The sequence below is a fragment of the Massilia sp. ST3 genome, assembly GCF_018119405.1.
Classification (GTDB): Bacteria; Pseudomonadota; Gammaproteobacteria; order Burkholderiales; family Burkholderiaceae_D; genus Telluria.
This window is the reverse complement of record NZ_JAGPWC010000002.1, coordinates 1-114,295: the sequence shown is the minus strand read 5'-3', so window position 1 is coordinate 114,295 and position 114,295 is coordinate 1. Positions and strand designations below refer to the sequence as shown.

At 67.9% G+C, this 114,295-nt stretch carries 97 protein-coding genes and 2 pseudogenes (1 of these 99 cut by a window edge); 60 read left to right on the top strand and 39 right to left on the bottom strand.

Annotated elements, in window-relative coordinates; genetic code table 11:
* The 6 genes from KBW98_RS01330 to KBW98_RS01305 all read right to left on the bottom strand — a co-directional run.
* On the bottom strand, window positions 1-1,202 hold the 5' portion of the coding sequence (locus tag KBW98_RS01330; RefSeq protein ID WP_211518283.1) for a PAS domain-containing methyl-accepting chemotaxis protein. It extends 430 nt beyond the left edge of the window; 1,202 of the gene's 1,632 nt are visible here — the first part of the coding sequence; the start codon lies at window positions 1,200-1,202; its stop codon lies beyond the left edge, outside the window.
* Between the two features lie 178 nt (window positions 1,203-1,380).
* Window positions 1,381-1,644: a PAAR domain-containing protein gene (locus KBW98_RS01325; RefSeq protein WP_211518282.1), complete on the bottom strand. Its 264-nt coding sequence runs from the start codon at window positions 1,642-1,644 to the stop codon at window positions 1,381-1,383.
* Window positions 1,645-1,800: 156 nt separating this feature from the next.
* A complete protein-coding gene (locus KBW98_RS01320; protein WP_211518281.1) occupies window positions 1,801-2,679 on the bottom strand; it encodes a hypothetical protein in 879 nt (292 codons plus the stop codon).
* 80 nt (window positions 2,680-2,759) lie between these two features.
* On the bottom strand, window positions 2,760-3,740 hold the full coding sequence (locus KBW98_RS01315; protein ID WP_211518280.1) for a hypothetical protein: 981 nt from the start codon (window positions 3,738-3,740) through the stop codon (window positions 2,760-2,762).
* Between the two features lie 23 nt (window positions 3,741-3,763).
* Window positions 3,764-5,317: a hypothetical protein gene (locus KBW98_RS01310; RefSeq protein ID WP_211518279.1), complete on the bottom strand. Its 1,554-nt coding sequence runs from the start codon at window positions 5,315-5,317 to the stop codon at window positions 3,764-3,766.
* Window positions 5,317-8,139: a type VI secretion system Vgr family protein gene (locus KBW98_RS01305; RefSeq protein WP_211518278.1), complete on the bottom strand. Its 2,823-nt coding sequence runs from the start codon at window positions 8,137-8,139 to the stop codon at window positions 5,317-5,319. The genes KBW98_RS01310 and KBW98_RS01305 overlap by 1 nt, the downstream gene beginning before the upstream one ends.
* A gap of 129 nt (window positions 8,140-8,268) precedes the next feature.
* Between KBW98_RS01305 and KBW98_RS01300 the strand changes: the two genes are divergently transcribed.
* Window positions 8,269-9,486: a metal-dependent hydrolase gene (locus KBW98_RS01300; RefSeq protein WP_211518277.1), complete on the top strand. Its 1,218-nt coding sequence runs from the start codon at window positions 8,269-8,271 to the stop codon at window positions 9,484-9,486.
* A 111-nt stretch (window positions 9,487-9,597) separates the two neighbouring features.
* Window positions 9,598-9,993, top strand: a complete 396-nt coding sequence (locus tag KBW98_RS01295) for an MAPEG family protein (protein ID WP_211518276.1) — start codon at window positions 9,598-9,600, stop codon at window positions 9,991-9,993.
* Here KBW98_RS01295 and KBW98_RS01290 read toward each other — a convergent pair.
* Together KBW98_RS01290 and KBW98_RS01285 are read right to left on the bottom strand one after the other, a co-directional pair.
* On the bottom strand, window positions 9,983-10,549 hold the full coding sequence (locus tag KBW98_RS01290) for a YceI family protein (RefSeq protein WP_211518275.1): 567 nt from the start codon (window positions 10,547-10,549) through the stop codon (window positions 9,983-9,985). The two genes, KBW98_RS01295 and KBW98_RS01290, sit on opposite strands and share 11 nt — an antisense overlap.
* Before the next feature lie 125 nt (window positions 10,550-10,674).
* Window positions 10,675-11,592, bottom strand: a complete 918-nt coding sequence (locus tag KBW98_RS01285; RefSeq protein ID WP_211518311.1) for a LysR family transcriptional regulator — start codon at window positions 11,590-11,592, stop codon at window positions 10,675-10,677.
* A gap of 285 nt (window positions 11,593-11,877) precedes the next feature.
* On the opposite strand from KBW98_RS01285, the gene KBW98_RS01280 reads away from it, so the two are divergent.
* The 3 genes from KBW98_RS01280 to KBW98_RS01270 all read left to right on the top strand — a co-directional run bounded on the left by KBW98_RS01280 (window position 11,878) and on the right by KBW98_RS01270 (window position 15,249).
* The gene (locus KBW98_RS01280; RefSeq protein ID WP_211518274.1) at window positions 11,878-14,364 is read left to right on the top strand and encodes a bifunctional diguanylate cyclase/phosphodiesterase; all 2,487 of its coding nucleotides are present in this window, start codon (window positions 11,878-11,880) and stop codon (window positions 14,362-14,364) included.
* A 106-nt stretch (window positions 14,365-14,470) separates the two neighbouring features.
* Window positions 14,471-14,953 carry a MarR family winged helix-turn-helix transcriptional regulator gene (locus KBW98_RS01275; RefSeq protein WP_211518273.1) on the top strand — a complete coding sequence of 161 codons (483 nt, stop codon included), beginning with the start codon at window positions 14,471-14,473 and terminating at the stop codon, window positions 14,951-14,953.
* Window positions 14,950-15,249: an antibiotic biosynthesis monooxygenase gene (locus KBW98_RS01270; RefSeq protein WP_211518272.1), complete on the top strand. Its 300-nt coding sequence runs from the start codon at window positions 14,950-14,952 to the stop codon at window positions 15,247-15,249. Before KBW98_RS01275 ends, KBW98_RS01270 begins: the two co-directional genes overlap by 4 nt.
* A gap of 3 nt (window positions 15,250-15,252) precedes the next feature.
* Here the strand turns inward: KBW98_RS01270 and KBW98_RS01265 are convergent, their stop codons facing one another.
* From KBW98_RS01265 to KBW98_RS01255, 3 genes are all read right to left on the bottom strand, one after another.
* Window positions 15,253-15,660: a YkvA family protein gene (locus tag KBW98_RS01265; RefSeq protein ID WP_211518271.1), complete on the bottom strand. Its 408-nt coding sequence runs from the start codon at window positions 15,658-15,660 to the stop codon at window positions 15,253-15,255.
* 436 nt (window positions 15,661-16,096) lie between these two features.
* Window positions 16,097-16,408, bottom strand: a complete 312-nt coding sequence (locus tag KBW98_RS24170) for an antibiotic biosynthesis monooxygenase (RefSeq protein WP_211518270.1) — start codon at window positions 16,406-16,408, stop codon at window positions 16,097-16,099.
* A gap of 134 nt (window positions 16,409-16,542) precedes the next feature.
* On the bottom strand, window positions 16,543-17,310 hold the full coding sequence (locus KBW98_RS01255; protein ID WP_211518269.1) for a ThuA domain-containing protein: 768 nt from the start codon (window positions 17,308-17,310) through the stop codon (window positions 16,543-16,545).
* A gap of 171 nt (window positions 17,311-17,481) precedes the next feature.
* Between KBW98_RS01255 and KBW98_RS01250 the strand changes: the two genes are divergently transcribed.
* The 4 genes from KBW98_RS01250 to KBW98_RS01235 all read left to right on the top strand — a co-directional run bounded on the left by KBW98_RS01250 (window position 17,482) and on the right by KBW98_RS01235 (window position 21,096).
* Window positions 17,482-18,318, top strand: coding sequence for a universal stress protein (locus KBW98_RS01250; protein ID WP_211518268.1), 837 nt, complete (start codon window positions 17,482-17,484; stop codon window positions 18,316-18,318).
* Between the two features lie 100 nt (window positions 18,319-18,418).
* The gene (locus KBW98_RS01245) at window positions 18,419-18,886 is read left to right on the top strand and encodes a hypothetical protein (RefSeq protein ID WP_211518267.1); all 468 of its coding nucleotides are present in this window, start codon (window positions 18,419-18,421) and stop codon (window positions 18,884-18,886) included.
* 68 nt (window positions 18,887-18,954) lie between these two features.
* On the top strand, window positions 18,955-19,776 hold the full coding sequence (locus KBW98_RS01240) for a metallophosphoesterase (protein WP_211518266.1): 822 nt from the start codon (window positions 18,955-18,957) through the stop codon (window positions 19,774-19,776).
* Window positions 19,777-19,917: 141 nt separating this feature from the next.
* Window positions 19,918-21,096, top strand: a complete 1,179-nt coding sequence (locus KBW98_RS01235) for a diguanylate cyclase (RefSeq protein ID WP_211518265.1) — start codon at window positions 19,918-19,920, stop codon at window positions 21,094-21,096.
* A 61-nt stretch (window positions 21,097-21,157) separates the two neighbouring features.
* Here KBW98_RS01235 and phbB read toward each other — a convergent pair whose 3' ends face one another.
* The 4 genes from phbB to KBW98_RS01215 all read right to left on the bottom strand — a co-directional run bounded on the left by phbB (window position 21,158) and on the right by KBW98_RS01215 (window position 25,932).
* Window positions 21,158-21,880, bottom strand: a complete 723-nt coding sequence (gene phbB, locus KBW98_RS01230; RefSeq protein WP_211518264.1) for an acetoacetyl-CoA reductase — start codon at window positions 21,878-21,880, stop codon at window positions 21,158-21,160.
* A 104-nt stretch (window positions 21,881-21,984) separates the two neighbouring features.
* Window positions 21,985-23,076 (bottom strand): nitronate monooxygenase family protein, encoded by a 1,092-nt coding sequence (locus KBW98_RS01225; RefSeq protein ID WP_211518263.1) that lies wholly within the window; start codon window positions 23,074-23,076, stop codon window positions 21,985-21,987.
* Between the two features lie 74 nt (window positions 23,077-23,150).
* Window positions 23,151-25,376: an ATP-binding protein gene (locus KBW98_RS01220; protein ID WP_211518262.1), complete on the bottom strand. Its 2,226-nt coding sequence runs from the start codon at window positions 25,374-25,376 to the stop codon at window positions 23,151-23,153.
* A 70-nt stretch (window positions 25,377-25,446) separates the two neighbouring features.
* Entirely contained in the window at window positions 25,447-25,932 is a 486-nt protein-coding gene (locus tag KBW98_RS01215) for a winged helix-turn-helix transcriptional regulator (protein WP_211518261.1), read from the bottom strand.
* A gap of 102 nt (window positions 25,933-26,034) precedes the next feature.
* On the opposite strand from KBW98_RS01215, the gene KBW98_RS01210 reads away from it, so the two are divergent.
* From KBW98_RS01210 to KBW98_RS01200, 3 genes are all read left to right on the top strand, one after another.
* On the top strand, window positions 26,035-27,327 hold the full coding sequence (locus tag KBW98_RS01210; RefSeq protein WP_211518260.1) for a D-amino acid dehydrogenase: 1,293 nt from the start codon (window positions 26,035-26,037) through the stop codon (window positions 27,325-27,327).
* Between the two features lie 5 nt (window positions 27,328-27,332).
* Entirely contained in the window at window positions 27,333-28,445 is a 1,113-nt protein-coding gene (gene alr, locus KBW98_RS01205) for an alanine racemase (RefSeq protein WP_211518310.1), read from the top strand.
* A gap of 154 nt (window positions 28,446-28,599) precedes the next feature.
* Window positions 28,600-29,244 carry a DUF1353 domain-containing protein gene (locus tag KBW98_RS01200; protein ID WP_211518259.1) on the top strand — a complete coding sequence of 215 codons (645 nt, stop codon included), beginning with the start codon at window positions 28,600-28,602 and terminating at the stop codon, window positions 29,242-29,244.
* 6 nt (window positions 29,245-29,250) lie between these two features.
* Here KBW98_RS01200 and KBW98_RS01195 read toward each other — a convergent pair whose 3' ends face one another.
* Window positions 29,251-29,622: a cupin domain-containing protein gene (locus KBW98_RS01195; RefSeq protein WP_211518258.1), complete on the bottom strand. Its 372-nt coding sequence runs from the start codon at window positions 29,620-29,622 to the stop codon at window positions 29,251-29,253.
* 75 nt (window positions 29,623-29,697) lie between these two features.
* Between KBW98_RS01195 and KBW98_RS01190 the strand changes: the two genes are divergently transcribed.
* Window positions 29,698-30,618: a LysR family transcriptional regulator gene (locus KBW98_RS01190; protein ID WP_211518257.1), complete on the top strand. Its 921-nt coding sequence runs from the start codon at window positions 29,698-29,700 to the stop codon at window positions 30,616-30,618.
* A gap of 17 nt (window positions 30,619-30,635) precedes the next feature.
* On the opposite strand, the gene KBW98_RS01185 is transcribed toward KBW98_RS01190, so the two are convergent.
* Window positions 30,636-30,818, bottom strand: a complete 183-nt coding sequence (locus KBW98_RS01185) for a hypothetical protein (protein ID WP_211518256.1) — start codon at window positions 30,816-30,818, stop codon at window positions 30,636-30,638.
* A 315-nt stretch (window positions 30,819-31,133) separates the two neighbouring features.
* Between KBW98_RS01185 and KBW98_RS01180 the strand changes: the two genes are divergently transcribed.
* From KBW98_RS01180 to KBW98_RS01140, 9 genes and pseudogenes are all read left to right on the top strand, one after another.
* Complete coding sequence (locus tag KBW98_RS01180; protein WP_211518255.1) at window positions 31,134-32,768, top strand: sensor domain-containing diguanylate cyclase; 1,635 nt, start codon at window positions 31,134-31,136, stop codon at window positions 32,766-32,768.
* A 269-nt stretch (window positions 32,769-33,037) separates the two neighbouring features.
* Window positions 33,038-33,493, top strand: coding sequence for a hypothetical protein (locus KBW98_RS01175; protein ID WP_211518254.1), 456 nt, complete (start codon window positions 33,038-33,040; stop codon window positions 33,491-33,493).
* Between the two features lie 79 nt (window positions 33,494-33,572).
* The gene (locus KBW98_RS01170) at window positions 33,573-33,884 is read left to right on the top strand and encodes a hypothetical protein (protein WP_211518253.1); all 312 of its coding nucleotides are present in this window, start codon (window positions 33,573-33,575) and stop codon (window positions 33,882-33,884) included.
* Entirely contained in the window at window positions 33,881-35,305 is a 1,425-nt protein-coding gene (locus tag KBW98_RS01165; protein ID WP_229428905.1) for a TolC family protein, read from the top strand. Before KBW98_RS01170 ends, KBW98_RS01165 begins: the two co-directional genes overlap by 4 nt.
* 13 nt (window positions 35,306-35,318) lie before the next feature.
* The gene (locus KBW98_RS01160; RefSeq protein WP_211518252.1) at window positions 35,319-36,701 is read left to right on the top strand and encodes a multicopper oxidase family protein; all 1,383 of its coding nucleotides are present in this window, start codon (window positions 35,319-35,321) and stop codon (window positions 36,699-36,701) included.
* Between the two features lie 41 nt (window positions 36,702-36,742).
* Complete coding sequence (locus KBW98_RS01155) at window positions 36,743-37,093, top strand: copper-binding protein (RefSeq protein ID WP_211518251.1); 351 nt, start codon at window positions 36,743-36,745, stop codon at window positions 37,091-37,093.
* 93 nt (window positions 37,094-37,186) lie between these two features.
* Window positions 37,187-37,531, top strand: coding sequence for a four-helix bundle copper-binding protein (locus tag KBW98_RS01150; RefSeq protein ID WP_211518250.1), 345 nt, complete (start codon window positions 37,187-37,189; stop codon window positions 37,529-37,531).
* A gap of 116 nt (window positions 37,532-37,647) precedes the next feature.
* Window positions 37,648-38,602, top strand: a pseudogene (locus KBW98_RS01145) (IS1595 family transposase).
* Between the two features lie 103 nt (window positions 38,603-38,705).
* A complete protein-coding gene (locus tag KBW98_RS01140) occupies window positions 38,706-38,990 on the top strand; it encodes a hypothetical protein (protein WP_211518249.1) in 285 nt (94 codons plus the stop codon).
* A gap of 6 nt (window positions 38,991-38,996) precedes the next feature.
* Here the strand turns inward: KBW98_RS01140 and KBW98_RS01135 are convergent, their stop codons facing one another.
* Entirely contained in the window at window positions 38,997-45,041 is a 6,045-nt protein-coding gene (locus KBW98_RS01135) for an EAL domain-containing protein (RefSeq protein WP_211518248.1), read from the bottom strand.
* Window positions 45,042-45,299: 258 nt separating this feature from the next.
* The gene (locus KBW98_RS01130; RefSeq protein ID WP_211518247.1) at window positions 45,300-48,869 is read right to left on the bottom strand and encodes an indolepyruvate ferredoxin oxidoreductase family protein; all 3,570 of its coding nucleotides are present in this window, start codon (window positions 48,867-48,869) and stop codon (window positions 45,300-45,302) included.
* Between the two features lie 131 nt (window positions 48,870-49,000).
* On the opposite strand from KBW98_RS01130, the gene KBW98_RS01125 reads away from it, so the two are divergent.
* Both KBW98_RS01125 and KBW98_RS01120 read left to right on the top strand, forming a co-directional pair.
* Window positions 49,001-49,459: an Lrp/AsnC family transcriptional regulator gene (locus KBW98_RS01125; RefSeq protein ID WP_211518246.1), complete on the top strand. Its 459-nt coding sequence runs from the start codon at window positions 49,001-49,003 to the stop codon at window positions 49,457-49,459.
* Between the two features lie 235 nt (window positions 49,460-49,694).
* Window positions 49,695-49,964 carry a hypothetical protein gene (locus tag KBW98_RS01120; RefSeq protein WP_211518245.1) on the top strand — a complete coding sequence of 90 codons (270 nt, stop codon included), beginning with the start codon at window positions 49,695-49,697 and terminating at the stop codon, window positions 49,962-49,964.
* A gap of 18 nt (window positions 49,965-49,982) precedes the next feature.
* Here KBW98_RS01120 and KBW98_RS01115 read toward each other — a convergent pair whose 3' ends face one another.
* Both KBW98_RS01115 and KBW98_RS01110 read right to left on the bottom strand, forming a co-directional pair.
* Entirely contained in the window at window positions 49,983-50,942 is a 960-nt protein-coding gene (locus KBW98_RS01115) for a tripartite tricarboxylate transporter substrate binding protein (RefSeq protein ID WP_211518244.1), read from the bottom strand.
* Between the two features lie 34 nt (window positions 50,943-50,976).
* The gene (locus KBW98_RS01110) at window positions 50,977-52,044 is read right to left on the bottom strand and encodes a porin (protein ID WP_211518243.1); all 1,068 of its coding nucleotides are present in this window, start codon (window positions 52,042-52,044) and stop codon (window positions 50,977-50,979) included.
* 174 nt (window positions 52,045-52,218) lie between these two features.
* Between KBW98_RS01110 and KBW98_RS01105 the strand changes: the two genes are divergently transcribed.
* The 3 genes from KBW98_RS01105 (at window position 52,219) to KBW98_RS01095 (ending at window position 56,013) form a co-directional block, all read left to right on the top strand.
* Window positions 52,219-52,908, top strand: coding sequence for a response regulator (locus tag KBW98_RS01105; RefSeq protein ID WP_211518242.1), 690 nt, complete (start codon window positions 52,219-52,221; stop codon window positions 52,906-52,908).
* A gap of 4 nt (window positions 52,909-52,912) precedes the next feature.
* Window positions 52,913-54,358, top strand: coding sequence for a sensor histidine kinase (locus KBW98_RS01100; RefSeq protein ID WP_211518241.1), 1,446 nt, complete (start codon window positions 52,913-52,915; stop codon window positions 54,356-54,358).
* A 218-nt stretch (window positions 54,359-54,576) separates the two neighbouring features.
* On the top strand, window positions 54,577-56,013 hold the full coding sequence (locus KBW98_RS01095; RefSeq protein WP_211518240.1) for a CitMHS family transporter: 1,437 nt from the start codon (window positions 54,577-54,579) through the stop codon (window positions 56,011-56,013).
* A 252-nt stretch (window positions 56,014-56,265) separates the two neighbouring features.
* On the opposite strand, the gene fusA is transcribed toward KBW98_RS01095, so the two are convergent.
* Window positions 56,266-58,374, bottom strand: a complete 2,109-nt coding sequence (fusA, locus tag KBW98_RS01090) for an elongation factor G (protein WP_211518239.1) — start codon at window positions 58,372-58,374, stop codon at window positions 56,266-56,268.
* Between the two features lie 306 nt (window positions 58,375-58,680).
* On the opposite strand from fusA, the gene KBW98_RS01085 reads away from it, so the two are divergent.
* Entirely contained in the window at window positions 58,681-60,843 is a 2,163-nt protein-coding gene (locus KBW98_RS01085; RefSeq protein WP_373888881.1) for a TonB-dependent receptor domain-containing protein, read from the top strand.
* A 382-nt stretch (window positions 60,844-61,225) separates the two neighbouring features.
* On the opposite strand, the gene KBW98_RS01080 is transcribed toward KBW98_RS01085, so the two are convergent.
* The 5 genes from KBW98_RS01080 to hmgA all read right to left on the bottom strand — a co-directional run bounded on the left by KBW98_RS01080 (window position 61,226) and on the right by hmgA (window position 68,185).
* Complete coding sequence (locus tag KBW98_RS01080) at window positions 61,226-63,607, bottom strand: bifunctional diguanylate cyclase/phosphodiesterase (RefSeq protein ID WP_211518237.1); 2,382 nt, start codon at window positions 63,605-63,607, stop codon at window positions 61,226-61,228.
* 124 nt (window positions 63,608-63,731) lie between these two features.
* The gene (locus KBW98_RS01075; protein WP_211518236.1) at window positions 63,732-64,433 is read right to left on the bottom strand and encodes an MBL fold metallo-hydrolase; all 702 of its coding nucleotides are present in this window, start codon (window positions 64,431-64,433) and stop codon (window positions 63,732-63,734) included.
* Between the two features lie 78 nt (window positions 64,434-64,511).
* On the bottom strand, window positions 64,512-65,324 hold the full coding sequence (locus KBW98_RS01070; RefSeq protein ID WP_211518235.1) for a TlpA disulfide reductase family protein: 813 nt from the start codon (window positions 65,322-65,324) through the stop codon (window positions 64,512-64,514).
* Window positions 65,325-65,441: 117 nt separating this feature from the next.
* Window positions 65,442-66,746 carry a hemolysin family protein gene (locus KBW98_RS01065; protein WP_211518234.1) on the bottom strand — a complete coding sequence of 435 codons (1,305 nt, stop codon included), beginning with the start codon at window positions 66,744-66,746 and terminating at the stop codon, window positions 65,442-65,444.
* 119 nt (window positions 66,747-66,865) lie between these two features.
* Entirely contained in the window at window positions 66,866-68,185 is a 1,320-nt protein-coding gene (gene hmgA / locus KBW98_RS01060; protein WP_211518233.1) for a homogentisate 1,2-dioxygenase, read from the bottom strand.
* A 191-nt stretch (window positions 68,186-68,376) separates the two neighbouring features.
* Between hmgA and KBW98_RS01055 the strand changes: the two genes are divergently transcribed.
* The 5 genes from KBW98_RS01055 (at window position 68,377) to KBW98_RS01035 (ending at window position 73,008) form a co-directional block, all read left to right on the top strand.
* Window positions 68,377-69,282, top strand: a complete 906-nt coding sequence (locus tag KBW98_RS01055; protein WP_211518232.1) for a LysR family transcriptional regulator — start codon at window positions 68,377-68,379, stop codon at window positions 69,280-69,282.
* Window positions 69,283-69,361: 79 nt separating this feature from the next.
* The gene (gene hppD / locus KBW98_RS01050; protein WP_211518231.1) at window positions 69,362-70,450 is read left to right on the top strand and encodes a 4-hydroxyphenylpyruvate dioxygenase; all 1,089 of its coding nucleotides are present in this window, start codon (window positions 69,362-69,364) and stop codon (window positions 70,448-70,450) included.
* Window positions 70,451-70,774: 324 nt separating this feature from the next.
* Complete coding sequence (locus KBW98_RS01045; RefSeq protein WP_211518230.1) at window positions 70,775-71,143, top strand: CidA/LrgA family protein; 369 nt, start codon at window positions 70,775-70,777, stop codon at window positions 71,141-71,143.
* Window positions 71,136-71,873, top strand: a complete 738-nt coding sequence (locus KBW98_RS01040; protein WP_211518229.1) for an LrgB family protein — start codon at window positions 71,136-71,138, stop codon at window positions 71,871-71,873. Before KBW98_RS01045 ends, KBW98_RS01040 begins: the two co-directional genes overlap by 8 nt.
* 82 nt (window positions 71,874-71,955) lie before the next feature.
* Complete coding sequence (locus KBW98_RS01035) at window positions 71,956-73,008, top strand: patatin-like phospholipase family protein (RefSeq protein ID WP_211518228.1); 1,053 nt, start codon at window positions 71,956-71,958, stop codon at window positions 73,006-73,008.
* On the opposite strand, the gene KBW98_RS01030 is transcribed toward KBW98_RS01035, so the two are convergent.
* Window positions 73,005-73,601, bottom strand: a complete 597-nt coding sequence (locus KBW98_RS01030) for a hemerythrin domain-containing protein (RefSeq protein WP_211518227.1) — start codon at window positions 73,599-73,601, stop codon at window positions 73,005-73,007. The genes KBW98_RS01035 and KBW98_RS01030 overlap by 4 nt on opposite strands.
* A gap of 347 nt (window positions 73,602-73,948) precedes the next feature.
* Between KBW98_RS01030 and KBW98_RS01025 the strand changes: the two genes are divergently transcribed.
* The 5 genes from KBW98_RS01025 (at window position 73,949) to KBW98_RS01005 (ending at window position 78,274) form a co-directional block, all read left to right on the top strand.
* The gene (locus tag KBW98_RS01025; protein WP_211518226.1) at window positions 73,949-74,956 is read left to right on the top strand and encodes a manganese catalase family protein; all 1,008 of its coding nucleotides are present in this window, start codon (window positions 73,949-73,951) and stop codon (window positions 74,954-74,956) included.
* Between the two features lie 59 nt (window positions 74,957-75,015).
* Entirely contained in the window at window positions 75,016-75,924 is a 909-nt protein-coding gene (locus tag KBW98_RS01020; RefSeq protein ID WP_211518225.1) for a ZIP family metal transporter, read from the top strand.
* 93 nt (window positions 75,925-76,017) lie between these two features.
* Window positions 76,018-76,596, top strand: a complete 579-nt coding sequence (locus KBW98_RS01015; RefSeq protein ID WP_211518224.1) for a TetR/AcrR family transcriptional regulator — start codon at window positions 76,018-76,020, stop codon at window positions 76,594-76,596.
* 119 nt (window positions 76,597-76,715) lie between these two features.
* Window positions 76,716-77,417: an SDR family oxidoreductase gene (locus KBW98_RS01010; protein ID WP_211518223.1), complete on the top strand. Its 702-nt coding sequence runs from the start codon at window positions 76,716-76,718 to the stop codon at window positions 77,415-77,417.
* Between the two features lie 239 nt (window positions 77,418-77,656).
* Window positions 77,657-78,274 (top strand): hypothetical protein, encoded by a 618-nt coding sequence (locus KBW98_RS01005; protein ID WP_211518222.1) that lies wholly within the window; start codon window positions 77,657-77,659, stop codon window positions 78,272-78,274.
* 83 nt (window positions 78,275-78,357) lie between these two features.
* Here KBW98_RS01005 and KBW98_RS01000 read toward each other — a convergent pair whose 3' ends face one another.
* On the bottom strand, window positions 78,358-79,701 hold the full coding sequence (locus KBW98_RS01000; protein WP_211518221.1) for an MFS transporter: 1,344 nt from the start codon (window positions 79,699-79,701) through the stop codon (window positions 78,358-78,360).
* A 157-nt stretch (window positions 79,702-79,858) separates the two neighbouring features.
* Here KBW98_RS01000 and cyoA point away from each other — a divergent pair, with 157 nt between their 5' ends.
* Genes cyoA through KBW98_RS00960 form a run of 8 tightly spaced genes read left to right on the top strand, consistent with a single transcriptional unit; the run spans window position 79,859 to window position 87,006 of the window.
* A complete protein-coding gene (cyoA, locus tag KBW98_RS00995) occupies window positions 79,859-80,887 on the top strand; it encodes a ubiquinol oxidase subunit II (RefSeq protein WP_211518220.1) in 1,029 nt (342 codons plus the stop codon).
* A gap of 2 nt (window positions 80,888-80,889) precedes the next feature.
* On the top strand, window positions 80,890-82,893 hold the full coding sequence (gene cyoB, locus KBW98_RS00990) for a cytochrome o ubiquinol oxidase subunit I (RefSeq protein ID WP_211518219.1): 2,004 nt from the start codon (window positions 80,890-80,892) through the stop codon (window positions 82,891-82,893).
* Window positions 82,886-83,521: a cytochrome o ubiquinol oxidase subunit III gene (cyoC, locus tag KBW98_RS00985; protein WP_211518218.1), complete on the top strand. Its 636-nt coding sequence runs from the start codon at window positions 82,886-82,888 to the stop codon at window positions 83,519-83,521. Before cyoB ends, cyoC begins: the two co-directional genes overlap by 8 nt.
* A complete protein-coding gene (gene cyoD / locus KBW98_RS00980) occupies window positions 83,518-83,934 on the top strand; it encodes a cytochrome o ubiquinol oxidase subunit IV (RefSeq protein ID WP_211518217.1) in 417 nt (138 codons plus the stop codon). Before cyoC ends, cyoD begins: the two co-directional genes overlap by 4 nt.
* Entirely contained in the window at window positions 83,934-84,731 is a 798-nt protein-coding gene (locus KBW98_RS00975) for an SURF1 family protein (RefSeq protein WP_211518216.1), read from the top strand. The genes cyoD and KBW98_RS00975 overlap by 1 nt, the downstream gene beginning before the upstream one ends.
* 16 nt (window positions 84,732-84,747) lie before the next feature.
* Window positions 84,748-86,097, top strand: coding sequence for an ATP-binding protein (locus tag KBW98_RS00970; RefSeq protein WP_211518308.1), 1,350 nt, complete (start codon window positions 84,748-84,750; stop codon window positions 86,095-86,097).
* Window positions 86,084-86,623 (top strand): response regulator transcription factor, encoded by a 540-nt coding sequence (locus KBW98_RS00965; protein ID WP_211518215.1) that lies wholly within the window; start codon window positions 86,084-86,086, stop codon window positions 86,621-86,623. The genes KBW98_RS00970 and KBW98_RS00965 overlap by 14 nt, the downstream gene beginning before the upstream one ends.
* Window positions 86,623-87,006, top strand: a complete 384-nt coding sequence (locus KBW98_RS00960; RefSeq protein WP_211518214.1) for a cytochrome c family protein — start codon at window positions 86,623-86,625, stop codon at window positions 87,004-87,006. The genes KBW98_RS00965 and KBW98_RS00960 overlap by 1 nt, the downstream gene beginning before the upstream one ends.
* Before the next feature lie 160 nt (window positions 87,007-87,166).
* Here the strand turns inward: KBW98_RS00960 and KBW98_RS00955 are convergent, their stop codons facing one another.
* Window positions 87,167-87,931 carry a ZIP family metal transporter gene (locus tag KBW98_RS00955; protein WP_211518213.1) on the bottom strand — a complete coding sequence of 255 codons (765 nt, stop codon included), beginning with the start codon at window positions 87,929-87,931 and terminating at the stop codon, window positions 87,167-87,169.
* 137 nt (window positions 87,932-88,068) lie between these two features.
* On the opposite strand from KBW98_RS00955, the gene KBW98_RS00950 reads away from it, so the two are divergent.
* From KBW98_RS00950 to KBW98_RS00940, 3 genes and pseudogenes are all read left to right on the top strand, one after another.
* On the top strand, window positions 88,069-88,503 hold the full coding sequence (locus KBW98_RS00950; protein WP_211518212.1) for an acetyltransferase: 435 nt from the start codon (window positions 88,069-88,071) through the stop codon (window positions 88,501-88,503).
* 27 nt (window positions 88,504-88,530) lie between these two features.
* On the top strand, window positions 88,531-89,949 hold the full coding sequence (locus tag KBW98_RS00945; protein WP_211518211.1) for a metallophosphoesterase: 1,419 nt from the start codon (window positions 88,531-88,533) through the stop codon (window positions 89,947-89,949).
* Window positions 89,950-90,250: 301 nt separating this feature from the next.
* Window positions 90,251-90,660, top strand: a pseudogene (locus tag KBW98_RS00940) (IS1595 family transposase); the annotation flags it as partial.
* A 46-nt stretch (window positions 90,661-90,706) separates the two neighbouring features.
* Here the strand turns inward: KBW98_RS00940 and KBW98_RS00935 are convergent.
* The gene (locus KBW98_RS00935) at window positions 90,707-91,192 is read right to left on the bottom strand and encodes a MarR family winged helix-turn-helix transcriptional regulator (protein ID WP_211518210.1); all 486 of its coding nucleotides are present in this window, start codon (window positions 91,190-91,192) and stop codon (window positions 90,707-90,709) included.
* Window positions 91,193-91,308: 116 nt separating this feature from the next.
* On the opposite strand from KBW98_RS00935, the gene KBW98_RS00930 reads away from it, so the two are divergent.
* On the top strand, window positions 91,309-94,116 hold the full coding sequence (locus KBW98_RS00930) for an EAL domain-containing protein (RefSeq protein ID WP_211518209.1): 2,808 nt from the start codon (window positions 91,309-91,311) through the stop codon (window positions 94,114-94,116).
* Between the two features lie 216 nt (window positions 94,117-94,332).
* On the top strand, window positions 94,333-96,711 hold the full coding sequence (locus tag KBW98_RS00925) for a penicillin-binding protein 1A (protein WP_229428903.1): 2,379 nt from the start codon (window positions 94,333-94,335) through the stop codon (window positions 96,709-96,711).
* On the opposite strand, the gene KBW98_RS00920 is transcribed toward KBW98_RS00925, so the two are convergent.
* The 4 genes from KBW98_RS00920 to KBW98_RS00905 all read right to left on the bottom strand — a co-directional run bounded on the left by KBW98_RS00920 (window position 96,712) and on the right by KBW98_RS00905 (window position 100,555).
* Window positions 96,712-97,257, bottom strand: a complete 546-nt coding sequence (locus tag KBW98_RS00920) for a M23 family metallopeptidase (protein ID WP_211518207.1) — start codon at window positions 97,255-97,257, stop codon at window positions 96,712-96,714. It abuts the gene before it with no gap.
* Window positions 97,258-97,334: 77 nt separating this feature from the next.
* The gene (locus KBW98_RS00915) at window positions 97,335-99,182 is read right to left on the bottom strand and encodes a sensor histidine kinase (RefSeq protein ID WP_211518206.1); all 1,848 of its coding nucleotides are present in this window, start codon (window positions 99,180-99,182) and stop codon (window positions 97,335-97,337) included.
* A 114-nt stretch (window positions 99,183-99,296) separates the two neighbouring features.
* Window positions 99,297-100,055, bottom strand: a complete 759-nt coding sequence (locus KBW98_RS00910; protein ID WP_211518205.1) for an anti-sigma factor — start codon at window positions 100,053-100,055, stop codon at window positions 99,297-99,299.
* On the bottom strand, window positions 100,052-100,555 hold the full coding sequence (locus KBW98_RS00905) for an RNA polymerase sigma factor (protein WP_211518204.1): 504 nt from the start codon (window positions 100,553-100,555) through the stop codon (window positions 100,052-100,054). Before KBW98_RS00905 ends, KBW98_RS00910 begins: the two co-directional genes overlap by 4 nt.
* Window positions 100,556-100,669: 114 nt before the next feature.
* Here KBW98_RS00905 and KBW98_RS00900 point away from each other — a divergent pair, with 114 nt between their 5' ends.
* Both KBW98_RS00900 and KBW98_RS00895 read left to right on the top strand, forming a co-directional pair.
* The gene (locus tag KBW98_RS00900) at window positions 100,670-101,953 is read left to right on the top strand and encodes a S8 family serine peptidase (RefSeq protein WP_211518203.1); all 1,284 of its coding nucleotides are present in this window, start codon (window positions 100,670-100,672) and stop codon (window positions 101,951-101,953) included.
* A 93-nt stretch (window positions 101,954-102,046) separates the two neighbouring features.
* Window positions 102,047-102,493 carry a hypothetical protein gene (locus KBW98_RS00895; protein ID WP_211518202.1) on the top strand — a complete coding sequence of 149 codons (447 nt, stop codon included), beginning with the start codon at window positions 102,047-102,049 and terminating at the stop codon, window positions 102,491-102,493.
* Window positions 102,494-102,495: 2 nt separating this feature from the next.
* Here the strand turns inward: KBW98_RS00895 and KBW98_RS00890 are convergent, their stop codons facing one another.
* From KBW98_RS00890 to KBW98_RS00880, 3 genes are all read right to left on the bottom strand, one after another.
* A complete protein-coding gene (locus KBW98_RS00890; protein WP_211518201.1) occupies window positions 102,496-103,335 on the bottom strand; it encodes a glucose 1-dehydrogenase in 840 nt (279 codons plus the stop codon).
* 17 nt (window positions 103,336-103,352) lie between these two features.
* Window positions 103,353-104,486 (bottom strand): mechanosensitive ion channel family protein, encoded by a 1,134-nt coding sequence (locus tag KBW98_RS00885; protein WP_211518200.1) that lies wholly within the window; start codon window positions 104,484-104,486, stop codon window positions 103,353-103,355.
* Window positions 104,487-104,642: 156 nt separating this feature from the next.
* Window positions 104,643-104,822, bottom strand: coding sequence for a DUF3606 domain-containing protein (locus KBW98_RS00880; RefSeq protein WP_211518199.1), 180 nt, complete (start codon window positions 104,820-104,822; stop codon window positions 104,643-104,645).
* A gap of 154 nt (window positions 104,823-104,976) precedes the next feature.
* On the opposite strand from KBW98_RS00880, the gene KBW98_RS00875 reads away from it, so the two are divergent.
* From KBW98_RS00875 to KBW98_RS00865, 3 genes are read left to right on the top strand one after another with little or no spacing between them, the layout of a single operon-like run.
* Window positions 104,977-105,300 (top strand): thioredoxin family protein, encoded by a 324-nt coding sequence (locus KBW98_RS00875; protein WP_211518198.1) that lies wholly within the window; start codon window positions 104,977-104,979, stop codon window positions 105,298-105,300.
* Complete coding sequence (locus KBW98_RS00870) at window positions 105,297-106,607, top strand: MFS transporter (protein WP_211518197.1); 1,311 nt, start codon at window positions 105,297-105,299, stop codon at window positions 106,605-106,607. Before KBW98_RS00875 ends, KBW98_RS00870 begins: the two co-directional genes overlap by 4 nt.
* Window positions 106,604-107,107 (top strand): GNAT family N-acetyltransferase, encoded by a 504-nt coding sequence (locus KBW98_RS00865; RefSeq protein ID WP_211518196.1) that lies wholly within the window; start codon window positions 106,604-106,606, stop codon window positions 107,105-107,107. The genes KBW98_RS00870 and KBW98_RS00865 overlap by 4 nt, the downstream gene beginning before the upstream one ends.
* 2 nt (window positions 107,108-107,109) lie before the next feature.
* Here KBW98_RS00865 and KBW98_RS00860 read toward each other — a convergent pair whose 3' ends face one another.
* Window positions 107,110-107,895: a YdiY family protein gene (locus KBW98_RS00860; protein ID WP_373888880.1), complete on the bottom strand. Its 786-nt coding sequence runs from the start codon at window positions 107,893-107,895 to the stop codon at window positions 107,110-107,112.
* A 325-nt stretch (window positions 107,896-108,220) separates the two neighbouring features.
* On the opposite strand from KBW98_RS00860, the gene KBW98_RS00855 reads away from it, so the two are divergent.
* From KBW98_RS00855 to KBW98_RS00840, 4 genes are all read left to right on the top strand, one after another.
* Complete coding sequence (locus KBW98_RS00855; protein ID WP_211518194.1) at window positions 108,221-111,982, top strand: ATP-binding protein; 3,762 nt, start codon at window positions 108,221-108,223, stop codon at window positions 111,980-111,982.
* Window positions 111,979-112,611: a response regulator transcription factor gene (locus tag KBW98_RS00850; RefSeq protein ID WP_211518193.1), complete on the top strand. Its 633-nt coding sequence runs from the start codon at window positions 111,979-111,981 to the stop codon at window positions 112,609-112,611. Before KBW98_RS00855 ends, KBW98_RS00850 begins: the two co-directional genes overlap by 4 nt.
* 370 nt (window positions 112,612-112,981) lie before the next feature.
* Entirely contained in the window at window positions 112,982-113,452 is a 471-nt protein-coding gene (locus tag KBW98_RS00845) for a chemotaxis protein CheW (protein ID WP_211518192.1), read from the top strand.
* A partial coding sequence (locus KBW98_RS00840; RefSeq protein WP_211518191.1) for a protein-glutamate O-methyltransferase CheR occupies window positions 113,439-114,295 on the top strand: 857 nt, incomplete at its 3' end. The genes KBW98_RS00845 and KBW98_RS00840, both read left to right, overlap by 14 nt.

Genomic DNA, 114,295 nt, shown 5'->3' with positions numbered 1-114,295 from the left:
CTGCGCACCTCGCCCGCGACCACGGCGAAGCCGCGCCCCTGCTCGCCGGCGCGGGCCGCTTCCACCGCCGCGTTCAGGGCCAGGATATTGGTCTGGAAGGCGATGCCGTCGATCAGGCCGATGATGTCGGCGATGCGGGCCGAGGACTGGCTGATCAGGCCCATGGTGTCGCCCACCCGCTTGATGGCGTCGCCGCCGCGCTCGGCCACGGCCGAGGCGCCCACCACCAGGGCGTCGGCGCGCACCGCGTTGTCGGTGTTATGGCCTGCGGCCGCGGCGATCTGGCCCAGGCTGCCCGCGGTCTGCTCCAGGCTTGCCGCCTGGGCCTCGGTGCGGCCCGCCAGGTCGCTGTTGCCGGCGGCGATGGCGCGGGTGGCCTGCTCGATCGAGCCGACATTGCGGCGCACGTCGCCGACGATGGCCTTCAGGTTGATGTTCAGCTGGCGCAGGGCCAGCTGCAGCCGCCCGATCTCGCCGCGGCCGTCCGCTTCCACAACAGTCGCGAGATCGCCGCCCGCCAGCGCGTAGACGGCGCCCGTCGCTTCGCCCAGCGGACGCGCGATGCTGCGGTGCAGGTCGGCCCAGGCCGCCAGGGTGGCCACGGTGCCCAGGGCCGCCAGCACTTGCCAGGGCGTGCTGGCGGAGGTCGCGCCCAGCCCGGCCATCAGCGCAGCCTGGGCCGACATCATCAGCCCCAGGCGGCGGGTCAGGGGCAGCTCGCGCAGGCCCGCCAGGCGCAGGCGCCAGCCGCCGCGGACGGCCCGGCCGCGCAGGATTACCAGTTCGGGCGCTTCGCCGCTGCGGATCTTGCGGTAGAGCTCTTCGGCGGCGCGCACCTGCTCGCGCGTCGGCGCGGTGCGCACCGACATGTAGCCGGTGAGCTGGCCGTCTTCCTTGACCGGCACCACGTTCGCCACAACCCAGTAGAAGTCGCCGTTCTTGCGGCGGTTCTTGACCATGCCGGTCCATGGCTCGCCCGCCTGCAGGGTCCGCCACAGGTCGGCGAAGGCCTGCGGCGGCATGTCCGGATGGCGCACCACGTTGTGGGCCTTGCCGAGCAGCTCGGACGCGTCGAAGCCGCTGACTTCGACAAAGCTCGGGTTGACGTAGGTGATACGGCCCCTGGTGTCGGTCTTCGACACGATGGACTGGCCTTCCTTCAACAGGTACTCGATACCGGTGACCGGCTGGTTATTGCGCACGACGCTCTCCTTGTGTTGCTTTACAGCAAAATTCAAGGCTTGCATTCTACTGAGCGGCATTCACAATTTTTTTGACCTGCATCAAAAAGCGCCGAGAAGGGAAAGGTATAAATCGAGAAGTGTTATTCGAGAGTTAACGCTCGACGCTGGTCCGCGCGCGATTCTGTCTGGCTAAAGGTCATACCTTGACAGTGGTCGGCGCCGACGAGATGAGCGTCGCGCCGCACGAGGTCTTGTGACCTTGGAAGGCCACTGGAATGCCATCGACAAGCACCAGCGGATCGCCCTCGGCGATCGTGCATGGCGAGTGCCCGTTGACGGGACAAAAGCAGGCATCTCCCTTCCGCGCTACCGCAACGCCGTGGACGAACGCGGTAGGGGAAGCGGCAATCACTTTGCCGCCGTGGGAGGTCGAGTCGCCGAGTCGAATCACACCTTTCATATCGGTCCTTAAGACAATGAGTGAGGTACCGCATGTTCGACAGTGATTCGCCAGTCTCACTGATCCGAGAGCCAACGCCATATCGAGAATCCATCCGCAGGTCCGAGACCAGTCATCAGCTCTCCTCCCGATAGAACCGTGGCGCGGCCCATTGATCTACTGGTTGCCAGACACCCGTTCTTGGGCAAGTCTCGCCAGCCTTCGCCCGCAGTTCTTCGCCCTGCACCGCTTGACGACCAGAGGGGATAACTGGATGCCAAATGGTGGCAAGCGCAAGCGTTTCCGGCATGAAGAATGTTTGTCCTTATTTTCAAATTCTCGTTGCTCGGCGGTTTTGATGAACCTATACACCGGTTGCATCCTCAGCCCTTTGACCGCGAATACCAGAGTGTGGTGTTCGAGCCCTGTGCCTGGATACCAGACACCAGTCCAAGGCACTTCCTTGCCAGTGCGGCATGAGACCGATCGATCGATCACATATTCCGGCAGTGGGTCAGGAAGCCGGTCTAGCAGCGCTTCCGTAAACCATTCGAAACTTTCTTCATACACTTCAACGATTTCATCGCCTGGAAAGGCATCATCATCGTTTCGTCGCTCGGCGAACTCGGGGTCTGAGTCAAAGAAACTCTCTGCCCCTTCCATTGCATTTGTGAGCGCGCGATTGATTAGATCGGAATAGGCCAGTAGCCGGCTGATCTTGACATCCGAGAACTCTCGGTATTCGGCTTCAGTCATCCAAGCATGCAGCGGCTGCTCCATCATACCGCGCACATCACCGCGAATTAAATCCGCAATATCCCATATTAGCTGGTAGTCGCCTAGTCGCGCTAGCTCGGCGCCATGTCGAAATTCGCGCGCCCGTTTCGCGAACTTGTCATAGATCTGATTATTCCGGCCGATATTCGCAACTTGCTTCGAAACGGCGAGTGTACCGAACCACTCCATGATTGCTTCACACTCGCTGGCGGCCCTATCGAAGAACTCTGGCGAAGCAAAACAATTCCAAAGTGCCGCTTCCAGACTTAAATTTCGCATGATATCGAAGTACCTATCGGCTGCAATTAAGCTTACTTATCGTGAATCCAACGCAAAGTCTAACCACCTACATCACCACTCTAGCAATCTGCGATCCACCGCCAAACGGTTAGCCCATATGCAGATCCGAGGCTGGCCATTTTTTCACCTGCTTGATAACTCCGCGGTAATTTGTCTATATCCATTGGCTGCCAGATTCCTGCTTTAGGACAGGCCTCACCCGCCTTCGCTCGCAGATCTTCTCCAGTCACAGCTTGACGCGCGGACGGAATGACCGGATGCCATACAGTGGCAATGGCAATAGTTTCTGGTCTAGAAAACCTTTGTCCCTCGTTTTCCCGCTTTCGTTCCTCTACTGTTTTGATTACCCGATACACAGGTTGCATTTGGAGTTCCTTGACCGCGAATGTCAGACTATGCTGTTCGAGACCGGTTTCCGGATACCAGACACCGGTCCACGGAACCTCATCTCCAGTTCGGCACGCGATCGACCTGTCGATGACATATTCCGGAAGTGGATCAGGCAGGCTGCGGAATAGCGGCTCCTTGTGCCAACCGAAACTTCTTTCATAAACTCCGACAATTTCGTCTCCCGGGAAGGCATCATCATCATTTCTCCGATCAGCGTAATCTGGATCGGAATTATAGAAACTCTCTGCACCTACCATTGCATTGACAAGTGCCTGTTTGATCAGCCTGGCATAGTCAGACAATCGACCAACTCTAATGTTCGTAAAATCCTTGTATTCAGCTTCGGCCATCCAGCTGTGCAACGGTTGTTCCATCATGCCGCGCACGTCACCTCTAACACAACGGGCGGTATCCCATATAAATCGATAATCACCGAACTTGGCGAGTTCTGCACCGCGCCTAAAATCGGCAGCCATTGTCTTAAATGTATCGAAGATTTGATTGTTCCTGCCGAAATTTGCCACCTTACGAGAGGTCGCAAGCCGGCCGAACCATTCCACGGTTACGTCGCACTCTCGTGCCGCCCCTTCGAAGAATTCTGTCGAAGTGAATAAACTCCAGATAGCGGCTTCCAGGTTTAGATGGCGCATATCTTTCTTCCTTGTCGAATATGTTACGGTGCGGCTGGTACAGTGAGCAAAATTCGGCGGGCCTCCTGCGGCGTATAGTCAGTCGCTCCCCACCCAGTTTCGATCGGCCCCTTAATATGCGGATCTGTAATTCGCGCGCGTAGTTTTGTGGGAGCCAACTCGCCGGTCAGGTCAGAAAACTCGACTCTGCGATCCACATTGCTAGCATGATCGGTAATCGGCATCCCGGTGTTCGGATTTATCCTCGGCATTGCCTGAACCATCTCGTCCCGGCTACCCGGAAAGAATACGATCTGTTCGCCGCCACCTTCCAAGCAATAGTCGGTTCCTTTAAGTTCCTGACTAGCCGCAGGACCCCGCCAGACGGGCAGAGACTCACCAGCCTTGATTTCGTACTCCACAACCCAGCCATTCTGGTTCCATTCGGGCTTAACGGCAAATCGACTACGCCATTGATCCCGATTCTTGATGGCCTTGAATTCCGCTTCCGATATCCAAAACACGCCGGCTCCTTCGTTCGAAGGATCGACTATGCGGTAAAGTTTTGCAGGTCCTTTGATCGCATCGGCCCGCAATCCAGCCCCCGCGCTCGAAAACGTTTCGATCGTCCAGGGTTGGAGCGGCGGGTGACTTGGATGAGCCTTGATTAGCGCTTGAATATCCAGATCGTTTGGGTTCTCCGGCGGAAACTTCAGGTTACCGGACTGCTTTTTCACCCATTTCGGCGGCTTCGCATTGATCAGCCTTGCCGATCCTGATTCGGAGATCGGCGCGATCCACCCCCGGTTCGTTCGATAGGTCTGCACCTGCCACGCCTTGTCATCCAGTCTCTTGGCAATGACCTTCAGCACCGTGCGCACCGGCTGGGCAATCGTCTGGATCGCGCTGCACATGATCTGCCGCTTCGCCTCGACAAACTTCAACAGGTCGTCGATCTGCTCGCGAATCGTGCTCGGCACAATTGGTCGAATCTTGTCCAACAAGGCCTTGAGGTCGTTGCACTTGTCGTTCAGCAGACGCCCGAGCATTGCAGGATTCATCTTGTCCGCTGCTTCGCGAATGGTCTTCGCAACGAACTGGTAGATATCCGGGAGTTTCCCATCCGTCGTCCATTTCGCCACGCGGTTATGCTGCAGGAACTCGGTGATCTTCGTCAGCGCGGCGTCGCAGGCGCGGTTGGCGGCAGCCGCCAGCTTGGTCGTGCTGGTGATATCGTCCGCATGCTTGATGAGCGGCTTCAGGTACACCCATACCAGGCGCAAGGCGCTCTCGACGACGGTGCCGATCTCCGGAAAGAAGCCGACCGCCGTTGTCGCGATAAAGAACAGGGTGACCTTGTTGGACGGATCCTTGCGGTACTGCCGGATATTCGCGCAGAGGTCGCGCAGATCGCACACGGTATCGACAATCGGGAACAGCGACACCACCATGTCGAATCCGATCTGCCCGGCTGACCGCTCGGGATTGAAATCGCCCTGCAGCGCTCCCCAGATCCACTCGCCAAGCCCGACATCGTCCGGCTTTTCCTGTCCGTGGACTTCGTTCAGCGCATCCAGCGTATCGTCGGTGGCCTCCACTATGCACCTCCCCGATCCTGGGGTGCATTCACCATGTGCGGTTCTCGAGCTATCAGGGGTTCGAGCTTGGAAAGCAGGTCGCCGACTGTCGGCCGCGACTCGTCTTTGGCGGCTGGAGAATTCTGGTACACCACCTTGTCAATCGTGTCCGGCAGGTTGCGCTCTTCGGCCATGCCGTTGCCGTCCAGCGTGCCCTTCTTCTGCTGGCCGTTTGCGAAAAACAAGGTGTAGGGCACACCGGCCATGGGCGCCCCGTGATGACCGTCCAGATCGAGTTTCAACCAGTTCGTGTGCTCCGCGGCCGGGAAGAAAGGCAGCTCCGTGTCTTGCCGGGCCGGCCCGGCCCACTTGTGCATGCCGGCCTTGACGGTAAACTCGCCGCCGCAGCCGAGTTCTATCTTGCCGTCCGCGATCTTGAGATAGGCGCCGCCACAGGACAGCGTGAGGCTCTTCTGGGCCGCGATCACGACCTCGCCCTGGCTGGCGCTGATCCTGACGTCGCGGTCGGCCGCGATGCCGATACTGTCCTGCTGCGCCTGGAGTTCCAGCTTGCCCGCACGGGCAATGTGTTTCATGCCGTCCTGATGCGCGAACAGCGACACGCCTTTGCCTGCATGGATGTTCACACGCTGACCTGCCACGGCCTGGATATGCTGCTGCGCCAGGATGTTTTGCTGGCGTCCGCTGTAGCTGACCATCGACTTCGGCGTCACGTTGACGCATCCGCCCTCGGCATACTGGGCGATCAGCGGCGAACCGCCTTGCTCGGCATTCTTCAAGTCCTGCGCCAACTGCTCGTGCGGCGCCAGGTCGACCGGCATCGCCTGGTGCTGTTCCGCGAACTCACCCAGTTCCTTGAGCAAGGCCTGCGACCCCTCCAGCAGCGCCTGCAATGGCTCACGCTCCAGTTGCTTGCCTGTCGCCCCGAGCATCGCCTGCGTCGTCAACAACATCAATTTCGCCGCGCGTACGACGACGGATTGATCGCTGCGTAATTCGGCGCCCTCCCCGCGCGCCTCCCCTTCGCCGCCGCTCCTGGGGTGCGTTAGCCAACCCAGGTTCAGTTGGCTATGCCCATGTTCACTCGCCAGTTGCGCACTGATCTGACCGGGCGTGTCGTCCAGCCGCAGCTGGTTGTGGCGCACACCCTGCACTTCCTTGCTCTTGATGCCGGCGAGGAAGCGGTTGCCCGGCAGTTCCCCTCGGTGGCTGAACGTGGGCGGGGCGGCCACTCCACCATACACACGGCCCACGACGATGGGCTTGTCCGGATCTCCTCCCAGGAAATCAACCAGCACCTCATCCCCGACGCGTGGCAGGCTGATGTTTCCCCAGCGGTCGCTGGCCCAGTGCGAGGCGACACGTACCCAGGCAGAATCCCGGTCGGTATTGCTGGCGCCGGCTCCACCCTGATGGTCTTGTTCGCGCGTCCCGGGGAACCGCAGCTTGATGCGTCCGAGTTCGTCGCAGTGGACTTCCTCGCCCGGCGGTCCGACCACAATCGCCGACTGCAGGCGCACGGGCGGCAGATCGACGCTCGGATCGTAGGCGGGTACGATCGGGATTCCGCGCCGCACACATGCGAAGCGGTTGGTGTACTTGACATCGCGCTCACCGCTCGCCTGCTCCAGGGCAAAGCGGGTACCGTGCTGATGCCAGGCATTCGCGGCGAACAGGCGCTGTGCCCGTTCGTCGATATCCCTGGGAAGACTCCCTTCCGCCACCAGCGACAGCTCCGTCACGACAAACTCGTGCTCGTCATCCGGGTGGGTATCGATATCCGGATGACCGTCAAGACGGAACCACTCGCCGACGCACAGGTCGCGCACGCCGCTTTCGCCACGGAAGCACTTCGCCTCGTATTCCCGGCGTCGTATATGCAGGTCACCCAGCCTGCGATAGTCATCGCCATCGTCACCGATATGCGGCGCGTCGATCCGGTGATCGTCCAGGCTGGATGCGAATCGGTCGCCTGATTCGCCTTGTTGCATGGTCGTTGGCGACTGCGCAAACATCATCCCGCCCTGGCGATAATCGAAGCTTTGCCGGGTGACGCTTCCGGCGGTCAGATAACGAGCAGCACTCCAGTTGAAAACGGCATCGCGGGCTTCGGTGCCGGCATCGCGATGAAAGCGAACCGTGCCGGCGGCATTCTCGGCCAGCGACAGTGGCGCGTCGAACAGCACCAGTGTGTGGGCAGGCATACCTCCGCCATTACCGACACTCGCTCGGCCCGGGCGGTTGAACCAGGCAATCCCCTGTCGTTTCCATAAGCGCCGGAGGAAAGCGGAGTCCGATTCGTTGCACTGCATGGTGAATTCACGAGCCGGATAGGCCGCCTTGATGCCGGAGGTATCGAGCTCGAATCCCTGCGCGAGGATGGGGTTGAGCGAACGCCATTCGCGTACCAGGGCGGCGGAAATATCGACTTCGTTCATGTGACGGAAGACGCGCGTGTTGATGCGCTGTTCCATCAACGCCAAGGCGTCACGCAAGACCAGCTGATAGGAAGCCAAGCCACCATCACTTTGTCCAGCGGACGCCTCTGCAACGATGCCGCACACTGAGCGCAATCGACCACGGTCGGTTACGAACTGCAGCTCCACAGGCAAGGCGATGAATTCCTTCAAAGGCAAGCTCGCTTGCGAGGAAACGCAAAACAACCGGTATTCCATACCGCCGCACAGCACTTCACGGCCGACGACATGCCCGATGTGAAGAACGTTGTCGAGGACGGCGTTTCGATGCGAAAGACGCAGGCGGATCGGCCGGTGCGCTTGGCTTAGTCCGGAGGCGAGCGTGGCCACGTTCAGCAAATCCATGAGAGTTCTCATCCTGAGGAAATACTTGAACTAGAAACATGCCATTTGAGACACTTCCGCACGTTGATGTTTATCATTGCAAACATTACGCAAGACCCAGGCGGACGCCCCAGCGATCACTCACCCACAATGGATAACCTGACCCACTCCCTGGTCGGACTCGCGCTCGGCGAACTGGTCGAGCGCGCGCTGCCGGCCGAACCCGACCCCGGGCGCGGCCGTACGCGCCGCCGCGCCCTGCTCGTCACCGGCCTGCTGGCTAGCAATTTCCCCGACCTGGACCTGGTGCTCACGCCACTGCTGGCGCCGCCGCTAGGCTACCTGATGCACCACCGCGGCCATACCCACACCCTGCTCTACGGGCTGCCCCAAGTGGCGCTGCTGCTGGCCCTGGTATGGCTGCTGTGGCCCGGCGTGCGGCGCCTGGCGCAGGAGAGCCGCACGGCGCGCCGCGGCCTGCTGGCTGCCGGCGTGCTGGGCGTCCTGCTGCACCTGGGCTTCGACGGCCTCAACGTCTACGGTATCCATCCCTTCCACCCCTTCGATCCGCGCTGGGTGTACGGCGACCTGGTCTTCATCATCGAACCGGTGTTCTGGGCCGCCTTCGGCGTCGGGATGGCCATGGTGGCGGCGCGCGGGCGGCGCTGGCCGGTGCTGGCTCTGCTCGGCGCGGCGTTCCTCGCCTTCGCCTGGTTGGGCTTCCTGCAGTGGGGCTCGCTGGTGCTGCTGGCCGGCGTCGCTGCCGCGGTCATGCTGGCCGCGCGGCGCGGCGGGGCCGCCGCCCTGCTGGCCGGGGTGCTGGCCTGCGTCGCCTTCGTCGGCGTGCAGGCCGCGGGCGCGCACCGGGCGCGCGAACAGGTCAGGGCCGCGCTGGCCGAGCGCGAGCCGGGCGGCCGCGTGCTCGACCTGCCGCTGTCGGCCTTTCCTTCGAATCCGCTGTGCTGGGCCTTTGCCGCCGTTACCGAGGACGCAGCTGCCGGCAGCTATACCTTGCGCGTGGGCGTGCTGAGCCTGGCGCCGGCGCTCAATCCAGTGGCGCGGTGCCCGCTGCGCTTCGGCGGCCAGCCGGGTGCGCGCGAAGCGGCGCTGGCCTGGAAGCGTGAGGAAACGGGCAGCCTGGCCGCCCTGCGCGCGCTGCGGCGAACCAACTGCCACTTCGACGCCTGGACCCGTTTCGCGCGCGCCCCGTCGCTGGCGGACGGCAGCGCCACCGACCTGCGCTTCGGTGCGCCGGACCAGCCGAATTTTTCCACGCTCCCGTATGCGCAGCTGGCCAGCCAGCCCTGTCCATCTCCGGTGCCGGAATGGGGGCGCCCGCGCGCCGACCTGCTGGGGCTGGAAAAGTAAGGTCTCTCCCGAAAGCGTGGGCCTGCCATGCGCGTGGAAGAGTATGATCGCGCTACAGCTTGCCGTAATGGCAAGCCGCAGGCCTGATGCCGACGAGCGAAGGGAGTGACGATGAATACCGAACTGACGATCCTGGGCTGGACCCTGGTGCTGGCCATCATCCAGATCCTGCTGCCGGCCCTGCTGCGCACACAGGAGACGGGCCCAGCCTATAACGTGGGTGCGCGCGACGGCGAGGCGCCGCCGCCGCGCCCGGTAACGGCGCGCCTGCAGCGCGCCCAGAGCAACCTGTTCGAGACCCTGCCGCTGTTCGCTGCCGCCGTGCTGGTCGCCCACGTGGCGGGGCGCCTGGGCGAACTCACCTGGTGGGGCTGCTGGCTCTACCTGCTCGGGCGGATCGTCTACGTGCCGCTGTACGCGGCCGGGGTGCCGGCGCTGCGCACCCTGGTGTGGAGCGTGTCCGTGGCCGGGCTCGGGATGGTGCTGGCGGCGATCCTTATTCCTTGACCGCTTCCACCGCGATGGTGAGGGTCACGTCGTCGCTGACGTAGGGCGCGTACTTGCCGTTGTTGAATTCGCTGCGCTTGATCCTGGTGACCGCGTTGGCGCCGCAGGCGTCCTTCTTGAGCATCGGGTGCGGCATGCAGTGGAAGGAAGTCACGTCCAGGCGCACCGGCTTGCTCACGCCCTTGATGGTCAGCTTGCCGTCGACCGAGGCCAGCTTGTTGCCCTCGAAATTCAGCTTGTTCGAGCTGAAGGTGATGGTCGGGTATTTCTTGGTGTCGAAGAAGTCCTCGCCCTGCAGGTGGCCGTTGAACACCGGGAAGCCGCTGTCGACGCTGGTGGCGTCGATCACCACGTCGACCGAGCCGCTCTTCGCGGCGCGGTCCAGCACGATCTTGCCGCTGGTCTTGTCGAAGCGGCTCACCTGGTTCGAGTAGCCGAAGTGGCTGTACTCGAAGCGCGGATAGGTGTGGCTGCCGTCGATCACATAGGTTTCCGGGGCGGCGGCGGCGCTCAGCGAGACGCCGGCGGCGAGCAGGAGGGCAAACAGTTTCTTCATTCAGGGCTCCGTTTCTTTGTATGGTCGCGTCGGGCGGCAGCAACATGTCCGCCGGCGCTGGAAACCCCGATTATGCGCCGCCGCGGCTTGCCGATCGCACAAGGAATGCGGACGCAGCATTCAAATTATTTGAACGCACGTTTGCGCCCCGGCGTCGGGTGCTCTCCCAGCAGCGCGGCGCGCGTCACGGGGCTGCGCACCTGGTCCAGCCACCACTGCAGCGCCTTGCCGCGCGCCGACTTGTCGCTGCGCCAGACGCAGGAGAAGCCGAGCCTGTGCTCCGGCCGGTCCAGGCGCCTGGCCACCAGCGCCCCGCTCTCGAGGTGGGGGCGCGCGGCCGGCAGCGGCAGGTAGCCCACGCCCAGCCCGCGTAACTGGGCGTCGATCTTGGCGCGCAACTCGGTCACGGTGAACACCTCCTGGCCGGCCAGCAGGCCCACGCTCAGGCCTCCCCCGCGGCCGCTGGAGTCGGCCAGCACCACGGCGCGGTGGGCGCGCACCGAATCCTCGCCCAGGGGTTCGGGCAGGGCGGCCAAAGGATGCGCCGGGCTGACCGCGAACACGAATTCCATCGTGCCCATGGTCTCGCGCTGCAGGCCCACCCGGTTGCGGGTGTCGAGGGCCACGCCCAGGGCCAGGTCGGCCTGTCCGCTCAGCACCGCGTCCAGGGTGCCGGACAAGGTCTCGTCGCGCAGCTTGAGGCGGGTCGGCGCGCCCAGTTCGAAAAAGGCGGCGCACAGGTCCATCACGGTGGCGCGGTCGATCACGCTGTCGACCGCGATGGTGAAGTGCGATTCCCAGCCGGTGGCCACGCGCTTGACCCGGTTGGCGATGGCGTCCACCTCGTCCAGCAGGCGCGCGCCTTCGCGCAGCAGCTCCTGGCCCGCCGCGGTCAGGCGCGCGCGCCGCGAGCTGCGGTCGAACAGCAGCACATCCAGGGCTTCCTCGATCACCCGCACGCGGTAGGTCAGCGCCGAAGGCACCATGCCGAGCGCGCGTGCCGCGGCGGCGAAGCTGCCATGCTCGGCGATGGCGTCGAGCATGGCCAGGGAGGCTGGCGTCAGGGCGTCGCGGGCGCTGGTCGTCACGATGTTCGGCTCAATGATTCAAATGGTTTGAATCATGCCAGTCCCCGTCATGCGGGGCAAGGACAGAACAGGTCGGGCCTGGCGCGCCGCCGGCCATGCATGCGTGCGCCGTGCATATACGATTTATGGCTGGCCGAGCTCGAATTTACGCAAAATGACTGGACGCGGAGGCGCGGAGGGATCATATTGTTCTTATCAGTTCAACAATTCCCTACCCGCCCCGCATATCGGAGGTCCGCCATGGAAGCCGGATTCCACGCCATCGACAGCGACTGGTGCCGCATCGCCTTCCAGCGCGCGCCTGCGCCGCTGGTGGTCTGCGACAGCGCCAGCTTGCGCATCCTTGGTGCGAATGCCTGCGCCAGCACGACCTATGGCTTCGACCCCGGTGAATGGGCGGACACCGAACTGCTGCGCCTGTTCGAGCCGGCCGATCATGACAAGGTGCGCGCCGCCGTCGCCACCGCGGCACGCGAGGGCGAGGCGCAGCTGCCGGCGCTCCCGCATCTGGGCAAGCACGGCCCCTGCCTTCGCTGCCGCCTGCTGTGCTACCGGCTAAACTGCGACGAGCCGCCGCTGGTGATGCTCGCCATGCAGGACCATTCCGAAGCCGAGGAGGCGCGGGCCCGGCTGAGCCATCTGGAGGACGTGCTCGGCGTCTCCCAGGAGGTCACGGGTCTGGGCTGCTGCTGCCTGAACCTGACCACCGCGCGTCTGACATGGTCGGCGCAGCTGTACAAGAACCTGGGACTCGAGCCGGACAGCGTGATGCCCTCGATCGAGCAGTTGCTGGCCCCGGTGCACCCTGATCAGCGCCCGCGCTTCGCCCAGGCGATCGAACGCTGCATCGTGGACGGGGAGGCTTTCGACACCGACTTGCGCCTGACCTGGCCCGACGGCAGCGAACACGTCCTGCGCGCCACCGGGCACCGTATCGCCGGCGACCCGCAGTCGCCGGACTGGTTCGCCTGCTCGACGGTCGATATCACGGAACAGCGCCGCTTGCGCGACCAATTACTCATGGCCGAAGCCGACCTGCGGCATGCCCAGGAGATCGCGCATATCGGCACCTGGTCGGCCGACCTGCGCACCGGCCTGATCGAAACCACCTCGGCTGAGACCTACCGCATCTTCCGCATCGACCCGGAGGGCGCCGACCGGCCCTTCACCCTGGAGCAGCTGTTCCGACGCATCCATCCGGAAGACGTACCCGGCGTGGCGGAGGCGCGCGAGCACACCCTCAACACACCAGGCGCCCGCTACGACCACCGCTACCGCATCGTCCAGGGCGACCACGAAATGCGTTACGTGCACTCGCAGGCCGACGTGGTGCGCGACGAGAACGGCAAGCCCGTGCGCATCGTCGGCATCATCCGCGACGTCACCGACCTGACCCGCGCCGAGCAGGAAATCGAGCGCCTGGCCTTCCAGGACGAGGTCACCGGCCTGCCGAACCGGGTGGCGATGCGGCGCCACCTGGACGAGGCCTTCGGCGCCAGCCAGGGGCTGGACGGGCCGGTCGCCGTGCTGACCGTGGAGCTGGCGCGCTTCCGCGACATCAACCTGACCCTGGGCCACCTGAACGGCGACGACCTGCTGCGCGACGTGGCGCGCCGCCTGCGCACCGACCTGGGCGACGAGGTGCACCTGGCGCGCACCGGCAACGCCCAGTTCATCGCCGTGCTGCGCGGGGTGCGCGCCTACCATGCGGGGGCGGTGGCCGAGACCATCGCGCGCGTGTTCGAGTCGACCTTCCTGATCGCCGGCGTGCGCTACGAGATCAGCCCCCACGTCGGCATTGCGCTGGCTCCAGGCCATGCGCGCAACCCGACCGATTTGCTGCGCAAGGCCGACGTGGCCGTGCACCTGGCCCGGCAGGGCGCGCGCAAGACCATGATGTACGACCCGGCCCAGGACCCCTACGACCCGCAGCGACTGGTCCTGCTCGGGCAGTTCCGCAACGCCATCGCGGAAGGCCAGATCGAGCTGTTCTGCCAGCCCAAGGTGGCGATGGCGAGCGGCGAGGTGATCGGGGTCGAGGCGCTGGCGCGCTGGCGCCATCCGCAGCTGGGCATGGTGCCGCCGGCCGAGTTCGTGCCGCTGATCGAGTCGACGGAACTGATCCACGCGCTGACCACCTGCATGCTCCAGTCCTCGGTGCGCCAGTCGCACGCCTGGCGCCAGGACGGCCTGGCGCTGCCGATCGCGGTCAACCTCTCGGCCCGCAACCTGGCCAGCGGCACACTGCCCGGCGACCTGCGCAAGCTGCTGGCCGGGTGGGACGCCGCCCCCGACTGGCTGGGACTGGAGATCACCGAGAGCAGCCTGATCGTCGATCCGGACGCCTCGATCGCCCAGCTCAACGCCCTGAGCGGCATGGGCTTCCGCCTCTTCATCGACGATTTCGGCACCGGCTATTCCTCGCTCAACTACCTCACCATGCTGCCGGTGGACGTGATCAAGATCGACCACGGCTTCACCACCAACATGCTGCGCGACCGCCGCGCCGGCGCCATCGTCAAGGCCACCATCGACCTGGCCCACGACCTGGGGCTGTCGGTGGTGGCCGAGGGCACGGCCACGCGCGAGATCTGGGACGCGCTGCTGGCCTGCGGCTGCGACGAAGCCCAGGGCTATTACGTGGCGCCGCCGCTGCCGGCCGCCGAGTTGCCGGGCTGGATGCGCCAGCACGCGCTGCGCCACCGGCGCGCCGGCACTACCCATTGAGGGTCGGCCGAGCTCGCTCCAAGGAAGCACGCGAAGCACGGCCGTGCGAACGTCCGCGGCGGGCAACACGAGGCTATACTGCGTTTTTGCCCTCGTCTTGCCGCCCATGAATATTGAACAGCTTGCCCACACGCCCTGCTACTGCTCCTCGCTGCGGCAGGCGTCGCGCTACCTGACCTCGTTCTACGACCAGGTGCTCAGCGGGACCGGCCTGCGCGTGACCCAGTTCTCGATCCTCGCCAAGCTGCTGCGCGGCAGTGCCAACGTCAACCAGCTGGCGAAGGCCATGGTAATGGACCGCACCACCCTGGCGCGCAACCTGCAGCCGCTGGTGCGCGAGGATCTGGTGGTGATCCGGCCGAGCGAGCAGGACCGGCGCGAGCGCGTCATCGAGCTGAGCGGACGCGGACGCGAGGTCATCACGGCCGCGCGTCCGGCATGGGAACGTGCGCAACAGCTGTTCGAGGAGCACTTCGGGCAGCTGCAGGCGGACGAGATGCGCGCCATGATGGCCGCGGTGGTCGGCAGCGGCGTGCACGAGGCGCTCGGCAAGCCGGTCCAGGAAGCGGCCGCGGACGACGCGCCGTGATCCTGGAAGCCGCCATCCTCGACGTCCGCCCGGGCCAGGAGAGCGCCTTCGAAGCCGCCTTTCGCCAGGCGTCAGGCATCATCGCCGGCATGCCGGGCCATGTCTCGCACCAGCTCCAGCGCTGCCTGGAAAAGCCGAGCCGCTACCTCCTGCTGGTGAACTGGGAAACGCTGGAAGACCATACCGTGGGCTTCCGCCAGTCGCTTGAATACCAGGAATGGAAGCGGCTGCTGCACCATTTCTACGATCCCTTCCCTACGGTCGAGCACTACACGGCTCCCGGCTGCGCGTACTAGACCTCAAAAGAATGGCGCTACGGCATACCGCCAAGTCAGCCAGGATACGAGTATCCAGACAGCCAGGACGAAAACGACGCCCCATTTGTCTTTCGGTGCGTGACCTTCCTTTGCTATCCATTCGTCGGCCTGGACTCTGCACTGCGCCAGCACGCGCTCCGGAATCAGCCTGACCGCCAGCCATATCAGACACGGCAGCAAGATGACGTCGTCGAGGTAACCCAGCACCGGGACGAAATCGGGAATGAGATCGATCGGACTGAGGGCATATGCCACGACCAGCACGCACAGTGCCTTTGCCAGAAAGGGCGTCTTTGGATTCTTGCAAGCGAACCAAAGGGTGACTGCGTCACGCTTGATCTTGCCTGCCCACGCCCGCAGTTGTTCAGTGCGACTCGGCTGTTGGTCCATTTTGCTATTTCGAAAACAATAATCTGTCGCCTCTTAGTTTTTACAGGCCTGTACCTCGGCGCCGCCTTCATAGCGATATTCGGCGCGCCAGTAGTGCGGACTCTCCAACTCATGGAAGGTAAGGCCACTCGGAGCAGCCGCGTGTGACCTGAAACGATGTTCAAGTATCACAAGCAGCCTGCACTAGGGCGGCCAGCTCGAAACTTCGGCAATACGGTTACCTGCCCGAATCTCCGCGTCGAGCAAGTTTTGTAAAGGTGCCGCCATCGTTGGAACTTCATTCATCGGGAATACCCTGGTGAGGTAGTTAGCAATGCGACGCTTGCTTCGGGCCGGCCACTGCCGCCAGCTGGCGACAAGACGCGGGACCAATCTTGCTTGCTCGATGTACGCCGTGATTACCTGCGCCTGTGAATGCCCTCGCCGGCCTGTTCCCTTAGCCGGGAGCTGGCGATATCAGGAGATCGGCAACGACCTCACCCCGAAGTGGGCCATCGACAAGTTCAGCGCATTCACGCATCTGATTTCGCAGCTCGGCCATGCGTGCGGTCGGCTCGGGCTGTGTCGCCCAGGCGAGTTCGGAGGGCCATTGGGCATACGCAAAATAGTGGCCGTCGGCGCACCGATGCAGACGCGACCCCAGGCCGCCTCGCTCATCGCGTATGAGTGAGGTGAGCTCCAGCCAGGCGCGCTCGAAGTCCGGCTCACGACCAGCGGCCACTTTCCATCTGAAATAAATCGCGTGCATAAGATCTTGTCGGGTTGTGATGGATCGCAGGTGTTGCGACGGACCGCTTCCGGCAGATAGCCGACGCTCGGCATGGCTCAAGCCAGGGTCTTGTCGCTCTCCGGAAGCCGGTGGGCGTATTTCGCCAGACGTCCTTATTCGGCGCGCAAGCCCTTTCCCGTCGCCGCCCAATAGATGCCGCCATACAGGTGGTGCAGGAAAAGCGGATCGCGGTAGGTGGCCGCCATATGGCCCAGGCCCGTGTAGAAGGCGCGGCCGCCCTCGTAGTCCTGGTACCAGGCAACCGGGTGGAAGCCGCCCATGCCCCTGCCCTTCTTGTCGCCCCAGTCGGTCTGCGGCGCATAGGTCGACTCGTCCACGCTCAGCAGATAGTTCAGCTTCGCGCGCGCCGGGCCGTACTCGTACCACTCGTCGGTGAACAGCGTGCGCGGGGCGAAGCGTTCCATGCCGGGGAAGTTGCGCTGTTCCACCCTCAGCACCGCCGTCTGCACCGCCGGGTGGATGTGGAACATGTGGCCGACCATCCTGGTGTACCAAGGCCAGCCGTACTCGGTGTCGGCCGCGCTGTGCACGCCCACATAGCCGCCGCCGCGGCGGATGTAGCGCTCGAAGGCGGCCTGCTGCGCCTCGTCCAGCACGTCGCCGGTGGTCAGCAGGAAGACAACCGCCTTGTACTTGGCCAGCTCGGCGTCGTTCATCACGCGGCCGGCGTCGGCGGTCCAGAACACCTCGAAATCATGCAGCTTGCCCAGTTCCTGTACCGCCGTCACGCCCGCGTGCACGGCGTCGTGGTGCCAGCCTGCGGTCTTGGTGAACAGCAGGACCTTGAATTGTTCGGCCTGGGCGGCGCCCACGGCAAGCAGGCCGCATAAAGCGGCGGCGATACGCGGAAACGTGATCATCGGTCGGCACGAAGGAGACAGGAGCGTCCACGCTAATGGACACGTTTCCATTTGTCAATCCATGGAGGACTACGCAAGCGCGAAGCGGTACTGACATCGGCGTGGGCAAGGCGTAGAGTAGACAGTGCAGGCGACGATGCATCCGGCTTCACCGTCATGGAGGGAGTCATCATGTACAAGACCATCATCGTTCACGTCGACGGCAGTCCACGCCAGGACAGCCGCTTGCGCGCGGCCGTGCTGCTGGCAAACCGGCACGGCGCCCACCTCGTCGGCAGCGCCGCCACCGGCGTGTCGATGGCCAATTACGCGATCCTCAACGGCTCGATGGCCATGCCGATCGCGGAGAACGATTACCAGGACCTGCGCGACGCCGTGGCGGCCCAGCTCCACCCCTTCGAGGAACAGGCCGCGCAGCTGGGCGCGGCCTCGGTCGAAACGCGCGTGCTCGAGGACAACACCCGCTACGCCCTGCTGCTGCAGTCACGCTACGCCGACCTGGTGGTGCTGAGCCAGGACGATCCGCCGGAATCGCATACCGCGGCCGTGCGCCACCTGCCCGAATTCCTGGCCCTGCACGGCCCGCGTCCGGTACTGGTGGTGCCGACCAGCTACCGCAACGAGGCGATTCCCGGCACGGCCGTGGTCGGCTGGGACGGCAGCGTGCAGGCGATCCGCGCCATCCAGGCCGCCTTGCCGCTGTTGCGCGAGGCGCCGCTGGTGCGCCTGGTGCTGGTCAACCCCGACGAGCTGGCCGAGCTGCATGGCGAGGAGCCGGGGGCGGACATGGCGCTCTACCTGGCGCGCCATGGGGTGCAGGTCGAGGTGGTGGTCGAGCGCACCCGCGACACGGCGGGCGACGCCCTGGTCGCCCTGGCCCACGATACCCGCGCGGGGCTGATGGTGGCGGGGATCTATGGCCACAGCCGCTACCGCGAGTGGGCGCTGGGCGGCGCGACCCGCGCCCTGCTGCACCGGGCGCCGGCGCCGCTGCTGTGCGCGCACTGAGGCCGTGCTTCCGAAAAGTTTGATATATCTCAAACCCACGGCCCCGGCGCACGGCGAGACTCATCCATTCCATCCATCGCCATACGAACAGCAGCGCACCATGACCCTGTCCCGCATTCCACCTCGCCGCGTCCCACGCAACAGCACGCGCGCCATCTGCGCCGCCATCCGCCACGCGCGCAAGCACCTGTGCAGCCGCCTGCTGCATGCCTCGAGCGCGCCGGACGAGCGCTTCGTGCGCGCGTTCCCCTCCCTGGTGGCGGCGGTCGAAGCGGGTTTCCGCCACGAGGAAATGGTGATGGAAGCCCTGGGTTACGCCAGCCTGCACGCGCACCGCGCCGAGAACGCCACCCTGCTGGCCGCCCTGCACCGTGCGGCCTCTTTGGTCGAGGATGGCGACGTGGCCCTCGGGCGCCAGGTGCTGGCTGCCCTGCTCGACCTGCTGTCGCTGCACCGGCTCACCACCGACCTGACGCTGGCGATGGCGGCCCGCCCCGCGGCCGTGCGCCTGCGCGTGCGCGGGCGCGCCTTGCGGGCGCACCTCCACCGTCCGCGCCACGCGCGCTGAGCCGCCCGCTTCAGGCACACCGCTACGGCGGGGCAAGGTCCTGGCGTTCCCGCTATACTGCGCGAACCATGCGCATCCAGCTTTTTTCCGACCTGCACCTCGAACGCTACCCGGCCTTCCAGCCCGTCATCGGCGCCGATACCGACGTCGTCGTCCTGGCCGGCGATATCGGATCCTACCAGTCGGGCTCGCGCCTCGACGGCAGTGAGTTCGGACTGGAGCGCTTCGCGCCGGTGGACGGCCGCTCCGTGCTCTACGTGCCGGGCAACCATGAGTTCGACGGCCTCGAGTTCGACGAGACGTATGCCCGCCTGCACGCCACTTGCGCACGCCTGGGCATCGTCTGGCTCGACCGCGAAACCGTGACGCTCGGCCACGTGCGCTTCATCGGCACCACCCTGTGGGCCGACTTCGACGCCCTTGCCGTGCGCGAACGCGAGCTGACCAGGCAGATGCAGCAGCGCTCGAAGGCCTTCCGCGCCGCCAACTACTACCTGAGCAAGAACACCACGCTCAAGGCCGGCGTCCCGGTACTGGCCGAGGAAATGCGCGAGATGTCGCTCGACTGCCAGGCCTGGCTGCGCGCCGCGCTCGACACGCCCTTCGAGGGGGTGACGGTGGCGGTGACCCACTTCGCGCCCAGCTTGCAAAGCGCCGACCCGCGCTACGGCATCACGCCGGGCACCGCAGGTTTTTGCAATGCCATGGACCACATGCTGCCCCTGGCCGACGTCTGGGTGCACGGCCACCTGCACTGCCACAACGACTACGTGGTGAGCGGCAGCGAGAACGGCCGGGAATGGCGCTGCCGCGTGGTCGCCAACCCGCTCGGCTACCTCAGCAAGGGCGAACAGGAAGCTTTCCGCCCGGACCTCGTCATCGAGCTGTAGAAGGTGTAGCCTATCGGTATGCGAATCGGTTGACCGCGCGACGGGCCGGTTTGATCCACATCAAGCATCTTACGCACTGGATTCGCCACCCTTCACGGGTAAACAGCCGATTCATATGCTCATGTGAGCAAAGGCAATGCAATGTCCGTGTTCTTCCCCCGCCCAAGGGGGGCGCCCCCGGCAGGGGCGCCAGGCCGCGGCCTGTTCCCGCACCGGCGCCCGCGCGCGCCGCCGCTGACACCCGAGCAGGCACGCCAGTTCGACGAGTGCGCCGACCTCGCGGTGCGGCGGCTCTTGCCCGCGCTCGGTCCGGCGCTAGGCGCCTGCGTGCTGATGCTGGGCGTCTGGGATCTCCTGCTGGGCCTGCCGAACGCCCCCCGCCTGCTCCTGCTGCGCCTGGCCCTGGTAGCGGCCGGCGCACTCACCTGGTTTACCAGCCGCCTCCCGTGGTCGCCGACCTGGCGTTGCGCCGTCTTGTTCGCCACCCATACCGCGGCGCTGTTCCTGTGCGCGGATTCCGTCGAGCACGGCTTGATGCATGGCGCCCCGGCCCTGGTCGCCTCCATGCTCACCATCGGGCTGGTCGATCCGCGCCCGCTGCGTTGCCTGCTGGTGCTGGCAGTGCCGGTGCTGGCTTTCGCGGTGCTGGGCGCGCTCGCCCTGCCTTCCGCGCTATGGCTGGCGGGGCTGGCGGCCTGCGGCGCGGCCCTGCTGCTGGCCCTGGGACTGTCGCGCATCAACGGCTGCCTGCGGCGCGAGGTCTGGCTGCGCGAGCAGCAATTGCTCGACGCCTGCCGTCACGACAGCCTGAGCGGGGCGCTGTCGCGCGCCTACGTGACCGAACTGGCCGAGCGCGACCTGACCCTTGCCCTGCGCCACGGCCGCCCGCTGGCGGTGGCGATGATCGACATCGACCACTTCAAGGGCGTCAACGACCGCCACGGCCACGCGGCGGGCGACGCCGTGATCCGGGCCCTGGTGGCGACCTGCCTGCGCAGCCTGCGCGGCAGCGACTACATCGGCCGCCTGGGCGGCGAGGAATTCGTGTGCGTGATGCCGGAAACCCGCGCCGGCGAGGCGCTGGCCTGCGCCGAGCGCATCCGCACCGGCTTCGCCGCCCTGCGCGTGGCGTCGACGGTCGGGCCGATGCGCTGCACGATCAGCATCGGCGTTAGCGTGCTGGAGCGGCACGGCGCCTGGAGCGAGCTGCTGCGCGATGCCGACGCCGCCCTGTACCAGGCCAAGGAGGCCGGGCGCAACCGCACCCTGCTGTCGCCGTCCGCCCTGCGCGCCGAGCGCGCCGCCGGGAGCATCTGGTAACGGACGAGGCTGTCTAGGACGGCCGCGCTCGTCCCGCCGGGTTGACGGACAAGCCTGGACCTCAGGCCAGGTATTGCCCGCCATTGACGTCGAAGGTGGCGCCGGTAATGAAGCCGGCGGCGTCGTCGGCCAGGAAGACCACCGTGCGCGCAATGTCGGCCGAGGCGCCCATGCGCCCGGCGGGAATGCCGGCCGTGATCGCCGCCAGCACGTCCGGACGCATTGCAGCCACCATGGGGGTGTCGCAATAGCCCGGCGCCACGGCGTTCACGGTCACGTTGCGCGCCGCGTTTTCCAGCGCCAGCGACTTGGTGAAGCCGATGATCCCCGCCTTCGCCGCCGCATAGTTGCACTGGCCGGCCTGCCCCTTGCGGGCATTGATCGAGCTGATGTTGACGATGCGCCCGAAGGCGCGCGCCCGCATGCCTTCGATCACGGGCCGGGTCATGGCGAACATCGATCCGAGGTTGGTCTGGATGACGCTCCACCATTGCTCTTGGCTCATCTTGTGGAACATGGCGTCGGCCGTGATGCCGGCGTTGTTGACCAGGATGCCGACCGGGCCGAGTTCGGCCTCGACCCGCTCCACGCCCTCGCGGCAGGCCGCGAAATCGGACACGTCCCAGCGGTAGACGGCGATGCCGTGCTCGCGCTGGAATGCGTGCGCTTCCTCTTCGTCGTAGAGGTAATTGGCCGCCACCTGGTGCCCCGCCTCGCGCAGGGCCAGGGCAATCGCCTTGCCCAGCCCGCGCGTTCCGCCCGTCACGATCGCCGTCCTGCCCATGCGCCCTCCCGTGCCTTTCGCCGTATGGATTCCCCATGCCGCCCTGCCACTATCGCGCGGCGCGCGGGTCTGGACCTGATCTGCGTCAATCCTGTTCGGGGCCGCTAACCGTGCGCCATCTCGGCCGCCAGGCGTTCGACCAGCTCCGCGGCCGGCAGTTCGCGCGCCAGCTGGAATCCCTGGCCGGCCCAGTTGACCGTGTAGTCCTGCACGCCTTGCGCGCCGGCGGCGGCGACCAGGGCCTTGGCCGCGTCGTAGGCGATCGGATAGTCGGGGAGCGGCGGATGGCCGGGCGCGCCGACCCCGTCGAAGAAGCGGTTCACCAGGCCGCGCGCGGGGCGCCCTGAGATGGCGGCCGTGATCGCCGTGCGCAGCCCGGCGCCGCCCCCGCCGGCCCCGATGCCCGCCCCCGCGCGCATCAGCTGGCGGTGGTGGGCCGTGGCCGACGATTCCGGGCACAGGATGAAGGCCGTGCCCAGCTGCGCGCTGGCCGCCCCCAGCCGCTGCACGGCGGCAATGCCCTGGCCGTCCATGATGCCGCCGGCCGCCACCACCGGAATGCGCAGGCGCGCCGCCAGCAGGCGCACCAGGGCCAGGGTGCCGATCGCCGGATCGGGCTGTTCGTGGTCGAACACGCCGCGGTGGCCGCCGGCTTCGTAACCTTGTGCCACCACCGCGTCCATCCCTGCCGCTTCGGCGGCCAGCGCTTCCTCGAGCGAGGTGGCGCTGGCCAGCAGCATGCAGCCGGCCGCGCGCAGGGCCGCGATCTGGTCCGCCGACGGCAAGCCGAAGTGGAAGCTGACCACCGCCGGGCGCTCGCTCGCCAGCACCTCGAGCATGGCGGGGTCGGCCAGGAAGCTGGTATAGATCTCGCGCAGCGCGCCGGGCGGCTCGGCGCCGAGGGCGCTGAAATGGGGCCGCAGGTAATCCAGCCATTGCGCCTCGCGCGCCGGATCGGCCTGGGCGGGCCGGTGCGTGAACACATTGACGTTGAAGGGCTTTGCGGTGAGCTTGCGGACTTCCTGGATGGCGGCGCGGGCCTGGGCGGCGCTGCCGGCGCCGACCGCGATCGAGCCGAGCCCTCCCGCTTCCGAGACGGCGGCCGCCAGGCGCGGGGTGGAGACCCCCGCCATCGGGGCCTGGATGATGGGGTGGCGGATGCCGAGCAGCGTGCTCAGGCTCGTGGTGGCGCTCATGGTGCTCTCCTGATGGAATCGACACCGGACGAGTATACGCTGGCCGCGCCTGACTTGCCGGGCGCTGGCCGGTTTCAGTCGGGCGCCGGTGCGCTCGTGGGTGCGTCCGCCCGCGTGGCCGTTAGCGCATTGACCAGCGCTTCCACCCCGGCCGGCTTGGTGAGGTGGACGTCGAAGCCCGCCTGCATCGCCCGCTCCACGTCTTCCTTCTGGCCGTAGCCGGTCAGCGCCACCAGGTGCAGCCGCTCGCCGCCCGGCAGGCGGCGCAGGGCGCGCGCCAGCGCGTAGCCGTCCATGTCGGGCAGGCCGATGTCGAGGATGGCGGCGGCCGGCAGGCGCCCCTCTACCTTGCGCAAGCCCTCGGCCGCCGTGTGCGCGACCTCCACCTCGTGGCCCAGGTCCGCGAACAGGGCGGCGGTCAGCGCCGCGGCGTCCTCGTTGTCGTCCACCACCAGGATGCGGCGGCGCGCGTCGCGGCGCCGTTCCGGCAGCGGCAGCGGCGCCTCGGCCGGCCGGCCCAGGGGCAGCACGACCTCGAAGCGGCTGCCCTGCTCCGGCCCGGGGCTATGGGCCGACACGCTGCCGCCGTGCAGCTCGACGATCTTGCGCACGATCGCCAGGCCCAGTCCCAGGCCGCCGGTGCGCCGCGCCAGCGGCTGCGGCGCCTGGAAGAAGGGTTCGAACACCTGCGACAGCAGGCCGGGCGTCATGCCGACGCCGTTGTCGCTCACGGCCAGCAGCGCCTTGCCGTCGTGCTCGCGCAGGGTGATCCGGGTGTCGCTGCTGCCGAAGCGAGCGGCGTTCGACAGCAGGTTGTTCAGCACCTGGGCCAGGCGGGTCTCGTCGCCGTCGACCCAGAGCGCCTCCGGCGCCTCGACGCTCACCGTTTCGCCGGCGCGGGTGGCGGCGGCATGGCGCACCAGCTCCGCCAGGTTCAGGGGGCGCGGGTCGATGCGCAGCTTGCCCGAGGTGATGCGCGACACGTCCAGCAGGTCGTCGACCAGGCGCCGCAGGTGGTCCACCTGGCGCCGCATGATGGCGCGTTCGCGCTGGCCGGCGCTCTCGCGCCGCAGGTCCATCATGTCGAGCGCCGCCTGGATCGGGCTCAGGGGATTGCGCAGCTCGTGGCCCAGCATGGCCAGGAAGGCATCCTTGGCCTGCCCCGCCTGGCGCGCCTGGTCCAGCGCTTCTTCCTGCCGCGCCAGCGCCTGCTCCAGGGTAAGCAGCAGGCGCGAACGCTCTTCCTCGTGGGCGGCGCGCTGGCGCGCGGCCGCCGCCAGGGCCTGGCCCATCAGGCGGAATTCCTTGACCCGCGAGGGCGGCACCGTCACCGCCTTGCCCTCGCCCAGGGCGCTGGCGGCGGCCTGCACGCCGCCAATGGTGCCCACGATGCGGCCGGAGAGCCAGGAGGCGATGCCGACGCAGGCGCCGAAGGTGGCCAGGATGCCGGCCAGGTAGAGGGCGAAGCGCTGGATGAAGGCGTAGCCGTGGGCCGCGTTCGGCGCGCCCAGCGCCACCGACCAGCCGTAGCGCGCCGATGTCGTGAAGGCCGTCACGACATCGGCGCCCTCGAGGGTGACGGTGCGTCCGACGTGCTCGCGGCCCCCGCTGCGCATCATGGCCTGCAGGGTGGCGCTGGCCGGCTTGCCGACCGTGGCCTCCTGGTTGCGCGAGCGCGCCACGATCAGTCCCGAAGCGTCCATGACCGAGATCACCGAATCGGCCGGAAGCTTCTGGCGCGCGATCACCTCCAGGAAGCGGTCGGGACGGATCACGGCGGTGAGCGCATATTGCTTGTGCGCGCGTCCTTCGGCCACGATGCGCACCGGCACCGCCGCGCGCCCGCCCTTGCCGCGCGTCACGCGTCCGGCCACCGGCCGGCGCAAGGCGAACAGCTGTTCCAGGCTGCCCGGATCGGCAGTGGGAGCAGCCGGCGCGCCATAGGGCGCCATCGTGCGCAGCAAAGGCTTCCCAAGGTCGTCCGACAGGATCACGCCCAGCCAGTTCGGCTGGGCCTGGGCGCTTGCCAGCGCATGGAAGCCGCGCAGGTCGCCGCTGGTGAATTCGGGGCTGCGCGCCATCGAGGCCAGCACGTTGACGGTCGCGTCCAGTTCGGTGTCCACCGCGCTGGACAGGGCGCGCGCATGGTTGAGCATCAGCCTTTCCTGCTCCTGCTCGTGGTAGCGCGCGGCGCCGTGGATGGTCCAGACCCCGAGCAGCGCCAGGGGCAGCAAGCCGATCGCCGTCAGCAGGATCAGCATGTGACGGAGAGACAGGGCCAGCCCCTCGTGAGCGCGCATAAAAGTGCCGGAACGTGAACCGGGTAGGAAAAGTCCGATTATAGACCGTGGGCGGCCCCCGCCCGGGCAATTAGCGCTCGATCGACAGCGCCAGGGTTTCCTTCAGCTCTTCCATCACCACGTAGCTCTTCGACTGCCCGGCGTCGGCCACGTGCAGGATCTCGCCCAGCAGGCGGCGGTACTCGGACATCTCGGGAATGCGCGCCTTGATCAGGTAGTCGAAGTCGCCCGAGACCAGGTGGCATTCCAGCACTTCGGGGATGGCGAACATGGCGCGCTTGAAGCGGTCGAAGGCCTTCTCGGATTTCTGGTGCAGGGTGATCTCGACGAACACCAGGATCTGCAGGCCTAGCGCCTGCGGATTGACGCGCGCATGGTAGCCGCTGATCACGCCGTCGCGCTCCATGCGCTTGACGCGCTCGATGCAGGGCGTGAGCGACAGGCCCACCTGCTCGGCCAGGTCCTTCATGACGATGCGCCCGTCCTGCTGGAGGATGGCCAGGATGTGCAGGTCGATCCGGTCCAGGATGCGGGTCGAGGCTTTTTGCACGCGCATGAAGTTTTCCCAAAAACGAGTGTATTAACAGAAACAATTATGGCAGCACCCACGCTACCATGGCAACCTTTCCTAAAAATCTTTTCTCTTGTCGAGGAAGCCATGCAAGTCATCGTGCTGGGCAGCGGAGTGGTCGGCGTCACCACCGCATACTATCTGGCGAAAGCCGGCCATGCCGTCACCGTCATCGACCGCCAGCCCGGTCCCGCCCTCGAGACCAGCTTCGCCAATGCCGGCCAGATCTCGCCCGGCTACGCCTCGCCCTGGGCCGCGCCCGGCATTCCGCTGAAGGCCGCCAAGTGGCTGTTCCAGCGCCATGCGCCGCTGGCGATCCGCCCGGACGGCAGCCTGTTCCAGCTCGCATGGATGTGGCAAATGTATAAGAACTGCTCGGCCGACCGCTATGCGGTGAACAAGGAGCGCATGGTGCGCCTGGCCGAGTACAGCCGCGACTGCATGCGCGCCCTGCGCCAGGAAACCGGGATCGCCTACGAAGGCCGCCAGCAAGGCACCCTGCAGCTATTCCGCACCCAGGCCCAGTTCGACGCCGCCGGCAAGGACATCGAAGTGCTCAAGAGCGCGGGCGTGGCCTACGAACTGCTGGCCCGCGAACAGCTGGCCCAGGCCGAGCCGGCCCTGGCCCACGTGCGCGAAAAACTGGTCGGCGGCCTGCGCCTGCCGAACGACGAGACCGGCGACTGTCAGCTGTTCACCACCCGGCTGGCCGAGATGGCGCGCGCCCTGGGCGTGCGCTTCGAGTACGGCGTCGAGATCCGCAGCCTGGTCGAGACCGGCGGCCAGGTCAGCGGCGTCGTCACCGACAAGGGCACCCTCACCGCCGACCGCTACGTGCTGGCCCTGGGCAGCTACTCGCGCCTGCTGCTGCAGCGCTGGTTCCCGTTGCCGGTCTATCCGCTCAAGGGCTACTCGATCACCGTGCCGATCACGGACGCCGCGCGCGCGCCGGTATCGACCATCCTCGACGAGACCTACAAGATCGCCGTCACCCGCTTCGACGACCGCATCCGCGTGGGCGGCATGGCGGAAATCGCCGGCTACAGCAAGGCGCTCAATCCACGCCGCCGCGAAACCCTGGAGCTGGTCGTGAACGACCTGTTCCCGGGCGGCGGCGACACCCGCCAGGCCAGCTTCTGGACCGGCCTGCGCCCCATGACCCCGGACAGCACCCCGATCGTGGGCGCCACCCCGCTGGGCAACCTGTTCGTCAATACCGGCCACGGCACCCTCGGCTGGACCATGGCCTGCGGCTCGGCCAGCGTGATCGCCGACCTGGTGGGCGGCAAGTCGCCGGCCATCCGCGCCGACGACCTGGCGGTGTTCCGCTACGCCGGCACGCCGGGCAGCGCACCGCAAGGCGGCCTGGTACAGGCGTGAACCCCATGCACGCCAGCGAGCTGGCGCGCGCCGGCGCCATCCTGACCGTCGACCTGGGCGCAATCCGCGCCAATTACCGGCTGCTGGCGGCCCAGGCGCCCGCTTCCACCTGCGCCGCCGTCATGAAAGCCGACGCCTACGGCCTGGGCATGGACCAGGTAGCGCCGGCCCTGGCCGACGAAGGCTGCCCGGTCTTCTTCACTGCCCACGTGGCCGAGGGCATGCGCCTGCGCCAGCTGGTGCCGGAAGACTGCGCCATCTACGTGCTGCACGGCCCGCCCGCCGGCACCGCGCCCGACTTCTACCAGTACGACCTGATCCCGGTGCTGAACGACCCGGGCCAGCTGCAGGAATGGCGCGCCAGCGCGCAGCGCCTGGGCCGCGCCTTGCCGGCCGCGATCCAGCTCGATACCGGCATGTCGCGCATGGGCTTCGCGCCGGCCGACCTGGCGGCGCTGTCCGGCGACGCCGGCTGGCTGGCGGGGCTGGACGTGAAGCTCGTGATGAGTCACCTGGCCTGCGCCGACGAGGCCGCGCATCCCCTCAACGAGCGCCAGCGCCGGCGCTTCGAGCAGCTGCGCGAAATCCTCCCCGGCGTGCCGGCCAGCCTGGCCAATTCCTCGGGCGTGTTCCTGGGCCCGGCCTACCACTACGACCTGCTGCGTCCGGGCGCGGCCCTGTACGGCATCAACCCGCATCCGGGCCAGCCGAACCCGCTGCGCCAGGCGGTGAGCCTGGCGGCGCGCATCGTCCAGGTGCGCACGGTCGCGGACGGCGACATCGTCGGCTATGGCGCGCGCTATGTCGCCAGCGGCCCGCGCCGCATCGCCACCATCGGCATCGGCTACGCCGACGGCTGGCTGCGCGCCCTGAGCGGCCATTCCCAGGCCTTTGTCGACGGCGTCGCGGTTCCCTTCGCCGGCACGGTATCGATGGATTCGATCACGCTCGACGTCACCGGCCTGCCGCAAGCGCGCGTGGCGCCGGGGCGGACGGTCGACCTGCTGTGCGCGCAACAGGACGTCGACGCGGTCGCGGCCCAGGCCGGCACCATCGGCTATGAGCTGCTGACCCGCCTGGGGCGGCGCTTCCATCGCCACTACGTCCCATGCGGCTAGGGCGCCGCGGGCACCCTTTCCCTCAGACCGCGGCAGCTTCGATCCCCTACCCGGCGGAACTCACACTTAATTGTTGATTAATTGGCATGCTTGAGTAAGTATATGTAGTCACAGCGTGCGGTGATGCGCGGGACCACATAGGGGAATTGACGACATGGCATCCATTCGGCGGAGCGTCCAGCGAATTGCACTGGCGCTGGGACTCGCACTACTGGCTTCTTGCACCACCATCAACACGCCGACGGTTGCCCAGATCGTTCCCGACCCGCCCTTGTTCATGGTGGCGCACCCTCTGCGGTTCACACCCACGAACAGTGCCAGCCGCATCCAGGTGCCGGCCGGTTTCGTCACCGACCTCGCCAGCATTCCGCCCCAACTGTGGTGGTGGCAGGCGCCGCATGGAAAAACCATGGCCCCGGCGATCGTCCATGATTATCTGTATTGGCAGCAAACCTGCTCCAAGGACGAAGCGGATGCGGTGTTCTACGTCTTGTTGCGCGAACTCGGCATGGGTCACTTCGAGGCGAAGGCGATCTATATCGGTGTCCGTACGTCGGAGGCCGACGAGTCGTGGGAGAAGAACAAACATGCCCGCGGGGGCGGCGAAGTCCGGTTTTTCACTCGCCAGTACGCGGACTTCCTCCTCGAGCAGGACGTCAAGCCTGGGCGCAGCCTGCAAACCATCCAGCGCGAAGCGGCAATCCGCGGCGGCGCCCTGACGCCGCTGTCCGCAGACGCTGAAGTAAAAGCAGCGTGCCAGGCAAGCGTGCGCGAATTCGAACGCCTCGGCGGTGCGTGATGTCCTTTACCAAGGGAGTGGAATCGCCGCGCCCGCGGCGTCCACCACCGGCACCGGCGACACCGACAGGATGCCGTACAAGGTAAGCGGCTCGTCGCCCGTATTCACGATCTGGTGCAGCTCGTTCGGCTGGCACAGCAGCACCGTGCCGGCCGTGCACGGCGTCTCGGTTCCCGCGTAGCGCATCGTCCCCTGTCCTCCTGTAAACACCACCACTTCCTCGCAGTCGTGGCGGTGCAGCGGGGTCGCGCTGCCCGGCGCCAGCGCCTGCCGCCAGACCTCGAAGGACGCGATCCCGCCTGCGCGCGAAGCAAGGGTCTGGTGCCGGATGCCGGGCAGTTCGAGCATCGGGATCGAATCGACATGGCGCACTTGCATGGCCTGCTCCTTTCGCTGGTAGAGTGGAATGGAGCGGATTATCCGCGCACGGCGGCCTACCGGGAACGGCACAACATGGCGAAACCATCTGGACACAAAGTCAAACTCGGCGCCCAGGACCTGATCAAGCAGCGCTGTTTCGTGCACACCGTGCGCACCGGCGGCATCACCAGCGCCGCGCGCCTGCTGGGCCTGACGCCCTCCGGGGTCAGCAAGAACATCGCGCGGCTGGAAGCGGAACTCGGGGTGCAGTTGCTGGCGCGCGACAAGCGCCACATGGTGGCGACCGGGCGCGGCCAGGAAGCCTTCGAGGCGTATTCGGCGCTCCTGGCCCAGCTCGACCAGGTGCAGGAAGAGCTGGCCGCGCCCGCCGCGCTGGCCGGGGAGCTGGGCCTGTCGCTTCCAGGCGGCTGCCTGCCCTGGCTCGCGCCGCTGCTGGCGCGCTACCGCGCCGCCCATCCGATGGTGGCGCTGCGCCTGAATGTCAGCGACGGCCACAGCGACCTGGTGCGCGACCGCAACGACCTGGCGCTGCGCTTCGGCCGCCTCAAGGACAGCAGCGTGCGCGCCCTCGGCCTGGGAGCCACGCCGCTGGTGGTCTGCGCCAGCCCGGCTTACCTGACGCGCGCGGGCGTGCCGCGCCAGCCGGCCGAGCTCGCGGAGCACGAAGGGATGCTGTTCCGCCTGCCGGAGACCGGGCGCCCGCGTCCGCTGGAGCTGGCGCCGGAGTCAGGCGCCTGGCGCGCGGTGGCCGTCATCGACGACGGCCAGTCGCTGGTGCATGCGGCGCTGGCAGGCTTCGGCCTGATCCAGGCGCCGCTGCTGCTGGTGCAGGCCGAGCTCGACGCCGGGAGGCTGGTGGAAGTGCTGGCGGCGCACCGGCCGCCGCCGCTGGAGGTCAACCTGCTGTTTTCCAGTCACGCCTGGCTACCGGCGCAGACGCGCGCCTTCATCGACTTGGCGCGCGAGCACTTCGGGATCGGGCGAGCGCCCTAAAAAACCGGAGGCGGGTCCTAGCGCGCGGCGCGCTGGGCCAGGCGGCGGATCACCGCAGGCGACACCGAGTCGGCGCCGCGATTCATGCGGTAGAGGGCCCAGACTTCATTCGAAGCGGTGAACAGCCCGCGCACGGCGTCCAGGGCGGCGCGTGCGAAACCGGTGGATGAGGAGGAGGCGTGGAGGCTCGAGGTCGACATGATCGGATTCCGTTGTGCGGTGGAGATGACTCCAGTATGCGCCCTCCCAGATAGAAATCAAATTGCGATCCATGATGATTGCCATTCACATTCCAACTATCTCTGCACCTCTTCCTATTCCAACGTTATCCATCACGCATGGCTTGCGATGTATTTGGGCAACAAATCTGGTAATTGGGAAACATACGCCTGAAATTCGATATACTCACCAATTATCACGGTGATGCGCCCTTTCCCGCCGCTCACCGACCACCTGGCCTGGACTCCGCCGGAACCGATGCATCCGCCTTCGGGCGCAGGAGCCCTCGCGCCATCATGATCAAGTATTTTTCCACCTTCAAGTCCAAGTTATCCTTGCTCGTCACCGGCATGGTCCTGATCGCGGCCGTCGGGGTCGGCGGCATCTCGCTGCTGTTCGCCGACTTCCAGATCGAGCGCATGATCGCCAAGCAGGAGCTGCTGGCCCTGGGCGGCGCGGCCGCCTATATCGACAACGACATCCGCCACAAGCAGCAGCTACTGCGCGCCATCGCCGAGGAAGCGCAGACGCGCGCGCTGGGACCGGAGGATATCCAGGACCTGCTCGAGTCGCACGACAGCCTGCGTGATGAATTCATCAACGTCGCGTCCTACGATGCGCGCGGCGACCGCGTGGCCAGCCTCAAGAATCGCAAGGACAAGATCATCAACGTCAGCAAGCGGCCCTACTTCCAGCAAACCATGGCCACCCGCGACAGCGTGATCTCGGCCCCCTTCCGCAGCGCCCTGTCGAACCGCCCCGTGGTGTCGATCACCCAGCCGATCCTCGACCGCCGCGGCAACATCATCGCCATCCTGCTGGGCGGCATCGACCTGCTGCGTCCCTCCTTCGCGGACCAGATCGACGCCCTGCGCGCGGGCGAGGCGGGCTACCTGTTCATCGTGACCAGCGACGGCACCGTGGTGCACCACCCGAACAAGGCCCTGCTGCTGACCCGCCCGAACGAAGAGGCCCAGCCGGTGCTACACGCGGTGCGCGCCGCGCCGGAAGGCTGGCGCACCGACATGGTGGACGGGGGCTCGCGCGCCCTGGTGGCCCACCGGCGCCTGGCGCACGTCGACTGGATCATCGCCGTCTCCTATCCCTTGCGCAGCGCCTTCGAGCCCATGGTGTCGGTGCGCCTGAATTCCTTTGCCGCCGCCGGCCTGTTCACCGTGCTCGCCGGCCTGTTCGGCTGGGCGCTGGTGAAGATCCTGCTCGAGCCGCTCGACAAGCTGCAGCACAACATCGAGGCGCACGACGCCGGCGCCGCCGGCATCGAGGTGTTCGATACCCGCGAACGCGACGAGTTCGGCATGCTGAGCCGCGCCGTGTACCGGCTGTCGCGCCACCGCCAGCAATCGGCCCAGGACCTGGAGCGCAAGGCCACCACCGACGTGCTGACCGGCGCCTACAACCGGCGTATGTTCGAGGAATTCCTGCCCGCCGCGCTGGCGCGCAGCAGCCGCTCGGGCGAAGCCGTGGCCGTCGCCTTCCTCGACATCGACCATTTCAAGGACATCAACGACACCTGGGGCCATGCCGCCGGCGACGCCGTGCTGGTCGAATTCGCACGCCGGCTGGAAGGCGCCGTGCGCCTCACCGACACCGTGGCGCGCCTGGCGGGCGACGAGTTCGTCATCGTGTTCGAACAGCTCCAGGCGGCCGACGAAGCGCACCAGATCGGCCCCAAGATCCTGGCCGCGATGGCCCAGCCATTCGAGATCGACGGCAAGCTGCTGGACGTCACCGCCAGCGTCGGCCTCGCCGTCGCCACCCAGCACACCGCCATGGAGGCGATCATGCACGCGGCCGACCAGGCCTTGTACGGCGTCAAGGCGGCCGGACGCAACGGCTATGCGGTGAACCTGGTCGGCGCCGGCAAGCTGAACACGGTGCGCGCCAGGCCGCTCAGGCAGGCCCTTCCCTAGATGCCGGATCGGCCTGGACAGGCGGCGCCTGCCGGCGCCGGTAGCGGCAGAACAGGCACGGGGCGCAGGCGCGGGGGACGGGAACAGGGACTGGGCGCGGTGATGGCGTCGGCGCTCGCATGACGGCCTCCTGGAACAAGAAGAAAAATGATGCCAATGCGGCCATGCTGGACCTTCCCACCATGGCAAGGTCAAGCCGTTTTTCGCAGTGCCAGGGCTTGCCGGAGGCTGTCGCCGCCCGAAAACACCGTGCTATACTCGCCGCACCTATGACCCGCGCATTCAAGACCTTCCTGGTGTGGCTCCTGATGGCCGTGCTCCCGCTGCATGCGGTGGCCGCGGGCATCGGCATGTCCTGCATGCCCCAGCACCAGTCCATGCGCCATGCGGCCTCCGCTCCCGTCGCCGCCACCGCGCAGCACGATGCCGGCGAGGCGCATGCACACCACGGTCATCACGATGACGGCGCCGGCGCGCCGGCTGCAACTTCTGCGGCCGACATCGCCGACACCGCCGGCGGCGGCCATCCTGCGGACGACGGGGAGAACCATTCTTCCTGCAGCGCCTGCTCGGTCTTCTGCATCGGCGCGGTGGCCCCGCCCTCCGATTACGCTCCGCTCCTTCCCTTCGACGGCTCCGAGGCCGTCGTGATCGCGCCCGCCGCCTTTGCCGCGGGCTTCATTCCGGACGGCCCGCAGCGGCCTCCCCGGCGCCCCTCCGCCTGATCGACGCGGGACGGCTCCGTCCTCCCGCGTGCAAGCGCGCGCGCCCGGCGCGCGCCGTTACCGATTTCGAGGATGCAGCATGAAACTCACGCTTTGGGCCGCCATTGGCGCCCTGCTGGCCGCGCCGCTTGCCGCGCACAGCCAGCCAACCCGGCACGCCCCCGACCCGGCCGATCCGAACGCCGCCGTCGCCCCGCTGGTGTTCGAGTCCGTCATCGCCGTGCCACCGGCACGAGACGAGGCCGCACGGACACCCGACCAGCGCTGGCGCGCGGCCAACGACGCGGCCGGCGGCCTGCCCGGACACACCCATGACAAGGGCTTGCCGCCGCCCCCCGACCCGGCCCCCGCCGGCCACGGCAAGCATCACCACGCCGGGGGAAAACAATGAACGCCGCTTCCCCAACACCTGCGCCGCGCGCCGTCTGCGCCGCCGTGCTGGCGCTTGCGCTGGGCGGCTGCGCGAGCTTTTCGCAGGACGGCGGCGTGGATGCCGTCTCGGCCATGACGGCCGAGCGCACCGGCCAGGATGTCCGCCTGCCTGCCGCCAGCCGCGCCGAACAGGCCGAGACCGCGGTCCAGGCCGAGCTTGCCCGCCTGCTGAAGGAGCCGCTGGGCGCGGACCAGGCCGTGCGCGTGGCCCTGCTCAACAACCGCTCGCTGCGCGCTTCGCTGGCCGGGCTGGGCGTGGCCGAAGCCGACCTGGTGCAGGCCGGCCGCCTCGCCAACCCGGGCTTCAGCTTCAGCCGCCTGTCCGGCGGCGCCGAAACGGAAATCGAGCGCAGCGTGATGTTCGACCTGGTCGGCCTGCTCACCATGCCGATCCGGCGCGACATCGAGGCGCGCCGTTTCGAGGGCGCAAAGCTGGTCGCCGCCACGGCCGCCGTGCAGCTGGCCGCCGACACGCGCAAGGCGTATTTCGAGGCGGTCGCGGCGAGGCAGTCGGCCAGCTACGCGCAGCAAGTCCATGAAGCGGCCCAGGCCAGCGGCGAACTGGCCCGGCGCATGGCCCAGGTAGGCCACCTCAGCGCTCTCGACCAGGCGCGCGAACAGGCCTTCTCGCTGGAAGCGGCGGCCGGGCTGGCGCGCGCCCGCCACCAGGCCCTGGCGGCGCGCGAACGGCTGGCGCGCCTGCTCGGCGTGTGGGGCGAGGCCGCCGACTTCACCCTGCCCGAGCGCCTGCCCGAGCTGCCGGCCGCGCCGCGCGAAGCCGGCAACATCGAGTCGCTCGCCATGCAGCAGCGCCTCGACTTGCGCCTGGCGCAGCTGGAGACCGCATCCACCGCGCGCGCGCTGGGCTTGAGCAAGGCCACCGGCTTCGTCAACGTGCTGGAAGCGGGCTACGCCAACACCAGCAAATCCGGCGCCCCGCGCGAGAACGGCTACGAGATCGAGCTGGCCCTGCCGCTGTTCGACTGGGGCGGCGCGCGCGTCGCCAGGGCCGAGGCCATCTACATGCAGGCGGTGCACCGCACGGCCGGCATCGCGGTCGATGCCCGCTCACAGGTGCGCGAGGCCTATTCCGCCTACCGCACGGGCTACGACATCGCGAAGCAGCATCGCGACCAGCTGGTCCCGCTGCGCAAGAAGATCTCGGAAGAAGTCCTGCTGCGCTACAACGGCATGCTGGTGAGCGTGTTCGAGCTGCTGGCCGACGCGCGCGCCCAGATCGCGGGCGTGAACGCGGCCATCGGGGCCCAGCGCGATTTCTGGATCGCGGAGACCGAGCTGCAGGCCGCCATCAGCGGCGCCGGCGGCGTCCCCTTGACCCTCGGCAGCGCGGTTCCTGCACCAGCCGCTCCCCAACATTGAACGAGGACACCGCATGACTTCCCGTCGCAACTTCTTTACCGGCGCGGCAGCGCTGGTGGGTGCGGGCCTGGTGAGCCGCGCCGCAGCAGCCACCCTGCCGGAGGCGCCGATCATGAACAGCGCCGCCACCCAGCCGCCCCCGCCGCCGCCCAACGGCCGTCCCTACAACCCGGTCGTCACCCTGAACGGCTGGTCCCTGCCCTGGCGCATGAACAATGGCGTCAAGGAGTTCCACCTGGTCGCCGAACCCGTGGTGCGCGAGCTCGCGCCCGGCATGAAGGCCAACCTGTGGGGCTACAACGGCCAGAGCCCGGGCCCGACCATCGAGGTGGTCGAGGGCGACCGGGTGCGCATCTTCGTCACCAACCGGCTGCCGGAGAACACCAGCATCCACTGGCACGGCCAGCGCCTGCCGAACGGCATGGACGGCGTCACCGGGCTGACCCAGCCGCCGATCGCGCCCGGCAAGACCTTCGTCTACGAATTCGTGGCGCGCCGCGCCGGCACCTTCATGTACCACCCGCATGCGGACGAGATGGTGCAGATGGCGATGGGCATGATGGGATTCTGGGTCACGCACCCGAAGAACCCGGCCCAGCATGCGGTGGACCGCGACTTCGTGTTCCTGCTGGGCTCCTACGCCATCGAGCCCGGGAGCTATACGCCGAGGGTCAACGAGATGCTGGACTTTAACCTCTGGACTTTCAACAGCCGCGTCTTCCCCGGCATCGACACGATGAACGTGCGCCAGGGCGACCGGGTGCGCATCCGCGCCGGCAACCTGACCATGACCAACCACCCGATCCACCTGCACGGCTACGAGTTCGAGGTCACGGGCACCGACGGCGGCTGGACCCGGCCCGAATCGCGCTGGCCCGAAGTCACGACCGACATCGCGGTGGGCCAGATGCGCGCCATCGAATTCATCGCCGACGCCCCCGGCGACTGGGCCTTCCACTGCCACAAGTCGCATCACACCATGAACGCCATGGGCCACGACGTGCCCAACCTGATCGGGGTCGACCACCGCGGCGTGGCGGAAAAGATCGCCAAGCTGGTGCCCGACTACATGGTCATGGGCGACAAGGGCGGCTCCATGGGCGACATGGAAATGCCGCTGCCGGAAAACACCCTGCCGATGATGACCGGCCAGGGCCCCTTCGGCGGCATCGAGATGGGCGGCATGTTCACCATGGTGAAGGTGCGCAGGGACCAGAAGCGCGGCGACTACCGCGACCCGGGCTGGTACAGGCACCCGGCCGGGACCGTCGCCTACGAGTGGAAGGGCGAGCCGCCCGCCGCCATCCGCGAGCACGGCCAGGCCGTGCCGGCCAAGGACGGCGGCGAGGCCGCGCTCACGGTCCGCAAACCGTCCGGCCACCACACCGGACACTGAACGTATTCCAACAACAACCGAGACAAACGAAAGGATTCACCATGAACGCATTCACCCGCTTCGCCGCCACGATCGTCCTGGGCGCCGCCTCCCTTGGCGCCAGCGCCCAGCACGGGGGCCATGAGGGCCACGGGCACCAGCATGGGCATGCCGCCGCCGAAGCCGCCACCTCCCTGGCGGACGCCGAAGTCAAGAAGGTCGACAAGGAGGCCGGCAAGATCACCCTGCGCCACGGCGAGCTGAAGAACCTGGGCATGGCGCCGATGACGATGGTGTTCCGCGTCAAGGACGCGGCCATGCTCGACGCGGTGAAAGCCGGCGACAAGGTCCGCTTCGCCGCCGAGCGCGCGAACGGGGCGCTGACCGTGGTCCAGCTGGAAGCGGCGCAGTAATCCCTCCCGCCAGGCTTTCATCCGGGTATCGAACGTAGCGCAAGCCGGCCTTGCGCTACCATTTTCCCTCATCAACCGAACGAGGAGAATCCCATGGCCGGATCTGAAATGGCGAACATCCAATCCTGCATCGAGGCCTGCGAGGACGCCTTGCGCGCCTGCCAGGCCTGCGTGGCCGGCGACCTGCGCGACGGCTCCACCGACTGCATCCCGATCAACCTCGATTGCGCCGACATCTGCGCCGCGACCCTGAATGTGCTGGCGCGCGGCTCCGCCCACCATGGAGACTTCTGCGCCCTGTGCGCCCATGTCTGCCGCGCCTGCGCCGCCAAGTGCGCCCAGCATGCGGCCATGCACAAGCACTGCGCCGAGTGCCAGGCGGCCTGCGAGCGCTGCGCGGCCGAATGCGACAAGCACGCGCGCGAACGCCATATTTAAATTCCGATTGCCAAGTTCTTGCTGTTTTAAAAGGCGCTGTCACCGCTGCGTGTGGAATTTGAACTGTCGGGTTCCATCGCAGTCCAACCGTGATCTCACGGACCAGCGGAGCGGCGATGGAAAAGCAGCGCTTTGCCAGATGGCTGAGGCAAGTTTCCGTACTGACCAGGCGCCAGCGTCTCCAGCTGATGGACGCCTTGCGGCCAGCCGTCGGGATGGACCGGGTGTGCGAGGCGATTGCGGGAGCGGACCCAGATCCCTGCTGTCCATCATGTCAGGCGCGGCGCTCCTACCGGCACGGTCACAGCCGGGGGGCTGCAGCGCTACCGTTGCCGCGCCTGCGGCAAGACCTTCACGGCCTTGAGCGGTACACCCTTGTCCCGGCTACGCCACCGCGCCAAGTGGCTCGATTATCTCGGCAAGATGCTCGACGCCGAAAGCGTACGGGCAAGCGCCAAGGCGGTCGAGGTCCACCGCAACACCAGCTTCCGCTGGCGCCACCGCTTTCTCGCACTCGCCAAGCATGACCGTCCGCAGCGGCTGGCAGGCATTGCCGAAGCCGACGAACTGTTCCTGCTGGAATCGCAGAAAGGATCGCGCAAGCTCGACCGGCCGGCGCGGCGCCCGGGTGGCGTCGCCTCGACCCGCGGCATCTCGCGCGAGCACGTGTGCGTGCTGGTCGCCCGCGACCGCACCGGCGGCACCCACGATTTTATTTCCGGACGTGGCGCCTTCACCAAGGATCAATTGCACCTGCATCTGCTCCCTGTGCTCGACCCCGATGTCCTGCTGGTGACCGATGGCCACCCGGCTTACCGCTCCTTCGCGCGCGAAGCGGGCATTTCTCATGGGTTCGTCAATCTTCGTGCCGGCGATCGGGTGCGCGGCGCCGTCCACGTGCAGAACGTCAATAGTTATCACCGCCGCTTCCGCCAATGGCTGGCGCGCTTCCATGGCGTCGCTTCACGTTACCTGCCGAACTGCCTGGGCTGTCAATGGGCGCTGGATGGAGCCCGCATCGCCACGCCGGAGCAGTTCTTGCGCACGGCGATTGGCGTCTTCGACACGTAACGGGCACAGCGCCCTTTAAAAAGTAGCAATTTCTTACAAAATCGGCATGGAACGGCGCGCGCTCGCGGGACTAGAATGGGCTATCGTCCCTATGGGAGCTGCCATGAAAACGCAGATCCGAGGCGCCGCGAAACGCCTGCTCATTTCGCTCCTGCTGGCTGGCGGACTAGGCGGCTGCGCCGTCTACGGCCCGCCGTATGCCGCTTACGATTCCTCCTACCCGTACGGCAGCCCGGCCTATGTCTACCCGCCGGTCTCCGTGGACCTGGGCTTCAGCTACTACGACCGCGGTCCGCGCTACCACGGCGGACACGGCTGGCACCACGGCGGCTGGCGCGGCCACCATGGCCGCGGTCATCACCGCGGCTGGGGACGCGGCCGGCACTGACGCCCTTCAACCGGCGCCGAAGGGCTGGTCCAGCATGGCGCCGAAGCGCGGCGCCGGCACCGCCTGGCTGTAGTAGAAGCCCTGGGCGTAATGGCAGCCGTGCGCCAGCAGGAAGGCGACCTGTTCGCCGGTCTCCACGCCCTCGGCCATCACGCCCAGCTGCAGTCCCTCGGCCATCGCGATGATGGCCGTGATCAGCGCCCGGTGGTTGCCGTCGGTGCCGATGTCGCGCACGAAGGACTGGTCGATCTTGAGCGCATGTACCGGGAAGCGCTGCAGGTAGGACAGGCTCGAGTAGCCGGTGCCGAAATCGTCCACCGAGAGCTGAATGCCCATGTCGCGCAGGCTGTTCAGGGTCGACAGGGTGGTGTCGCTGCGCTGCAGGAAGATGTTCTCCGTGATTTCCAGCTCCAGGGCCTCGCCCGGCAGCCCGTCTTCTTCCAGGATCTGGCCCACCATGCCGCAGAAGCTGGCCGGTTCGAGCTGGCGCGGCGACAGGTTGACCGCCATCCTCAGTTCCGGGTGGCCGGCGTCGCGCCACCGGCGCAGCTGGCGGCAGGCCTGGCGCAGGGTCCACTCGCCGATCGGCACGATCAGGCCCGACTCCTCCGCGCTGGCGATGAAACTGCCGCAGGAGATCGGCTCCTGGCCGGCGCGCCGCCAGCGCAGCAGCGCCTCGGCGGCGAAGATCCGCCCGCTGTGCATGTCGACCTGCGGCTGGTAGTGCAGGATGAATTCTTCCTGCAGCAGGGCCTGGCGCAGGCGCTTGCCGGTTTCCATGCGCTGCTGGGCGGCGCGGTTCAGCGCCTCGGTGAAGAACTGGAAGTTGCCGCGCCCCTTTTCCTTCGCGTGGTACATGGCCGTGTCGGCGGTGCGCATCAGGGCCTCGACGTCGCCGGCGTCGTCGGGATAGAGGCTGATGCCGACGCTGGCGCTGGTGTGCAGTTCGTGGCCCTCCACCACGTAGGTCTGCGTCAGCGCGTCCAGCACCTTCCTGGCCACCGGGGCAGCGTCGCGCCCGTCGGCCAGCGCCGGCAGGCAGATCACGAACTCGTCGCCGCCCAGGCGCGCCACGCTGTCGCCTTCGCGCACGCAGCGCTGCAGGCGCCCGGCCGCCATGCGCAGCACCGCGTCGCCGAACTGGTGGCCGAGCGAATCGTTGATGTACTTGAAGTAGTCGAGGTCGATGAACAGCAGGGCCACCCGGCAGTCCTGGCGGTGGGCATGCGAGATCGCCTGCTCCAGGCGGTCCTGGAGCAAGGTGCGGTTGGGCAGCCCGGTCAGGGCGTCGTGGTTCGCCATGTGATGCATCCGGTCTTCCGCGCGCTTGCGCTCGGTGAGGTCGAGCAGGAAGCCGATGCCTTCCCGTCCGCCCTTGAAGCTGGCGCCGGCGGTCAGCACCGGCACCCTGCTGCCGTCCTTGCGGATGCACTCCTTCTCGAAGGGGCGGCAGCTCCCGCTGCGCTTGAGCTCCGCGATGGCGCGCTCGTCCGCCAGCCGCCATTCCGGCGGCGTCAGCTCGGGCCAGCGGATCAGGCCCGCCTCCAGGTCCTCGCGGCTATAGCCGAGTATGGCCAGGGCGGCGTCGTTGGCGTCGGTGATGCGCCCGTCGAGGTCGTAGAACAGGATGCCGACGATATTCGCATCGAACAGACGGCGCACCTTGCCTTCGCGCTCCTGGAGCCCGGCGACCAGGCGCGCGTTCTCGATCGAGATGGCGGCCTGCGAAGCCAGCAGCTGCAGCAGCGCCACGCGCTCGGGCGCGAACGCCTGGACCACCAGCTCGCTCTCGAGGTAGAGCAGGCCGAGCAGGTCATCCTGGCGCAGGATGGGCAGACACAGGACCGACCTGGCGCGCGCGCCGGCGAAATACGGGTCATGCGAGAAGGCGTGGGCCCGCGCCGCATCCGGCAGCAGGACCTGGCTGCGGGTATGCCGCGCATAGTTCAGCACCGAGGCCGGCAGCCGGGCCGGCGGCGCCGGCCGGTCCAGGTGCACGCTGACCCGGATTTCCCGGCCTTCGGTCCTGGCCTCGGCCGCCACCAGCAGCGCCTCGCCTTCCGCCAGCAGCAGGGAGGCGCTGTGCGCGCCGGCATTCTCGAGCAGGATGTGCATCAGGCTGTCGACCAGCTCGGTCAGGACCAGCCGTGCCGACAGCGCCTGCGCCGCCTTGGCGATCGACAGCAGCTCGAGCCGCTCTGCCCTGGTTTCGCTTCGCGCGGCCGGCGCCTGGCCGGGCGGCGCGAGGTCGGGATGCGCGGCGTCGAGCCGTGCCAGCTTGCCGTCCGCGCCCCAGGCGGCATAGGCGGCGCGCGCTTCGCGCAGGTAGGCGTCGGCGGCCAGCGCCAGCCCGCGCCCGCGGCAGAATGCGGCCGCCGCTTCGCAGGCGATGGCGGTGACCTGGACGAATCCTCCCTCGCGGGCCCAGGCGATCGCCTGCTCGTACAGGCGCGCGGCGTCATGGTCGCGGCCTTCGATGCGCGCGATCTCGGCGTCGAGCAGCGCCAGGCGGTCGCGGAAATTGCGCGGGCAGGTGTCGGCCCACAACCGGTGCCGGGCGCGCTCCTCCGCCAGCAGCCTCGCGAATGCGGCCCGGCGAACGGGCGGCGCCTGCGGGTAGAGGGCGGCCACGGTCAGCGCCAGGAAGAAGTGGTGGACCGCGTCGAACAGGATCAGGCTGCCCGCCTCGTGCAGGTGGCGCGCGGCCTGCCCCGCCGCCTCCAGGGCGCCCTCGTACTCGCCCTGAACGTAGCGCGTCACCAGGCGCACCAGGTGGGAACTCTGCAGGCCGAAGCCGAATCCGGCCTGCTCGAGCGCCGCCAGGCAGGCTGCCTCGTCGAACTTGTCCTCGTGCCCGCCGCGGTCCGTGCCACCGGGCCCTTTCAGCCTGGCCGCCAGTTGCCGCTCGAAGCACAGGGTCTGGTAGACCGTGTCGTTGTGGCTGGCGCGCGCCGCTTCGATCTCGCGGTCGATACGCTGCGCCAGCTGGTCCAGCGTCGAGCCGTCCTGCAACATGGCCCAGCAATACGTCATGGGGACGTAGCTGCCGTACATCAGGTCACCCACATCGAGGCAGGCGGCCTCGGCGCGTTCCAGCATGGGCCTGATCTCGGCCACGGGATGGTCGAAGGCGCCCAGGGCGATCGCGTGGGTCGCGATCACCTGTCCCTTGCGCCTGCGCCCGCCGAGCTTCTCGAGCAGGCGCCTGGCCATGGCGGAAAACGCGAGCGCGGACCCGATCTCGCCGCGCTGCGCAAGCAGGATGCCGTAGGCGCCGTAGGCGTAGCAGGCCTCTTCGCTGTTGCCATGCTGCAGGGACAGCCTGACCATGCGCGCGATGATGAGCGAGAAATAGTCCGGCTTGACCATGTAGGCGGCCGCCACGCCCTCCGCCAGCAGGGCGATCACGGCGCCGACGTCGGCGCCGGCCTCCCCGAGCAGCGGCGCATCCGCGATGTCCTCGATGGCGCGGCCTTGCAGGCTGGCCTCGATCGCCCGCATCTCGGCCTCGATCGCCGCGCCTACTTCGGCGTCGTCGGCCGGAAACGCCATGTCGAACAGCCGCGCGCCCCGCACGACGCTGTTCACCGCTTCGTCGAGATGGCCGGACATCTGCCTGAGCGCGATGCGCAGCATGTAGACCCGCGCCGCCTCGCGGTAGCTGCGGGCATGGGCCAGCACCTGGTCCGCCAGCGCATCGGCGCGCCCGGCATTGCCCGCCAGGCTCTCGCACTCGGACAGCGCGAGATGCAGCTCGAAGGTGTCGCGGTAGCGCAGCTCCCAGGCGGCGGGCGGCAGCAGCGCCATCGCGCGCTCCAGGAAGCCGCGCGCGGCGTCCATGGCGACCGCCGCCCTCGCCTTCATCCCCGCCCACAGGTTCAGCTGCAGCAGGTCGGCTTTCTCGTCCGGATCGGTGATGGCGGCGGCGCCGCGGTTGAAGTGGTCGACGATGGCGAACAGGCACTCCGCAGGCGGCTCCCCGGCCTGGGCGGCCAGCAGCCGGCGCCCGATCCTGGCGTGCAGGGCGGCCCTGGCCGGGGCCGGCTGCGACAGGTAGGCGGCCTCCTGCACCCGGTCGTGCAGGAACCTGATCTTGCCGCCGCCGAGGAAGACCAGGCCCGCGCGCATGGCCGCGCCCAGCGCCGCCCGGCTGTCGGCCTCGGGCAGCTCGGACAGCTCGAGCAGGGACTGTTCATGGACCTCCGAACCCAGGCTGGCCAGCAGCTGCAGCAAGGCGCCGGCGGCGGGAGGCAGCTGCGCCAGCTTGTCCACCAGGGCGGCGGCGGCGTTGTCGGTGGCGTCCATGGCGCGGATGCCGTCCAGGTTCCAGCGCCAGGCGCGCGCCGCGGGGTCGAAGGCGAGCAGGCCGCGGCCCGCCACGTCCTGGATGAACTGGGCCGCGAAGAAGGGATTGCCGCCCGTCTTCTGGTGGAGCAGCGCCGCCAGCGGCTGCGCGGGTGCGTCCCCGCAATGCAGCATGCCGTCCACCAGCTCGCCGACCGCCGCCGGGGTCAAGGGACCGAGCGCGACCGGCGTGACGGTCACCCCCTCGTCGCGGATCTGCCGCACCGTCCTGGCCACCGGATCGCCCGGGCCGGCTTCGTCGTCCCGCCTGGTGCCGATGACCTGCAGGTACAGGGGGGCCGGCGCACACAAGAGTTCTTTCAGCAGGCGCAGGCAGGCGTCGTCGGCCCATTGCAGGTCGTCGAGGAAGAGCGTGAGCGGATGCTCGGGGCGCGCGAACACGGCCGCCAGGCGCAGGAACACCAGGCGGAAGCGGTTCTGGCTCTCGGCCGGCGGGACTTCGGGCAGCGCCGGCTGGGGACCGATGATCCATTCGAGCTGCGGCAGGACTTCGGTGATGACCCGGCCATTGGACCCGACGGCTTCCAGGATCCGCTCGCGCCAGCGCGCGATGTCGGCGTCGCCGCCCGTCACGATCGCTTCCAGCAGGGCGCGGAAGGCCTGTGCGATGGTGCCGTAGGGAATCTCGCGCTGGTATTGATCGAACTTTCCGGCGATGAAACAGCCGCCGCGCTCGAGGATGGGCTGCTGCACGGCTTCGGCCAGGCAGGTCTTGCCGACCCCGGCGCTGCCCGTCACGAGCGCCAGCACCGGGCGGCCGGCCACCGTCATCGCATCGTGGCTGGCCAGCAGCAGGGCCAGTTCGGCGCCGCGGCCGTTCAGCACCTGGGGCACCTGGAGCGCTTCGTTCACGTCCTCGGCGCCGACCGCGAAGACCGTGTAGCCTTCCTGCCGCTCCCACTGCTGCAGGCAGCGCTCGAGATCGCAGCGCAGGCCGTGCATGCTCTGGTAGCGGTCTTCCGGCATCTTTTGCAGCAGCTTCAGCACGATCGCCGACAAGGTGGCGGGAATCGCGGGATCGATATCGGACGGCGGCGCCGGCACGTGGGCAAGATGGCAGTGGACCCACTCGAGCGCATCCTCGCCGCGGCACGGCAGGCTGCCGGTCAGCATCCGGTAGAGCATGACGCCGAGCGCATAGTGGTCGGCGCGCCCGTCGACCGGCCGGCTGAGCCGCCCGGTCTGCTCGGGCGCGACATAGGCCCAGTCGCCGATGTCGGAGCCGGCGGGCAAGGCGTCGGTGCTGGCCAGGCTCAGGTCCAGCAGCACCAGCTTATCGCCGGGCAAGAGCATCAGGTTTGCCGGACGAAAGTCCTGGTGGATCACCTGGGCGCGGTGCAGGGCCTCGAGCATGGACGCCAGCTGCAGGGCCAGGCGCAGGCAGGCCGGCACGCCGAAGCGCCGCCGCATGAGGGCTTGCTCGAACAGCTCGCCCTCGGGCGCATCCAGCGCCACCAGGAGCCGGCCGGGCTCGTCGACCAGGGCCTCGGGCCTGGCCACGCAGCCGAGCTCGAGCGCGGCCATGGCCGCGTAGTCGCGCCGGAAGCGCGCGGCGCAGGCGGAGTCTGGTGCGAGGGGGAGTTTCAGGAGGACAGGGCTGCCGTCCACGGCGCGCCGGCCGCGATGCAGGTTCGAGCCGGCCGTGCTGCCGATCCGCTCGAGAAGTTGATATGGCGCCGCCATCATGGCTCGCTTTCCACCCTGTACGAGGGGAGCCGATGCTTCCTGGCGCGGACACGGCAGGCGCTTGCGCAGCTCACCTGCCCTTGTGCAAGGTCCAGCGCAACAGCGTCCTGATCCGGAGCCGGGTCACAGCTTCATATTAGGAGGATATCCCTGCGCGGACAAGCGGACAAGCACCGGCGACCATTCTTTGGCGTGACGCCCGGAAAGACACATGGCCCGTCGCCGGGCCATGTGTCGTTCCGATGCCGATAGCCGGGTTCAGGCCTGGCGCTTGATCTGCACCACGCGTGCGGGCGGATGGCGATAGTGCGCCATCAGCTCGTTCCACTGGGCGTCCATCTTCTCCATGGCCGCTTCCTTGATGTGCCCATAACCGCGCACCGCGTCCGGCAAGGCCGCCAGCTTGAGCGCCGCGTCCTTGTTGGCTGCGTTCAGGCCGGTGGCCAGTTCGCGCACGAAGGCCAGGTAGCGCTCGCGCAGCGCGCGCTCGGCCTTGCGTTCATGGGTGTAGCCGAACACGTCGAAGGGGGTGCCGCGCAGGCCCTTGAAGCGGGCCAGCACGCCGAACACCGGCATCATCCAGGCGCCGAAGCGCATCTTGGCTGGCACGTTCGAGCCGGGCTTGCGGCGCGCCAGCAGCGGCGGCGCCAGGTGGAAGGCCAGCTTGTAGTCGCCGTCGAACTGGGCGGCGATCTGCGCGCGGAAGGCCGGATCGGCGTGCAGGCGCGCCACCTCGTATTCGTCCTTGTAGGCCATGACCTTGAACAGGTTGCGCGCCACCAGCTTGCTGAGCTGCTTGCGCGAGCCTTCGCCTTCCAGTTCGGCCTCGCGGCGCTCGACCGCGGCCACCGCTTCCTGGTAGACGCGCGCATACGCCGCGTCCTGGTAGCTGGTCAGCCAGTCGACGCGGAAGGCGACCGTGTCCGCCAGCGACTTGGGCGCGCTGAACTGGATCACCTGGGGCGCCTGTCCCAGGCGGTTGAGCGCCGAAGCGTCGGCCGCGGCCAGGCGGCCCAGGGTGAAGGCGCGCTTGTTCATGTCGACCGCCACGCCGTTCAGTTCGATCGCGCGCATCAGCGCCGCCAGGCCGACCGGCACCAGGCCCCGCTGCCAGGCGTAGCCCATCAGCAGGATATTGGCGCCGATGGTGTCGCCCAGGAAGCGGGCGGCGGTGGCCTGGGCGTCCAGGCGCGACAGGTTCTCTTCGCCGGCGGCCGCGGCCAGTTTCTCCAGCAGGCCTTCCTTGTTGATCGAAAAGTCGCGCTCGCGGGTGAAGTCGGCGGTGGGGATCTCGTATTCGTTGGCGACCACCCGGGTATGGCCCTTGCGCATGACCGCCAGCCCGTCGGGCATGGCGGCCACCACCAGGTCGCAGGCGAACACCGCGTCGGCCTGGCGCAGGTCGATGCGCACCTGGTGCAGGCGCGCCGGCGAGGACGCCACCCGCACATGCGAGAGCACGGCGCCGCCCTTCTGGGCGAAGCCCATGAAGTCCAGGGTCGAGGCGCCCTTGCCTTCCAGGTGGGCCGCCATGGTGATCAGGGCGCCCACGGTGACCACGCCGGTGCCGCCGACGCCCGCCACCAGCAGCTCGAAGGGCTTGTCCAGGGCATGCGGCGCGGGCGCCGGATAGGCCGCCAGCGACTGTTCCAGGTCGCTGAGGGACAGCGCGACCGCGGCCGGCTTGCGCAGCGCGCCGCCCAGCACCGAGACGAAGCTCGGGCAGAAGCCTTCGACGCAGGAGTAATCCTTGTTGCAGGAAGACTGCTCGATCTGACGCTTGCGGCCCAGTTCCGTTTCCAGCGGCAGGATCGAGAGGCAGTTCGACTGCACGCCGCAGTCGCCGCAGCCCTCGCACACGGCCGGGTTGATCACCATGCGGCGCGCCGGGTCCGGGAACACGGTCTTGTCCGGGGTGTTCTTCTTGCGGCGGCGGCGCTTCTCGGCGGCGCAGGTCTGGTCGTAGACCAGCACCGTCACGCCGGGGATCTCGCGCAGCATGCGCTGGATCGCATCCAGCTCTTCGCGGTGGTGCACGGTGACGCCGGACGCCAGGCTGACGCCTTCGTAGCGGCTCGGCTCGTCAGTGACCACCACCACCTTCCTAGCGCCTTCGCTGCAGACCTGCTGCACGATCTGGGGCACCGATAGGCTGCCGTCTACCGGCTGGCCGCCGGTCATCGCGACCGCGTCGTTGTACAGGATCTTGTAGGTGATGTTGATGCCGGCCGCGATGGCCTGGCGGATCGCCAGCGAGCCCGAATGGTAGAAGGTGCCGTCGCCCAGGTTCTGGAAGATGTGCTGCTCGCCCACGAAAGGCGCCGAGCCGGCCCAGCTGATGCCCTCGCCGCCCATCTGCGACAGGTAGTAGGTGTCGCGCTTCATCCAGGTGGCCATGAAGTGGCAGCCGATGCCGGCCAGGGCGCGGCTGCCTTCCGGCACGCGGGTCGAGGTGTTGTGCGGGCAGCCGGAGCAGAAGTAAGGCGTGCGGCGGATGCCGTCCGCGCCGTTCGAAGGCAGCTCGGCGGCGCAGAAGCCGGGCAGCATGCGCGCCAGCTCGAGCTGGGGAAAATGCGGCGCCAGCCAGCGCACCAGCACCGGGGCGATGCGCGAGGGGCGCAGCTCGCCCAGGGCCGACAGCAGCGGCTGGCCGTCCGGATCGCTCTTGCCGATCACGGTCGGACGCTTCCCGGCGGGCAGGTTGTAGAACAGGTTCTTGAGCTGCTGTTCGATCACCGGGCCTTTTTCCTCGACCACCAGGATCTCGTCCAGGCCCTCGGCGAAGGCCGCCAGGCGAGTCTGTTCGAGCGGATAGGTCAGGCCCGGCTTGTACAGGCGCACGCCGAGCTCTTCCAGTCTGGCGAGCGAGACGCCCATGCGCTCGAAAGCTTCCAGCAGGTCGAGGTAGGCCTTGCCGGCGCTGACGATGCCGATGCGGGCGCTTGGCGCGGCCACCACCAGGCGGTCGATCGAATTCGCGCGGGCAAAGGCCTGCACCGCCTCGAGCTTGGCGGCCACGCGCTGCTCCAGCGCCAGGCCCGGCAGATCGGGCCAGCGGTTGTGCAGGCCGTCCGGCGGCGCCACGTAGTCGCCCGGCGCCACATAGCGCGGCATGGCTGGCAGCTCGACCACGGCGCCGCCTTCCACGGTTTCCGAGATCGCCTTGAAGCCGCACCAGGCGCCCGTGAAGCGCGACAGCGCCCAGCCGTACAGGCCGAACTCCAGGTATTCCTGGATGTTGGCGGGATTAATGACCGGCATGCCCCAGGCGATCAGCGCCTGCTCGCTCTGGTGCGGCATCGAGGACGATACGCAGCCATGGTCGTCGCCCAGGATCACCAGCACGCCGCCGTGCGGCGAGGAACCGTAGACATGGCCGTGCTTGAGGGCGTCGCCGGCGCGGTCCACGCCCGGGCCCTTGCCGTACCACATGGCGAACACGCCGTCGACCTTGCGCGTGGGGTTGGCCTCGACCTGCTGCGAACCCATTACCGCGGTGGCGCCCAGTTCTTCGTTGATCGCGGGGAGGAATTCGACCCGGTGCTGTTCCAGCAGCTTGCGGGCGCGCCACAGTTCCTGGTCGACCGCGCCCAGCGGCGAGCCGCGGTAGCCGCTGACGAAGCCGGCGGTGTTCATGCCCTGCGCCTCGTCGCAGCGCTTCTGCATGCACAGCAGGCGCACCAGGGCCTGGGTGCCGGTCAGGAAGACCCGGCCCTGCTGGCGGGTGAGGTTGTCGCCCAGGGCGTAGTCGGGGTCGGCCAGGGTGGTGTTCGCGAGCGCGGTGTCTGCCTGCCGGGTGCCCGCGGGGAGGGTTGTCGTCGTGTCCATGCTTGTTATTATGTGAATCGGAAAGATGAGGAAGGATATTCCGGCAGGGGCGAAATATTTTTTCTATCTCTTCGGTTTTCGCCACTAGAATTGCAAGAACATTTCTAAAACGACGGCAAAAAATGAAAAACATGTCGATTGACGGGGCCTCCCTGAAAATCCTGGGTGAACTGCAGAAGAACGGCAGGATTTCCTCGAACGAGCTGGCGGAACGGATCGGCATGTCGGCCAGCCCCTGCTGGCGGCGCCAGAAGGAGCTGGAGGACAACGGCGTCATCCTGCGCTACACCGCCCTGCTCGACCGCCGCAAGCTGGGGCTGGCGGTCGTCTGCCTGCTGCACGTCTCGCTGCTGCGCCATGCGGAAGGGGTGGTCGAGCAATTCGAGGAAGCGATGCGCCTGCGCCCGGAGGTGGTGGAATGCTACGAAACCACGGGTAACTCGGATTACCTGGTCAAGGTGGTGGTGGCCGACATGGACGCCTACCACGACTTCCTGCACAACGTGATGGTCAAGCTGAACGGCGTGTCGCAGGTGAACACCAGCGTGGCCCTGCGCGAAGTGAAGTACGAGACCGCCCTGCCCCTGTAAACCCCGCGTCGGCGCCGGACTGGCAGAACTCCCGGCTTGCAGCGCGCCGGCTCGTCCGTATACTGGACGTTACCCCCACGCGGCTTTAGCTAGCCATTTGATGAGAAACCTGCAATATCAAACGGGTAAATTTTGCGTAAACATCACGGAATCATCCCATTAGGATGAACTCTTAACAAACTACTTTAAGTGCGGTTTCGTGTCTGCTAGCATCTTTTCCTTTACCGGAGGACGCATGGCTGAACACAGCAGTAATGACGCCCGTATCGATCGGGCAACCGCTCAAAAAGTGGACGCAGGGCTGCGGATCTGCAGCCAGCATGGCTTGGATCCCGCATTGCATTTCCTGGAACAGGCAGGCGTGCCGCGCCCGGTGGCGCTGCGCGTCCTATGCTCGCCGGACCATTTCCGCAAGCGTGAACGGCGCCGGTTCAGGAGGCCGGGCCGCTACATGGATGCGCCATCCGGCGCGGCGATGGCGGGAATGCAGGAACCGGTGTGCTGAGCCCAGCCGGCGTGCGCGCTAGCGTTCGCGCACCAGCTTGAACTGGACCGCCTGGCGATTGTAGTCGATGATCGACTGGCGCACGTAGCCGGTGAGCGCGTCGCCGGTCAGCGAAAACGGAAACAGCCCGGCCCGGGCGCGCAGCTGGGCGAAGCCGGGCTGCGACTGCATGTGGTCGAAGGCCGCCACCCAGCGCCGGTAGTCGGCATCCGGCACGTCAGGCCCCATCCACACGCCGCGGATGATCGGCCACACCACGTCGTAGCCCTGTTCGCGCGCGGTCGGCACGCCGGCCAGGACGCCCGGCAGGCGCTGCTCGGACAGCACGGCCAGCACCCTCACCTTCCTGTCTCCCGCATACAGCAGGGCTTCCGAAGTGTCGCCCGAGATCGCCTGCACATGGCCGGCCTGCATCGCCACGAACTGCTCGCCGCCGCCTTCCAGCGCGACGAAACGCATCTTGCGCGCTTCGAGCCCGGCCATGTGCACCAGCAGCGCCATCTTCATCCAGTCCTGGCTGCCGATGGTGCCGGACATGCCGATCGTCACCCGCTGCGGATCGCGCTTGATCGCCTTCAGCAGCGCGTCCAGGGTGCGGTAAGGCGAATCGGCGCGCACGGCCACCATGCCGTAGTCGGCGCCGAAGGCCGCGACCCAGCGCACGTCGTCGATGCTGGCCTTGCCAAACTTGCCGCGCGCCAGGTTGAGCACCGAGCCGCCGGAGAAAGCGACCAGGGTGTCCGGCTCGGCGCGGCGCTGGGAGACCAGGGTGTGCCAGGCCACCGCGCCGACCCCGCCAGGCATGTAGCTCAGCTTCAGGGGAACGGCGCCCGCTTCGGCGCGCAATGCCTGTTGCGCCAGCTTGCAGGTCAGGTCCATCGCGCCGCCGGGCTTGGACGGCACCAGGCATTCGGCGCCGGCCGCCTGCGCGCAGGCCAGCGCCAGGCAGGAGGACAGGAAGATGCGCAATGTGCTCATGCGCCCAATCATAGCGCGTCGAACCCCGGCCCGCTCAGAAGCGGTGCTGGATGCCGGCGGTGATGCCGGTCTGCGTGTCGGCGGCGCCCGGATCGTCGCGCGACAGGCCGACCGGCTGGCCGTTCCTGGCCCTGGCGTGGGCGGCCGACAGGTAGAGCCAGGTGCGCTTGGACAGGTTGAGCATGCCGCGCGCCACGAACATGGTCGGGTCGGCGTCGCGCGCGGCGGGCAGGTTCCTGGTATTGATGTGGTAGACGGCGCCGGTCAGGGTCACGTTGTCGACCAAATAGGTGACGCCGCCCCACCAGGTATCGCCGCGCAGGCCGGCGCTTGCCGCCTGGGCGGCGTCGCGTTCATAGCGGCGCATGCCGCCGGTGTAGCGCCATTGGCCGCTCCTGTAGTCGGCGCCCAGGTGCAGGGCCGTGGTCTTGTCGCGGCCGCCGCCGGCCGCGGCCGCGTTGCCGTTCACCTGTTCGTAGGCCGCCATCAGGCCCAGGCCGTCCTTGAACCAGGAGCCGCCGAGCGCATACTTGCGTCCATCGGCCGACTCGCCCGCCTGTTCGCCCAGGCCGACCGTGGCGCCGTAGGTGAAGTTGCCGGTGCTGCCGGTGTACTTGACCTGGTTATCGAAGGAGGTCGTCATGCCGTACTTCGACGGCCCGGTGGCGCCGCCGCTGGTGGCCCAGGAATAGTTCGGCGCGAAGCCCATCGGGTCGAACTTGATCACCAGGTCATAGGTGGTGGTGAAGGAACGCCCGATGAGCACGCGCCCGAAGCCGCCCTCCAGGCCGACGTTGGCCTGGCGCTTGAACAGCGGGCCGTCGGCGGCGCCGGTGTCGAGCAGGATGCCGCCTTCGAGGTTGAACACGGCCTTCAGGCCGCCGCCCAGGTCTTCGCTGCCGCGCAGGCCCCAGCGCGAGGTGTTCTTGCCGCCCGAAACCACGCGGACCAGGCTGCCGCCGCCGGCCTCGGGATCGGCGTGATTCACCGCCTCGACGCCGGCGTCGATCAGGCCGTACACCTGGACATTGGTCTGGGCGCTGGCGGAATGGTTCAGGAAAAGCGCTGCCGGGACGGCGAGCGCAAGGATGGACTTCTTCATGCGGTCTCCATTGCTGACGATCTTGCGGTCTTTCTTGTTGTGCGCCGACTATATGCGCGCCCAGCTTTCAGTTCGCTTTCAATGCCCTTTCACTGGATGCCCCGCTGTTGTGGAAAACCCGTAGCGGGGCGCAGGCCTTTGTCGCGCCGCCGCGTTTGCGCTTACACTGGCGCGATGAGAATCCTGCTAGTCGAAGACCACGCCGAGCTGTCGCACTGGGTCGCCAAGGCCCTGCGCGACGCCAGGCTGACGGTCGAATGCGCATCCACCGGGGCCGATGCCGACGCCCTGCTCCATACCCAGGACTACGCGCTCGTGATCCTGGACCTGACCCTGCCCAAGATGGACGGCCTGGACGTGCTGCGCCGCCTGCGCGCGCGGGGCGGGGCGCGCGCAAGCACGCCGGTGCTGATCCTGACCGCCCGCGGCGGACTGGAGGAAAGGGTGCAGGGCCTGAACCTGGGCGCCGACGACTACCTGGCCAAGCCCTTCGAACTGGCCGAACTGGAAGCGCGCGTCAAGGCGCTGCTGCGCAGGCGCAGCGGCAACGAGGCCCTGGTGCACCGCTGCGGTGAGCTCAGCTTCGACACCGTCTCGCGCATGTTTCACTACTGCGGCGAGCCGCTGGCGCTGACGCCGCGCGAACACGCGGTGCTGGAGGCGCTGATCGCCCGCCCGGGCCGCGCGCTGTCGAAGGAAAAGCTGTTCGACGAAGTGTTCGCCCTGGTCGACGACGCCAACCTCGACGCGATCGAGCTGTACATCCACCGCATCCGCAAGAAGCTCGAGCGCCGCCCGGAAGGCAAGGCGGCCATCGTGACCCTGCGCGGCATCGGCTACCTGCTGCAGGAAAAGCCGGCCTGATTCCATGGCGAGCGCCTCCCACGCCGCACCGAAGGCACCCGGCAGCCTGCGCAGCCAGCTGCTGCGCTGGCTGATCCTGCCGCTAGTGGCGCTGGTGGCGCTGAATACCTGGTCGCTGTACCGTGACGCCCTCGAAGCCGGCGACATCGCCTATGACCGCTCCCTGCTGGCCTCCACCCGCGCGCTCGCCGAGCGGGTCGCGGTGCGCGACGGCAAGGTGGTGGCCGACGTGCCCTACGTGGCCCTGGACAGCTTCGAGACCGACACCCTGGGGCGCATCTACTACAAGGTCACGGGGCTGCGCGGCGAGACCGTGTCCGGCTACGGCGACCTGCCGCCGGTGCCGAAGGACGTGCCGCGCTCCGACCTGTACCCGGCGCTGGTGCGCTTCTACCATGCCGAGTACAACGGCGAGCCGGTGCGCATCGCGGCCCTGCTGCAGCCCGTGTTCGACGATTCGATGCGCGGCATCGCCCTGATCCAGGTGGGCGAGACCCTGGATGCGCGGCGCGCGCTGTCGCGCCGCATCCTGGTCAACACCCTGCTGCGCCAGGCCCTGATGGTGCTGGCGGTGGCGACCCTGGTGTGGTTCGCCGTGCGCCTGGTGCTGCGTCCCCTGATGGACCTGAAGCACGAGGTCGAGACCCGCCCGCTGTCCGACCTGTCGAACGTCGACCAGGCCCTGGTGCACAAGGAGGTGCGCCCGCTGGTGGCGGCCATGAACTCGGCCATGGCGCGCATGCAGGGGCTGATCGCCAGCCAGCGCCGCTTCATCGCCGACGCCTCGCACCAGCTGCGCACCCCGCTCGCGGTGCTCAAGACCCAGGCCGAACTAGCCCTGCGCGAGGACGATCCGGCCGCGATGCGCGCCATCGTGCGCTCGATCGCCGGCACCACCGATTCCGCGATCCACCTCGCCAACCGCCTGCTCACCCTGGCGCGCATCGAGCACGGCGCGGGCAGCATGCAGCCGGTCCCGGTGTCCCTGGCGGACGTTGCCGGGCAGGTGGGGCTGGAGCTGGCGCCGCTGGCGGTGCACAAGGGGATCGACCTGGCGCTGGACGCGAGCGAGGAAGACAGCACCGTACAGGGCCAGGAACTGCTGCTCCACGAACTGGTCGCCAACCTGGCGGACAATGCAATCCGCTACACCCCGGCGGGCGGCAGCGTGCAGCTGCGCGTGAGACGGCAGGAAGGCGGCGTGCTGCTGGAAGTGCTGGACAGCGGCCCCGGCATCGCGCCGGAGGACAGCGACAAGGTCTTCATGCCCTTCTACCGCGCCCAGGCGACTCTGGAAGCCAATCCGGGCGGCACCGGACTGGGCCTCGCCATCGTGCGCGACATCGCCGCCATGCACGGCGCCAGCCTGGCGCTCGGCCGCGGCGAGGACGGGCGCGGCCTGCGGGTCGGCGTGCTGTTTCCGGCGCCGGCCGCACTGAAAGCTAACTGAAAGCCGGGGCCGCATATAGTTGGCGCAACAAGAACCAATAGCCGCCAACCACCGGAGACAGCATGAACAAGCCATCCCTCGCGCCGCCGCCCGCGCCGCGCCTTTCCTGAGCCTTCGCTTCGGCCTTCCCTAGGCCTGCCGCCCAGCGCGCGGCCGACACACACTAACGACAGCTTCCCCGCTTCGCGCGGCGGCAAGCATTTGCGAGGAGACTTCCCATGCTGACCATCCTGGCCTACTCGATGATCATCGTGTTCATGTTCCTGATCATGACCAAGCGCCTGCCGGCCATGGTCGCCCTCATCGTGGTGCCGATCGCCTTCGGGCTGATCGGCGGCTTCGGCCCCGAGCTCGGCCCCATGATGCTCACCGGAATCAAGAACCTGGCGCCGACCGGCGTCATGCTGATGTTCGCCATCCTCTACTTCGGCATCATGATCGACGCCGGCCTGTTCGACCCCATCATCCGCCGGATCGTGGGCCTGGTGCGCGGCGACCCGCTCAAGATCGTGGTCGGCACGGCGGCCCTGGCCATGCTGGTCTCGCTCGACGGCGACGGCGCGACCACCTACATGATCACGGTGTCGGCCATGCTGCCCCTGTACCGGCGCCTCGGCATGAGCAACCTGGTGCTGGCCTGCGTCATCATGCTGGCCGGCGGCGTCTTCAACATCCTGCCCTGGGGCGGGCCGACCGCGCGCGCCGCCAGCGCCCTGGGCGTGGACGTGGGCGAGATCTTCGTGCCGATGATCCTGCCCATGCTGGCGGGCGTGTGCTGGGTGCTGTTCGTCGCCTACATCCTGGGCAAGAAGGAACGCAGGCGCATCGGCATGGTGAGCATGGCCGGCAGCCGGGTGTCGAACGTGGCCGTCCTGCATTCGGCGCATGCCGGCGCCGCCGCGGCGGGAAGGATGGACGGGACCACCGGACAATGGGTCGCCCAGGCCGGCGCCGCGGGTGGCGTCGGCGCGGACGGTGCGGACGGTGCGGACGCCGACACGGTAGCCTCCGATCCCGCCATCGCGCGGCCGAAGCTGATCTGGGTGAACGCGCTGCTGACGGCCTCCCTGCTGGGCCTGCTGATCCTCGGCGCCCTGCCCCTGCCGGTGCTGTTCATGGTGTTCTTCGCGATCGCCGTGATGATCAACTATCCCGGCCTGCAGCAGCAGAAGGAGCGCATCGCCGCGCACGCGGTCAATGTTGTGCCGGTGGTATCGCTGATCTTCGCGGCCGGTATCTTCGTGGGCATCCTGCAGGGCACCAAGATGGTGGACGCCATCGCCCTCAGCGTGATCGCCGCCGTGCCGGCGTGGATGGGGCCTTACCTGGCGATCGTGACCGGCCTGCTGAGCATCCCCTTCACCTTCTTCATCTCGAACGACGCCTTCTACTTCGGCATCGTGCCGATCCTGGCCAAGGCGGCCGCCGTGTACGGCATCAGCGCGGCGGAGATCGGCCGGGCCTCGCTGATCGGCCAGCCGGTCCACCTGCTCAGCCCCCTGGTGGCCTCGACCTACCTGCTGGTGGGGATGGCGAAGGTGGAATTTGGCGACCACCAGCGCTATACCCTGGTCTGGTCGATCACGGCGGCGCTGGTGATGCTGGTGGCGGCGCTGGTGTTCGGGGTGATTCCGTTTGTTGGCCAAGGCGGTTAGGACCAGCGCATCGTGGGGGGGGGGGGGGGGGGGGGGGCGCCCGCCCCCCCCCCCCCCCCCCCCCCAACCCTACGTTCAGAAAAAGCGCCGCGTCGGCCGCACCGAATAGGTCTGCTTGAACACGCGGCGCTGGATCTGGCGCCACACGAAGCCTGCCACGGCCATCATGATCATCTTGCGCATGTGAATCTCCTTGAAGCGATTCGTTAACCAGGCCCCACGATAACCGCCTTCCGCACGGCGCGGCGCAGGCTAGCGGCCGCTGCGCGAGGTCGCGATCTGGTCCAGCACGTGCTTGGGCACCGGCGAATACTGCTTGAACTCCATCGTGTAGGTGGCGCGTCCCTGGGTCAGCGAGCGCAGGGTGGTCGAGTAGCCGAACATTTCGGCCAGCGGCACCAGGGCCTTGACCAGCTTGCCGCCCCCGCCCGGCATCTCGTCCATGCCCTGGACGATGCCGCGCCGGGTCGACAGGTCGCCCATCACGTTGCCGGTGAATTCCTCCGGCGTTTCGACCTCGACCTGCATCATCGGTTCCAGCAGCTCGGGCGCGGCGCGGCGCATGCCTTCCTTGAAGGCCATCGAGGCCGCCACGCGGAAGGCGTTCTCGTTCGAGTCGACGTCGTGGTAGGAGCCGAAGGTGAGGGTCGCGCGCACATCCACCACGGGGTAGCCGGCCAGCACGCCGGCCGGCAGGGTTTCGCGGATGCCCTTGTCGACCGCCGGGATGTACTCGCGCGGCACCACGCCGCCCTTGATCGCATCGACAAACTCGTAGCCCTTGCCGGGCTCCATCGGCTCCAGCCTGAGCACCACGTGGCCGTACTGGCCTTTGCCGCCGGACTGCTTGACGAACTTGCCCTCGACGTCGTCGACCGCCTTGCGGATGGTCTCGCGGTAGGCCACCTGGGGCTTGCCGACCGTCGCCTCGACCCCGAACTCGCGCTTCATGCGGTCGACCAGGATCTCGAGGTGCAGCTCGCCCATGCCGGACATGATGGTCTGGCCCGATTCCTCGTCGGTATGGACGCGGAAGGAGGGGTCTTCCTGGGCCAGGCGGTTGAGGGCGATGCCCATCTTCTCCTGGTCGGCCTTGGTTTTCGGCTCCACCGCCTGCGAGATCACCGGCTCGGGGAAGACCATTTTTTCCAGCACGATCACGTGTTCCGGCGCGCACAGGGTGTCGCCGGTGGTCACGGCCTTGAGCCCGACGGCGGCCGCGATGTCGCCCGCGAACACTTCCTTGATCTCCTTGCGCTCGTTGGCGTGCATCTGGAGAATGCGGCCCAGCCGCTCCTTCTGGCCCTTGGTCGGGTTGTACACGGTGTCGCCGGAATTGACGATGCCCGAGTAGACGCGGAAAAAGCTCAGCTGGCCGACAAAGGGATCGGTCATGATCTTGAAGGCCAGCGCCGAAAAGGGTTCCTCGTCGGAGGGGTGGCGCTCGATCTCCTTGTCGTGCTCGTCGTGGCCGGCGATGGCCGGGATGTCGACCGGCGAGGGCAGGTAGTCGACCACGGCGTCCAGCATCGCCTGCACGCCCTTGTTCTTGAAGGCGCTGCCGGCCAGCATGGGCACGATCTCGTTGCGGATGGTGCGCTGGCGCAGGGCGGTCTTGATCTCCTGCTCGGTGAAGGTCTCGCCGCCCAGGTATTTCTCGAGCAGCTCCGGGGTGGCGTCGGCCGCCGCTTCGACCAGGTGCTCGTGCCATTCGCGGGCCAGCTCCTTGAGGTCCGCAGGGATGTCCTCGTAGCTGAACTTGACGCCCTGGCTGGCGTCGTCCCACTTGATGGCGCACATCTTGACCAGGTCGATCACGCCCTCGAAATGGTCCTCGGCGCCGAGCGGGATCTGGATCGGCACCGGCTCGCCCTTGAGGCGCTCCTTGATCTGGCGGTGCACGCGGAAGAAGTCGGCGCCGACCCGGTCCATCTTGTTCACGAAAGCGATGCGCGGCACCTTGTACTTGTTGGCCTGGCGCCAGACGGTCTCGGACTGGGGCTGGACCCCGCCCACCGAGTCGTAGACCATCACCGCGCCGTCCAGCACCCGCATCGAGCGCTCGACCTCGATGGTGAAGTCGACGTGGCCGGGGGTGTCGATGATGTTGATGCGGTGCTCGGGGAAGTTGCCGCCCATGCCGCGCCAGAAGGCGGTGGTCGCGGCGGAGGTGATCGTGATGCCGCGTTCCTGCTCCTGCTCCATCCAGTCCATGGTGGCGGCGCCGTTGTGGACTTCGCCGATCTTGTGGTTGACGCCGGTATAGAACAGGATGCGCTCGGTCGTGGTGGTCTTGCCGGCGTCGATGTGGGCGCTGATGCCGATGTTGCGGTAGCGCTCGATGGGGGTCTTGCGGCTCATCACAATCTCCTGGAGGGCGAAAATCGGATCTGGCTACTCAATGTAACTGAAGTGCGGCCCTTATGCAGCCGACCTCTTCATTTTCTCTTTCCTGTGGCAGAAACAGCGCTGTCGAAGGGTGACGCGTGCGGATGTGGCGAGCTCATCTGTGAGAGAATCTTCGGCTTCGTCAAGCTCAGATCATCATCACCGTCATATATGTACATGCCGCGCCGCATCCTTCCTTTCCGCATTTCGCCGCTACGTTACGCCGTCCTTCTATCGGGGGCGCTGGCCGTTCCCGTCCAGGCGCAACAGGCGCAGCAGGTGCAGGAATCCGCCGCCCAGGAGGCGCCGAAGCCGCCGCCCGCGGCGCCGGCCCCGGCGGTCGAAGCCACCGTCTCGGTCAGCGCGGCCCGTCCCACCAACCGCATCGACCGCCAGGTCTACGACGTCAAGGCCGACCCGGCAACGTCCGTCGACTCGGTGGCCGACACCCTGAACAAGGTTCCCTCGGTGGCGGTCGACCCGGACGGCAACGTTTCACTGCGCGGGCGCAACAACGTCCAGATCCTGGTGGACGGCAAGCCCTCGGCCATGATGCAGGGCGATAACCGCGCCGCCGCCCTGAGTGCGCTGCCCGCGGCGGACCTGGAATCGGTCGAGGTGATCAACAACCCCGGCGCCCAGTTCGGCAACGAAGGCGGCGGCGGACCAATCATCAACCTGGTGATGCGGCGCGAACGGCGTCCGGGCGGCTTTGGCGCCATCAACGCCAACGCCGGCACCGAGGGACGCTTCAACGCCTCGTCCTTCGGCAGCTATACCACCGGCCGGGTCAGCGTCCAGGGCAGCGTCTACGGCCGCCGCGACCGGCGCGAATCCAGCGGCGAGACGGTGCGCGAGCGCATCGACCCGGCCAGCGGGGCGGTGTCGCCCAGCCGCCAGGATTCCAGCGGCGAAACGGTGAACGACATCGGCGGCTTCAACGCTTCGCTGACCTACAACCTGGGCGAGAAGGATACGCTGGGCCTGAACGCCGGCTACAACGCCGTGGACAGCGACAGCGATTCGGTCGAGCGCTATCGCGGCGCGCGGCCTGACGGCGGCGTCGAGAGCGAATACACGCGCAGCTCGCAGCGCGAGGGCCGCAACCGCAACTACAACCTGGGGGCGCGCCTCGACCACAAGGGCGACCAGGACGGCGAGCTGTTCAAGCTCGACCTGCGCCTCTCCGGCGCCGGAAACGACAGCGACGCCCGCTTCGGCAGCCAGTACACCGTGCGCCCCAGCAATGCCGCGAACCCCTTCAACCGCCAGGAAGGCGTGAACGACAGCCGGGTGATCGACTTCACCGGCGACTACGAGCTGCCGGTGACCAGCGGCATCGTCAAGCTGGGCTACAAGGCGGCGCGCACCAGCAGCAGCTTCGACAACCTGTTCCTCGACATCGATCCCGCCAGCCTCGCAGAGCGGGTCAACACGGCGCGCACCAACCGCTTCGAGCTCGACGACACCACCTTCGCCGTCTACGGTTCCTACCAGCGCCGCCTGAACAGCGACTGGAGCGTGCTGGGCGGCCTGCGCGCCGAGTACAACGAACTCGACATGCACCAGGTGACGACCGCGATCCGCGCCGCCAACCATGCGACCGACCTGATCCCGAGCGCCTTCGTCACCTACGGACTGTCCGAGGACGGCACACTGCGACTGAGCTACGCGCGCCGCATCCGCCGGCCCGGCGCCGGCGACCTGAATCCCTTCGTGGTCTACCGGGACGAGCTGAATGTGTCTTCCGGCAATCCCAACCTCAAGCCCAGCCACTCCGATTCGCTGGAACTGGGCTACGAGACCAGGCTGGGCAAGGTGGACACCAACCTGCGCCTCTATGCACGCCGCGATACCGACCTGATTTCCGAACGCCGCTTCCTGCAGGCCAACGACGTCCTGCTGACCACCCGCGAGAACGCGGGCAGCAACCGTTCGGTCGGGCTGGAATTCTCGTTCAGCGGGAGCGCCACGCCGACTTTGCGGCTCAACCTGAACGGCAACGTCGGCTATGCCGAGCAATCAAGGCTGGGCGGCCAGGCCGGGACCGGCGGCACGCGCAGCGCGACCACGGTCAGCGCGCGCGGCCGCATCAGCTGGCAGCCGGACAAGGACAACCAGTTCCAGCTGATGCTCAACGCCCAGGGCAAGCAGCTGTTCGGCGAAGGCTACCGCCAGCCGGTGCGTACGGCCGACCTGAGCTACCGGCGCAACCTGACGCCGGCGCTGAGCCTGGTGCTGAACGTGAACGACCTGTTCGATTCGCAACGGACCGAGACGATCACCGAGACGGAACGCCTGCGCGAGCGCAGCCTGCGCGAGAACAGCGGCCGGGTCGTGTATGTGGGGCTGTCCTACCGCTTCGGCACGGCTGCCGGCGGGGGCAACCGCGGTCCCGGCATGGGTCCGGGCATGCGGTCCATGGGACCGCCGGGCCGGTAGCGCTATTCTAGAACTCGCCGCGTTTCGGTAGGGTGGACGGGTTCCCCGTCCACGCGGTGATAGTTAAGGGCTCCGCTTTCGTGCCGGATGATCTCGCCGCAAACCATCACCGCGTGGACGGGAGACCCGTCCACCCTACGGGTTGCGCCAGCAATGATCTCATCGTCCCGGGATTCAGTAAGACAAACCTTAGAACACGCCGAAGAACAGCAGGACCAGCAGGGTCAGGACGACGGACACCAGGATCGAGCCGAGGCAGCCTAGCTTGTTGGAGAAGAACAGGAACATGCGCCATCCCTTCGCGAGGCCTTGAAAAGGCGATGGCCCGAGTATAGCGGCCGCGTCAGCAGGCAGCCGCACGCCAGCCGCCGCGCCGGGCTGCTCAGGCGCTCAGGCGGGTGTCGCGGCGCACCATGTCCTTCAGGCGTTCGCAGGGAATGGCCGGGCTGAAATAAAAACCCTGCATCTGGTCGCACCCATGGTCGCGCAGGAAGCTCAGCTGTTCTTCGGTCTCCACGCCCTCGGCCACCACCTGCAGGCGCAGGTTGTGCCCGAGTGCAATGATGGCGCGCGGGATGACGGCGTGGTCGTCCGCATACAGGTCGGACAGGAAGGAACGGTCGATCTTGATGTAGTCGACCGGGAATTTGCGCAGGTGGCTCAGGCTCGAGTAGCCGGTGCCGAAATCGTCGATCGACAGGCGCACGCCCAGTTCCTTGAGTTGCTTGAGGGCGTCCATGGCGTCGGCCGGGTTGTCCATCAGCTGGCTCTCGGTGACCTCGAGTTCGAGGTGTTCCGGCGCCACCCCGTAGCGGCCCAGGGTGGCGGCCAGGCGTTTCGCAAAGTCGCGCTGGCGCAGTTGGCGCGCCGAGAGGTTGACCGAGATGACCAGGTCGCAAATGCCGGCCGCAGCCAGCGACTTGAGGGTGCGGCAGGCTTCCTGGATCACCCACTCGCCGAGCGGCACAATCAGGCCGGTTTCCTCGGCCATCGGAATGAAGCTGTCCGGTTGCTGTTCCCCGTGCTCGGGCCGGTTCCACCGCACCAGTGCTTCAGCGCCGATAACCTTGCCGGTGCGCAGGTCGACCTTGGGTTGGTAGCCGAGCACCATTTCGTCATTCCGGATTGCACGGCTGAGGCTAGCCTGGAGCAGCAGGTGCTGGTGCATGGCCTGGCCCAGTTCGGCCGAGTAGAACTGGATATTGTTCTTGCCGAGGGACTTGGCGTGGTACATCGCGGCGTCGGCGGCGCGCATCACGCGGTCGACGTTGTCGCCGTCCTGGGGAAAGAGACTGACGCCGATGCTGGTGCCGGGAATGATTTCGCGGCCCCCCACCAGGACGGGGGCGCTCACGCTGCGCCTCACCCGCTCGAGCAGGTCGCCCACGTGCCGCTGGGTCGGCTGTTCGTGGATCAGGAGCACGAATTCATCTCCCCCGATGCGCGCCACCAGGTCGTCTTCGCGCATGGTGGTGCGCAGGCGCTCCGCGATCTCGCGCAGCACGGCGTCGCCGGCGTCGTGGCCGAAGTTGTCGTTGATGTGCTTGAAATTGTCGAGATCGAGGAAGGCGAGGGCGCCAGTGACCCCATGGCGCACCGAGAAATCGACCGCGAATCGAAGCCGGTCGAGCAGAAGGGTGCGGTTGGCCAGGCCGGTGAGCGGATCGTGGTGGGCCAGGTGGTGAAGGCGCCGCTCGTAATGGCGCGCCTCCGTGACGTCGCTGATCACGGCGACAAAATGCGTGACGTCGCCATCGACGGTCGCCACCGGGTCGATGCGCAGGTCGTTCCAGAAGATCTCGCCGTTCTTGCGCGCATTGCGCAGCACCGAGCGTACGCTTTCCTTGCGCTTGAGTGCGCTGCGGATGCGCTCGTGTTCGTGGACATCGCAGCCCTCCACCCGCATGAAGCGCGGGTCGCGGCCCTTGATTTCTTCGAGCATATATCCTGTGATCTGTTCAAAGGCGGGATTGACGTACTCGATGAGGTGGTTGCCATTGTCGCAGACCGTGATCACGATGGCGTTCACGCTCGAGTACAGGGCGCGTTCGCGCACCCGCAGCCCGTGTTCGACCTGTTTGCGGGCCGAAATGTCGAGGCCGGTGCCGAAAATGCAGGGTTTGCCTGCTAGGTATGTCCGGCAGCAATGAAACATGTAGGTCGCACGCCGCCCGTACTTACCCACCAGGTCCGCCTCGTGGGTCGATTCCCCGTGTGCCAGGGCGTCGATGAAGAATTGGGCCACCTCGCCCCGTATCTCCTCGTCATAGAAATACTTGACCTCGGTGCAATGAAGTTCTTCGGGTGTACGCTGGAGCGCGTCCTGCAGCAAGCGGTTCCAGAGCATCAGGTGGCCGGTCTCGTCGATCACGTAGAAGACGCAGGGGAGATCCTCGATGATGTCGCCGATCGGCAGTTCGCGGATGAGCGCGGGACGCGGCGGCAGCGGTTCGACCGGCAGCATGACGAGGCTGAAGTTCTGGCCGCCTTCCTGGTCGAGGGATTCGGGCGATACCGTCACCCGGACGGGCAGCTTGCGGCCGTCGGCGCATACGAGTTCGGCGAGAGCCGCCGTATCCGCGCGGGTGGCGATCGAGACCGTGGCGCCGCGGGGAGAATCGAAAAGGAGAAGGTCTTGCACGGCCTTGCCCCGGACCTCGGCGGCCGGGTAGCCGGTGAACTGCTCGCAGGCGCGGCTCCACCTGAGGATGGTGCCGTCAGGATCGACGGCGCATGCCGCCAGCGGGATGGGTGCGCGCTTCACAAGTCCTCCGGTCTTTCTGCAACGACGCAGTCGTGCGCGGGAAGGCGATGCACCCATCATAACGCGGTCGCGCCAAAAAGGTGCGTTTGCGAAGTGTAACGAGCGGCCCGGCCGGCGCCGCCGCTCAGACGCTGTGGGCCAGCCCCAGGTTCTGGTTGGCGGGCACGGCGATGTCCATCAGTTTCGGGCGCGGCAGGTTCAGGGCGGCCATCACGGCGACGAAGTCGGCGCGCTCGCGGTTCGCCAGGCGCGCGTTGTGGCGGCGCTCCCAGCCGATGGTCGAGACCGACTGGCCCTTGTAGTCGTGGCCGGGCCAGACCCGGGTGGCGTCGTCCAGGGTGAAGAGCTTGCCGGTGACGCTGTCGTACAGGGCCTCGGCGCTGCCGCTCTGGAAGTCGGTACGGCCGCAGCCGTCGATCAGCAGGGTGTCGCCGGTGAACAGGTTGCCGCGCCACAGGTAGCACATGCTGCCCGCCGTGTGGCCGGGGGTATGGATCACGGCGATGTGCTCGCGCCCGCCGAAGCGGATCAGGTCGCCGTCGTTGAGCTGGACTTGCGCCGGCGGCACGCCGCAGCCGCTCGGCACGCAGGCCTTGGCCCCGGTCAATGCATGCAGTTTGCCGGCCGAGGTCACGTGGTCTGCGTGCACATGGGTTTCCAGCACGTGGGTCAGGTGCAGGCCGAGGCGTTCGATATGCGCCAGGTCGCGCTCCATGTGGCGGTCGACCGGGTCGATGATGACAGCGTCGCGGCTGTCGGGCGACACCAGGATGTAGGTGTAGGTGGACGACTCGGCGTCGAACAGCTGGATCGGGTTGACTTGCATGCGGCTCTCCTCGGTGGCGGCCGATGTTGTACCACAAGTCACCGCCGCTGGAAAGCACGGCCGTGCCCGGCTGGAAGCTCAGCGCTGCCTGGCCAGCGCGGCCAGCTTGTCGCGCAGGGTCGCCTCGGAGAGCTCGCCGACGTGGCGCATGCGCAAGCGTCCGGAGGCGTTGTAGAACAGGGTGGTCGGGTAGCCCGCGGCCCCGGTGCGGGCCGCCAGCCGGCCGGCGGGATCCAGCACGACGTTGCTGAGTTGCAAGCCCTGCGCCGCCAGGAAGCGCGCCACCGTCTCGGCCGATTCGCCCTGGTTCACGTAGACGAAGCCGACTTCCGGGTGGCTCCGCTGGGCCTGGCCGAAGGTCGGCATCTCGCGGCGGCAGGGCGGACACCAGGTGGCCCACAGGTTGACCACAAGTGGACGGCCTTTGAAACTGTGCAAGGAAACTTCGCCGCCGTCCAGGCGGCGCACCGTGAGCTCGGGCAGCGGGGCGCTGGCCGGCGCCAGGGCCTGGCCGAGCAGGGCGCCGCCCAGCCACAGGGCGACGCCGGCCAGCGACGATACCAGCAGCGGCCGGCGCAGGGCCGCATGGCGGCGCACCAGTTCCGCGCCGATCACGCAGGCGGCGAGCAGGCCGGCCGTGGCCTCGAAACCGCCGTCGCGGAAGTCCAGCGCGCCCAGCGGCGCGGCGGCGTAGAGGTCATGGTGGCGCAGCACGAAGACGGCGCGCGCGGCAATGAAGCCGGCGATGATCATCTTCCACAGCACCGGGCCTGCATCCAGGCCGCGGCGGCGGTGGAACCAGTCGGCCACGGTGGTGGCGAGCAGGATCGCGCCGACGCTCAGGGCAGCCTGGAACGGGATGACGAAGGGGCCGAAGGCGAGCGAATCCATTAGCGCAGCGTAGGGTCGGCGGGTTTTCCGCCGACGCGGTGATGCTTGGCAGCGAGATCAGCGAGCCCGATATCGGAGCCGCCAACGATCACCGCGCGGGTGGGGAACCCGCCCACCCTACGGTCCGCCGCGCCGGCACACCAGCAGCCGGTCGATCCGGTTGCCGTCCATGTCGACGATCTCGAAGCGGTAGTCGTGCCAGTCGAAGAACTCGGACACCTTGGGGATGTAGCCCAGCTGGTAGAGCACGAAGCCGGCCAGCGTATGGTAGGCGCCGTCCTCCTCGTCGGGGAACAGGACCGGGGTCTCCATCAGGTCGCGGAAGCGGTCCAGCGCCATGCCGCCGTCCAGCAGCCAGCTGCCGTCCTGGCGCTGGACGGCGTCGGGATCGTGTTCCTCGCCGATCACGGTGACGTCGCCCACCAGGGCGCTCATCACGTCGCTCAGGGTCACCATGCCCTGGATGTCGCCGTATTCGTCGACGATCAGGGCCAGCTCGGCGCGGTTCTTCTTGAACAGCTCCAGCAGGGCCATGGCGCTGACGGTCTCGGGCACGTAGAGCAGCGGCTGGATGGCGGCTTCGAGGTTGACCGCGTCGAGCGAGCCGTGGCGCACCGATTGGGCGAACAGGTCGCGCGCCATCACGTAGCCCAGGATGTGGGCGCGGTCGCCCCGGTACACCGGGAAGCGGCTGTAGGGATGGCCGGCGATCTGTTCCAGGATGGCCTTGCGGTCGGCTTCCAGGTCCAGCACCACCAGGTCGACGCGCGGCGTCATGAGGGCCTTCAGGTGGCGGTCGTCGAGGCGCAGCGCGCGCGAGACGATGTCGTATTCGGTCTTCTCGAACACGCCGGCGTCGGTGCCTTCCTTGATCATGCCGGTGATGTCTTCCTCGGTGGGGGCCTCGTCCTTGCCGTCGCGGATGCCGAGCAGGCGCGCGATCGCCTCGGTGGTAAGCGAGAGCACCTTGACGAAGGGCGCCATCAGCGTCGACAGCACGCGCAGCGGCTGGGCGATCAGGGTCGCCATCGCCTCCGGGTACTGCATGGCGATGCGCTTGGGGACCAGTTCGCCCAGGATGATCGAGGCGAAGGTGATGCCCACCACCACGATGGCCAGTGCGATCTCCCGCGCATACGGGGCCAGCGCGGGGTAGGCTTCGAATTCGGGGGCCAGGCGCGACACGAGGGACGCCTCGCCGAAGGCGCCGTTGAAGATGCCGATCAGGGTGATCCCGACCTGCACGGTGGAGAGGAAGTGGCTGGGATTGTCGGAGAGGTCGAGCGCGGCGCGCGCGCCGCGGCTGCCTTCTTCCGCGCGCCGTTCCAGGCGCATGCGCTTTGCCGAGACGAGCGCGAGCTCGCTCATGGCGAACACCCCGTTCATCAGAATCAGAACGAGGATGATCAATATGTCTGTCATAGGAAAGGCTGAGGGGGCGGATGCCCTTGTCCGGACTCTATCCGGGCCGTTGCCGGGCACGCCACACTGGCGTGCCGTGCATCATCGCATGCCCGGCCGCCGAACGGAACACGAATGGCCTACTGTTCCGGTCGGAAATATTTACGGATGCCCGCCCAGCATTGCTGGTAGTCGCCCTGGCGCTGCGGCGAATTCAGCGCATGCTCGGTCGGCACGATGACATGGCGGGTCTCGAACATGAAGGCCATGGTATCGAGCACCTTGTGCGGCTGGCTGGTGTCGGCGCCGCTGGCCTTGTCGAAGGTAGCCGCGTCCGGGCCGTGGCCGCTCATGCAGTTGTGCAGGCTGGCGCCGCCCGGCACGAAGCCTTCGGCCTTGGCGTCGTAGGCGCCGTGGATCAGGCCCATGAACTCGCTCGCCACGTTGCGGTGGAACCAGGGCGGGCGGAAGGTGTCCTCGCCCACCAGCCAGCGCGGCGGGAAGATCACGAAATCGAGGGTGTCCACGCCCGGGGTGTCGCTCGGCGCCTGCAGCACCAGGAAGATCGACGGGTCCGGGTGGTCGTAGCTGATCGAACCGATGGTGTTGAAGTGGCGCAGGTCGTATTTATAGGGGGCGTAGTTGCCGTGCCAGGCCACCACGTCCAGCGGCGAATGGCCGATCGCTGCGCGCCACAGGCGGCCGCAGAACTTGGCCACCAGCTCGAAGTCGCCTTCGACGTCCTCGTACCGGGCCACCGGGGTCAGGAAGTCGCGCGGGTTGGCCAGGCCGTTGGAGCCGATCGGGCCCATGTCGGGCAGCTGGAGCAGGGCGCCGAAGTTCTCGCAGATGTAGCCGCGCGCCTGGCCGTCCGGCAGGCTCACCGCGAAGCGCACGCCGCGCGGGATCACGGCGATTTCCTGGGGTTCCACCTCCACCAGGCCCAGTTCGGTCGCGATGGACAGGCGGCCGTGCTGGGGTACGACCAGCAGCTCGCCGTCGGCGTTGTAGAAATAGCGGCCTTCCATCGAGCGGTTGGCGGCGTACAGGTGGATGGCGCAGCCGCTCATGGTTTCCGGCGAACCGTTGCCGGCCATGGTGACCCAGCCTTCGATGAAGTCGGTGGGCGCATCCGGCATGGGCAGGGGGCTCCAGCGCATCTGGTCGGGCGGGGCCGGGGTGTCGAAGCGGCTCACGATGCGGCCCGTGTCCATGGGCGCGAAGCTGCCGTGCACGGCGGCCGGGCGGATGCGGTACAGCCAGGAACGGCGGTTATGGCTGCGCGGCGCCGTGAAGGCGGTGCCGGAAATCTGCTCGGCGTACAGGCCATGGGCCACGCGCTGCGGCGAATTGCGGTGCCGCGGCAGGGCGCCGGGCAGGGCCTCGGTGGCGAACTCGTTACCGAAACCGGACTGGTAGCCGGTGCTTTGACCTGTAAGTTGGCCAATGGGCTGGCTCATGCTGGAATTCTCCTGGCAAAAACTTTGGGACGGCGATGCGAAATCGTGTTGGCGCTCACTCTAGAAGAATTCAAGCCGTTTTACGAGATGAATAGAAAAATGTAGACTATTTATCACATCAATATTCCTATTCCCGCGCAGTCCGGAGGCCGACAATGCTGTCGCCGGCACGAAGCCGGCTGCGAACGCCCATGATAGAACCGCACACCATCGACCTGAACCTGCTCTCCGTGTTCCAGGAAGTCTACCGGGAGCGCCAGATCTCTTCCGCCGCCAAGCGGCTGGGACTGAGCCAGTCGGCGGTGAGCAACGCCCTGGCGCGGCTGCGGCGCAGCTTCGGCGACGAGCTGTTCGTGCGGACCGCGAGCGGCATGCAGCCGACCCCGCTGGCGATGCAGATGGCGGAGCCGATCGGGGTGGCGATGGCGCAGGTGGCCCTGGCGCTGAACCAGCGCAGCCGCTTCGAGCCCGCCACCAGCAGCCGCCGCTTTGTGCTGGCGATGACGGACGTGGGCGAGATTTATTTCATGCCGACCCTGATCGAGCGCTGCCGCCAGCTGGCGCCGTCGGTCGAGATCTCGTCGCTGCGCGCCGGCGCCGTGAGCTTGAAGGAGGAAATGGAAGGCGGGCGGGTGGACCTGGCGATCGGGCCCTTCGAGGACGTGTCCGAGGCGCTGTACCAGCGCCAGCTGTTCCGCCAGCCCTATGTGAGCATGTTCCGCAAGGGCCATCCGCTGGGGCGGGGCGAATTGAGCCTGGAGCGCTTCGTGCGCGCCGAGCACCTGCTGGTCGATTCGAGCGAAAGCCCCTACGACCGTATCAACCAGGTGCTGGCGCGGGCGGGCGTGGGGCCGACGGTGCGCTTCCGGGTGCCGCATTTCACGGCGGTGCCCTATATCGTGAGCACCAGCGACCTGGTCGTGACGGTGCCGCAGAAGCTGGCCGAACGCGCGGGCGCGCCTTTCGGGCTGGAATGGGTGGCGCCGCCGCTGGACCTGCCGCCCTTGCAGACGAACGTGTTCTGGCACCGGCGCTACAACCAGGATCCGGGCAACCAGTGGCTGCGCGGCCTGCTCGCGGAAGTGTTCGCGGAATGAATGAAGTGACGAATGAATTGCGTGGCGGCGCAGCGCGCGGCCACGAGACGACCCAACCCTAGTCAACAAGGAAGAGAAAATGGCAGACCTGTTTGAGAACCCCATGGGCCTGATGGGCTTCGAGTTCGTCGAGTTCGCATCGCCCGCGCCCGGCGTGCTGGAGCCGGTGTTCGAGAAGCTGGGCTTCACCAAGGTCGCGGTGCACCGTTCGAAGGACGTCACCCTGTACCGCCAGGGCGACATCAACTTCATCATCAACAACGAGCCCAAGAGCTACGCAGCCTACTTCGCGGCCGAGCACGGCCCCTCGGCCTGCGGCATGGCCTTCCGCGTGAAGGATTCGCACAAGGCCTACAAGCGCGCGCTGGAACTGGGCGCCCAGGCGGTCGAGATCCCGACCGGCCCGATGGAACTGCGCCTGCCGGCCATCAAGGGCATCGGCGGCGCGCCGCTGTACCTGATCGATCGTTTCGAAGACGGCAAGTCGATCTATGACATCGATTTCGAATTCCTGCCGGGCGTGGAGCGCCACCCGGCGGGCCACGGCCTGAAGATCATCGACCACCTGACCCACAACGTCTACCGCGGCCGCATGAGCTACTGGGCCGGCTTCTACGAGAAGCTGTTCAACTTCAAGGAAATCCGCTACTTCGACATCAAGGGCGAGTACACCGGCCTGACCTCGCGCGCGATGACCGCGCCGGACGGCAAGATCCGCATTCCGCTGAACGAGGAAGGCAAGGCGGGCGGCGGCCAGATCGAGGAATTCCTGATGCAGTTCAACGGCGAAGGCATCCAGCACATCGCCATGCTGTCGGACGACCTGATCACCACCGTCGACGCGCTGCGCGCGGCCGGCGTGCCCCTGATGAGCGCGCCGCCGGCGACCTATTACGAGATGCTGGAAGGGCGCCTGCCGAACCACGGCGAGAACGTCGACGCGCTCAAGGCGCGCGGCCTGCTGCTGGACGGCAGCACCGAGAACGGCCAGCCGCGCCTGCTGCTGCAGATCTTCTCCGAGACCCAGCTCGGTCCCGTGTTCTTCGAGTTCATCCAGCGCAAGGGCGATGACGGCTTCGGCGAGGGCAACTTCAAGGCGCTGTTCGAGTCGATCGAGCGCGACCAGCTCAAGCGCGGCGCGATCCAAGGGGCGCCGGCGGAGGCGTAATTCGCAGGGTGGGCGGCTCTGCCGCCACGCGGTGATTGGTATCGGCTCCGATAACGATCCGGATGATCTCGCTGCAACCTATCACCGCGTGGACGGGAAACCCGTCCGCCCTATGCCTCCCTATAAGCGACGCCACCGAATCGTAGGGTCGGCGGGTCTCCCGCCGACGCGTCCAGCCAGCGCCCGGACAGCCGTCGCGTGGAGCACGCCAGCGTCGAACGCGCCGGCGGCGAAGCCGCCAAGCCTACGGTGATCCTGCTGTCATCCTGTATCCTGCATGCTTTCGGCGGCCCACCCGGGCCGCCGCTGCATTCGGGAGGTCGTATGTTGGCTGCGTTCGCGGTCCTGCTGGTATTTCAATGTCTCGGCGAAGGCATCGTCTTCGTCCTCAAGCTGCCGGTGCCCGGCCCGGTGGCCGGCATGCTGCTGCTGATGGCCGCCCTGATCGCCTTCCCCAGGCTGCAGACCCTGGTCGAACAGGCGGCCAATACCCTGTTGTCCCACCTGTCCCTGCTGTTCGTGCCTGCCGGCGTCGGCATCGTCGCCGCCGCGGCGAGCGGCAGCGGGCACTGGGTCGCGATCCTGGTTTCACTCGCGGTGAGCACCGTGCTGGCGCTCGCCGTCACCGGCCTGATCCTGCGCGGCATGGGTGGTGGCGACGCCCAGGACAAGGGGGAGGACAAGCGTGTTTGAGCTCCCCGCACTGGGTCCCTTCTGGGTCTACCTCTCGGGCTCGCCGCTGCTGGGCCTGACCATGACCTTGTGCGCCTACCTGGCGGCGCAGTGGGTGTTCCGGCGCAGCGAGGGCTCGCCGCTGGCGAATCCGGTGGCGATCGCGATCGCGCTGCTGGCCGCCGCGCTGTGGCTGTCCGGCATGTCCTACCAGCGCTATTTCGCGGGCGCCCAGTTCGTCCATTTCCTGCTCGGCCCGGCCACCGTGGCGCTGGCGGTGCCGCTGGTGCGCCAGTTGCCGCGCCTGCGCCAGGCCTTCCTGCCGCTCGCGGCGGCCCTGGTGGCGGGCTGCGTGACGGCCATCGTGTCGGCGGTCGGTGTGGCGCTGCTGCTCGGCGCCACACCCGAGCTAGCCTTTACCCTGGGGCCGAAGTCGGCCACCTCGCCGATCGCCATGGCGATCTCGGAACGCCTGGGCGGGATCCCGGCCCTGACCGCCGCCATGGTGATCGGGACCGGCGTCTTCGGCGCGGTCTTCGCGAAGTACGTGTTCCTGCCGCTGCGCATCCAGTCCCATGCGGCGCGCGGCTTCGCGCTCGGGCTGGCCTCGCACGGGGTCGGCACAGCGCGCGCCTTCCAGCTGAGCGCCGAGATGGGCGCATTTGCCGGCCTGGCCATGGGCCTGAACGGGGCCCTGACGGCGCTGGTCGCGCCATGGCTGGTGCCGCTCGTGGTCGGATGGATGGGCTAGCAAAGCTACTGGCCGGCAATGCTGCGCCGCACCATCGCGCTCCCGCGTAGACTCGCGTCACAGTTTTCAGACGGAGTCGACTGTGACGATATTCAAGACGATCAGCCTCGGCCTGCAGGGCGGAGGCACCTATGGCGCCTTTGGCTGGGGCGTCCTCGACCGGCTGCTGCGCGAGGAATGGCTGGACATCGACGCCATTAGCGGCACCAGTGCCGGCGCCATCAACGCGGTGGTGCTGGCGGACGGTTATGCGCATGGCGGCGGACGCGAAGGCGCGCGCCGCGCCCTCGACCGCTTCTGGCGCACTCTTGGCCAGACCGCCATGCTCAGCCCCCTGCAGCGCACGCCGCTCGACCACCTGGCGGGCGGCTTCACGATGGAACATTCGCCCGCCTACCAGATGCTGGAAATGGCGGGCGCCCTGGCCGGGCCGGTGCTGGAGATCCCGGTGACGCTCAACCCCTTGCGCAATTTTCTGCAAGCGATGGTGAACTTCAGCCGGGTGCGCGAGTGCGAAGAGCTGGACCTGTTCATCATGGCCACCAACGTGCGCACCGGCACCGGGCGTATCTTCGAGCGGCGCGAACTGGACGTGCAGAAGCTGCTGGCATCGGCTTGCCTGCCCACCGTGTTCGCAGCGGTCGAAGTGGAGGGCGAAACCTACTGGGACGGCAGCTATGTGGCGAACCCGCCCCTGGCGCCCCTGGTCGGGCGGGGCGGGGCGCGCGACCTGGTAGTCGTGCAGAACAACCCGATCGCGCGCGAGAACCTGCCGCGCAGCATGGCCGACATCAGCAACCGTGCCAACGAGATCGCCTTCAACATCAGCTTCGTGCGCGAGATCAGCGCGCTGCAGCACCTGCACGGCGTGCCGGGCGAAATACGCGGCGCGGGCGCGGCCACCGATCCGGTGCGCCTGCACCTCATCACCGGCAATGACCGGCTTGCCGAATACAAGATCTCGGCCAAGTTCAACGCGGAGCCGGGTTTCCTGCGGCTGCTGCACGACCTGGGCGTGGCGACGGCCGACACCTGGCTGCGCGAACATGCCGGGCACCTGGGCGTGCGTTCGACCCTCGATCCGGCGACGGTCTATTTTGCCGACCGGCGCGGCGGGTCAAGCAGCGTGGCTTAGACCGGGGTCGACTTCCAGGTCTTCTTCGGTCCCAGCGCCTTGGCGGCGAACAGCGCGCTGGCCAGGCCCACCACCATGGCGGCGGTGCTGCCCGAGAAGCCGACGATGTGTTCCTTGGCCAGCTTGCCGGCCTTCGGACCCACCAGCTGCATGCGGCGGCTGGTCATGCGCGCTCCCATTTCCGACAGCGCCTGGCGGCCGAAGATGGCCTCGGCCTGGGGCAGCAGCTTGGTCTCCTCGTCCGCCACGTGGTGGATCACGTCGCGCATCAGTTCCATGACCAGGTCGTCGTGGCGCGGGTCGGCGCCGCTGGTGCGGCGCAGCTCGGCGATGAGGCGGCGCATCTCGTTGTGCTCCGGCTCGGCCTTGTGGATGAAGGGTTCCTTGGCGTCGCGCGCGCGCATCGCGGGATAGAAGATTTCCTCCTCGAGCGTGGCGTGGATCTCGAGCGCGTCGCAGATGGTGTCGGCCAGGGCCTTCTTGACGGTCGGGCGCTTGTCGCGCGAGTACTGGTGGAAGGTGACCATCGTATGCGAGTGGTCGAAGCGGATCATGTCCGTAATCGTCGGGCTCAACTGTTTAAGAGAAAACATCGTGGTTCTCCTTGTCGGTGGTGGGACCAGCAGTTCGTGCCGGCGGATTCAAGCATCCTCTTCATGCTAGGGTGTTTCTCATGCGGGGCGCGCACGATTACCCTGCGCCCAGCATGGGAATTTCCGCTGGTAAGGTATTGAACGATCCATCCGGAAAAACTCTTAACCCGGCATAACAGCTTGTCACATAAGTCCTACAACAGGACAAGCGCGTCCCTGATGACTCACCGGTATCGGCCCTGCCAACATGGAGCCCTTCGGTTGCCGATCCCGGCGGCAGCCCCGGACTGGCTGCGCGCGCAGGACGCGCGGTGGCCGGAGTTACCCATCTTCGGAGGAAAACGCTCATGTTTGCACACAACAAACGCTTGCAATACACGGTCCGCGTCAGCGAGCCGAATCCCGCATTGGCCAACCTGATGCTGGAACAGTTCGGCGGACCCCAGGGCGAGCTGGCCGCCGCGATGCGCTACTTCACCCAGGCGGTATCGGAAGACGACCCAGGCCGCAAGGACATGCTGATGGACATCGCGACCGAGGAGCTCAGCCACCTCGAGGTCATCGGCCACATCGTCGCCATGCTGAACAAGGGGAGCAAGGGCCGCCTGGCCGAGGCTGTCGACAGTGAAGCCGAGATGTACAAGGCCATCACTGGACCGGGCAACGACAGCCACATCACCCAGGTGCTGTACGGCGGCGGTACCCCGCTGGTGAACTCGGCCGGCGTTCCCTGGACCGCAGCCTATATCGATTCGATCACCGAGCCGACCGCCGATCTGCGCTCCAACATCGCGGCCGAGGCGCGCGCCAAGATCGTCTACGAGCGGCTGATCGCGCTGACCGACGATCCGGGCGTGAAGGAAGCGCTGGGCTTCCTGATGACGCGCGAGGTCGCGCACCAGAAGTCCTTCGAGAAAGCCCTGTACGCCATCGAGCCGAACTTCCCACCGGGAAAAATGGCGGCCGATCCGCGCTTCGCGAGCGTGTACTACAACATGTCGCAGGGCCCGGGCGAGATGCGCGGCCCCTGGAACCAGGGCGCCGACTGGGACTTCGTCAGCGACCGCGAAAAGCAGATGGCGGTGGACGGCGGTTCGGGCGAAGCCGAGGTGGCGCTGCCGGCCGGCGACATCGACGTGCTCAAGCAGATGGCCATGCGTACCCAGTCGAACCCTGCGTCCTCGCCACGCACCGGAGCGGAACTTGGCATGAGCATGCAATCGGCCGCTGGTGGTACGATGGGTGGATCGTCGGGCAACGCCATGGGCGAAGCCAACGTCGCCAGCAAGGGCGGCAAGCTGGACGACACCGGCCTGGGTAATCCCATGGGCAGCAAGAAGTCGCTGAAGAAGTAAGACGCAGTAAGCCAAGCCCCCCGCGGCCAGGCTGCGCGGGGTGCTGAACAGGACATTGCATGAATTTTCGAACCGAGAAAGCAGACGGGACACGGGCCTTGCCACGCTGGCTCACCTTGAGGCGTCTGGTCGGATTCACGATCTGCGCCATCGGCGCGCTCGTGCTGCTGGGCAGCCTGGTCGAGCAGATCATGAACGCCAACCCCAAGATGCATGCCGCTTTGCTGGGCGGCGGCACGGCGGCCGCGGCGACCGCGCTTGGGACCCTTCCGGTGTTGATGGCGCAGAATTTCTCCAAGCGAAGCTACGACTGCTTCCTCGGTTTCGGCGCGGGCGTCATGCTCGGCGCCACCGCGTTCTCCCTCGTGATCCCGGCCCTGGCCGCGGCCAGGGCGGCGGGGGCGGGCAGCTGGGAAGCGAGCCTGATGGCCGGCGCCGGGATCATGGCCGGCGCCGGCGGGATCATGCTGCTGGGACGCGCGGTGCAGCCCGAGGGCATCCTGGGGAGCGACATCGACGGCACCTCGCTGCGCCGCGCGTGGCTTTTCATCTGGGCCGTGGCCCTGCACAACTTGCCGGAAGGCCTGGCGATCGGCGTGGCCTACGCGGGGATCGACATCGAAAAAGCCAATTCCCTCACCACCGGCATCTCGATCCAGGACGTGCCGGAAGGACTGGTGGTGGCGCTGGCCCTGCGCACGGTCGGCTACGGGCGCCTGCTGTCGGTGGGCGGGGGCGTGGTCTCTGGCCTGATCGAACCGGTCGCGGCCGCCTTCGGCGTGGCCCTGATCGGCATCTCGGCCGGCCTCCTGCCCTTCGCCCTGGCGGCGGCCGGCGGTGCGATGCTGCTGGTGATCGTGCACGACGTGATTCCCGAATCCCATCGTGGCGGCAATGCGACCGCCGCCAGCATCGCCCTGGTCGGCGGCTTCATCCTGATGATGGTGCTCGACACGGCGCTGTCCTGAATTCGTTCGCTCGGCAAGAAGAATCGCGAAAATCCACTTGACTTTGAAATATGATGGTCGTAATATGAGGCTCATCATATTTCGAGGTGCAGCATGGCCGCTTCTTCCAAACGCGAACAGACCCACGAACGCATCGTCGATGCCGCCGCGCGCGCCTTGCGCCGCCAGGGCTTCGCCGGCGTCGGCGTGGCCGATGTCATGAAGCAGGCCGGCCTGACCCACGGCGGCTTCTATGCGCACTTCGCATCGCGCGACGCACTGCTGCTGGAAGCGGTGGAGCGCGCCGCGGCCCAGAGCGCGGCGGCAACGGCCGAGCGCATCGCCGCGCGCACCGCGCAGGGCATGAGCCCCATGCAGGCGGTGATCGACTCCTACCTGTCGGACGAGCACCTCATGGCGACCGAAGAGGGCTGCATCGTGGGCGCGCTCGGCTCCGAGATGGCGCGCCAGGAAGAGATACTGTTGCAGGCGTCGCGCGCCAAGGTCCAGCGCCTGATCGAGCATGTCGCGAAAGCGCTGCCCGAGGGCGCGCCGGCGGGGCAGGCGGTCGCCCTGGCCGGGGCGCTGGTGGGCACGCTGCAGGTGGCGCGCACGATGGGACGCGACGACAAGGGCCGCGAACTGCTCAGGCAGGCGCGGGAAAGCCTGATCGCGCAGTACGCCGCAGCTTGAATCGATTTGGGGGCCGTCCACGGACGGCTGTCTTTTGACTGAATATATGATGTTGATCATATTCACGCGCCGGCGGAGCATTGGGCTTACCGGGCGCGACACATACGAAAGGGAATGCCATGAAACTCGCCAATGCCACCGTCCTCGTCACCGGCGCCAACCGCGGTCTCGGCCAGGAATTCGCCCGCCAGGCGCTGCTCCACGGCGCGCGCAAGGTCTATGCCGCGGCGCGTAACCCGGCCTCGGTCACCCTGGAGGGCGTGGTGCCGGTCGCGCTCGACGTGACCGACGCCGCCCAGGCCGCCGCCCTGGCGCGCGAGCTGGCCGACGTCGACCTGGTCATCAACAACGCGGGCATCGCCGACCTCACCGGCGTGCTCGGCCCGGCCGGCTCGGAGGCAATGCGCCGCATGCTGGAAACCAATGTCTTCGGCATCTTGAACGTCAGCCAGGCCTTCGCGCCGGTGCTGGGCAAGAACGGCGGCGGGGCCTTCCTGAACGTGCTGTCGGTGGCCAGCTGGATCAGCAGCCCGATGCTGGCGGCCTATGGCGTGTCCAAGGCGGCGGCATGGAGCCTGACGAACGCCGTGCGCAACGAACTGGCCGGGCAGGGCACCCAGGTGCTGGGCCTAATTGTCGGCTTCATCGATACCGACATGACTCATGGCATCGACGCGCCCAAGCTGACGGCCGATGTGGTCGTCGAGCGCGCCTTCGCGGCGCTGGAGGCGGGGGCGCCGGAAGTCGCGATCGACGAGTTGACCCAGGCGGTCAAGCGCGGGCTGTCGGCCGAGCCCGGCATCTATACCGTGCCGCGCTGAGCCGCGTAGCCGCGCGTTGACGCGGCTATCCCGGCGCCACGATCCGGACTTGTAGCGGGGACGTTTCAACAACTGGCTTCCTCTCACCTTGTTTAACTGATAAATTGGAATGCAACCCCGGCGCGCGTATCGATGTGGAGCCGGAATTCCCGCTACATCGCCCCCCAGAACCGTGGCGGCGCTCTTCTCGGGCCGTACTCTTGTATCGACGACTGGGGCCAATCGACGCAGAGGTGTGTATGGACGGCTGGCAAAAGCTCGAAATCGGCAGCAAGGTCGTAGCGGCGATCTTCATTCCCCTGGCCGTTGCTTACCTGGCGAACGAAGTTGCGTCGACGAACAAGCAGCGGGACAGCGAGACCAAGTTCGTCGAGCTCGCGACGGCGATTCTCAGCAAGGAGCCGCAGGCAGGCGCCGGCAACCGGGATGCGGACAACAAGAACTTGAGAAAGTGGGCCGTCGACGTCATCAATCGCTTCTCCGGGGTGCCGATGTCGGAGGAGACGGCGGCCGCGTTAATCCAGAACACCGCATCCTTTCCGCAGGTTGTCGCGCCGGGGAATACGGAGCAGGACCCGGGCGGCACCTGGGGCCTGGTGTTCGGCGGCGACACGACGCTCGACGCCGCCACGCATGAGGTCACCAAGACCGCGGCGCAGATGGGGATCGGCCAAGGCGAGGTGTTCCGGCGAGCAGGTTCCTACCGTAGCGTCCGTGTTTTCGTATCCCGTTCGGAAGCGGAAGACGCGCTCTGGAAGGCGCGCTCGGTCCGGCCGAGCTCCTATGTGGTGAACATGTCCAAATGGTGTCCCACTAGCGAGCAGATGAAGGGATATTTCGAGTGCGGCGGGACATGAGGGCGGCGACGTTGGTCGGCGCCACGCCTGAATGACAACGGCCCCGCAGGGCCGTTGTTTTTTGTGCACGATTCAACGGCGACTCAGTCGCGAATCTCCAGCGCCCGGTTCAAACTCAGCGCCGCCAGCGAGCCGACCGCGCCCGACAGCAGATACAGGCTGACATAGCCCAGGCCGAAGTGCGCCGACAGGCCGAGGGCGACCAGCGGGGCGAAGGCCGCGCCGACCAGCCAGGCCAGGTCCGAGGTCAGGGCCGCGCCGGTGTAGCGGTACTGCTGCTTGAAGTTGGCCGTCACCGCGCCCGCCGCCTGGCCATAGGACAGGCCGAGCAGGGTGAAGCCCACCAGGATGAAGGTGTTCTGGCCGGCCACGCCGCCGTCCATCAGGGTCGGCACGAAGGCCGAGAAGATGGCGATCAGCGCCGCCAGGGTGCCCAGCGTGGTGCGGCGGCCGACGCGGTCGGCGATGTAGCCGGAGGCCAGGATCGCCAGCGCCGCCAGGCCCGCGCCCCACATCTGGATTTGCAGGAACTCGTCCATCGGACGGGTATCGTAGAGCTGGATCCAGGACAGCGGGAACACGGTCACCAGGTGGAACAGCGCGTAGCTGGCCAGGGCGGCGAGGGCGCCGATGGCGATGTTGCTGCCCTGGCTCTTGACCAGTTCGCCGACCGGGGCCGGGTCGAGCTCGTGGGCGTCCAGCAGGCGCGAATACTCGCTGGTCGACACCAGGCGCAACCTGGCGAACAGGGCCACGACGTTGATGGTGAAGGCGCAGAAGAACGGGTAGCGCCAGCCCCAGACCAGGAAGTCGTCCGAGGACAGGTTGGTCAGCAGGAAGGCGAACAGGCCGGCGGCGATCAGGAAGCCCAGCGGGGCCGCGAGCTGGCCCAGCATGGCGTACCAGCCGCGCTTGTTCTCCGGCGCGCTCAGCGCCAGCAGCGAGGGCAGGCCGTCCCAGGATCCGCCCTGGGCCACGCCCTGGCCGATCCGCATCAGCGACAGGATCACGATCGAGGTCATGCCGATCTGCCCATAGGTCGGCAGGAAGGAAATCACGACCGTGCAGGTACCCATCAGGAACAGCGCGATGGTGAGCTTGACTTCGCGGCTGAACCGCTTCTGGATCTCCATGAAGACCACCGTCCCGAGGGGGCGCGCCAGGAATGCGAACGCAAAAACGGTAAAGGAGTAGAGTGTCGCCTCAAGCCGGTCGGCCCACGGGAAAAATACCGCGGGGAAAACCAGGACAGAGGCGATCGCGTAGACGAAGAAATCGAAATATTCCGAAGCGCGGCCGATGACCACGCCGACGGCTATTTCTCCCGGGTGGATTTCGCCGTCCCGGGCGTTGATGTTACGGGCCCCACTGTGCGGGTGGGTGATCGGAGCGGCACCTGCGCCGCCGTACGTCGTCGTGCTCTGCATGTTCTTCGTCTCCTTAAGTACCCGGTCGCCGGAATGTAGTCTTCCTTGTCAAAAATGCATTTCCGGACAAGGGTGGGACAAAACGTCCAATGTTCGCCGGCGGCCGTTGGCATTACAGTAGCATGTTCTTATTCCCATGTAACGTTAGATACCTAGCATGATTCCTAAAATTGTCCGCCGCGGACTGCCATTGCTCCTGTTAGCCGCCCTCGCGGGCTGCAACACGGTGGTGATGAACCCCACCGGCGATATTGCAAAACAGCAGGCCGACCTGATCACCATCTCGGTCCTGCTGATGTTGATCATCATCGTGCCGGTGATGATCCTGACGGTCCTGTTCGCGTGGCGCTACCGCAAGGGCGCCGACGCCAAGTACGAACCCGACTGGGACCACTCGACCAAGCTCGAGCTCGTGATCTGGGGCGCGCCGCTCCTGATCATCATCGTCCTCGGCCTGATCACCTGGGTCTCGACCCACAAGCTGGATCCCTACCGTCCGCTCGAACGCCTGGACCAGCACCGCCCGATCCCGGCGTCGACCAAGCCGCTCGAGGTCCAGGTCGTGGCGCTCGACTGGAAATGGCTGTTCATCTATCCGGAGCAGGGCATCGCCTCGGTCAATGAGCTGGTGACCCCGGTCGACGTGCCGGTGCGCTTCAAGATCACCTCGTCGACCGTGATGAACACCTTCTACATCCCGACCCTGGCCGGCATGATCTACGCGATGCCGGGCATGGAGACGACCCTGAACGCGGTCCTGAACAAGGCCGGCGACTACCAGGGCCTGTCGGCCAACTTCAGCGGCGAAGGCTTCTCGCACATGAAATTCGCCTACAAGGGCGTGAGTGCGGGCGAATTCGACGCCTGGGTCCAGAAGATGAAGACCAATCCGGGCGTCCTGAACCGCGCCGACTACCTGGTGCTCGAGAAGCCGTCCAGCCGCGAGCCGGTGCGCTACTACGGCCAGGTCGAGCCGGCCCTGTTCAACCGTGTCCTGAACCGCTGCGTGGCCGAAGGCGCCGTCTGCATGAACCAGCAGATGGCCGACGACCACAAGCGCAACCAGGTCGCCGCCGCGATCAAGGCGCTGCCGAAGGCCGCCGCCGCCCAGGTCGCCAACGCGGAAGTGTGCGAAACCCCGGAAGCCCCGGCGCAGAGCACCCCTAACAATCCTGTGAAGAAGTAACCATGCAAGACTCATTCGACTTGACGAAGCTTATCTTCGGTCGGCTCACCTGGGACGCGATTCCCTTCCATGAGCCGATCCTGATCGCTACCTTCGCCGGCGTCATCGTGGGCGGTCTGGCCCTGCTCGGCCTGATCTCCTACTTCCGCCTGTGGGGCACCTTGTGGCGCGACTGGATCACCAGTATCGACCACAAGAAAATCGGCATCATGTACATGATCCTCGGGGTCGTGATGCTGCTGCGCGGCTTTGCCGACGCATTGATGATGCGCGCCCAGCAGGCGTTCGCCTTCGGTTCCAACCACGGCTTCCTGCCGCCGGACCACTACGACCAGATCTTCACCGCCCACGGCGTGATCATGATCTTCTTCGTGGCGATGCCGCTGGTGACGGGCCTGATGAACTACGTGGTGCCGCTGCAGATCGGCGCGCGCGACGTGGCCTTCCCGTTCCTGAACAACTTCTCGTTCTGGATGACCACCATGGGCGCCGTCCTGGTGATGGCCTCGCTGTTCGTGGGCGAGTTCGCGCGTACCGGCTGGCTGGCGTATCCGCCGCTGTCCGGCATCCTCGCGAGCCCTGGCGTGGGCGTCGACTACTACATCTGGTCGCTGCAGATCGCCGGCGTCGGCACCTTGCTGTCCGGCGTCAACCTGATCGTCACCATCGTCAAGATGCGCGCACCGGGCATGGGCCTGATGAAGATGCCTGTCTTCGTCTGGACCTCGCTGTGCACCAACATCCTGATCGTGATCACCTTCCCGATCCTGACCGCCGTGCTGGCCATGCTGGGCATGGACCGCCTGTTCGACACCGCCTTCTTCACCAATGATCGCGGCGGCAACGCCATGATGTACGTGAACCTGATCTGGATCTGGGGCCACCCCGAGGTCTACATCCTGATCCTGCCGGCCTTCGGCATCTTCTCGGAAGTCGTCTCGACCTTCTGCGGCAAGCGCCTGTTCGGCTACACCTCGATGGTGTACGCGACCTGCGTCATCATGGTGCTGTCCTACCTGGTCTGGCTGCACCACTTCTTCACCATGGGCAGCGGCGCGAGCGTCAACTCGTTCTTCGGCATCACGACGATGATCATCTCGATCCCGACGGGCGCGAAGATCTTCAACTGGCTGTTCACGATGTACCGCGGCCGTATCCGCTTCGAACTGCCGATGATGTGGACCGTGTCCTTCATGCTGACCTTCGTCATCGGCGGCATGACCGGCGTGATGCTGGCGATCCCGGCGGCCGACTTCGTGCTGCACAACTCGCTGTTCCTGATCGCCCACTTCCACAACGTGATCATCGGCGGCGTCGTGTTCGGCCTGTTCGCCGGCTTCAACTACTGGGCGCCGAAGATGTTCGGCGTCAAGCTGAACCAGTTCTGGGGCAAGGTCTCGTTCTGGCTGTGGTCGATCGGCTTCTGGGTCGCCTTCACCCCGCCGTACATCCTGGGCTTCATGGGCTACACCCGCCGCGTGAGCCACTTCGAGGACACCTCGGTGCAGTGGCTGTTCCAGGTCTCGCTGTTCGGCACCCTGATGATCGCCGGCGGTATCGGCGCGCTGCTGCTGCAGATCTTCTTCACCTGGAAAGACCGCAAGTCGCTGCGCGACGTGACGGGCGACCCGTGGGATGGCCGTACCCTGGAGTGGGCGACCTCGTCGCCGCCGCCGGACTACAACTTCGCCTTCACCCCGGTGGTGCACGACAACGACACCTTCGCCGACATGAAGAAGAATGGCTACCAGCGTCCGCTGAAGGACTTCGTCGCGATCCACATGCCCAAGAACACCTGGGCCGGCTTCGGCATCTCGGCGCTGTCGTGCGTGGTCGGCTTCGCGATCATCTGGCACATGTGGCTGCTGACCGCCGTGTCCTTCGCCGTCCTGCTGGCCGCGATCATCATCCACACCTTCAACTACAAGCGCGATTTCTACATCCCGGCGGAAGAAGTGACCCGTACCGAGGAAGCGCATACCCGTTTGCTGGAAAGCCATGTCTGAAACTAAAACCATGACCGGCGGCCTGACCGCCGACCAGGTGACCGCGCGCTACATGGTGCGCGAGCACCATCCGGAGCAGGGCACCTTGCTCGGCTTCTGGATTTACCTGATGAGCGACTGCCTCATCTTCGCGTCCCTGTTCGCCACCTATGCGGTGCTGGGCCGTAACTACGCCGGCGGTCCGACCGGCGCCGAGCTGTTCGACCTGTCGCTGATCGCCATTAACACCGGCTTCCTGCTGCTGTCGTCGATCACCTTCGGCTTCGCGATGATCGCGGCGCAGGCCAAGAAGGCCGGCGCGACCATCGGCTGGATGGCCGTCACCGGCCTGCTGGGCCTGGCCTTCCTGTCGCTGGAGCTGTACGAGTTCTACCACCTGATCCATGAAGGCGCGGGTCCGCAGCGCAGCGGCTTCCTGACCGCGTTCTTCTCGCTGGTCGGCACCCACGGCCTGCACGTGCTGTTCGGCACCGTGTGGCTGGTGACCCTGATCATCCAGATCAGCAAGCACGGCCTGGGCGCGGAGAACTTCCGCCGCCTGCAGTGCCTGTCGCTGTTCTGGCACTTCCTGGACGTGGTCTGGATCTTCGTGTTTACCTTTGTCTACCTGATGGGAGTGCTGCCATGAGCGACCACCACCACGACCACGGCCATGGCGCTCATGGTCACGACCACGGTCACCATGACGTCTACGTGACGCACTACAGCGCCAAGGACTACGCGATCGGCTTCGTGCTGTCGCTGATCCTGACCGCGATCCCGTTCTGGCTGGTGATGGGCAACGTCCTGCCGCCCGACACCACGAAGTACGTGATCCTCGGCTTCGCCGCGGTGCAGCTCGTCGTGCAGATGATCTACTTCCTGCACATGAACGCCAAGTCGGAAGGCGGCTGGAACCTGATGGCGCTGATCCTGACCGTCGTCCTGCTGGTCATCGTGCTGGCCGGTTCGATCTGGGTCATGCACCACATGAACGCCAACATGATGCCGGCGATGGGTGGCGCGAGCGACACCCTGCACGGCACCCACGACATGCCCTAATGCAGGCCGGGCACGATCAGGCAGCACCGGCCGCTCCCCAGACCCGCTCCGCGCTCGCGCGGCGGCTTCTGGCGGTGCTGGCCCTGCTCCTGGTCGTGCTGTTCGCAGGACTGGGGACCTGGCAGGTGATCCGCCTGCAATGGAAACTGGACCTGATCGCACGCGTCGACGCACGCGTGCATGCCGCTCCCGTTGCGGCGCCCCCGGCGGCGCAATGGGCGGCGGTCTCCAAAGACACCCACGAATACCGGCGCGTCCAGCTGTCCGGGCACTACCTCTACGCATACACCACCCCCGTCCAGGCGCTCTCCGAGCTCGGTGCGGGTTTCTGGCTGCTCACGCCGTTCTGCACGGCCGAGGGCCACATCGTCTTCATCAACCGCGGCTTCATTCCCGCCGCCGGGAACCGGGCAGGGCGCTATCCTGCGCAGCGCGCAGCGGCCGATCCCTGCGCGGCGCCGGGCGAGACCGTGACGGTCACCGGCCTGCTGCGCATCAATGAGCCCGGCGGCGGCTTCCTGCGCGAGAACGACCCGGCGGGCAACCGCTGGTACTCGCGCGATGTCGCGGCCATCGGCGCCGCGCGCGGACTCGCCCGGGTCGCCCCGTTCTTTGTCGATGCCGCCAGGGACCAGGACCCGAAAGGCGCGCCGGAACGCGCCGTCGGCGGCCTCACCGTGATTTCCTTCCAAAATAACCACCTCGTTTACGCGCTCACTTGGTATGCTCTCGCCCTGATGGTGCTTGGCGCCTGGTGGTGGGTCGGCCGCCACGGCGCGCGGCACACCGACGACTGAACGGGACACTGGCTTGATACAATCACCGCTGGACTTCTTCGCCAAGGCGGGCAGGAGCTCGCCCTCGGCGGCCGCCGCGAACGTGGAGTTCGCCGCCGGCCACAAGAACATGCTGCAGCTGATCGAGCTGCGCTGGATCGCCGTGATCGGCCAGATCACCACCATCGCATCGGCCATCCTGATCTTCCGGATCGAGCTGCCGCTGGTGCACATGCTGCAGGTGCTGGCCTGCCTGATCGCCTTCAACATCGCCAGCCACCTGCGCTGGCACGAACACCGTCCGGTGTCGAACGGCGAGATGTTCATGGCCCTGCTGGTCGACGTCGCCAGCCTCACCGTGCTGCTCTACCTGTCGGGCGGCACCACCAACCCCTTCGCCTTCCTCTACCTGCTGCAGGTGATCATCTCGGCGGTGCTGCTCGAAGTGGCCTGGACCTGGACCATCGTCGCCATCACCATCCTGTGCATGGCCGGCCTGGCGATGTACGCCGAGCCGCTCGCGCTGCCCTTCGACCACGCGCGCGGTATCGGCAGCATCTATGTGCAGGGCCTGCTGGTCTGCTTCGCCCTGAATGCGGCGTTGCTGGTGATGTTCATCTCGCGCATCTCGGACAACCTGCGCGAAAAGGCGGCCCAGCTGGCCGGGCTGCGCCAGCGCGCCGCGGAAGAGGAGCACATCGTGCGCATGGGCCTGCTGGCCTCGGGGGCGGCCCACGAACTGGGCACCCCGCTGGCCACCGTCTCGGTCATTCTCGGCGACTGGAAGCGCATGCCGGAGTTCAAGAAGAACCCCGAACTGCTGGAAGAGATCGCCGAGATGCAGACCCAGCTCAAGCGCTGCAAATCCATCGTCAGCGGCATCCTGCTGTCGGCCGGCGAGGCGCGCGGCGAGTCGGCGGTGCGCACCACGATCCGGGCCTTCCTCGACGGGCTGGTGGACAAATGGCGGCAAAGCCGTCCGGTGCGCGGCTTCACTTACAATAACCGCATCGGCGACGACCTGCCGGTGGCATCGGATTCAGCGCTCAAGCAGACCATCGACAACCTGCTCGACAACGCATTGGAGGCCTCGCCCGACTGGGTCGGCGTCGACGCCCAGATCGAGGACGGCGTGCTGCGCCTGGCGGTGCTCGACCGCGGCCCCGGTTTTGCACCCGGCATGCTGGACCAGCTGGGCAAGCCCTACCAGTCGACCAAGGGCAAGCCCGGCGGCGGGCTGGGTCTGTTCCTGGCGGTAAACGTGGTGCGCAAGCTCGGCGGCACGGTCAGTGCGCGCAACCGCGACGAAGGCGGGGCCGAGGTGGTCCTGAGCCTGCCCCTGTCCGCGATCGAACTCGAAGAGGAAAACCGCGATGTCCCATCCTGAGCCCCTGCTGCTCATCATCGAAGACGACGAAGCCTTCGCGCGCACCCTGAGCCGTTCCTTCGAGCGCCGTGGCTACCGGGTGCTGGTGGCGCACGGCTACGAGGAGGCGGCGGCCGTGCTGCAGGAGCATACGCCCGGCTATGCCGTGGTCGACCTCAAGCTGAAGGGCAATACCTCCGGCCTGTCCTGCGTCCAGCTGCTGCACGAGCACGAGCCCGACATGCTGATCGTGGTGCTCACCGGTTTCGCCAGCATCGCCACCGCCGTGGAGGCGATCAAGCTGGGGGCGGTCCAGTACCTGGCCAAGCCCTCGGACGCCGACGATATCGAGGCCGCCTTCGGCCACGTGGCGGGCAGCACCGACATCGAGGTCACCAACCGCTCGACCTCGATCAAGACCCTGGAATGGGAAAAGATCCATGCCGTGCTGGCGGAGACCGATTTCAACATCTCGGAAGCGGCGCGCCGCCTGGGCATGCACCGGCGCACGCTGGCGCGCAAGCTCGAGAAGCAGCGGGTCAAGTGATGCGCCTCGCCCGCCCGGCTGTATCACTGCTGGCGGCGCTGCTGGCTGGCTGCGCGGACGAACGGGCGCCGGCCGACCCCGAAGCCGGGCGCAAGGTGTTCGCGCGCTGCGCCAACTGCCACCAGGTGGGACCGGGCGCGCGCAATGTGTTCGGCCCCGAGCTGAATGGCATCGTCGGCCGCCGCGCCGGCAGCCTTCCCGATTACCAGTATTCGCCTGCGCTGCGGCGCGCGGGTTTCGCCTGGGACGAGGCCAGGCTTGCCGCCTTCCTGCGCGACCCCGACGCCGTCGTGCCGGGCAATGCGATGCGCTTCTGGGGCCTGTCCAGCGAACGGCAGCTTGCCGACCTGCTGGCCTATCTGCGCACCCAGCCGGCGCGCTAGGTTCTGCCTGCCCAAACTCAACACATCTACAACATAAGTGATGTGGTAACCGGTAGGGTGGACGGGTTCTCCGTCCACGCGCTGATAGTTTGCGCAGAGATCAGCCCGCACGAAAGCGGAGCCTCTACCTATCATCGGGTGGACGGCAAGGCCGTCCACCCTACACACCGCTCTTGCTGAGGGCGAAGGCGGCCAGGAAACCGAGCACCGTGATCATGCCCGCGAAATCATGGGTCTCCTCGAAGGCTTCCGGGATCATCGTATCGACCACCATGGCCAGCACCGCGCCCGCCGCCACCGCCATGGTGGCCGCCACCACTTCCGGCGGCGAGGCGGCGAAGACGCTGTAGCCGGCCAGCGCCGCGATGCTTGAAGCCAGGGCGATGCCGCCCCAGATGCCGAAGATATAGCGCGGCGAGCGGCCCGCGCGCTTCATGCCGGCCGCGCTGGACAGGCCCTCGGGCACGTTGGACAGGAAGATCGCGCCTACCGCCACCAGGCTCACGCCATTTCCGCCCAGCATGGACAGGCCGATGACGATCGATTCCGGTATCCCGTCGAGCAGGGCGCCGACGGCGATCGCCATGCCGCTGCCGCTGTCCTGGGCCTCGCTCGGCTGGTGGCCGCCGGAGCGCTTTCGATGGCGGGCGCCCTGGCGCGCCAGGAACCAGTTGGCCAGGGTGAATATCGCGGCGCCCGACAGGAAGCCGACCGCGCACGAGGCCAGCCCGTCGGTGGCGTAGGCCTCGTCCATCAGCTCGAAGGACAGGGCGGAAATCAGGACGCCGCTGCCGAAGGCCATGATGGCGGCCGTCAGGCGCTGCGGCACGGCGAAGCGGTAGCCGGCGGCGGCGCCCAGCAGCAGGGCGCCGCCGGCCACCAGTCCCCACCATCCCGCCTCGAGCCAGCCCGGCACGTTCTCCATGGTGTTCTCCGATAGTCCAGCTATCTTAACCATTTCGCGCCAGGCGGCCCGCCGGATTGGGCTTCCTGCATTGAATGCCATTCCCAGCGCGGCCCGGCTCGTGCACAATTGCGGCATTTGCAAAAACCGGAGCAGCCATGACGCAGCTACGCCTGTCCGGCCCGCACGACGCGCCGGCGCTGGCCGGGATCTGGCGCCGCAGCGTGCGCGCCACCCACGATTTCCTGCGCGAGGAAGACTTTCTCGAGATCGAGCGCCTGGTGTCGGACCACTACCTGCCGCAGACGAACCTGTGGGTGATCGAGCATGACGGCGCGCCCGCAGGTTTCATGGGCCTGAGCGGGAGCCACGTCGACGCCTTGTTCATCGACCCGGCCCACAATGGCCGGGGGCTCGGGCGCGCCATGCTGGAGCATGCGGCCCGTCTGCTAGGCGCTCTCACGGTGGACGTGAACGAACAGAACGCGGCGGCGATCGGCTTCTACGAACGCATGGGCTTCCACCGCACCGGACGCTCGCCGCTGGACGACGCCGGGCGCCCGTATCCGCTGCTGCACCTGCGCCAGGACTAATCCGCTTCACCACCTTTCGGACTCTTCATGCCTTTACACTTCACCCCGCGCGCCGCCGCCGTCCCCGTCGCCGCTTGCGCTGCCCTGCTTGCCGGCTGCGCCACCCAGCCTTCGCCGCAGGCGCCCGCCGACGAACCCGCCTACGTGGTGCTGGGCGAAGGGGGCCAGGGCACGGCCCGTCTCGTCACCCGCGCGCGCGCCTGCCCGGACATCGTGGTCGACGGCCGGGCCGCGCCGATGCGCGTGCGCGTGCCGCATGGTCCGATTCCGCTGCGCCCCAACGGCGACCCGGCGCTGCGCGACGCCCCCAACAGCGCCGTGCTGGCCTGCGAATTCGCGCTCCCGCCCGGCGCGCGGTCGGCCGGCGTGCGCGGCCAGGCGCTCGCGCTGCCCATGGCTGCGCCGCGCCGCATCGTGGTCCTCGGCGACACCGGCTGCCGCCTCAAGAAGAGTACCTGGCAGGACTGCAACGATCCCGGCAGCTATCCCTTCGCCCAGGTGGCCGCTTCCGCCGCCGCGTGGAAGCCGGACCTCGTCGTGCACGTGGGCGACTACCACTACCGCGAAGACCCATGCCCGGCCGGCCGCCCCGGCTGCGCCGGCAGCCCCTGGGGCTATGGCTGGGATACCTGGCGCGCCGATTTCTTCGCCCCTGGCGCGGCGTTGCTGCGTGCGGCGCCCTGGGTCATGACGCGCGGGAACCATGAATCCTGCGCCCGTTCGGGCCAGGCCTACTGGCGCTACCTCGACCCCCGGCCCTACCAGGCGGGACGCGACTGCGACGAGCCCGTCAACGATGCGCTGGGCGACCACGGCGAGCCTTATGCGGTGCCGCTCGGCGACGGCGCCCAGCTGATCGTGTTCGATACCTCGAACACCAACTGGCGCGGCCTGTCGGAAAGCGATCCGCGCCGCGCGCGCTACCGCGAAGCCTGGCGCCGAATCGACGCGCTGGCGCGCAACGCGGCCTACAACATCGGGGTCGACCACCATCCGCTGTTCGCCTTCGGCGCCAACCAGGACGCCAAGACGGGCAAGGTCACGCTGTTCGGCGGCGACAAGGGCATGCTGGACGCCTTCGGCGACATGGACAAGGCTTATTTGCCGGCCTCGATCAGCATGCTGCTGTCGGGCCATGTGCACCTGTGGGAACAGGTCAGCTTCTCGAGCCGCCATCCGACCCAGCTGGTGAGCGGTTTTTCCGGCACCGCCGAGGACACGGTGCCGCTGCCGGCGGCGATTCCGCCCGGGGCCGAGCCGGCGCAGGGCGCGGCGGTCGAGCACTTCAGTTCCTGGGTCGACGGCTTCGGCTTCATGACCCTGGAGCGTACCGGGGCGGCGAGCTGGGAGGTGGGCGTGTGGGACCGCGAAGGCCGGCGCCGCAACCGCTGCACGGTCGAGGGCAGCAAGTCGCGCTGCGAGCTGGCCCAGGTCTCGGGGAAGTAGGCGAAAAAACGTAGTGCATTCGCACAAATGCGATTGCCTTCCTTACACTTTTGCGGCAGTATGGATGGGTGGCGCCGGCCCGCAGCGGCCCGGCGCACGATCAGCTACGGAGCGGATTCGTCCGCTTCTTTCGTCCCCCGCCACGTGCGGGGGCTTTTTTGGCGCTGTCACCGCTGCGTGTGGAATTTGAACTGTCGGGCTCCATCGCAGTCCAACCGTAATCTCACGGACCAGCGGAGCGGCGATGGAAAAGCAGCGCTTTGCCAGTTGGCTGAGGCAAGTTTCCGTACTGACCAGGCGCCAGCGTCTCCAGCTGATGATCGCCCGCGACCGCACCGGCGGCACCCACGATGTTATTACCGGACGGGGCGCCGTCGCCAAGGATCAATTGCACCTGCATCTGCTCCCTGTGCTCGCCCCGATGTCCTGCTGGTGACCGATGGCCACCCGGCTTACCGCTCCTTCGCGCGCGAAGCGGACATTTCTCATGAGTTCGTCAATCTTCGTGGCGGCGAGCGGGTGCGCGGCGCCGTCCACGTGCGGAACGTCCATAGTTATCACCGCCGCTTCCGCCAATGGCCGGCGCGCTTCCATGGCGTCGCTTCACGTTACCTGCCGAACTACCTGGGCTGGCAATGGGCGCTGGATGGAGCCCGCATCGCCACGCCGGAGCGGTTCTTGCGCACGGCGATTGGCGTCTTCAACACGTAACGGGCACAGCGCCGCGTTTTTTTGGCGAATGCCGTTCAGGTGCAAGTCAGAGCTGGGACAGAGGAATCCTGCCGGTGTCGTCGGTGTCCAGCTGCTCGATCAGGACGTCGAGATCCTGCTCCAGGCGCAGCAGGGTCTGTTCGTCGAGACTGGCCAGCGCATCCGGCAGCACGCCGGTAAAGGGCATGGGCGCGCGCGCCAGCACTTCGGCGCCGGCCGGCAGCACGCGCAGCGCGACATTGCGCCGGTCGGTGCTTTCGCGGCTGGCCGCGACGAAGCCGCGCTCGACCAGGCTGCGCACCAGGTTGCTGGCGGTGGACTGGTGGATGTCGAGTTCGCGCGCCAGGTTGGTGGCGCCGATGCCGGGCTGGCGCTCGATCACGGACAAGGCCCACAGCTGGGCGCCGCCCACGCCGGTATCGCGCTCGACCTGGCGGAAGTGGGTTTTGACGGCGTTGAAGACGATGCGGAACTGGCGCAAGACCCGCTGCGGCGGGGTGTCGGAAGGAAGGGAAGGGGTATCTGGTCGCATGCCGCGATGATACCCGAAGCGGGCCGCCGGCGGCGGGACGGCGCCGCACTGGCGTGCATATTTTGCTACGCCGTAACGTCCCGCCGGCTGCAGCGCTTCTTTGCTAGCATCGGGCAATGCGAAGCACGCCAGCGAACCCAACCTTCACGGGGACAGGCGCCCTCTCGCGCGCAGCGGTGGCCACTTTCCTGCTGGGTCTCGCGTTGACCGTGGTGCTGTGTGCCGGCCTGCGGCAAGCCGAGTCCGAGCGGACGCAGGCCGAGTTTGCGCAGCGCGCGGCGGTGCGCGCCGCCGCCGTCACCCGCGCCTTTGACGAGGCGACGGACGCCTTGCGCGCCACGAACCTGTTTTTCCAGGTTGCGGGCGAGGTAGGCCGCGACCAGTTCGACGCCTTCGCCCAACCCCTGATCCGGCGCCACGGCTACCTGCAGGCGCTCGAGTTCCAGCGCTTCGTCAGCGGCCGCGAGCGCGCCGCCTTCGAGTCCGAGCGGGCGCGCCTGTGGCCGGACTTCGCCATCCGCGAGCGCGGCCCCATCGGCCTGGTGCGCGCCGCCCCGCGCGAACGCTATCTGGTTAACGACTATGTGGTACCGATAGTCGGCAACGAGCCGGTGTACGGCTACGATGCCCTGTCCAATCCCGCCCAGCGCGGCTTCAGCATGCGCGCCGTGGATACCGGCGAGCCGGTCGCCAGCCCACTGATCGACCTGGTGCAGGGCGAATGGCAGCGGCGCGGCATCCTGATCGCCATGCCGGTGTACCGGCCGGGTGCGCGCCTCGACGGCGTGGCCGAGCGGCGCGAGGCGGTCCAGGGGCTGACCGTGGTGGTGATCGACGTGGCCCTGCTGGTGGGCGGCAGCCTGGACGCCGTTCACCTGCTGGGCGACCGCGACTTTTCGCTGGCGGTGAACGCGGCGGGCGAGGACGGCGTCATGCTGCGCGTGTTCCGTCACGGAGAGCAGCCCGGCCCGTTGCCCTGGTGGCAGGTGCTGGCCGGCGAATCGGAGTTGCGCCTGGAGCGCGAGTTCCAGGTCGCCGGCTCGCGCTGGCAGCTGGTGGTCGAGCAGCGTCCGCAAGGCATCGCACACCACCTGGCCGAACTGGCGGCCCTGGCCTTCGGCCTGGTCCTGAGTCTGGCGATCGCGGGCCTGGTGCAGCAGCGCAGCGCGCGCACCCGGCGGATCGAAGCCCTGGTCGACGAGCGCACCTCGGCCCTGGACCTGGCGACCAGCTCGCTGCGCTTGTACGAGCGCGCGATCGAGGCCAGCGCGAATCCCATCCTGCTGGTGAGCGCGTTGCGCCCGGGCTTCCCGATCGAATACGCCAATCCGGCCTGCGTGCGCACCTACGGCTACCCGGTCGAGGAGCTGGCCGGGCGGCCGCTGGCGATGCTGGGCGGCGACAATGCCGACGAGCCCGCCATGGAAGAGCTGCGCCAGGCCCTGCGCGAGCGGCGCGAAGGCCATGCGCTGGTGCGCCAGGAGACCCGCGACGGCATGGAGCTGTACAGCGACGTGTACATTGCGCCGGTACGCCGGCCCGGCGGCGTCACCGAGCATTTCGTCGTCACCGTGTACGACGTCACCAAGGCCAAGCGCTACGAGGCCGAGCTCGAGCACCGCGCCCAGTACGACACCCTGACGGGGCTGGCCAACCGCGCGCTGCTGGCCGACCGCATCGAACGCGCCATCGGCACCTCGGGCGACAAGCCGGTGTGGGCGGTGGCGCTCGACATCGACCACTTCAAGCTGATCAATGACACCCTGGGGCGGCGCGCCGGCGACGAGGCGCTGCGCGCGCTGGCGCGCCGCATCGGCACGTCGATGCGGCCGGCCGATACGGCGGCGCGCGTGGGCGGCGACAACTTCATGCTGGTGCTGTGCGGCTGCGCCGACGAGCGCCAGGCCGCGGCGCGCCTGCAGGTGGTGCGCGCCGCCGTGTCCGAGCCGCTCGAGATGGAAGGCCAGATGCTGGTGCTGGGCTGCACCGCCGGGGTGGCCGGCTATCCGGCCGACGGCAAGGACGCCGAGACCCTGGTCAAGCACGCCGAGATCGCGATGTACCGGGCCAAGGAGACGGGGCGCAACGCGGTGCAGTTCTATGCCCCGCACATGAATGCGCGCGCGATCGACCGCCTGGCGCTCGAAGGCGCCTTGCGCCTGGCGGTGCAGGACAACCAGTTCGAACTGCACTTCCAACCCCAGGTGGACCTGGCCAGCGGCTACGTGGTCGGCACCGAGGCCCTGATCCGCTGGCGCCACCCGCAGCTCGGCACCGTGCGCCCGGACCGCTTCATCGGACTGGCCGAGGAGACCGGCCTGATCGTCCCGATCGGCGCCTGGGTGCTGCGCAGCGCCTGCCGCCAGAACCAGCGCTGGCGCCGCGCCGGCCTGGGGCCGCTGCGGGTGGCGGTGAACTTGTCGGCGCGCCAGTTCGCCGAACCCGACCTGGTCGAGACGGTGGCCCGCGCGCTCGAGGAAACCGGCTTGCCGCCCGACTCGCTCGAGATCGAGCTGACCGAGAGCATGATGATGGCCGACGTCGAAACCGCCATCGAGACCATGGGCTGCCTGAAGCGCATGGGGGTCAAGCTCTCGATCGACGACTTCGGCACCGGCTACTCGAGCCTGTCCTACCTGAAGCGCCTGCCGGTGGATGTGCTCAAGATCGACCGCTCCTTCGTCAAGGACATCGTCTCCAGCGCCGACAGCGCCGCCATGGTCGACGCCATCGTCTCGCTGGCCCACGGCCTGCGCATGAACGTGATCGCGGAAGGCGTGGAAACGCTGGAGCAGCTCGACTACCTGCGCAACTGCGGCTGCGACGAGGTGCAGGGCTATGTGTATTGCCAGCCGCAGCCGGTGAAGGACGTCGAGCCGCTGCTGCGCGCCGGGCGGGTGCAGCCGGCGCCCCTCGACGCCTAAGCGCCCTGTGGGCGCTGGCGCACCGTGGACGCGCCAAGGGTCGGCTATACTCCAGCCACGGCGGATCGCGGCGCAAGCCTTCCCCACCCTTTACCCCAGCGCACGAAAGCAGGACGATCAGTGGACCAGGACGAGAAGACGAGCAGGTCGAGCAACCCAGTAGCACGCCATGGAAAGCGCCTGGTGGCGGGCGCGAGCCGGCATGCGCAGGCCGGCATGACACGGGCCAGGGAGCGCCTGCGCGACCGGCCGCTGTGGGAGCAGGTTTCCCTGGTCGCCCTGTGGTCGTTGGCAGGACTCCTGACGATCTTCTTCGTATACCTGCTGGCCCTGGTTCCGCTCACGCCGGGCATCGAGGACCTGAACCAGGCGCGCACCGCGCGCGCCTCCAAGATCCTCTCGTCCGACGGCAAGGAACTCGGCACCTTCGAACAGGGCCTGCAGGAGCGGGTCAAGCTGTCGCAGGTGTCGCCGGAAGTGATCAAGGCCCTGATCTCCACCGAGGACCACCGCTTCTACGAGCACCACGGGGTCGACTTCACGCGCATCGCCGGCGCCATGTGGGCGACCCTGAAGGGCGACGCCCAGGGCGGCTCCACCATCACGCAGCAGCTGGCGCGCAACATGTTCCCCGAGGAGATCGGCCGTGCGCGCAGCATCAGCCGCAAGATGAAGGAGCTGATCACCGCCATCAAGATCGAGAACACCTACAGCAAGACCGAGATCCTCGAAGCCTACCTGAACACCGTGCCCTTCCTGTACAACGCCTACGGCATCGAGATGGCCGCGCGCACCTACTTCAACAAGCCCGCCGCGCGCCTCGACGTGCTGGAAGCGGCGACCCTGGTCGGCATGCTGAAGGGCACCCACTACTACAACCCGGTGACCAACCCGGAGCGTTCGCTCAAGCGCCGCAACGTGGTGCTGTCGCAGATGCGCAAGCATGGCGCCCTGAGCGAGGAGCGCTACCGCCAGCTGTCCAAGCGCCCGCTGCGGGTGCGCTTCGCGCGCTTGCCGGACCGTAGCGGCCGCGACAACCACTTCACCGCCTTCGTGCGCAAGTGGCTGCTCGAATGGGCCGACGAGAACGACTACAACCTGCAGCTCGACGGCCTGGTGGCCGAGACCACGCTCGACCTGGGCCTGCAGGAAGCCGCGGAACGCGCGGTGGAGCGCCAGGCCAGCGCGCTGCAGGCGGTGGCCGACGTCGAATGGTCCCAGGCCAGCCTGGTGCGTTCGACCTCGTCCGGCATGTACCAGTCCATGCGCGGCGACGTGAATCCCTTCGCCTATTACTGGAGTTCGCGCCAGCGCACCCTGGACGCCTTCGTGCGCGAGAGCGGCGACTACCGGCGCGCGGTCGAGGAGGGCGAGGCGCCCGCGGCCGCGCTCAAGCGCCTCAAGGCCGACCGCAAGTTCATGAACGAACTCAAGGCGTCCAAGTCGCGCCTGGAGGCGGGCTTCGTCGCCATCGATCCGGCCAACGGCGAAGTGCGCGCCTGGGTCGGCAGCCGCGACTTCGAGCGCGACCAGTTCGACCACGTGGCCCAGGCCCTGCGCCAGCCGGGTTCGACCTTCAAGCCCTTCGTGTATGCGGCGGCGCTGGAAAAGGGCATCGCCCCGGACCAGACCTACCGCGACGTGGTGCAGGACATCCGCGCCGCCGACGGGACCGTCTGGCGTCCCACCGACATGTCCGGCAACAGCGGGCGCAGCATGACCATGCGCGACGGCCTGGTCTACTCCAAGAACACCATCACCGCCCAGGTGATGCAGGAAGTCGGCCTGCCGCCGATCGTGCGCCTGGCCCAGGGCATGGGCATCCGCCAGAGCAAGCTCTCGGCCGTTCCTTCGCTCGCGCTGGGCACCAGCCCGGTGACCCTGCTGGAGATGGTCAGTTCCTACGCCACCATCGCGGCCCAGGGCGAATACCGCAAACCCGTGTTCGTGCGCCGCATCCTCGACCGCGACGGCCGCGTGGTGGCCGATTTCGGCGCCGCCGTGCCGGAGCGCGCGCTGTCGCAGGAAACCGCCGTGACCCTGATCGACATGCTGCGCGGCGTGGTCACGCGCGGCACCGGCGGCGGGGTGCGCTACCGCTTCGGGATCCAGGGCGACGTGGCCGGCAAGACCGGCACCACCCAGAACAACACCGACGGCTGGTTCATCCTGATGCATCCGAACCTGGTGGCGGGCGCCTGGGTCGGCTTCAACGACAACCGGGTCACGATCCGCAGCACCTACTGGGGCCAGGGCGGCCATAACGCGGCCCTGCTGGTGGGCGACTTCTTCCGCGCCGCCCTCGACAGCGGCAAGCTGGACCGCGAAGCGCTGTTCCCCGGCGGCCGTCCGCAGGCCGCGCCGCGCTACGAGGAAGAGACCGAGGAAGAATTCGAGGAACTGCCGGGCGACATGCCGGTGGAAGTCATGGTGCCCGAGGAAGAGGCGGAGCCGGCGCCCCAGCCTACGCAGGAAGAAATCGACGAGGCCAACGAGGAGCCGCCGGTCGAGGAACGCTCGGTACCGCCAAGCGAAATCGCGCCGCCGCCACCGCCCACCCAGGTGCAGGGCGCGCCCGCGGTAGACGGGTTTTGATCAGTGCGCGGCGGCTTCGCGCTCCGGCGCTGGGCCGCGCAGCAGCGGGTAGGGGTTGAGCGCTCCGCCCGCCGCATAGATTCCATAATGCAGGTGGGGCGGCGTGCCTTTGGCGTTGCCGCTGTCGCCCACGTAGCCGAGCACGCGGCCCGGCGCCACCCGCATGCCGGCGTGCACGTCCGCATAGCCGTCCAGGTGGGCGTAGTAATGACGCTGCCCGGCCGGGCCCAGCACCCAGACCACCAGTCCGCCCAGGCGGTTGGTGCCGACCCGCAGCACGATCCCTTCGGTACTGGACAGCACCGGGGTGCCGCGCTTGGCAAAGATATCGATTCCCTCGTGCCGGCGGCCTGCGCCGCGCGCGGCGTGCCAGGTGTCGCGCAAGCCCTTGGCGCGCACGCCCTGCACCGGCACGGCGAGCGCGGCCGGCGCTGGCATCGCCGCCAGGCGCATCGCATACAGCATGTGCCTGAGCCAGGGCTCGAGCAGGGCGTAGCCCAGGAGCAGGATGGCGGCAAGCAGGAAGCTGCGCAGGAAGGTTCGCATGGCGTCCCCATCGGTTCGTTCCTGTACAGGTATGGGCGGATGGCCCGATTCCCAGGGTGGCGGGCAGCTTCCCGGCGTCAGGCGGCGCTGGTGGCGGGCGCGCTGTCCTCGCCTTGCGGGGCGGTGGTGTCTGGCGCCGGGCAGGCCGGGAAGCTGACGGTGAAGGTACTGCCGCGGCCCTGTCCTTCGCTCTCCACGTGGACGGTGCCGCCGTGCAAGGCCGCCAGCTGCTTGACCAGGGCCAGGCCCAGTCCCAGGCCGCCCTGGGCGCGGTCGATGCTGGTCGGGCCCTGGACCAGGACGTCGAAGATCACCGGCAGCAGCTCGGGCGCGATGCCCACGCCCGTATCGCTGACCTCGACCACGGCGCGGCCCGCGACGCGGCGTCCGCGCACGGCGATGCTGCCGCCCGCCGGGGTATACTTGATGGCGTTGTGCAGCAGGTTGTCGATGATCTGCTCCAGGCGCGTACGGTCGCCGTCGACCCAGGCGTCCTCGACCTCCACGCTCCACTGGTGGTTGCCGGCGTCCACCAGCGACTTGGCCGAGCAGCAGGCGCGCAGCAGCTCGGCCAGGTCGACGCGGGCCTGCTGGAGCACGATCTTGCCGGACAAAATGCGCTGGACGTCGAGCAGGTCGTCGACGATGCGGGTCAGGTGGCGCATCTGGCGGCGGCTGATGGCGCGCGCATTGGCCGCGAGTTCCGGCTTGACGGCCGGCATGTCGAGCACCGCCATGGCGCCCGAGATCGCCGCCAGCGGATTGCGCAGCTCGTGGCCCAGCATGGCCAGGAAATTGTCCTTGGCCCGGCTCTGGGCCTCGGCCAGCCTGCGCGCATGCTGTTCGCTCAGCAGCAACTGCTCGCGCTCGTCCTGCAGCGACTGGCGCACGCCGCTTTCGCGCGCCAGCGCTTCGCTGGTGTGGTGCAGACCGCTCAGGAGGGCGTCGACTTCCTCGACCCGGGTCGGCTCCGGGCGCGGCAGGGCGCGCTGGCCCAGCGAGCGCGCCGCCGCCGCCGCATGGCGCAGCGCGGCCTCGAGCTTGTTGCCGAGGAAGGCGGCCACCGCGAGGGCCAGGCCCATCAGCAGCATCAGGGCCATGGCCGCGTACAGGGTCGCGGTGCGCGCGGCCGCTTCGATCTCGGCGACCGGCACGCCGATCACGACGGTCCAGTTGCTGGTCTGCGAGCGGGTGAAGACCCCATAGACCTCGGCGCCGTCGTGCGTGGTGTGGCGGAACACGCCGCTGCTGGTGGCGCGGGTGGCAGCCAGGAAGTCGGAACGCATCGGCTTGCCGACGATGCTGCCGGCGTGGCGGTTGCGCACCAGGGTGGTGCCGGTGGCGTCGAAGATGCCCACCACCCAGTCGCGCCCGAGCGCGTCGTGGTTCAGGATGCGCTCGAAGTGGCGCACGTCGAAGATCTGGCTGACGATGTAGTGCTTGCCGCCGCCGACCGGCGCCGGCACGTCGACCGACACCGTCGGGCGCTGCGACAGGGTGCCGATGAAGTAGCCGGAGACCCGCGTGCCGCGTTCCGGCGTCACCTGGGCGGCCCAGGCGCCGGCCTTGGCCGGCAGCGGCGTACCGAAGGGAACCAGGGTATTGAACAGGCCCCGGCCCTGCTGGTCGGCCAGCACGGTCCAGGACCACAGGCTGCCCTCGTTGATCGACGTGGCCCAGCGGTGCAAGCGCTCGTAGTCGCTGCTGCGCAGGCTTTCCGAGTGGGCGATGCCGCGCAGCGAGGATTCGGCGGCGGCGATCTCGCGGTCGATCTGGAAGGCCGTGGCGCGCGCCATTTCCTTGACGCTGCCGATGCGCGACTCCCGTTCCCAGTCCAGCAGCATGGACAGCCCGATCCAGAAGGCGATCGCCACTGGAAGCAGGATGGCGGCCGCCATCAGGAACAGGTAAGTACGTGTCTTCATCCGTCGTTGCGTAGTACAGGGAAGCGGGGACGGCAGGGCGCCCGGCAACAATCATTGTACTTGCATTAAGTTTTTCTTGTCAGATATTTGTCGTGAAGGCAACTTTTGCACGCCTCATTCCTTGTTTGGAGCGGCCTGGGGTTCCCATCCGCGGCTGCGCGCGGCCGCTTCGCCCGCCGCATCCAGGGGAGCCCCCGCGATGCGGGCGTCGATCGCGTCCAGCACGGCCGGAGGCAGGGCGCTGCCGGCCTGGCGGTAGCTGCCTTCCGCCTGTGACGGGCTTTCGGCCAGCACCGGAATGCGCCAGGCGCCCCCCTGGCGGCAGGCCAGTCCGGCCGAGGGACCGTAGACGAAGCCGCGGCAATAGCTGCCGTCGCGGGCGGCGAAGCTGATGCCCACCTGGGCCACGCCGGTCCTGGCGCCGCCGGGCTGCCGGTCCAGGGCCTGCGCCAGCTCGCCGTGGGCGGCCAGGATCCCGCCATCGCCGCCGATGGCCGGCTGGCCGCCTCCGCCCGGTCCGTTCTGGCCCAGCAGGATGCCCACCGCCAGGGTCGCGGCCAGTGCGCCCCATTCCGGCCAGGACCAGCGCCGCCGGACGGGCGGCCGGACCTGTTCGGCCGGCTGTACCCGGCGCACACGCGCCGCGTTGAGCTGCACCACCCGCGCCGCCAGGTCTGGCTGCAGCCGTTCCGGAACGGGCTCGTCGAGGATGGCGGCGAAGGCGCCGGCAACGTCGCGGCGCAGGGCGCGGTGGCGTTCCACGGCGGCGGCCAGCGCAGGATCGTCGCGCATGGCCTGCTCAATGGCGGCGCGCCGCGCAGGGTCCAGTTCACCGTCGGCGTAGGCCATCAGGGTTGCGTCGTCGAAAGTCATGATTTCCTCGCCGGTGGGTTGGACAATGGGTCGTCAGCCAATAATTGCTGCAGGGCCTCGCGGGCGCGGGCCAGGCGGCTGGTCAGGGTGCCGACCGGGATCTCGAGCACCTCGGCCGCCTCCTTGTAGGGCAGGCCGTCGACCAGGACCAGGCCGACCACCAGCCGGTGCTCCTCGGACAGCAGGCTGATCGCCTTCTGGACCGCCAGGCGCTGCTGGTGGGCGGCGGCGTGGTTGTCACCCACCTGCTCGCCGTCCTCCTCGGGCGCGAACAGTTCGGCGCGCCGGGTGCGGCTGCGCACCTCGTCGATCCAGGCGTTCTTGATGATCCGGAAGATCCAGCTGTCGAGGCGGGTACCCGGCTCCCACTGTCCGCTGCGGCCGAGCGCGCGCTCCATCGCGATCTGCACCAGGTCGTCGGCGTCTTCGCGGTGGAAGGTCAGCGCACGCGCGAAGCGGCGCATGCGGGGCAGCAGGGCGGCGATCTCGTTGGCCAGCATGGTGTCGTCAGGGTCCGATCTACAGACAGAGAAACAGAGAACGAACGGGAACGGGATTTTCTTCCCTGTCGCGGACGTTCTTCCTTCATTCTTCCAATCATATATGATCGGCGCATGAAGTTCCCTCCTGTAAATACCTGCAAGCTCGTGGCGGTGTTCGCGTTGGCCGCCGCCGGGCCTGCCCACGGCCAGCTGGGCCTGCCGCGCTTGCCCTTGCCCCAGCAGATCGGCCCCGTCGAGCTGGACCGCCTGCGCCGGCCCGCCGAGCAGCTGCTCCAGCGCGCGCCCTTGCCCGAGCTCGGCAGCCTGCGCCTGGACACGGTGCGCGCCTTGCTGCGCCGCCATCCCGCAGTGCTGGAAGCCGATCCGCGCGGCGAGCCGGCCGTACGCGGCGAGATTCTGGCCTGGTCACCCACTACTGCGGCCCTGGAGGCCGCCTCCAGGGCGGGACTGGTGGCCGTGCGCGAGGAAGCCTTGCCGGCCCTCGGCGACAGGCTGGTGGTGCTGCGCGTGCCTGCCGGGGCGGCCACGGCGGATCTGGTCGAACGCCTGCGCGCCCTCGATCCGCAAGGGACCTACGACTTCAATCACGTCTACACCGGCAGCGGCGCCGCGCCGGGCCTGCCGGAAGGGAGCGGGGCCGCGCGCGTGGGCCTGGTCGACGGCGGGGTCGATGCCGCGCATGCCGTGTTCGGCGCCACGCCGATCACGCGCTGGGGCTGCGGCGGCCGCCTCGTACCGGACGCCCATGGCACGGCGGTGGCGGCGCTGATGGTAGGCCGCTCCGAGGTCCTGCGCGGCGCCGCGCCGGAGGCGGCCTTGTACGCGGCCGACGTCTACTGCGGCGACCCGGCCGGCGGCGCCGCCGACCGCATCGCGGCCGCACTGGGCTGGCTGGCCCGGCAGCAGGTCGGGGTGATCAACATCAGCCTCGTCGGTCCGCCCAACGCGCTGCTGGGACGCGCCATCGCCGCCATGCAGGCGCGCGGGCACCTGCTGGTGGCGGCGGTCGGCAACGACGGACCGAATGCGCCGCCGCTGTATCCGGCCGGTTATCCGGGCGTCGTCGGCGTCACCGGCGTGGACCGGCGCGGCAAGCCGCTGCCGGAGGCGGCGCGCGGGCCGCAGGTGATGTTCGCCGCCCCCGGCAGCCAGATGGTCAGCGCCGCGCCGGGCGCGCCGCCCTACCGGCAGGTGCGCGGCACCTCGTTCGCGGCGCCCATCGTGGCGGCCTTGCTGGCGGAGCGCCTGCCGAAGCCGGACCGGGCCGCGGCTGCCGCCGCACTCATGGCGCTGGCGGCGGAGGCGGCGGGCGGCAAGCCGGGAAGCGTCAGTAGCGAGATTGGATACGGCATCGTGGGCGCGCGCCTGCGCACGGATCCATCAGAACTGCGCTGAAATTTTTTTCGAACGAATGGAAGAAATCGCCGACGCCCCTCGTTCTCCTTGCAAGGGCAGCGGATAGTCCGCGCCATCACAAGGAGAACCAACATGAAGATCAAGCACATCGTCAAGTACGCCGCCATCGCCCTCGCCATCGGCCTGGCCCATGGCGCCAATGCCCAGCTGCTCGGCGGCTCGGTGAGCGGCTCGCTCGGAGGTTCATTGGGAGGCATGGCAGGCGGCGCCGGCAGCATCGGACGCATGGGCGGTCTTGACGCCGTCAACGGCATGCGCGGCGACATCCGCGGTACCGGCGGTGCGCAAGGCTCCGCTTCGGGCCGCATCGACGGCAGTGCCGTGAGCGGCGCACTCGCAAGCGCAAGCGGCGCGGCGCGCCAGCAAGCGGACAGTGCACGCGACCAGGCCGCGGCTACGGGAAGCGGAGCTGCGGGCCGTGTGCGCGGCGCCGCGCAGTCGGCGGCCGAGTCGTCCGCGTCGGCCAATGCGGCGGTCTCGTTCGGCGGCAGCGGCGACGCCGGCGGAGCCCGCAACTAGATCTACAGGATCGGCGTTCCGCCCGTGACCGCGATCCGCGCACCCGAGATGTAGCTGGCTTCATCCGAGGCCAGCATCACGAACACGGGCGCCACTTCCTTCGGCTGGCCGGGACGCTTCATGGGCACCTGCTGGCCGAAGGACGCCACCTCGTCCGGCGGCATGGTGGACGGAATCAGGGGCGTCCAGATCGGCCCCGGCGCCACCGAATTGACGCGGATACCCTTGTCCGCCAGCAGCTGGGCCAGGCCCGCCGTGAAGTTGGCGATCGCGCCCTTGGTGGTGGCGTAGGCGAGCAGGGTCGGCTTGGGCTTGTCCGAGTTGATCGAGGTGGTGTTGATGATGGACGAACCCGGCTGCATGTGCTTCACCGCCGCTTTACACAAGTGGAACATGGCCGTGATGTTGACCTTGAAGGTGTAGTCCCATTCCTCGTCCGGAATCTCTTCCAGCGAATCGTGGCTCATCTGGAATGCCGCGTTGTTGACCAGGACGTCGATGCGGCCGAATTCGGCCGCCGCCTTGTCGACGATGGCGCGGCAGTGGGCCGGGTCGGCCAGGTCGCCCGCCATCAGCACCGCCTTGCGCCCCGCCTCCTCGACCAGGCGTGCGGTTTCCTGCGCATCCTCGTGCTCGTTCAGGTAGGCGATCAGGATGTCGGCGCCCTCGCGCGCATAGGCCAGGGCGACCGCGCGCCCGATGCCGCTGTCGCCGCCGGTGATGATGGCGGCCTTGTCCTGCAGGCGTCCGCTGCCGCGGTAGCTGGTTTCGCCGTGGTCGGCGGGCGGGTCGAGGGCGGCTTCGACGCCCGGCGGTTCTTGTTGCTGCTTCGGCTGGTTCATGGGGGCTCCATTGTCGGTCAGGGTGTCAGGTAGCGCGCGGAAACGGCCGGCCGCACGCCGGCGGCGCGCTCCTGGGGCGCCGGCTGGTCCTGCAGTTCCTGCAGCAGCAGGTGCTGCGGCCGCGGCGCGGTCGAGACGCCGAGCTCCTCGAACATGCGCAGCGCGTCCAGGTTGATGGCCTGCTGCGTGTCCATGAAGAGGTTGTAGTCGGCGTCCAGCATGGTGTACACCACCTCGTACTCGATCCAGTTCTGGTCGACCGTCTTGAGGTGGGCGCGGTCGAAGCGCACCTTGTCGTGCCCGCCGATCAGCGCGCCCAGCGCCTGCGGCACGCGCGCAGCGAGCTCGGGCGGCGTGGACGGGTTGATGCGCAGCGCGAACTGGATGCGGCGCGTGCTCATGCGCCGGTAGTTGAAGACCGTGTTGCGCAGCAGTTCGGCGTTGGCGATCACGATCTGCTCGCCGCCCAGGGCGCGGATGCGGGTGGTCTTCAGGCCGACGTGCTCCACCGTCCCCGAGAAATTATTTACCGAGATCGAGTCGCCCACTTCGAAGGGCTTGTCGACCGCGATCGACAGCGAGGCGAACAGGTCGCCCAGGATGTTCTGCACGGCCAGCGCGATCGCGATCCCGCCGATGCCCAGGCTGGCGACGAAGGTGGTGACGTTGATGCCCAGGTTGGACAGCATGGCCAGCACGAAGATCGCCCAGACGCTGGTCTGCAGGACCCAGATCACCAGGGTGTGCGCCACCGTCACCTGCTCGTCCTCGGCGCCGTGGCTGTGGGCGCGGAAGTAGCGCCGTGCCGCGACCTTGATCGCGCGGTGCAGGTAGAGCGCCAGCTGGACGCCGAGCGTAAAGAACCAGAGGTGCCCCAGGCGCGTGTCCCAGGGCTCGGGCAGGTCGAGCACCGACAGGCCGATCAGGACCGAGGTCGCCAGGATCGCCAGGGTGCTGGTGTGGGCGAGGGTCCGGCTGAGCACTTCGGCCACCGGGCGGTGGGCGCGCTCCTCGCTCAGGCGCGACAGGCGCTTGCGCATCAGGAGCAGGGCGCCGTGCATCAGGAAGAAGCTGGCAATGGCGGCGCCCAGGGCGAACAGGGCGTTGGCGGGGGAAATGTCGAGCGAATCAATGAAGGCGGAAATCGTCAAACCGGTCTCCTTTCCGGAATGCGCAGCCAGCGGCGCCATGGCGGGCGCCGGACGACGGGCAACAAGAGAGGGCGGGCGCGGGAGGCCGCGCCGCATGGGCAGCCGGAGCTGTCCCGATAGGTGAGGGGCGCGGGCCTCGCGGGCCCGCGCGGAGGATCAGCGGCGGCCCAGGTGCGCGCGCACGGCGTCCACGCTGGGGCCGACCGCCTTGACGGCGCGCTCCAGTTCTTCGCGGCTCACGCCCAGGGCTTCGGTCCAGTGGCGGACCTCCCATTCCTCGTGCACGTTGATGCGGGAACGGTCTTGCGATCCAGCTTTTTGCAGGTTGTCTGACATGACGGACTCCTTTTTACGTGTCTGATGCCAGAGTGCCATTCATGGCCGCCGTGTTCCGTACGCTGTTTCACGTTGGGGAAAGCGAAGGACATGCCAGGCGCGCGGTTTTCAGGTAGGCTTGCAGTATCGGTATAGCAACAGCAAGGAGACGATCATGGCAGCACCTTATGAAACCGCGCAGCCCGAACGCAGCGCCATCGATGCGACGGCGGGCCTGGTGGCCCTCGACTTCGGCGCCAACTGGTGCGGCTATTGCCGCGCCGCCGAGCCGGCCATCGACCAGGCCCTGGCCGACTACCCGTCGGCCCGCCACATCCGGGTCGAGGACGGCCCCGGCCGCCCGCTCGGCCGCTCGTTCCGTATCAAGCTCTGGCCCACGTTGGTGGTGCTGAAGGACGGCCAGGAAGTGGCGCGCGTGGTGCGCCCGGACAGCGCCGATGAAGTGCGCATGGCCCTGGCCCAGGCAGGCGGCGCATGAGCGTGGCGTCGTCCGCCGCCAGCGCACCGGCCAACAAGCCGCGCACCGTCCTGTTCGCCAGCCTGATCGGCACCACGATCGAGTTCTACGACTTCTACATCTACGCCACGGCCGCGGTGCTGGTGTTCCCGCGCCTGTTCTTCCCGGCCGCCGATCCGGCCGCGGCTACCTTGCAGTCGCTGGCCACCTTCGCCATCGCCTTCTTCGCGCGCCCGGTCGGCTCGGCCGTGTTCGGCCACTTCGGCGACCGCATCGGCCGCAAGGCGACCCTGGTCGCGGCCCTGCTCACCATGGGCTTGTCCACGGTCCTGATCGGCTTGCTGCCCACCTATGCCGCGATCGGCACCCTGGCGCCCCTGCTGCTGGCCCTGTGCCGCTTCGGGCAAGGGCTGGGCCTGGGCGGCGAGTGGGGCGGGGCGGTGCTGCTCGCCACCGAGAACGCGCCGCCGGGCAAGCGCGCCTGGTACGGCATGTTCCCGCAGCTGGGCGCGCCGATCGGCTTCTTCCTGTCCGGCGGCACCTTCCTGCTGCTGGGCGAGGTCCTGAGCGACGCCGAATTCTTCGCCTGGGGCTGGCGCGTGCCCTTCCTGGCCAGCGCGCTGCTGGTCGCGGTCGGCCTTTGGGTGCGCCTGAAGATTACCGAAACCCCGGACTTCCAGAAGGTGCTGGACCGTAACGAGCGGGTCAAGGTGCCGGCGGTGGCCGTATTCGCCAACCATACCCGCGCCCTGGTGCTGGGCACCCTGATCGCGCTGGCCACCTTCGTCGTGTTCTACCTGATGACGGTGTTCGCGCTGAGCTGGGGCACCTCGAAGCTGGGCTTCTCGCGCCAGCAGTTCCTGCTGCTGCAGCTGTTCGCGGTGGTGTTCTTCGCGCTGACGATTCCTCCTTCGGCCCTGCTGGCCGACCGCCATGGCCGGCGCACCGCCATGATCGCGGTGAGCGCCGCCATCGCCGCATTCGGCCTGCTCTATGGGCCGCTGTTCGGCGCCGCGACCCTGTTGTCGGCCGGCGTGTTCATGGTGCTGGGCATGTGCCTGGTGGGCTTTACCTACGGTCCGCTGGGCACGTTGCTGGCCGAGCTGTTCCCGGCCGAGGTGCGCTACACCGGGGCGTCGCTGACCTTCAACTTCGCCGGCATCCTGGGCGCCTCGCTGGCGCCCTATGTGGCGACCTGGCTGGCCACCAACTACGGCCTGGAGTACGTGGGCTACTACCTGAGCGCGGCTGCATTGCTGAGTCTGCTGGCCCTGGTGCTGGCCGGCCCGCAAGGCCGGGCGGGCCGGGCGCAGCCGGCGGCGCATTGAGCACGCGGCGCCCGAGCGCCTTGTCCGCCCGCGCGCCCAGAGATGGCGATCCGGGCGACGCCGCCTTCCTGGCGGCGCTGTACCTGTCCGCGCGCCCCGACCTGGGCGCGCTGCCGGTGCCGGCTAGCGTCATCGAAGGCATCGCCCGCCACCAGCAGGCGCAGCAGCGCGAGGCCTATGCGCGCGCCTGGCCGCATGCCGAGGAATGGATCGTGGAAGACGGGGAGGGGCCGCTGGGCCGCCTGGTGCTCGACCAAGGATTGGAGGCGCTGCGGGTGGTCGACCTGTCGATCGCGCCGCGTGCGCGGCGCCGCGGCCATGCGCGCAGCCTGCTGCTGGCCCTGCAGGACGAGGCGGCGGCCGGCGGCCGGGTCCTGGCGCTGCGGGTCAGGCTGGACAACGCGCCCGCGCGCCGCCTCTACGCCGGACTGGGCTTCGAAGCGCTTTCCAGCGATGGCGTGCACCAGGAACTGCGCTGGCCCAAATCTCCTGCGAAGTAGCCTCAGAAAGAATAGACCATCGTCAGCGAAGTCTGGGTGTCGGTGTTCTTCTTGTCGCTCGGCACATTGGTGTCGTTGCGCACGCTGAAGCCGGCCTTCATCTGCATGGTGCCGTTGATCTTGGTGCTGAGCGAGGTCTCGGACACCGAGTGGGTGTTCGACGTGCCTTTCTCGACGCTGACGCTCTGGGCGAAATAGGCCGAGGGGCTGACGCGCCAGCGGAACTGGGCCGCGCCGCGCACCGTCACGCCGTTCTCGTCCTCGCCCGTGGCGCGCTCGCCGGCGAAATAGCCCGGACCGATTTCCACGTCCAGGGTCTTGTCGGTCTGGTCCAGCCAGCGCGAGCCGTGACCGATACCGATGGTCGAGTAGCGGGTATAGGCGCCGAAGCGGTCGTTGACGTGCGAGCCGAGCACGAAGGCGCGGCGGCCCGGGCCGACCAGCTTGCGCGAGGCCTTGGCCGACGCCGCCCAGCGTTCGGCCGAACGGCTGGTCTGGCGGACGCCCTCGTCATCCTCGTATTCGTCTTCCTTGAAGAAGCCGCTGAGGATGAACTCGTGGCTCCAGTCGACCGTCTCGTGGCGCGCGTCGATCTTGCCGGTCACCGAGGTGCCGGTGGTGTTGCCCGAAGTCGTGATCGCGCCCAGTTCGGCGGAGGTGAACCAGCCGCCTTCGGGAATCTCGAGCGGCTTGGCGACCGTGAGCGGGGCGTGGACGTTGCCGACATCGGGCAGGTCGGGGGCAGCGGCGTGGGCCGGGGCCAGGCTGTGCGCGGTCAGGAGGGACACAAGGAGAGACGCAAGGATCGGAGTTGATTGCATTGGCATCTGTGCGGCGGCCACCGCGGACCCGAAGGCGCGGCGGGCCTGCCGGCCCGTCGTTCGTGGATTGGCGCCGCGCGGCGGGTTTGTCCCGGAATGCGGCAACTTGGCCGACATTGTATCCTAAAGACGGCGCGATGAGATGCTTTGCGGCACGTTGAACGCCTCTCCCATAGGTAAAGTGTGGCGTATTGACGCTTCAAAGTTTGCAATTGCTCATGCGCAATCGGTAGAATTCGGTAGATGACTGGCGGCATGTCGCTCGCCGGCGCCTGAGGAGTGTCGAACCGTCATGCCCAGCCACGAGGCCCCCTCCGGGGCGGAGGTCCTGCCCGGTTTTGCCAGGCTTCCCGGCGCCGCCGGCGACAAGGACTGGAGCACCACGCCGCTCGGCCCGCCCGCCGCCTGGCCGGCCGAGTTGCGCGCAGCCGCCGGCACTTGCATGAGCTCGCAGTTCCCGCTCGCCATCGTCTGGGGCCCGGAGTTCGTCTACCTGTACAACGAGGCGGCGAAGGGGATCTTCGGCGACAAACACCCCTGGGCCATGGGCCGGCGCGCGATCGACGTCTGGCCGGACGCCTGGCCGACCTTCGGGCCAATGCTGGAATCGGTCTACCGCGGCGGCCAGGCGGTGCGCGGCGACGACCTGGAAATGATGCTGGACCCGCACGGACAGCTGGTCGAGGCCTACCTGACCTTTTCCTATAGTCCCATCGTGGGGGCGGACGGCGCCATCGGCGGCGTCTTCGTCGTCTTCATGGAAACCACCGCGCGCATCCTGGCCGAGCGCCGCCAGCGTACCGTGTCCGACCTGGCCACGGCGGTGGCGCGCGGGCGGCGCAGCGACGACCTGGTGACACGGGTGCGCGAGGCGCTCGCGCGCAACCCGCGCGACTTGCCCTTCAGCGCTTTGCTGCGCAGCCAGGCGGGTGGCGGGCTCGAATGCCTGTTCTGCACCGGGCCCGCGCCAGGCGCGGATGCTGGTTCCGCTCCCCCTTCCGCGGCCCTCGCCGACGCGCTTGCCGGAGCGGCGCAGGCCGCGATCGCGACCGGCCAGGTGCAGCTGCTGGACGCCGCGCCGGCGCTTGCCGTGCTGGGCCATTGCGGTCCCTGGCCGGAGGCGCCGCGCCACATGCTGGCGGTGCCGTTCCGGCTCGGCGGCCAGGAGCTGCCGGATGGCGTGCTGCTGGCAGGCGTCAGTGCGCGCAGTCCGCTCGACGCCGCCTACCGGGCCTTTTTCGACCAGGTGGGCGGGCATGTCGCGCACGCCGTGGCGATTGCCGAGGCCGATGCCGCCGAGCGCCGCCGCATGGCGGCGATGGCCGAACTGGAGCGCAGCCGCTCGCACTTCTTCGCCAGCGCCAGCCACGAGCTGCGCACCCCGCTGACCCTCGTGCTGGGGCCGCTTGGCGCGCTGCTCGACGACTCGCCGCGCGCACTGCCGGCCGGCACCCGCGAAGCGGTCGAGATGGCGCACCGTAACGCGCGCCGCCTGCACAAGCTGGTCGAATCGCTGATGGACTTCGCCCGCCTCGAGGCGGGCGCCTTGCCGGTGGTGCTGGAAGCGGTCGATCCCGGCCCGGTCACGACCGAGATCGCGGCCCTGTTCCGGGCGCCGGTCGAGGCGGCGGGGCTGCGCCTGACCCTGAACAACACGCTGCCGCCGGGCGCCGCGCTGCTCGACCGCGACATGTGGGAGAAGATGGTGTTTCACCTGCTGTCGAACGCCTTCAAGTTCACCCTGGAGGGCGGCATCGCGCTGCGCCTTGGCGGCGGCGACGGCTGGATCGAGCTGGAGGTGGCCGACACCGGGATCGGCATCGAGGAAGACGAGACAGGGCGCGTGTTCGACCGCTTCTACCGCAGCCGCAGGGCCGCGGGCCGCAGCGCCGAGGGCAGCGGCGTGGGCCTGTCCCTGGTGCGCGAACTGGCGCGCATGCATGGCGGCGACGTGGCGCTGGAAAGCCGGCGCGGCCTGGGCAGCCGGTTTACCGTGCGGCTTCCATGGCGCCGGCCCGATCCGTCCCAGGCGGGACTGGCCGCGCCGCCCGGCGCTCCGTCCTCGCTGGCGCGGCGCGCGCGCTTTCGCGACGAGCTGCTGCGGTACGGCCTGGGCGCCGCCGAGGGCGCGGATGGCGGCGCGCGGCTGGCGGGCGAGGGGACCCGGGTGCTGGTGGTCGAACGCGACCAGGACGTGGTGCGCTACATCGCGCGCCTGCTCCAGGACGGCTGCCGCGTGGCCTCGGCGCAAAGCGCGGAGGCCGCCATGGCCGCGATCCGCTCGGGCGCGCCCGACCTGGTGCTGGCGGATTCGACCCTGCCCGGGCCGGACGGCCTGGAGCTGGTGCGCCGCATCCGCGCCGACGGCGCGGCCCGCGCGGTGCCGGTGCTGGTGCTGTCCGCGCGCGCGGGCGAAGAGGCGCGCCTGGAGGCGCTCGAGGCGGGCGCCGACGATTTCCTGGCCAAGCCCTTCAGCGGGCGCGAGCTGATCGCGCGGGTGCGCTCGCACGTGCAGATGGCGCGCGTGCGGCGCGCCGCCTTCGAACAGGAAACCGCGCTGCGGCGCGAGATCGCCGGCCTGCGCCACGACCTGGCCACCGTGCTGGACGGCACCCGGGACACGGTCGTCAGCCTCGACCGGGTGCAGCGCGTGGTGGCTCTCAACGACGCCGCCGCGGCGGCGGCCGGCCTGCCCAAGGAACACCTGGTCGGCGCCACCGTGCGGCGTCTGATTCCCGACCTGCCCGGCAGCGAGCTCGAGGCGGCGCTGCGCGGCGCCATCGAGGGGCGCGATACCGCGCCGGTCGAATATTTCCACGGCGCCACGGGACGCTGGTACGAGGTCCGCTGCTACAGCGCCCCGCACGGCGCGCTGCTGTTCGGCACCGACGTCACCGGCCGCAAGCTGGCCGAGCAGGCGCGCCGCCAGGCCCACGCCGAGCTCGAACGCCGGGTCGAGGAACGCACCGAGGCGCTGCGCGCGGCCAACGGCTTGCTGGCCGCGGTGTTCGACCGCGCCCCCGGCGGCATCGCCCTGTCCGATCGCGAGGGCCGTATCGTGCGCGCCAACGACGCCTATGCGGCCCTGGTGGGCCTGGATGCCGCGATGCTGCCGGAACGCAGTCTCGACGAATGGATCGAGGTCGCCGACCTGGCGCGCCTGCGCGACGGCCACGCGCGCCTGCTGGCCGGCGCCTGCGGCAGCTTCGAGATCGAGCTGCGCTACCGCTGTCCCGACGGCCGCCGCCTGTGGGTGGCGCACTTCGTGTCCCTGATCCTGCCTGCCTGGCGCGGCGAACGCTGCTTCGTCACCATCGCGCGCGACGTCACCGCGCGCAAGCGCAGCGAGACCGAGAGCGAGACCGCGCGCCTGGAACTGCGCACCCTGTACGAGCGTCTGCAATCGGTGCGCGAAAACGAGCGCAAGGCGCTGGCGCGGGAGGTGCACGACCAGCTGGGGCAGATCCTGTCGGCGGCCAAGATCGACATCAAGCTGCTCGAGGACGACCTGCGCGACGACGCGCGCCCAATGGTGCGCCCCGCCATCCTGGGCGAACTCGGCTCGGCCAGCGCCACGCTGGAGCGGGCCATCGGCCTGGTGCGCGAGATCGCCACCGAGCTGCGCGCGCCCGAGCTGGACGAGCAGGGACTGTACGCGGCGATCACCTGGCACGTGCACGACTTCGAGCGCCGAACCCGGATCGCCTGCCACGTGACCTTCGAGCCGAGCCGCCCGCATCCTTCGCGGCCGGCGGCGGCGGCGCTGCTGCGCATCCTGCAGGAAGCCATGACCAACGTGCTGCGCCACGCCCAGGCGAGCAAGGTATGGGTCAGCCTGGAGCGGCGCGGCGCCATGCTGGTGCTGCGGGTGCGCGACGACGGCGTCGGCATCGCGCGCGGCAGCCTGCGCCGCGGCGCCTCGCTCGGCCTGCAGGGCATGCGCGAGCGCGCCGAGCTGGTCGACGGCAAGCTGCTGGCCGGCCCCCTCGCGCCGCGCGGCACCCTGGTGTCCGCGCGCGTTCCACTTCATTCGACACGAGGACCCGCTTCATGATCAATCTCGTCATCGCCGACGACCACGAACTATTGCGCGAAGGCGTCAAGAAGATCATCCGCTCGGCGCCGGGCCTGCGCGTGGTGGGCGAGGCGGCCGACCTCGAGCAGGCGCTGAAGCTCCTTGGCGAACACCGGCTCGACTTGCTGGTGCTGGACATTTCGCTGCCCGGCCACGATGGCCTCGAGGGACTGGCTGAGGTGCGGCGCCAATTCCCGGAGCAGCGCGTGCTCATGCTCAGCATGTACGGCGAAGAGCGCTATGCGCTCGCCGCGCTGAAGGCGGGCGCGGCCGGGTACATCACCAAGACCATGGCAGCCGAGGAATTGGTCAAGGCGATCCGCAAGGTCCTGGAAGGCGGGACCTATATCGGCCCGCGGCTGGCGGAACTGCTGGCCCAGGAAGCGCGCGCGCCGGAATCCGGCGCGCCGCACGAACGCCTGACGGCGCGCGAGAGCGAGATCCTGGCCCTGATCGGGGCCGGACTCCAGATCAAGCAGGTCGCCGGCGAACTGGGGATCAGCGTGAGCTCGGTCAACACCTACCGCCTGCGCATCTTCCAGAAGATGGGTTTGCACTCGAATGCCGCCCTGATCCGCTACGCCGTCCAGCACGGACTGGTGGGCTGAGGTCCGGCACGCCAGGGCCCGTCCGCCAGCCGCTGGAACCCGCACGTTCGTTCCTGTAGTTGCTACAAGGCAACAGTATTGACACTTATTTATGTCGTTAAATTTACGACACCGATTGTCAAATCTATGACATTTGTAAAATCGGATAGCCTTATTCTAAGGGAAATTTCCTTATCAAAATCAATAGCTTGAGCTCGCCTACCCATGTCGCATGGGCGCGCGCGTTCGCGCGTGGGGCTGCACACCTCAGGTAACTCCAGTGTTGTGACAGACAGGACTTGGGTAGGATTTCAACGTTAATTGTCTTGCGTCAATGCATGGCGGGTCGTCCTGTCGTGCACCGGCGTCCCTTATGACGAGCCCAGGCAGCATGATGCGACTGATCGAGTTCGAATGCCGCGGCCAGCGCCTCGCGCTGCCGCTCGCCTGCGTGCGGCGCGCGGTGCCGTGCGCAGAACCGGCGCCGCTGCCCGGCGCCGGCGCTATCGTGCTCGGCGTGCTCAACGTCGCCGGCGAAATGGTGGTGGTGGTCGATGTGGGGCGCCGTCTCGGCCTTGCCCCGGCGCCGCTCGACCCGGCGCAGCAGATCCTGGTCGCGGAACTCTCGGGCTTTCTCGCGGGGATCGTGGTCGACCGCATCCACGGTGTCACCGAGCGCGACCCGGCGCAGCTGTTCCCTGGCGAGGTGGGCGCCGCGCCCTACGTGGCGGGCATGGTCCGCCTCGAGGACGGGCTTTGCCTGGTGGTCGAACCGGGCCGCTTCCTGTTCGCGGACGAGTGCGCGAGCCTGTCGGGCGCCCTGGCCGGCGCCGCACATGGAGGCATCCATGCGCCTGCCTGAACCCATCGAGCGCGCCACGTGCCGCATCGAAGCCGAGACCGGCCTGCATTTCGCCGGGGCGCGCCGGCGCGAGCTGCCGGCGGCCTTTGCACGCATGGCCCGGGAAGCCGGCCATCCCGATGCTGAAGCGCTGGCAGGCTGGCTGCTCGAGGGGCCCTGGGACAGCGCCCGGACCGCCCTGTGTGCGCGCCACCTGACCATCGGCGAAACCTATTTCTTCCGCGAGCCGCGCGGACTGGACTTGCTGTGCGAAGTCGCCCGCGCCAAGCTGGCGGCCGATCCCGCAGCCGGACTGCGCGTCTGGAGCGCCGGATGCGCGACCGGCGAGGAACCCTACTCGCTGGCGCTGGCGCTGCGCATCAACGTGCCCCAACTGGCGCCGGAACGGAGCGCGATCCTGGCCACCGACCTGAATCCAGCCAGCCTGGACGTGGCGCGCGCCGCCGTCTACCGTGACTGGTCCTTCCGCCGCACTGCGCCGGTGCTGCGCGCCGCGTGGTTCGCCGAGACGGCGCCAGGACGCTACCTGCTGCGCCCCGAGGTGCGGCGCCAGGTGCGCTTCGCCCAGCTCAACCTGGCGCAAGGACCGTATCCGCCGGACTGCAAGGCCATGGACCTGATCTTCTGCCGCAATGTGCTGATGTATTTTTCGCGCGCGCAGATGCGCGAGGTTGTGGCGCGCCTGCGCGACTGCCTGCTGGAAGGCGGCTGGCTGGTCGTCAATCCCAGCGAAGCCTCGTCCGAGCTGTTCGCCGGTTTCACGCCGCGCTACCACCCCGATGCCGTGCTTTACCGCAAAGACAGCCGGCGTATCGCGGCGGCTGCGCCGCCCAACCCCGGGCC

Coding starts and splice junctions, on each gene's coding strand:
- KBW98_RS01300 (WP_211518277.1), top strand. CDS start 8,269: ATGGATAACCTGACCCACTCCCTGGTCGGACTCGCGCTCGGCGAACTG.
- KBW98_RS01095 (WP_211518240.1), top strand. CDS start 54,577: ATGCTGACCATCCTGGCCTACTCGATGATCATCGTGTTCATGTTCCTG.
- KBW98_RS01100 (WP_211518241.1), top strand. CDS start 52,913: ATGGCGAGCGCCTCCCACGCCGCACCGAAGGCACCCGGCAGCCTGCGC.
- KBW98_RS01290 (WP_211518275.1), bottom strand. CDS start 10,549: ATGAAGAAACTGTTTGCCCTCCTGCTCGCCGCCGGCGTCTCGCTGAGC.
- KBW98_RS01120 (WP_211518245.1), top strand. CDS start 49,695: ATGGCTGAACACAGCAGTAATGACGCCCGTATCGATCGGGCAACCGCT.
- KBW98_RS00950 (WP_211518212.1), top strand. CDS start 88,069: ATGACGCAGCTACGCCTGTCCGGCCCGCACGACGCGCCGGCGCTGGCC.
- KBW98_RS00945 (WP_211518211.1), top strand. CDS start 88,531: ATGCCTTTACACTTCACCCCGCGCGCCGCCGCCGTCCCCGTCGCCGCT.
- KBW98_RS00920 (WP_211518207.1), bottom strand. CDS start 97,257: ATGCGAACCTTCCTGCGCAGCTTCCTGCTTGCCGCCATCCTGCTCCTG.
- KBW98_RS01165 (WP_229428905.1), top strand. CDS start 33,881: ATGAACGCCGCTTCCCCAACACCTGCGCCGCGCGCCGTCTGCGCCGCC.
- KBW98_RS01275 (WP_211518273.1), top strand. CDS start 14,471: ATGAATATTGAACAGCTTGCCCACACGCCCTGCTACTGCTCCTCGCTG.
- KBW98_RS01255 (WP_211518269.1), bottom strand. CDS start 17,310: ATGATCACGTTTCCGCGTATCGCCGCCGCTTTATGCGGCCTGCTTGCC.
- KBW98_RS01045 (WP_211518230.1), top strand. CDS start 70,775: ATGTTGGCTGCGTTCGCGGTCCTGCTGGTATTTCAATGTCTCGGCGAA.
- KBW98_RS01155 (WP_211518251.1), top strand. CDS start 36,743: ATGAACGCATTCACCCGCTTCGCCGCCACGATCGTCCTGGGCGCCGCC.
- KBW98_RS01170 (WP_211518253.1), top strand. CDS start 33,573: ATGAAACTCACGCTTTGGGCCGCCATTGGCGCCCTGCTGGCCGCGCCG.
- KBW98_RS01225 (WP_211518263.1), bottom strand. CDS start 23,076: ATGAGCGCCACCACGAGCCTGAGCACGCTGCTCGGCATCCGCCACCCC.
- KBW98_RS01325 (WP_211518282.1), bottom strand. CDS start 1,644: ATGAAAGGTGTGATTCGACTCGGCGACTCGACCTCCCACGGCGGCAAA.
- KBW98_RS01015 (WP_211518224.1), top strand. CDS start 76,018: ATGGCCGCTTCTTCCAAACGCGAACAGACCCACGAACGCATCGTCGAT.
- KBW98_RS00925 (WP_229428903.1), top strand. CDS start 94,333: ATGACACGGGCCAGGGAGCGCCTGCGCGACCGGCCGCTGTGGGAGCAG.
- KBW98_RS01030 (WP_211518227.1), bottom strand. CDS start 73,601: ATGTTTTCTCTTAAACAGTTGAGCCCGACGATTACGGACATGATCCGC.
- KBW98_RS00890 (WP_211518201.1), bottom strand. CDS start 103,335: ATGAACCAGCCGAAGCAGCAACAAGAACCGCCGGGCGTCGAAGCCGCC.
- KBW98_RS00855 (WP_211518194.1), top strand. CDS start 108,221: ATGCCCAGCCACGAGGCCCCCTCCGGGGCGGAGGTCCTGCCCGGTTTT.
- cyoA (WP_211518220.1), top strand. CDS start 79,859: ATGATTCCTAAAATTGTCCGCCGCGGACTGCCATTGCTCCTGTTAGCC.
- hppD (WP_211518231.1), top strand. CDS start 69,362: ATGGCAGACCTGTTTGAGAACCCCATGGGCCTGATGGGCTTCGAGTTC.
- KBW98_RS01140 (WP_211518249.1), top strand. CDS start 38,706: ATGAAAACGCAGATCCGAGGCGCCGCGAAACGCCTGCTCATTTCGCTC.
- KBW98_RS01000 (WP_211518221.1), bottom strand. CDS start 79,701: ATGCAGAGCACGACGACGTACGGCGGCGCAGGTGCCGCTCCGATCACC.
- KBW98_RS01010 (WP_211518223.1), top strand. CDS start 76,716: ATGAAACTCGCCAATGCCACCGTCCTCGTCACCGGCGCCAACCGCGGT.
- KBW98_RS00935 (WP_211518210.1), bottom strand. CDS start 91,192: ATGCGACCAGATACCCCTTCCCTTCCTTCCGACACCCCGCCGCAGCGG.
- hmgA (WP_211518233.1), bottom strand. CDS start 68,185: ATGAGCCAGCCCATTGGCCAACTTACAGGTCAAAGCACCGGCTACCAG.
- KBW98_RS00845 (WP_211518192.1), top strand. CDS start 112,982: ATGATGCGACTGATCGAGTTCGAATGCCGCGGCCAGCGCCTCGCGCTG.
- KBW98_RS01195 (WP_211518258.1), bottom strand. CDS start 29,622: ATGCAAGTGCGCCATGTCGATTCGATCCCGATGCTCGAACTGCCCGGC.
- KBW98_RS01295 (WP_211518276.1), top strand. CDS start 9,598: ATGAATACCGAACTGACGATCCTGGGCTGGACCCTGGTGCTGGCCATC.
- KBW98_RS01135 (WP_211518248.1), bottom strand. CDS start 45,041: ATGATGGCGGCGCCATATCAACTTCTCGAGCGGATCGGCAGCACGGCC.
- KBW98_RS01025 (WP_211518226.1), top strand. CDS start 73,949: ATGTTTGCACACAACAAACGCTTGCAATACACGGTCCGCGTCAGCGAG.
- cyoD (WP_211518217.1), top strand. CDS start 83,518: ATGAGCGACCACCACCACGACCACGGCCATGGCGCTCATGGTCACGAC.
- KBW98_RS00895 (WP_211518202.1), top strand. CDS start 102,047: ATGAAGATCAAGCACATCGTCAAGTACGCCGCCATCGCCCTCGCCATC.
- KBW98_RS01215 (WP_211518261.1), bottom strand. CDS start 25,932: ATGCGCGTGCAAAAAGCCTCGACCCGCATCCTGGACCGGATCGACCTG.
- KBW98_RS01055 (WP_211518232.1), top strand. CDS start 68,377: ATGATAGAACCGCACACCATCGACCTGAACCTGCTCTCCGTGTTCCAG.
- KBW98_RS01175 (WP_211518254.1), top strand. CDS start 33,038: ATGACCCGCGCATTCAAGACCTTCCTGGTGTGGCTCCTGATGGCCGTG.
- KBW98_RS01115 (WP_211518244.1), bottom strand. CDS start 50,942: ATGAGCACATTGCGCATCTTCCTGTCCTCCTGCCTGGCGCTGGCCTGC.
- fusA (WP_211518239.1), bottom strand. CDS start 58,374: ATGAGCCGCAAGACCCCCATCGAGCGCTACCGCAACATCGGCATCAGC.
- KBW98_RS00910 (WP_211518205.1), bottom strand. CDS start 100,055: ATGACTTTCGACGACGCAACCCTGATGGCCTACGCCGACGGTGAACTG.
- KBW98_RS01280 (WP_211518274.1), top strand. CDS start 11,878: ATGGAAGCCGGATTCCACGCCATCGACAGCGACTGGTGCCGCATCGCC.
- KBW98_RS00930 (WP_211518209.1), top strand. CDS start 91,309: ATGCGAAGCACGCCAGCGAACCCAACCTTCACGGGGACAGGCGCCCTC.
- KBW98_RS00875 (WP_211518198.1), top strand. CDS start 104,977: ATGGCAGCACCTTATGAAACCGCGCAGCCCGAACGCAGCGCCATCGAT.
- KBW98_RS00955 (WP_211518213.1), bottom strand. CDS start 87,931: ATGGAGAACGTGCCGGGCTGGCTCGAGGCGGGATGGTGGGGACTGGTG.
- KBW98_RS00915 (WP_211518206.1), bottom strand. CDS start 99,182: ATGAAGACACGTACTTACCTGTTCCTGATGGCGGCCGCCATCCTGCTT.
- KBW98_RS01285 (WP_211518311.1), bottom strand. CDS start 11,592: ATGCTCGACGCCATCGCCGAGCATGGCAGCTTCGCCGCCGCGGCACGC.
- cyoB (WP_211518219.1), top strand. CDS start 80,890: ATGCAAGACTCATTCGACTTGACGAAGCTTATCTTCGGTCGGCTCACC.
- KBW98_RS01075 (WP_211518236.1), bottom strand. CDS start 64,433: ATGCAAGTCAACCCGATCCAGCTGTTCGACGCCGAGTCGTCCACCTAC.
- KBW98_RS01110 (WP_211518243.1), bottom strand. CDS start 52,044: ATGAAGAAGTCCATCCTTGCGCTCGCCGTCCCGGCAGCGCTTTTCCTG.
- KBW98_RS00870 (WP_211518197.1), top strand. CDS start 105,297: ATGAGCGTGGCGTCGTCCGCCGCCAGCGCACCGGCCAACAAGCCGCGC.
- KBW98_RS01125 (WP_211518246.1), top strand. CDS start 49,001: ATGTCGATTGACGGGGCCTCCCTGAAAATCCTGGGTGAACTGCAGAAG.
- KBW98_RS00900 (WP_211518203.1), top strand. CDS start 100,670: ATGAAGTTCCCTCCTGTAAATACCTGCAAGCTCGTGGCGGTGTTCGCG.
- KBW98_RS01220 (WP_211518262.1), bottom strand. CDS start 25,376: ATGCGCGCTCACGAGGGGCTGGCCCTGTCTCTCCGTCACATGCTGATC.
- KBW98_RS01315 (WP_211518280.1), bottom strand. CDS start 3,740: ATGCGCCATCTAAACCTGGAAGCCGCTATCTGGAGTTTATTCACTTCG.
- KBW98_RS01210 (WP_211518260.1), top strand. CDS start 26,035: ATGCAAGTCATCGTGCTGGGCAGCGGAGTGGTCGGCGTCACCACCGCA.
- phbB (WP_211518264.1), bottom strand. CDS start 21,880: ATGGGCAGGACGGCGATCGTGACGGGCGGAACGCGCGGGCTGGGCAAG.
- KBW98_RS24170 (WP_211518270.1), bottom strand. CDS start 16,408: ATGCACGCGATTTATTTCAGATGGAAAGTGGCCGCTGGTCGTGAGCCG.
- KBW98_RS01150 (WP_211518250.1), top strand. CDS start 37,187: ATGGCCGGATCTGAAATGGCGAACATCCAATCCTGCATCGAGGCCTGC.
- KBW98_RS01265 (WP_211518271.1), bottom strand. CDS start 15,660: ATGGACCAACAGCCGAGTCGCACTGAACAACTGCGGGCGTGGGCAGGC.
- KBW98_RS01240 (WP_211518266.1), top strand. CDS start 18,955: ATGCGCATCCAGCTTTTTTCCGACCTGCACCTCGAACGCTACCCGGCC.
- KBW98_RS01250 (WP_211518268.1), top strand. CDS start 17,482: ATGTACAAGACCATCATCGTTCACGTCGACGGCAGTCCACGCCAGGAC.
- KBW98_RS01320 (WP_211518281.1), bottom strand. CDS start 2,679: ATGCGAAATTTAAGTCTGGAAGCGGCACTTTGGAATTGTTTTGCTTCG.
- KBW98_RS01180 (WP_211518255.1), top strand. CDS start 31,134: ATGATCAAGTATTTTTCCACCTTCAAGTCCAAGTTATCCTTGCTCGTC.
- KBW98_RS01235 (WP_211518265.1), top strand. CDS start 19,918: ATGTCCGTGTTCTTCCCCCGCCCAAGGGGGGCGCCCCCGGCAGGGGCG.
- KBW98_RS00880 (WP_211518199.1), bottom strand. CDS start 104,822: ATGTCAGACAACCTGCAAAAAGCTGGATCGCAAGACCGTTCCCGCATC.
- cyoC (WP_211518218.1), top strand. CDS start 82,886: ATGTCTGAAACTAAAACCATGACCGGCGGCCTGACCGCCGACCAGGTG.
- KBW98_RS00850 (WP_211518193.1), top strand. CDS start 111,979: ATGATCAATCTCGTCATCGCCGACGACCACGAACTATTGCGCGAAGGC.
- KBW98_RS01070 (WP_211518235.1), bottom strand. CDS start 65,324: ATGGATTCGCTCGCCTTCGGCCCCTTCGTCATCCCGTTCCAGGCTGCC.
- KBW98_RS01020 (WP_211518225.1), top strand. CDS start 75,016: ATGAATTTTCGAACCGAGAAAGCAGACGGGACACGGGCCTTGCCACGC.
- KBW98_RS01130 (WP_211518247.1), bottom strand. CDS start 48,869: ATGGACACGACGACAACCCTCCCCGCGGGCACCCGGCAGGCAGACACC.
- alr (WP_211518310.1), top strand. CDS start 27,333: ATGCACGCCAGCGAGCTGGCGCGCGCCGGCGCCATCCTGACCGTCGAC.
- KBW98_RS01200 (WP_211518259.1), top strand. CDS start 28,600: ATGGCATCCATTCGGCGGAGCGTCCAGCGAATTGCACTGGCGCTGGGA.
- KBW98_RS01160 (WP_211518252.1), top strand. CDS start 35,319: ATGACTTCCCGTCGCAACTTCTTTACCGGCGCGGCAGCGCTGGTGGGT.
- KBW98_RS01065 (WP_211518234.1), bottom strand. CDS start 66,746: ATGACAGACATATTGATCATCCTCGTTCTGATTCTGATGAACGGGGTG.
- KBW98_RS00975 (WP_211518216.1), top strand. CDS start 83,934: ATGCAGGCCGGGCACGATCAGGCAGCACCGGCCGCTCCCCAGACCCGC.
- KBW98_RS00905 (WP_211518204.1), bottom strand. CDS start 100,555: ATGCTGGCCAACGAGATCGCCGCCCTGCTGCCCCGCATGCGCCGCTTC.
- KBW98_RS00960 (WP_211518214.1), top strand. CDS start 86,623: ATGCGCCTCGCCCGCCCGGCTGTATCACTGCTGGCGGCGCTGCTGGCT.
- KBW98_RS01005 (WP_211518222.1), top strand. CDS start 77,657: ATGGACGGCTGGCAAAAGCTCGAAATCGGCAGCAAGGTCGTAGCGGCG.
- KBW98_RS01305 (WP_211518278.1), bottom strand. CDS start 8,139: ATGGATTTGCTGAACGTGGCCACGCTCGCCTCCGGACTAAGCCAAGCG.
- KBW98_RS01190 (WP_211518257.1), top strand. CDS start 29,698: ATGGCGAAACCATCTGGACACAAAGTCAAACTCGGCGCCCAGGACCTG.
- KBW98_RS01105 (WP_211518242.1), top strand. CDS start 52,219: ATGAGAATCCTGCTAGTCGAAGACCACGCCGAGCTGTCGCACTGGGTC.
- KBW98_RS00965 (WP_211518215.1), top strand. CDS start 86,084: ATGTCCCATCCTGAGCCCCTGCTGCTCATCATCGAAGACGACGAAGCC.
- KBW98_RS01185 (WP_211518256.1), bottom strand. CDS start 30,818: ATGTCGACCTCGAGCCTCCACGCCTCCTCCTCATCCACCGGTTTCGCA.
- KBW98_RS01245 (WP_211518267.1), top strand. CDS start 18,419: ATGACCCTGTCCCGCATTCCACCTCGCCGCGTCCCACGCAACAGCACG.